At 45.1% G+C, this 105,758-nt stretch carries 89 protein-coding genes, 3 riboswitches and 1 other annotated feature; of the genes, 23 read left to right on the top strand and 66 right to left on the bottom strand.

Annotation, left to right across the window (positions count from 1 at the left end; translation table 11 throughout):
• Window positions 1-69: 69 nt before the first annotated feature.
• Together B3F51_RS11050 and B3F51_RS11045 are read right to left on the bottom strand one after the other, a co-directional pair.
• Window positions 70-417: a hypothetical protein gene (locus B3F51_RS11050; protein ID WP_228878932.1), complete on the bottom strand. Its 348-nt coding sequence runs from the start codon at window positions 415-417 to the stop codon at window positions 70-72.
• A gap of 90 nt (window positions 418-507) precedes the next feature.
• Window positions 508-747 (bottom strand): 4Fe-4S dicluster domain-containing protein, encoded by a 240-nt coding sequence (locus B3F51_RS11045; RefSeq protein WP_338076077.1) that lies wholly within the window; start codon window positions 745-747, stop codon window positions 508-510.
• A gap of 166 nt (window positions 748-913) precedes the next feature.
• Here B3F51_RS11045 and B3F51_RS11040 point away from each other — a divergent pair, with 166 nt between their 5' ends.
• The gene (locus B3F51_RS11040; protein ID WP_070369602.1) at window positions 914-1,693 is read left to right on the top strand and encodes a hypothetical protein; all 780 of its coding nucleotides are present in this window, start codon (window positions 914-916) and stop codon (window positions 1,691-1,693) included.
• Between the two features lie 117 nt (window positions 1,694-1,810).
• Here B3F51_RS11040 and B3F51_RS11035 read toward each other — a convergent pair whose 3' ends face one another.
• Window positions 1,811-2,791 carry a helix-turn-helix transcriptional regulator gene (locus B3F51_RS11035; RefSeq protein ID WP_286947098.1) on the bottom strand — a complete coding sequence of 327 codons (981 nt, stop codon included), beginning with the start codon at window positions 2,789-2,791 and terminating at the stop codon, window positions 1,811-1,813.
• Window positions 2,792-2,938: 147 nt separating this feature from the next.
• On the opposite strand from B3F51_RS11035, the gene B3F51_RS11030 reads away from it, so the two are divergent.
• Both B3F51_RS11030 and B3F51_RS11025 read left to right on the top strand, forming a co-directional pair.
• A complete protein-coding gene (locus B3F51_RS11030) occupies window positions 2,939-3,577 on the top strand; it encodes a type 1 glutamine amidotransferase family protein (protein ID WP_070369603.1) in 639 nt (212 codons plus the stop codon).
• A 328-nt stretch (window positions 3,578-3,905) separates the two neighbouring features.
• Complete coding sequence (locus B3F51_RS11025) at window positions 3,906-4,283, top strand: TnpV protein (protein WP_070369604.1); 378 nt, start codon at window positions 3,906-3,908, stop codon at window positions 4,281-4,283.
• Window positions 4,284-4,880: 597 nt separating this feature from the next.
• On the opposite strand, the gene B3F51_RS11020 is transcribed toward B3F51_RS11025, so the two are convergent.
• A complete protein-coding gene (locus B3F51_RS11020; RefSeq protein WP_070369605.1) occupies window positions 4,881-5,498 on the bottom strand; it encodes a TetR/AcrR family transcriptional regulator in 618 nt (205 codons plus the stop codon).
• Window positions 5,499-5,746: 248 nt separating this feature from the next.
• Here B3F51_RS11020 and B3F51_RS11015 point away from each other — a divergent pair, with 248 nt between their 5' ends.
• Window positions 5,747-5,977, top strand: coding sequence for a hypothetical protein (locus tag B3F51_RS11015; protein WP_070369606.1), 231 nt, complete (start codon window positions 5,747-5,749; stop codon window positions 5,975-5,977).
• Here the strand turns inward: B3F51_RS11015 and B3F51_RS11010 are convergent.
• Complete coding sequence (locus B3F51_RS11010) at window positions 5,964-6,503, bottom strand: nitroreductase family protein (RefSeq protein WP_070369607.1); 540 nt, start codon at window positions 6,501-6,503, stop codon at window positions 5,964-5,966. The two genes, B3F51_RS11015 and B3F51_RS11010, sit on opposite strands and share 14 nt — an antisense overlap.
• Before the next feature lie 185 nt (window positions 6,504-6,688).
• Between B3F51_RS11010 and B3F51_RS11005 the strand changes: the two genes are divergently transcribed.
• The gene (locus tag B3F51_RS11005; RefSeq protein ID WP_070369608.1) at window positions 6,689-7,054 is read left to right on the top strand and encodes a winged helix-turn-helix transcriptional regulator; all 366 of its coding nucleotides are present in this window, start codon (window positions 6,689-6,691) and stop codon (window positions 7,052-7,054) included.
• A gap of 95 nt (window positions 7,055-7,149) precedes the next feature.
• Window positions 7,150-7,701: a cysteine hydrolase family protein gene (locus B3F51_RS11000; protein ID WP_070369609.1), complete on the top strand. Its 552-nt coding sequence runs from the start codon at window positions 7,150-7,152 to the stop codon at window positions 7,699-7,701.
• A 194-nt stretch (window positions 7,702-7,895) separates the two neighbouring features.
• On the opposite strand, the gene B3F51_RS10995 is transcribed toward B3F51_RS11000, so the two are convergent.
• The 3 genes from B3F51_RS10995 to B3F51_RS10985 all read right to left on the bottom strand — a co-directional run bounded on the left by B3F51_RS10995 (window position 7,896) and on the right by B3F51_RS10985 (window position 10,208).
• Window positions 7,896-8,435, bottom strand: a complete 540-nt coding sequence (locus tag B3F51_RS10995; RefSeq protein ID WP_070369610.1) for a cysteine hydrolase family protein — start codon at window positions 8,433-8,435, stop codon at window positions 7,896-7,898.
• Between the two features lie 50 nt (window positions 8,436-8,485).
• The gene (locus B3F51_RS10990; protein WP_070369611.1) at window positions 8,486-8,902 is read right to left on the bottom strand and encodes a secondary thiamine-phosphate synthase enzyme YjbQ; all 417 of its coding nucleotides are present in this window, start codon (window positions 8,900-8,902) and stop codon (window positions 8,486-8,488) included.
• 127 nt (window positions 8,903-9,029) lie between these two features.
• Window positions 9,030-10,208 carry an aspartate aminotransferase family protein gene (locus tag B3F51_RS10985; RefSeq protein ID WP_286947095.1) on the bottom strand — a complete coding sequence of 393 codons (1,179 nt, stop codon included), beginning with the start codon at window positions 10,206-10,208 and terminating at the stop codon, window positions 9,030-9,032.
• 142 nt (window positions 10,209-10,350) lie between these two features.
• Here B3F51_RS10985 and B3F51_RS10980 point away from each other — a divergent pair, with 142 nt between their 5' ends.
• Window positions 10,351-10,791, top strand: a complete 441-nt coding sequence (locus B3F51_RS10980; RefSeq protein WP_286947093.1) for a MarR family winged helix-turn-helix transcriptional regulator — start codon at window positions 10,351-10,353, stop codon at window positions 10,789-10,791.
• Window positions 10,792-10,820: 29 nt separating this feature from the next.
• Here B3F51_RS10980 and B3F51_RS10975 read toward each other — a convergent pair whose 3' ends face one another.
• From B3F51_RS10975 to B3F51_RS10965, 3 genes are all read right to left on the bottom strand, one after another.
• On the bottom strand, window positions 10,821-13,709 hold the full coding sequence (locus B3F51_RS10975) for an FtsX-like permease family protein (RefSeq protein WP_286947092.1): 2,889 nt from the start codon (window positions 13,707-13,709) through the stop codon (window positions 10,821-10,823).
• 9 nt (window positions 13,710-13,718) lie between these two features.
• Window positions 13,719-14,417: an ABC transporter ATP-binding protein gene (locus B3F51_RS10970; RefSeq protein WP_286947090.1), complete on the bottom strand. Its 699-nt coding sequence runs from the start codon at window positions 14,415-14,417 to the stop codon at window positions 13,719-13,721.
• A gap of 174 nt (window positions 14,418-14,591) precedes the next feature.
• Complete coding sequence (locus tag B3F51_RS10965; RefSeq protein ID WP_286805504.1) at window positions 14,592-15,212, bottom strand: TetR/AcrR family transcriptional regulator; 621 nt, start codon at window positions 15,210-15,212, stop codon at window positions 14,592-14,594.
• Window positions 15,213-15,412: 200 nt separating this feature from the next.
• Between B3F51_RS10965 and mutM the strand changes: the two genes are divergently transcribed.
• The gene (gene mutM / locus B3F51_RS10960) at window positions 15,413-16,225 is read left to right on the top strand and encodes a DNA-formamidopyrimidine glycosylase (RefSeq protein WP_070369617.1); all 813 of its coding nucleotides are present in this window, start codon (window positions 15,413-15,415) and stop codon (window positions 16,223-16,225) included.
• A gap of 217 nt (window positions 16,226-16,442) precedes the next feature.
• On the opposite strand, the gene B3F51_RS10955 is transcribed toward mutM, so the two are convergent.
• The 4 genes from B3F51_RS10955 to B3F51_RS10940 all read right to left on the bottom strand — a co-directional run bounded on the left by B3F51_RS10955 (window position 16,443) and on the right by B3F51_RS10940 (window position 22,551).
• Entirely contained in the window at window positions 16,443-18,812 is a 2,370-nt protein-coding gene (locus B3F51_RS10955; RefSeq protein ID WP_286947088.1) for an ABC transporter substrate-binding protein, read from the bottom strand.
• 90 nt (window positions 18,813-18,902) lie between these two features.
• Complete coding sequence (locus B3F51_RS10950; RefSeq protein ID WP_286947086.1) at window positions 18,903-20,435, bottom strand: histidine kinase N-terminal 7TM domain-containing diguanylate cyclase; 1,533 nt, start codon at window positions 20,433-20,435, stop codon at window positions 18,903-18,905.
• Between the two features lie 208 nt (window positions 20,436-20,643).
• Window positions 20,644-22,107: an MFS transporter gene (locus B3F51_RS10945; protein WP_070369620.1), complete on the bottom strand. Its 1,464-nt coding sequence runs from the start codon at window positions 22,105-22,107 to the stop codon at window positions 20,644-20,646.
• Window positions 22,108-22,551 (bottom strand): MarR family winged helix-turn-helix transcriptional regulator, encoded by a 444-nt coding sequence (locus B3F51_RS10940; protein ID WP_286947084.1) that lies wholly within the window; start codon window positions 22,549-22,551, stop codon window positions 22,108-22,110. It abuts the gene before it with no gap.
• 429 nt (window positions 22,552-22,980) lie between these two features.
• Here B3F51_RS10940 and B3F51_RS10935 point away from each other — a divergent pair, with 429 nt between their 5' ends.
• The gene (locus B3F51_RS10935) at window positions 22,981-25,290 is read left to right on the top strand and encodes a methyl-accepting chemotaxis protein (RefSeq protein WP_286947082.1); all 2,310 of its coding nucleotides are present in this window, start codon (window positions 22,981-22,983) and stop codon (window positions 25,288-25,290) included.
• A gap of 250 nt (window positions 25,291-25,540) precedes the next feature.
• Entirely contained in the window at window positions 25,541-26,116 is a 576-nt protein-coding gene (locus B3F51_RS10930; RefSeq protein WP_070369623.1) for a TetR/AcrR family transcriptional regulator, read from the top strand.
• Between the two features lie 49 nt (window positions 26,117-26,165).
• On the opposite strand, the gene B3F51_RS10925 is transcribed toward B3F51_RS10930, so the two are convergent.
• The gene (locus tag B3F51_RS10925) at window positions 26,166-26,795 is read right to left on the bottom strand and encodes a DUF3786 domain-containing protein (RefSeq protein WP_148637999.1); all 630 of its coding nucleotides are present in this window, start codon (window positions 26,793-26,795) and stop codon (window positions 26,166-26,168) included.
• Between the two features lie 469 nt (window positions 26,796-27,264).
• The gene (locus B3F51_RS10920; RefSeq protein ID WP_250934474.1) at window positions 27,265-28,524 is read right to left on the bottom strand and encodes a Glu/Leu/Phe/Val family dehydrogenase; all 1,260 of its coding nucleotides are present in this window, start codon (window positions 28,522-28,524) and stop codon (window positions 27,265-27,267) included.
• A gap of 265 nt (window positions 28,525-28,789) precedes the next feature.
• On the opposite strand from B3F51_RS10920, the gene B3F51_RS10915 reads away from it, so the two are divergent.
• A complete protein-coding gene (locus B3F51_RS10915) occupies window positions 28,790-29,230 on the top strand; it encodes an Lrp/AsnC family transcriptional regulator (RefSeq protein WP_349680220.1) in 441 nt (146 codons plus the stop codon).
• A gap of 98 nt (window positions 29,231-29,328) precedes the next feature.
• On the opposite strand, the gene B3F51_RS10910 is transcribed toward B3F51_RS10915, so the two are convergent.
• From B3F51_RS10910 to gcvH, 7 genes are all read right to left on the bottom strand, one after another.
• Entirely contained in the window at window positions 29,329-30,849 is a 1,521-nt protein-coding gene (locus tag B3F51_RS10910; protein WP_286947080.1) for a 2-isopropylmalate synthase, read from the bottom strand.
• A 52-nt stretch (window positions 30,850-30,901) separates the two neighbouring features.
• Window positions 30,902-31,284, bottom strand: a binding site (T-box leader).
• 316 nt (window positions 31,285-31,600) lie between these two features.
• Window positions 31,601-32,476 (bottom strand): L-serine ammonia-lyase, iron-sulfur-dependent, subunit alpha, encoded by an 876-nt coding sequence (gene sdaAA / locus B3F51_RS10905; protein WP_286947079.1) that lies wholly within the window; start codon window positions 32,474-32,476, stop codon window positions 31,601-31,603.
• 8 nt (window positions 32,477-32,484) lie between these two features.
• Window positions 32,485-33,147, bottom strand: coding sequence for an L-serine ammonia-lyase, iron-sulfur-dependent subunit beta (sdaAB, locus tag B3F51_RS10900; protein WP_286947077.1), 663 nt, complete (start codon window positions 33,145-33,147; stop codon window positions 32,485-32,487).
• 98 nt (window positions 33,148-33,245) lie between these two features.
• Window positions 33,246-34,712, bottom strand: coding sequence for an aminomethyl-transferring glycine dehydrogenase subunit GcvPB (gene gcvPB, locus B3F51_RS10895; RefSeq protein ID WP_286947075.1), 1,467 nt, complete (start codon window positions 34,710-34,712; stop codon window positions 33,246-33,248).
• On the bottom strand, window positions 34,705-36,051 hold the full coding sequence (gene gcvPA, locus B3F51_RS10890; RefSeq protein ID WP_286947073.1) for an aminomethyl-transferring glycine dehydrogenase subunit GcvPA: 1,347 nt from the start codon (window positions 36,049-36,051) through the stop codon (window positions 34,705-34,707). Before gcvPA ends, gcvPB begins: the two co-directional genes overlap by 8 nt.
• A gap of 15 nt (window positions 36,052-36,066) precedes the next feature.
• The gene (gene gcvT, locus B3F51_RS10885; protein ID WP_286947072.1) at window positions 36,067-38,709 is read right to left on the bottom strand and encodes a glycine cleavage system aminomethyltransferase GcvT; all 2,643 of its coding nucleotides are present in this window, start codon (window positions 38,707-38,709) and stop codon (window positions 36,067-36,069) included.
• Window positions 38,710-38,729: 20 nt separating this feature from the next.
• Window positions 38,730-39,107 (bottom strand): glycine cleavage system protein GcvH, encoded by a 378-nt coding sequence (gcvH, locus tag B3F51_RS10880; RefSeq protein WP_286947070.1) that lies wholly within the window; start codon window positions 39,105-39,107, stop codon window positions 38,730-38,732.
• 67 nt (window positions 39,108-39,174) lie between these two features.
• Window positions 39,175-39,241, bottom strand: a riboswitch (glycine riboswitch).
• Window positions 39,242-39,244: 3 nt separating this feature from the next.
• A riboswitch (glycine riboswitch) is annotated at window positions 39,245-39,350 on the bottom strand.
• 302 nt (window positions 39,351-39,652) lie between these two features.
• Here gcvH and B3F51_RS10875 point away from each other — a divergent pair.
• Window positions 39,653-44,026, top strand: coding sequence for a YDG domain-containing protein (locus B3F51_RS10875; RefSeq protein ID WP_286947068.1), 4,374 nt, complete (start codon window positions 39,653-39,655; stop codon window positions 44,024-44,026).
• A 316-nt stretch (window positions 44,027-44,342) separates the two neighbouring features.
• Here the strand turns inward: B3F51_RS10875 and B3F51_RS10870 are convergent, their stop codons facing one another.
• From B3F51_RS10870 to B3F51_RS10755, 24 genes are all read right to left on the bottom strand, one after another.
• Entirely contained in the window at window positions 44,343-45,710 is a 1,368-nt protein-coding gene (locus tag B3F51_RS10870) for a sensor histidine kinase (protein ID WP_286947066.1), read from the bottom strand.
• Window positions 45,683-46,360: a response regulator transcription factor gene (locus B3F51_RS10865; protein WP_070369635.1), complete on the bottom strand. Its 678-nt coding sequence runs from the start codon at window positions 46,358-46,360 to the stop codon at window positions 45,683-45,685. The genes B3F51_RS10870 and B3F51_RS10865 overlap by 28 nt, the downstream gene beginning before the upstream one ends.
• 59 nt (window positions 46,361-46,419) lie before the next feature.
• Complete coding sequence (locus B3F51_RS10860) at window positions 46,420-47,172, bottom strand: lantibiotic immunity ABC transporter MutG family permease subunit (RefSeq protein WP_286947064.1); 753 nt, start codon at window positions 47,170-47,172, stop codon at window positions 46,420-46,422.
• Window position 47,173: 1 nt separating this feature from the next.
• Window positions 47,174-47,899: a lantibiotic immunity ABC transporter MutE/EpiE family permease subunit gene (locus tag B3F51_RS10855; RefSeq protein WP_286947062.1), complete on the bottom strand. Its 726-nt coding sequence runs from the start codon at window positions 47,897-47,899 to the stop codon at window positions 47,174-47,176.
• A gap of 1 nt (window position 47,900) precedes the next feature.
• Complete coding sequence (locus B3F51_RS10850) at window positions 47,901-48,614, bottom strand: lantibiotic protection ABC transporter ATP-binding protein (protein ID WP_286947060.1); 714 nt, start codon at window positions 48,612-48,614, stop codon at window positions 47,901-47,903.
• Between the two features lie 134 nt (window positions 48,615-48,748).
• Complete coding sequence (locus B3F51_RS10845; protein WP_286947058.1) at window positions 48,749-49,375, bottom strand: GyrI-like domain-containing protein; 627 nt, start codon at window positions 49,373-49,375, stop codon at window positions 48,749-48,751.
• Window positions 49,376-49,389: 14 nt separating this feature from the next.
• Window positions 49,390-49,848 (bottom strand): GyrI-like domain-containing protein, encoded by a 459-nt coding sequence (locus tag B3F51_RS10840; RefSeq protein ID WP_070369640.1) that lies wholly within the window; start codon window positions 49,846-49,848, stop codon window positions 49,390-49,392.
• A gap of 68 nt (window positions 49,849-49,916) precedes the next feature.
• Window positions 49,917-50,819 (bottom strand): helix-turn-helix transcriptional regulator, encoded by a 903-nt coding sequence (locus B3F51_RS10835; protein ID WP_228879009.1) that lies wholly within the window; start codon window positions 50,817-50,819, stop codon window positions 49,917-49,919.
• Between the two features lie 422 nt (window positions 50,820-51,241).
• Entirely contained in the window at window positions 51,242-53,008 is a 1,767-nt protein-coding gene (locus tag B3F51_RS10830) for a cobaltochelatase CobT-related protein (RefSeq protein ID WP_228879010.1), read from the bottom strand.
• 33 nt (window positions 53,009-53,041) lie between these two features.
• Window positions 53,042-53,962, bottom strand: coding sequence for an AAA family ATPase (locus B3F51_RS10825; protein WP_070369642.1), 921 nt, complete (start codon window positions 53,960-53,962; stop codon window positions 53,042-53,044).
• Window positions 53,963-54,220: 258 nt separating this feature from the next.
• The gene (tnpC, locus tag B3F51_RS10820) at window positions 54,221-55,858 is read right to left on the bottom strand and encodes an IS66 family transposase (protein ID WP_286947054.1); all 1,638 of its coding nucleotides are present in this window, start codon (window positions 55,856-55,858) and stop codon (window positions 54,221-54,223) included.
• Window positions 55,859-55,955: 97 nt separating this feature from the next.
• Window positions 55,956-56,312 carry an IS66 family insertion sequence element accessory protein TnpB gene (gene tnpB, locus B3F51_RS10815; RefSeq protein WP_286947052.1) on the bottom strand — a complete coding sequence of 119 codons (357 nt, stop codon included), beginning with the start codon at window positions 56,310-56,312 and terminating at the stop codon, window positions 55,956-55,958.
• Window positions 56,309-56,623: an IS66 family insertion sequence element accessory protein TnpA gene (tnpA, locus tag B3F51_RS10810; RefSeq protein WP_286947049.1), complete on the bottom strand. Its 315-nt coding sequence runs from the start codon at window positions 56,621-56,623 to the stop codon at window positions 56,309-56,311. The genes tnpB and tnpA overlap by 4 nt, the downstream gene beginning before the upstream one ends.
• Before the next feature lie 154 nt (window positions 56,624-56,777).
• On the bottom strand, window positions 56,778-57,125 hold the full coding sequence (locus B3F51_RS10805; protein ID WP_070369643.1) for a hypothetical protein: 348 nt from the start codon (window positions 57,123-57,125) through the stop codon (window positions 56,778-56,780).
• Entirely contained in the window at window positions 57,118-57,687 is a 570-nt protein-coding gene (locus B3F51_RS10800; protein ID WP_070369644.1) for a UbiX family flavin prenyltransferase, read from the bottom strand. The genes B3F51_RS10805 and B3F51_RS10800 overlap by 8 nt, the downstream gene beginning before the upstream one ends.
• A complete protein-coding gene (locus B3F51_RS10795) occupies window positions 57,684-59,414 on the bottom strand; it encodes a hydantoinase B/oxoprolinase family protein (RefSeq protein WP_286947045.1) in 1,731 nt (576 codons plus the stop codon). Before B3F51_RS10795 ends, B3F51_RS10800 begins: the two co-directional genes overlap by 4 nt.
• Window positions 59,398-61,473: a hydantoinase/oxoprolinase family protein gene (locus B3F51_RS10790; RefSeq protein WP_286947043.1), complete on the bottom strand. Its 2,076-nt coding sequence runs from the start codon at window positions 61,471-61,473 to the stop codon at window positions 59,398-59,400. Before B3F51_RS10790 ends, B3F51_RS10795 begins: the two co-directional genes overlap by 17 nt.
• A gap of 13 nt (window positions 61,474-61,486) precedes the next feature.
• Window positions 61,487-62,848, bottom strand: a complete 1,362-nt coding sequence (locus B3F51_RS10785) for a UbiD family decarboxylase (protein ID WP_286947041.1) — start codon at window positions 62,846-62,848, stop codon at window positions 61,487-61,489.
• Window positions 62,849-62,977: 129 nt separating this feature from the next.
• On the bottom strand, window positions 62,978-63,535 hold the full coding sequence (locus B3F51_RS10780) for a hypothetical protein (protein ID WP_070369648.1): 558 nt from the start codon (window positions 63,533-63,535) through the stop codon (window positions 62,978-62,980).
• 54 nt (window positions 63,536-63,589) lie between these two features.
• Entirely contained in the window at window positions 63,590-64,321 is a 732-nt protein-coding gene (locus B3F51_RS10775; protein WP_070369649.1) for an energy-coupling factor transporter transmembrane component T family protein, read from the bottom strand.
• A complete protein-coding gene (locus B3F51_RS10770) occupies window positions 64,322-65,809 on the bottom strand; it encodes an ABC transporter ATP-binding protein (protein ID WP_286947038.1) in 1,488 nt (495 codons plus the stop codon). It abuts the gene before it with no gap.
• A 306-nt stretch (window positions 65,810-66,115) separates the two neighbouring features.
• Window positions 66,116-66,285: riboswitch (cobalamin riboswitch) on the bottom strand.
• 104 nt (window positions 66,286-66,389) lie between these two features.
• Complete coding sequence (locus B3F51_RS10765; protein ID WP_286947036.1) at window positions 66,390-67,478, bottom strand: RES family NAD+ phosphorylase; 1,089 nt, start codon at window positions 67,476-67,478, stop codon at window positions 66,390-66,392.
• A gap of 1 nt (window position 67,479) precedes the next feature.
• Window positions 67,480-68,430 (bottom strand): sce7725 family protein, encoded by a 951-nt coding sequence (locus tag B3F51_RS10760; RefSeq protein ID WP_286947034.1) that lies wholly within the window; start codon window positions 68,428-68,430, stop codon window positions 67,480-67,482.
• 4 nt (window positions 68,431-68,434) lie between these two features.
• The gene (locus B3F51_RS10755) at window positions 68,435-69,289 is read right to left on the bottom strand and encodes a sce7726 family protein (protein ID WP_286947033.1); all 855 of its coding nucleotides are present in this window, start codon (window positions 69,287-69,289) and stop codon (window positions 68,435-68,437) included.
• Between the two features lie 380 nt (window positions 69,290-69,669).
• On the opposite strand from B3F51_RS10755, the gene B3F51_RS10750 reads away from it, so the two are divergent.
• Window positions 69,670-71,238, top strand: coding sequence for a DUF2284 domain-containing protein (locus tag B3F51_RS10750; protein WP_286947031.1), 1,569 nt, complete (start codon window positions 69,670-69,672; stop codon window positions 71,236-71,238).
• Window positions 71,239-71,286: 48 nt separating this feature from the next.
• Here the strand turns inward: B3F51_RS10750 and B3F51_RS10745 are convergent, their stop codons facing one another.
• From B3F51_RS10745 to B3F51_RS10670, 16 genes are all read right to left on the bottom strand, one after another.
• Window positions 71,287-71,886, bottom strand: coding sequence for a nitroreductase family protein (locus tag B3F51_RS10745; protein WP_286947029.1), 600 nt, complete (start codon window positions 71,884-71,886; stop codon window positions 71,287-71,289).
• A gap of 134 nt (window positions 71,887-72,020) precedes the next feature.
• Entirely contained in the window at window positions 72,021-72,959 is a 939-nt protein-coding gene (locus tag B3F51_RS10740; protein ID WP_250934455.1) for a transketolase family protein, read from the bottom strand.
• A 2-nt stretch (window positions 72,960-72,961) separates the two neighbouring features.
• A complete protein-coding gene (locus tag B3F51_RS10735; RefSeq protein ID WP_070369654.1) occupies window positions 72,962-73,771 on the bottom strand; it encodes a transketolase in 810 nt (269 codons plus the stop codon).
• Window positions 73,772-73,785: 14 nt separating this feature from the next.
• Entirely contained in the window at window positions 73,786-74,973 is a 1,188-nt protein-coding gene (gene alr, locus B3F51_RS10730) for an alanine racemase (protein ID WP_286947026.1), read from the bottom strand.
• Window positions 74,970-75,665, bottom strand: a complete 696-nt coding sequence (locus B3F51_RS10725; protein WP_148638042.1) for a 5'-methylthioadenosine/adenosylhomocysteine nucleosidase — start codon at window positions 75,663-75,665, stop codon at window positions 74,970-74,972. The genes alr and B3F51_RS10725 overlap by 4 nt, the downstream gene beginning before the upstream one ends.
• Entirely contained in the window at window positions 75,662-76,147 is a 486-nt protein-coding gene (gene ispF / locus B3F51_RS10720) for a 2-C-methyl-D-erythritol 2,4-cyclodiphosphate synthase (RefSeq protein ID WP_070369698.1), read from the bottom strand. The genes B3F51_RS10725 and ispF overlap by 4 nt, the downstream gene beginning before the upstream one ends.
• A gap of 356 nt (window positions 76,148-76,503) precedes the next feature.
• Window positions 76,504-77,211, bottom strand: coding sequence for a tRNA threonylcarbamoyladenosine dehydratase (locus tag B3F51_RS10715; protein ID WP_070369657.1), 708 nt, complete (start codon window positions 77,209-77,211; stop codon window positions 76,504-76,506).
• Between the two features lie 2 nt (window positions 77,212-77,213).
• Window positions 77,214-78,890, bottom strand: a complete 1,677-nt coding sequence (gene argS, locus B3F51_RS10710) for an arginine--tRNA ligase (RefSeq protein ID WP_070369658.1) — start codon at window positions 78,888-78,890, stop codon at window positions 77,214-77,216.
• A 126-nt stretch (window positions 78,891-79,016) separates the two neighbouring features.
• The gene (locus B3F51_RS10705) at window positions 79,017-79,448 is read right to left on the bottom strand and encodes a DUF1934 domain-containing protein (protein WP_070369659.1); all 432 of its coding nucleotides are present in this window, start codon (window positions 79,446-79,448) and stop codon (window positions 79,017-79,019) included.
• Between the two features lie 120 nt (window positions 79,449-79,568).
• Window positions 79,569-80,621, bottom strand: coding sequence for a D-alanine--D-alanine ligase family protein (locus B3F51_RS10700; RefSeq protein WP_070369660.1), 1,053 nt, complete (start codon window positions 80,619-80,621; stop codon window positions 79,569-79,571).
• 96 nt (window positions 80,622-80,717) lie between these two features.
• Window positions 80,718-81,209: a DUF523 domain-containing protein gene (locus B3F51_RS10695; protein WP_286947023.1), complete on the bottom strand. Its 492-nt coding sequence runs from the start codon at window positions 81,207-81,209 to the stop codon at window positions 80,718-80,720.
• A gap of 8 nt (window positions 81,210-81,217) precedes the next feature.
• A complete protein-coding gene (locus B3F51_RS10690; protein WP_286947021.1) occupies window positions 81,218-81,622 on the bottom strand; it encodes a DapH/DapD/GlmU-related protein in 405 nt (134 codons plus the stop codon).
• Window positions 81,623-81,632: 10 nt separating this feature from the next.
• A complete protein-coding gene (locus B3F51_RS10685) occupies window positions 81,633-83,033 on the bottom strand; it encodes an RsmF rRNA methyltransferase first C-terminal domain-containing protein (RefSeq protein WP_286947020.1) in 1,401 nt (466 codons plus the stop codon).
• Between the two features lie 185 nt (window positions 83,034-83,218).
• Window positions 83,219-84,331 (bottom strand): PIN/TRAM domain-containing protein, encoded by a 1,113-nt coding sequence (locus tag B3F51_RS10680; RefSeq protein WP_286947019.1) that lies wholly within the window; start codon window positions 84,329-84,331, stop codon window positions 83,219-83,221.
• 89 nt (window positions 84,332-84,420) lie between these two features.
• Window positions 84,421-84,906 carry a CarD family transcriptional regulator gene (locus B3F51_RS10675; protein WP_070369665.1) on the bottom strand — a complete coding sequence of 162 codons (486 nt, stop codon included), beginning with the start codon at window positions 84,904-84,906 and terminating at the stop codon, window positions 84,421-84,423.
• Window positions 84,907-85,018: 112 nt separating this feature from the next.
• Window positions 85,019-87,160 carry a Tex family protein gene (locus B3F51_RS10670; protein ID WP_349680218.1) on the bottom strand — a complete coding sequence of 714 codons (2,142 nt, stop codon included), beginning with the start codon at window positions 87,158-87,160 and terminating at the stop codon, window positions 85,019-85,021.
• Window positions 87,161-87,378: 218 nt separating this feature from the next.
• Between B3F51_RS10670 and B3F51_RS10665 the strand changes: the two genes are divergently transcribed.
• On the top strand, window positions 87,379-88,266 hold the full coding sequence (locus tag B3F51_RS10665) for a DegV family protein (protein ID WP_286947013.1): 888 nt from the start codon (window positions 87,379-87,381) through the stop codon (window positions 88,264-88,266).
• An 82-nt stretch (window positions 88,267-88,348) separates the two neighbouring features.
• Here the strand turns inward: B3F51_RS10665 and B3F51_RS10660 are convergent, their stop codons facing one another.
• Together B3F51_RS10660 and B3F51_RS10655 are read right to left on the bottom strand one after the other, a co-directional pair.
• Window positions 88,349-89,029 carry a TIGR00266 family protein gene (locus tag B3F51_RS10660; RefSeq protein WP_286947010.1) on the bottom strand — a complete coding sequence of 227 codons (681 nt, stop codon included), beginning with the start codon at window positions 89,027-89,029 and terminating at the stop codon, window positions 88,349-88,351.
• Between the two features lie 97 nt (window positions 89,030-89,126).
• Window positions 89,127-91,049 (bottom strand): aconitate hydratase, encoded by a 1,923-nt coding sequence (locus tag B3F51_RS10655; RefSeq protein ID WP_286947008.1) that lies wholly within the window; start codon window positions 91,047-91,049, stop codon window positions 89,127-89,129.
• Between the two features lie 203 nt (window positions 91,050-91,252).
• Here B3F51_RS10655 and B3F51_RS10650 point away from each other — a divergent pair, with 203 nt between their 5' ends.
• The 9 genes from B3F51_RS10650 (at window position 91,253) to B3F51_RS10610 (ending at window position 105,595) form a co-directional block, all read left to right on the top strand.
• Window positions 91,253-92,098 carry a YihY/virulence factor BrkB family protein gene (locus tag B3F51_RS10650; protein ID WP_228879078.1) on the top strand — a complete coding sequence of 282 codons (846 nt, stop codon included), beginning with the start codon at window positions 91,253-91,255 and terminating at the stop codon, window positions 92,096-92,098.
• Window positions 92,095-92,949 (top strand): YihY/virulence factor BrkB family protein, encoded by an 855-nt coding sequence (locus B3F51_RS10645; protein WP_286947006.1) that lies wholly within the window; start codon window positions 92,095-92,097, stop codon window positions 92,947-92,949. Before B3F51_RS10650 ends, B3F51_RS10645 begins: the two co-directional genes overlap by 4 nt.
• A 136-nt stretch (window positions 92,950-93,085) precedes the next feature.
• Entirely contained in the window at window positions 93,086-94,996 is a 1,911-nt protein-coding gene (gene glgB / locus B3F51_RS10640) for a 1,4-alpha-glucan branching protein GlgB (protein ID WP_286947004.1), read from the top strand.
• 27 nt (window positions 94,997-95,023) lie between these two features.
• Window positions 95,024-97,450 carry a glycogen/starch/alpha-glucan phosphorylase gene (locus tag B3F51_RS10635; RefSeq protein WP_286947002.1) on the top strand — a complete coding sequence of 809 codons (2,427 nt, stop codon included), beginning with the start codon at window positions 95,024-95,026 and terminating at the stop codon, window positions 97,448-97,450.
• Window positions 97,451-97,462: 12 nt separating this feature from the next.
• A complete protein-coding gene (locus B3F51_RS10630) occupies window positions 97,463-98,587 on the top strand; it encodes a glucose-1-phosphate adenylyltransferase (RefSeq protein ID WP_263992922.1) in 1,125 nt (374 codons plus the stop codon).
• Window positions 98,588-98,602: 15 nt separating this feature from the next.
• Window positions 98,603-99,715, top strand: coding sequence for a glucose-1-phosphate adenylyltransferase subunit GlgD (glgD, locus tag B3F51_RS10625; protein ID WP_286947001.1), 1,113 nt, complete (start codon window positions 98,603-98,605; stop codon window positions 99,713-99,715).
• Entirely contained in the window at window positions 99,716-101,131 is a 1,416-nt protein-coding gene (gene glgA, locus B3F51_RS10620; RefSeq protein WP_070369676.1) for a glycogen synthase GlgA, read from the top strand.
• A 7-nt stretch (window positions 101,132-101,138) separates the two neighbouring features.
• A complete protein-coding gene (locus B3F51_RS10615) occupies window positions 101,139-103,022 on the top strand; it encodes an alpha-amylase family glycosyl hydrolase (protein ID WP_286946998.1) in 1,884 nt (627 codons plus the stop codon).
• Between the two features lie 146 nt (window positions 103,023-103,168).
• On the top strand, window positions 103,169-105,595 hold the full coding sequence (locus tag B3F51_RS10610) for a glycogen/starch/alpha-glucan phosphorylase (protein WP_250934439.1): 2,427 nt from the start codon (window positions 103,169-103,171) through the stop codon (window positions 105,593-105,595).
• The last annotated feature ends 163 nt before the right edge of the window (window positions 105,596-105,758 follow it).

Below are 105,758 nucleotides of genomic sequence, written 5' to 3'. Positions count from 1 at the left end.
CAATTTAGTTGGTCAAAAACAATTAGACAGAATTCACAACCACACAATAACCATCTTCTTGATACTCATTCATTTTTTATCTTTTTCATTTACCTCATTAACCCGGTTCATTTCAAACTGATCCATCACCTGTGACAGATTTTCCGAATTCATTAGCGCTGTTGGGAAATCAGAAATCGAAAGTGAATTGACCCACGAAACCGCTTGATCTTTATTTTGCGGTTTATCGGACAATGGCAAAATACGAATATTGTAGTCAACAATGGGAATGTCGTTTTCAACTAAGATGGTTTCCAAAGCTTTGGCAACTTCAGCAATTTTATCATAGGAAACATCTTCACTAAACAACGTCACATCGATCGTAATAGGCAATGGCGGATTGTGGATATCCACTTGCATGTCGCGCTCAAGTAACAAGAAATTCGCTTCCTTGACAAAACGAAATGCAAGGCTTACTTGTTTCTATATGTGTAGTCCCTTTTGGGGGCATTCCTCAATGCATTTGAATCACAGAATACATTCCGTTCCATTTATCCGTTTTCGAGAATTATTTGTCATCTCAACATTCATCGGACATACCTTTTTACAGCGGCCACAGCCGTTGCACTTTTCTTCATCTATTTTAATCCTAAGCAGTGAGAAATAACTCGCCGGTTTTAAAAAGATTGTAATGGGACAAATATATTTACAAAATGCACGGTTATCCTTGCAATCAAATGCAAGAATTGTTCCAATACCAAAGTACATGATATTTCAAATTATAAGCTATAAAACATGATCTGAGATAAGTTTGACACCTGAAACACAAACAAATCAATGTTGGCAATACTAACAAAATTATAATTATTGCCGATAATAGAAAAGATAATGAATATAAAGACACACCAATTTGCAAAAAGGGGGCAATGTTTCGATGAAAATAAGTTCTGTTGTTAAAAATTTCTATAGCAGCTACAATCAAATGACAGAAAGTCAAAAATCAATAAAAAAAAGCCAATCATCCAGTCAGTCTGTTTCAAAAAAAACGGATACGCTTAGTATTTCAAAAGAAGCCTATGAAACGCCGGGAAGTGACGAGACAATGCGTGCCACATCAGGAAAAGACTCGCTTGGAATAACCAAGGGCGAGAAAGCAAACAGTTTTGTTATCCATTTTTCTGATTCCGCAATGGTTAGCAGGGCTATTTCAAGAGGCTATCTTACCGTTAACGGTGTCGATATCCAGCTTTCTGATGATGTAAAAAAGCAATTAGCGGAAATCGACCAGCAGGCCCAGGCGGATCGGGAAGCGGCCTTTAATCAACGTAATCTGGCCCATAATCTGGCGGTCTCCAAACAACAAAGTGAATCCTGGGCCAATGCCTACAAAGATTTAGCGGAAGCGATTGAAATCGCCGCCAAAATTTCTGCGGGCGGAAAAGTGTCCAGTTCTGACCTGAAAAAATTAATGGAGACAAGTCCGCAGCTGTATGCGATGGCAATGGCTGCAAAGATGATGGCAGAAAGTCAGGAAAGACAGGAAAGACAGACTGAAACAACTGGCAATGAAGAAACAGGTAAAAGTAATGCCACCACTCAAGGCGTTAGCTGGTCCGATTTTGAATGGAAGTCTTATGAAGCACAGATGCATGTCACCTTAGATGGAACGCCATCCGTTACCAGTGTCGAAAAAGGAGAATTTATTCTTGAATAATAAAAATGCGCCCTCAAAACCCAGTGCAATCATTTCAAAAACGACAAATACGATAATTGGCATCTAAATTTTAAGAAATCTCACCCGTTTCCTCTCAACAAATAGATATTTTTATGCTTATTCTTCTTTAATCACTAGCCCGCCCCCTGATTCGTGCTCCCTGTCCGCATTTTCATATAAAGCAGCAATATCCTGGATTCTGCGTTTCATTTCCGCACGGATATGGGGCGGCTCCAAGCACTCGCATTTATCGCCAAAACTTAAAAGAATCGTGAAGTAATAGTCGTTCTCGATGAAGGGAAAATAAGCAATGTAATGGTCATCGCCGTCTGGCAAAATGTGTTCATCCGGGCAATAATCAAGAACCCGGTCGAGGATCGATTGATGAATGCGGATTTTAATTTTTGTCTGCATCGTCGCCAGCGTATCCGAAAAATCCAACTCCAGTTTGTGATGTTCTCGTGGTACAAACGTTCTTTCTTCCATTTGCAGGTTTGAGATGCGGGACAGTTTGAATAAGCGAAAATCACTTCGTTTGTGGCAATACCCATGCCAATACCAATGATTACTTTTTAATAACAGCTGATACGGCTCGGCTGTTCGGGCGGTTTTATTGCCATGGCGGTCGGCATAGTCAAAGGATAGCAGCTTGTGTTCCTGTAACGCTGTTTTGACAATTTCCAAATAGGCTTGTATATTCCGGTTGCCCATCCATGGACTTAAATCGACATAAATCTGATTTGCCTTCAGTTCAATGTCTTTGGCGCTGTCGGCGGGAATAAAGCTCTTAACTTTGGCCAGAGCGTTTACCAGTTCATCCCCCCGAATCATTGTTGAAAGATTAGAAAGACCCATCAGGATCGCCGAAAGGTCGGCCGTCGAAAATACTTTTTTATCAACCTTGTACGTATCCATGATGGCAAAGCCACCGCCCACTCCCGGTGTCGAACAAACAGGAATACCCGCCATGTTGATCGCATCGATGTCACGATAAATGGTGCGGGGGGACACTTCAAACAGATCTGCCAACTCCTGTGCGCCGATCCGCTCTTTTTCAAGAAGAATCATAATAATACTAATCAGCCGGTCCACTTTCATCGGATCGCCGCCTTTCAATTTTTTAACTTTCTTTTTTTTCATTGTAAATTATGGCCATACTGTTGTCAACAATTGCAAGGTATAATAAAAGAGCAACCAGGCATTACCTGTTTACATTTTAAAACACAATGAAAATGGAGGAAATTTATGTTTACGATCTATGTTTACGTTCTTGATACCTTGGCCGACTGGGAACTGGGCTATGTTACGGCAGAGCTTAATTCTGGTCGCTTTTTTAAAAAGGGCGCCCCACCGGTCTCGCTCAAAACAGTTTGCGCTACCAAAGCACCGATTACAACCATGGGCGGGATGACAGTCGTACCCGATTGCCTGATTGATGAGCTTGTGATGAGCAAAACAAGCGTCCTGCTCTTGCCGGGTGCCGATACCTGGAACGACCCCAAGCATAGCGCAATCATTAAAAAAGCCAGCGAATTTCTCGCTTCCGGTGCGACAGTAGGGGCCATCTGCGGGGCAACTGCTGCGCTTGCCAACTTTGGGCTATTAGATAATCGTCCGCATACCAGCAATGGCCCGGGATTTCTTGAAATCTTCTGTCCCGCTTATAAAGGCCAGGAATTTTATCTCGACCAGCCATCGGTTTCCGATCACAACCTGATTACGGCAAGTTCCACCGGCGCTTTGTTGTGGGCCAGACAGATCATTGAGCATTTGGATCTTTTTCAGGCAGACACCCTGGCCGCCTGGTATGATTATTTCAGTTCCGGCGAGCCCAAGCATTTTTTTGCCCTCATGGCGACCTTGCCGTCTGGCGATAACAACTGAGCGACTATTGTAATAAATAGCACAGCGCCATCGATCATACGGGATGGCTGTTTTGCACGACTTTCTGAACCTTGAATTTAATTCTTAAAACCTTCTTTACTTCATTCCGAAAGATACCGAATTAACGATGAAAAATAAATATCCGGTTGAGTTTTGGGTAAAAATATTTCACGACCGAAAAAATCAGGCCGAGAAAAGTTTGCGTCTGAGAAATTCCCGGTCAAAAACATGGACTCACGCAAATTGAGTCGCTTAAAAAATCTCGGTAAATTCGAAAATTGCAACATCGCTTTCGGAAAGGTTTGCACATTTGAAGGAGAAGGATTTAATGAACTCGGATCAATCCAAAATCGACCCGACCCTAACACCCGTCATTCAAAATGAGTATTTCGACAACAATACCCTTGATGCGTTTCATGTCATCAACCAGTCAGAAATCGGAAAATATGAGGCGCTGCGTTATCGTTATCTCAAAGAGCATAAGCAACACTTATTCCTGGAGCTGTTTTTCCAGGATAAACTCGGCGAACACCTGCGGACAGTCGAACAGTCGGCCCGCAATCGGCTCGATCAGATCATGGGGTGCCTTCTGGCTAGACATCCGGCGCCTGACCCGAAAACCAGCCCGTTAACCTGGGTATGGCACATGAACCAGCTCAAGGAACAGGCCCATGCCATTGTCGTTTCGGAACTGATTTACAACTAGAAGCAACACAAACACGAAACGAAGCGTTTTTCTTCGTTTGAAACTATCAAAAAGTCAGCTAAACCAGCTGACTTTTTGTTATACTAATGTTTAGTGCCAGATGCTAACTTGCTACTTCATGAATTATTCAAATTATTAAGTTGTCAAACCTTTTTTTTTAATAATCAATGCCATAAAAAACATATAATCCCAAAATGGCCGTAAAAGCGGTTGCCGCAAATACGCTAAACCTTTCAGTAACACCAAAATAATCAATTGTACTAATCCCGTGCCAATTGCTCCGATTAACATACTTGATAGGCTAATTGTCGCAAGCACTGCCATGGACACATATTTTTTCTCTCGATAATCATCGGTTTTATCCGCAAGTGTATCATAGGCTTGATCGTAGCCGCAGATGTCATGACAGCTCAGTATGACTTCGCCCTCGCCTTCATCAATATAGACTATTCTTCCATATGATGTTTCTACTTTATTCTGGTATGTTTCAAATCGTGCCGATGCTTTTTTCTATTCGAGATTAAATTTTATTGCGATCACGCCAATACAACTAAGATTCCGCTAATAATCATAATAACTTTTTTCTTCTTCAAATGATCATACCTGCCTGCTGTAATTTTCCCCAAATACTCTTATATGTTCATTTAAGTAACCCTTAATCTGTTCTTCGTTCTCAGGATTACAGTCGTATTGTTGAAACAGTAAAAGAATCGGGCCATAAAATTGAAGCGCAATGATTTCCGGATTTTCTTCCCTGAACAATTTACCTTCAACGAGCTTGGCAAACGTCTTACTATGTTTATGAACCGCCCCTAATAAATAGGTCTCACCATACTGTCTGGCTGCTTGTTCATTGCCAAACTGTTCTCGCATTAATAATTTTCTATAATTTGATACTAACGGATCTTTCGTAAAAAGAGAAAACAGATTCCAGGATATTTCACATAATTTTTCAAGTGATAATTCCTTATATGCCTGTGCAACGTCTTCTGTAACTACCTCGGGAACTTCATTTTCCTGATAAACCAATTCGATTCGCTCTTTCATGCTCACCATGATACTGTCTAAAATGTCTTGTTTGTTTTTGAAATGCTTATATAGCGCACTCTCACGCACACCTACAGCACTTGCAATATCTCTTACTGATACGCCTGAAAAACCTTTCTGCGCAAATAAATCCAACGAAATATATAATATTCGCTCCTTAGTATCCATAATCGCTCCTTTAATCATGCACCACAAGTGAACAAGTGTTAACCTAATAATAGTTAACACTTGTTCACTTGTCAAGCGCATTAATTAGAAAAATCCCCGCCTCAAGCTGCACACTTAAAGAGGCTGCGGGGACCACTCTGTTGGTTTATAACGGCATAAGCCGAATATCTTGACGTTTTAAATAGTCAGCGGTGGGTAGAATAATACTATCAAAGTGATTCCTGATCACAAAAGAAAGGAGCATTTACATGAAAAAGTTCTTGGTTCTCTTGCTTGTGCTTACCCTCTTTTTGCTCTGCGGATGTACCTCCGGAACAAAAAGCAGTGGTGATTCTTCCTCCCAAACTGATCAGACATCCAACAGCACGTCTTTGAACAGCTTTGAAGTCAGTTCTTTTAAAACAAAAGATGGCAATGACTCCTACATGCGAATGGCCAGTATTGAATCATCTCGACGCTGCCAAATTAGAAAAACTTGACAATCTCTGCAACTGTTTTTCTTTTGGGCATTTTAGGTTCCTGGGTGCCATAACCCAGTGCAATCACCGAAACGATGGTTTCATCTTGGCTGATTGACAGCATTTCCCGAATTTTATCGGCATCTCGAATACCCATGACTAAGGTATCCAAGCCCAGATCGATTGCCTTAAGGATCAAGTTTTCATTGTGTAAACCCAGATCATAAAGTCCCCAGCCGTTTCCCAGTTCATTGGTCGGTTCACCATCCGGGTTGAAGCCAGAATCATTTTTGACAAAGGTGGTCACAATCAACACTGGTGCATCTGCCGAATTCTTTGCATTAAACGGTGGTAGACAGGCTTCTTTAAATCTTGCCAGCGTTTCCTCGCTCTGAATAACATAATACCGGGCTGTTTGCGAATTTTTCCATGATGGCGCCAAAATCGCCGCCTCGAAAATTTGATTTAACGTGGCTTCATCAACCTTTTTATCCGGATCATACTTTCTGACACTTCTTCTTAATTCTACAACTTCCTGAAACTCCATAATTACCTCCCGATTATTTTTGTTTATTATACCGCTTTTGGCCCAGTAAATAACGTAATTATTCTTTTATTTGTTAAGACTAGCTTTGAATCTGTTATAATAATCTTAAGTATGCCAGGTTTTGCGCCCGTTAATTTTGTCCCGTCAAAAGATGCAATGCCGATCATTAAAAAGAGGAGTTATCTATGAAAATCCGCACGGACTACACCTGCCCACTTGAAATTGTCCACGACATTATCAAAGGTAAATGGAAAACCATTATCATTTTTCAAATGCGAGCTGGTGCTGTTACGCTTTCTCAACTGGAGAAAAGCATCGCCGGCATCAGTCAAAAGATGCTCCTGGAGCAGCTTAAAGAACTTCGCCATTTTGGCCTTGTCGCCAAAGAAAATGCCCCCGGTTATCCGCTTCATGTTGATTACTATCTCACCGAACGGGGCAAGCAGATCCTTAAAGCCATTGAAATTATGCAGGACGTTGGCATTGACTATATGGTTGAACATCATCTGACTGCAGTTTTGGATCAAAAAGGAATTTGTTATCCCCGCTAATTGCCCGGGCATTTATCAGCCTACCCACAAAAAAGTGGGTAATTTACCTCCTACCCAAGATGAATTATACTGTCGAAAACAAGGAGGTTTAAGAAATGAAAAAAGCATTGCTCCTAATTGATATCCAAAATGATTATTTTACTGGTGGACGTTTTGAACTCAATCAAACTGATGCCGCTGCCCAAAACGCCCAAAGCGCATTGGCGCTCTTTCGGAAAAAAGGGCTCCCGGTTTTTCATGTTCAACACATCAACCAAAACCCGGAAGCACCCTTTTTTGTCGCTGCTACCGAAGGGGTCAAAATCCATCCCCTGGTATCACCCTTACCTGGTGAAAGGGTGGTTATCAAACATACCCCGGATAGTTTTTTTAATACGGATTTATTACAACTGCTTAAGGAATTGTCGATTGAGCAACTGGTGATCTGTGGCATGATGAGCCATATGTGTATTGACACAACGGTTCGTTCTGCCAAACGACTGGGATTTGCAATAGAATTATTGAGCGATGCCTGTACTACTAGAGATCTGCTCTGGGAAAATACTCCGGTTCCTGCTGCCCTTGTTCACGCCGCTTTTATGGCTGCTTTGCAAAACACCTTTGCTGATGTGAAGGATACCCATACTTTTATCAAATCCAATTCCTAAAGATCGCCTGATCATTATCACCAGCGCTATTGCCGAAGGTAACGTTCTCACATCCAATGGGGCATGACAAACAAAATATCCCAATGTCATGCCCTGATCCAAGACAGAGTCTGCAAATCCTTTACTGGTCGCCATTGTTGTCGCCTCATTTTGGGTTTATTATACCTCAAAAAATTGATTTAAAGAACTGACTATTACCCATTTGCTCTGCGGTTAATAATGCAGATCTGCATGCTGGCCATCACATCCAAAGCTGCCGCATTCAAACAATCATCATTGCTGGCGACACAGCTGGCATCAACAATAATTTCCGCTTCCGGCAAAGCCGCCTTGGCCAGCACAGCATCCGAGATCAGACAAATATTTGACACCACCCCCACCAGCTCGACCTGGTCATAGTGGTTCGCCGCCAGAAACTCAGCCAGCTCCAGCGATCCAAAGGCGATCTTTTCAATACAGGTGTCGGTATCCCACCGCAGCTTTGCCACCTTGCCATAAAGCTCCCAACCGGGGGTTCCTTTGATACAGTGAACAACCGGTAAATTTCTGCCTTCCTGGGTGTTCAGATAATCGGCCGTATGGGTGTCATAGGTAAATAGAATTTCCTGGCCTTTCTGGCGATATGCCATTATTTTTTGGGCAATCGGTTCCTCAAGGAGTACCGCCTGGGGAAAGCCGAGAGCCCCATCCACAAAGTCATGCTGGTAATCAATGACAAGTAGAATGCTCTTCATCTATTTCACGCTCCTTCTTTATGCTGGTTGGATTCAGACTTCTAAATTTTTTACTCGCCAATGATTTTGACCAGCACCCGCTTATCCCGTTTGCCATCAAATTCAAAATAAAAAATCTGTTCCCACTGGCCAAAATCCAGCTTGCCGGCGGTGACGGCTACCACAGTTTCTCTTCCCATAATCGTTCGTTTCAAGTGGGCATCGGCATTATCTTCATAACCATTATGCCGATACTGACTATAGGGCTTTTCCGGCGCTAGTTTTTCAAGCCAGAGCTCATAATCCTGATGCAAGCCACTCTCATCGTCATTAATAAAAACACTGGCCGTAATATTCATCGCATTGACCAAAATCAGCCCTTCCTGAATGCCACTTTCTGCCAGGGCTTTCTCAACATCTCTGGTAATATTGACCAATCCTCTTCGTCTGGGCAAATTAAAATGCAACTCTTTGCGATAAGAAATCATTCTTGACTCTCCTTGTTTTTCTTTATTCTACTACTTTTTATCATAAAATTCAGCAATTTTTCAAAAGATGTTGATGGCATCGAATTTTCCATCGTATCCCCCGGACAAAGTCGGGATAAATTTACATTTAATCCAAACAAACTTTTAAAATCCCAATCATTTCATCGATCTGTTTCTTCTCGATCACCAAGGGCGGTAGGAATCGCAATACATTTGGTCCGGCGGTGATGATAATCAGTCCCAGTTCCTGGGCTTTGGCGATGACATCTGCAACCGGTCGATCCAGTTCAAGGGCTTGCATTAAACCCATCCCGCGTCGTTCTTTGACTCCCGGATAGTCCCTGACCAGTTCATCGAGTTTCGCTTCCAGATAGCTGCTGACTGCTGTGACATGAGTCAGCAAATCCGTCTCCTCATAGATATCCAAAACCACCGAAACGGTAGCTCCCGCCAGGGGATTAAAGCCGTAGGTGGTACCGTGATCCCCCGGTTCTAAAACCGCGGCAGCTTCTCCCCGGGCCGCAAACGCCCCGACAGGAATTCCGCATCCGAGGGCCTTGGCTGAAGTCACCACATCTGGGATGACGCCATATGCCTGGTAAGCGAACATTTCTCCCACCCGTCCCATGCCGCATTGGATTTCATCCAGCATCAACAACAGATCATATTCTTCGCAAAGCTTTTTCACCCCGCTTAAAAACTCGGCGGTGGTCGGATACAGGCCCCCTTCGCCCTGAACGGTTTCCATTAATATGGCGCAGGTTTTTTCATTGATCTGTTCTTTGACACTGGCCAGATTATTAAACTGGGCAAACTTGATATTTGGCATCATCGGACCAAAAGCTTCCTGGTATTTTGGCTGTCCGGTAACCGCCAACGCCCCCATGCTGCGGCCATGAAAGGAGTGATCCATGGCAATGATTTCGCCTGCGGGACTGCCAGTCTTATTAAAATAAAATTTACGGGCAATCTTTAGCGCCCCTTCAATGGCTTCTGTTCCGGAATTGGTAAAAAACACCTTCTCCATTCCCGATACCTGAATAAACTTCTCGGCCGCCTCAGCGGATGGCTTGTTATAAAACAAGTTGGAGGTATGAATGAGTTGATCGATCTGGGTTTTCAAGGCTTCATTATATTTTTTGTTTTGATAACCTAAGGCAAACACGCCAATGCCCGCTGCAAAATCAAGATATTTTTTTCCTGCATCGTCAACGAGATAAACCCCTTCCCCGGATTCTAATACAATCGGATAACGATTATATGTTTTTAAGAAATAGTTGTCAGCTTTTTTAATGGTCTGATTCATTATTTTACACGTCCTTTCAAATTTGTTTGTAATTGTAACATACGGCTCTTTTAATTGCAAGTAACAACTATTGCTTTTATCAAATATTGCAAGCGCAAATCAAACATGCTACAATAAACACAGCTTAAAGGAGGTGGCTGTTATGAATCGAGCACAACCAAAACAATTTAGAGAACAAATACGAATCCTGGAGCGAAAACTGGGACTCTTGAAAAAAAATAATGGCAGCTGCTGCGCCACCGTTCTGACCCTGGCCCAATGCCATGCTGTAGTGGAAATCGGCCGTATTAATAGCATTTCTTTAAAGGACTTAGCCGTCATCCTGGCCATCGATATAAGCACCACCAGCCGCACCGTGGACGGACTTGTAAAAAAGGGATATGTCCAACGCACCCCTTCACTTGAAGATCGGCGCAGTGTTGACATATCCCTGACTGAATCTGGTATGGTTATATTTGAAACGATTGAAAGCAATAACGATACTTTTTTTGCAGATATTTTTGATAACATCCCCAATGAAGAAAAAATGAATGTCCTTCATGCCCTTGACGTCATTCTGGCCGCTTTTGATCAGGAATCTTAAGCCCGGTTGCTATAATTAAGTCCCCCCTGCTACTCGCGTTCTTTTAAAATCTCTACCAGGGAAATCTTTTTCAAATGTCTGCCGACCATAAAATTCACGATGGCGTAAGCACTTAAAATAATCGCCACCATGATCAGATAGGATTGGGGTGACATGGTGGCATTCATGCCAGCTGAAACATTGGATACCATATAAGGGTAAATCTTATTAATTATCATTTTAGAGGCCGGAATGGCAATAAGGGTCGTGAGCGCAACCGTATAAAAGGTGGTGCCCAGGTATAGCTTTTTTATTTCCCGTTCATTATAACCAAACACCTTGATTAACGAAATGCTGAAGGCTGATTTATCAATCATCATTTTTACCAGTAAATACATCACAATCGCAAAAAGTAGTACCGATGCGGCCAGAATGGTAATTACTAACCCATACATCATGGTGAACATTTGTCTGGCCGCAGCGACCATTTTATCGACCGTTATGACCGTAGCGATTCTTCCGGCTTCAATATCCAGTTCCTGATCAGACATCAGGGTATTATAGTAGCCCTCTTCCTGTCCAAACAGCTCACGCATATCTTTAATATCCATGAAAATATAGAGGCCACTGGCAAAATTTACCACCGCTTTAACCCTAAAATTATAATTTCGATCGGTCAGATTATCGAAAAGGGTAATTTCATCTCCGACCCGATAACCGAACTTACTGGCGACCGAGTCAGAAATGACCACCTCATTTTTTTCGCCATCCAGCGAAAAATCAAAATAGGGGTTTTGATCATCAATGCCCTGAACCGTCACGTCCATCTCCCCCCCGGTCAAATAAAGGTCTGCGGTTAAAGACTCGGTATAAGCTTTAGTGGCATCAGTGGGGGCCGTTTCCATCGGATACTTCAGCAAGTAAAGATAATTGTACTCAACGTCGGATGCCACATTATTGACATAGGCACTAATACTCCCATAAATACTAAAGCCAAAAACCATCAGTAGAATAGCAATAGAAAGTCCACAAAACAGGGTGATGTTTCCCCGGATTTCACGTAATAATTGTCGAATCCGATAGCGATTAATAAAACCCATCTCCTTCAGGTCGATACTTGTCAGCTGATGCTGTTTCTTTTCTCGTCTGAGCAATTTAAGCGGCGCTAAGGATAGTTTGCTGTTGATAACTGTATAATTGACAAGCAAAGCAATCAGGATCGGTAGCAAAACACCATAAATCAAAAGATAGGGTGGAAATACCATGGCATATCCGGGATAAGAATAGTAGGCAACATTCTCCTTAATATTTTCGCCAATCAGCATAAACCCTAAGCCGGTCCCCAGCAGTGCTGATGCAGTGACAACCAGCATCGGCAGGATCATAAAATGTTTGAGTAGTTCTTTTTTTACATAACCCATTGAATAGAGCGCCCCGATCACGGCACTTTCCTTATCGATGGTATGAATCACAAATACTGAAATCATATAGGCAATTAGGGTGAGTATAATAACTCCCGCAATTAAAGCGGAGTTTTTATTGATGGCGGCATCGCTTTTACAGCTTGTAATCCGTTGATTATCACCAGCTTCTAAAAAAGTGATTAGATTGACATATTGATAAGCCATATTTTCATTGATAAAATTGGTGACCTGATTTTTTAGTTCTCCCATTCCACTGTTTAACTCGGCCGAGCCATTACTCAAGGTATTGACCCCATTTGCCACAGCCTCACTGCCTTGATGCAGACTATCTGCGCCCGCAGACAATTCCACCGACCCGGAATAGGCCGATTCGACACCATTGGTATAGGCTGTTAGTCCATCTTTAAAGTCTTTGTAACTATCCAGTTGCGCTTTCATGGTATTAAGTACGATCACCGTATTCGCATCGGAGCCGTCAAGGGCTTTGGTCAAGCCGTCAATCACGGACCGGTAATTATCGCCGGTAACCGTGACTGTCATCCCCATATTTGCAAATTCACTATTTACCTGCGCAAGCATCCCCTGAAAAACATCGTCAGCTGCTTGATTTAAAGTAGTATTGGAATTTGTCAATTCTTCTAAACCTGAGCTCAATTGATCGGTGCCACTTACCAGACTGCCTGCTCCTTCTGCCAATTCATTGGTTCCCTGTTTGAGTGAGTTGGCTCCATTTGCCAGTTTTTGCGTCCCATCTGCCAGATCATTAACGCCACCGGATAAATCATTCTTGCCTTTTTCAATGGTATCGATGATTTCTTGCATATATTTATTGGCGACCTTTGTTTTATCAAAATCCAGATCAACTAATTTTTCTTTTAGTTCTGAATCAGTCAGTTTCCCATCCAATTTATAGCTATAATTATATTCAACATTGATATCTTCTGCTAACAGTTGATTAAATTCCGACTCAGATACAAATCCGATGCTGAATTGTTTTAAATCCGCCAACACGTCCGAAACATTTTGGACAACATTGGAATAATCCGGCACTGTTCCGATCCCGGTCACCAGATAATTCTTTTGATCTACCTCAATAGATTGGCCAACCCTTATTCCATGCTTTTCGGCATAGTGTTTCTCCAGAACGATTTCACCCCTTTGATCGGCCAATCGTCCCTCTTCCAGCTCAATGGTATTGATACTATTGCGATTCTTAAAAACCCGCAGGACGGACTTTTCAGGGCCAGGCAAATCGACATAGAAGGCAGCCTCGGTGCTTGCTCCCATTTTTTCAAGTTCCCGCTGCTGGTTTTCGGTTAGGGGAACATAAACAGAAAATTCTCCGTCTTCCAGTTGATTCTTTTCATTATTTTTATCAATCGTATAATTGACCACATCCGTAGAGCCAGCCATACTCACGACCAACCCCAGCGAAAAGATGATTAAAAATGCCAATGCTCCATATCGTGCCCAGTTTTCTTTTAACTCCCTGATGATTCGCTTATTCAAAATCATTGAAATAACCTACCATTCCAGTTGACTGGCCGGTTTCAATACCGTATTGGCGTAGTCTTGACTGATTTGACCGTCTTTGATTTTGATGACACGATGAACCATCTCTTTAATCGCAGTATTATGGGTAACAATGAACATGGTGGTACCATATTTTTTATTAATCTTCTCAATCAGCATCAGAATCTCCCGGGATGCCTGATAGTCCAGCGCTCCGGTCGGTTCGTCACACAATAACAGTTCGGGGTTCTTAATCAGTGCTCTGGCAATGGCACACCGCTGTTGCTGCCCTCCTGATAATTGGGAGGGAAATTTTTTCTGATGCTCGCTTAACCCCAATACTTCCAGCAGTTCATTGATATCCAGTGGTGTTTTTGTCAGGTATTCGCAAACCTGGATGTTTTCTTTAACCGTAAGATTGGGAACAAGATTATAAAACTGAAAAATAAAACCCAGCAAATTTCGTCGGTATAGTGACAATTCTTTGGGATTCAGTTTAGAAATCTCACTATCACTTATTTTTATGCTGCCACTATCGATGGTATCCAACCCGCCGATGGTATTAAGCAGGGTCGATTTCCCCGATCCGCTTGGCCCCAATATCGCACAGATTTGACCCTTTTGAATGCCTGTGGATACCCCTTTTAGCACTTGGACATAGCTACCTCCTTCGCCATAACTTTTTTTAATGTCATTCACTTCAATAAACATTTTTGCCCCTTTCATTTTTTAAATATCAATGGTTTTTTCTGAAACTTATTATTGTAGATTAGCCAAAACAATTTGATGTTTGCGTAGCATAACAGTGTTATGTTTGATGCAAAAATAAAATTGAATTCCGGATTCGAATTCAATCGTATTTTCTTTATTTAAAATTTTATCAAATCACTTTTTTAGTATCGCCAACCAACCTCCGGTCAGGTATTTGGCAATGACCTCTGCTTGAATTAAGGCTTCTTCTAAAGTCAATCCATGGGTCAGCAATTGAGCAAAGGACGACGTCTCCAGATGCGCCAACCAATGCATGGTGTAGGGATTGATCTCATTTTTTTTGCCACTTTCAGAACTTATGTGATCTAAAAATTGCAGCGTGTTTTTTTCCATTAAGTCGACCAGTTCATCATAGAAATTCTCATATGCTGATCCATTGGCTTTACTGAGAAGTAAAATAAACGCATCTTTATTGGCATACATATAGGTTACAAACTCTCGCCCCTGCTCTATCCCATCGGCAATTAATGCCTCTGGGGTCGTTTTTGCCTCCACATAAATAGCCTGCTCTTTTTCAGTATGATGGATAATGATCATTTTTATTTCATCAGCAACTTTTTTAACTAGTGCCGCAAACAGATCGTTCTTATCTTTAAAAAAGAAATACAAGGCTCCCGTTGTAACCCCGGCTTTTTTGCAAATCTTTCGCATTGACGCTTTTTCGTAGCCCAATTCAAGAAACTCATCCTTGGCAACTTCTAACAATCGTTCTCGTGTTTCTGTTTCATTCCCCATTTTACACCTTTAGTCTAACTATTTTAGATAACAGTGTTATGTTATCATGATAAACCCCTGCTGTCAATCCTTAGCGGTTTCCTGGAGCCATTTATAATTGGGGCTGTTTCGTCATATTTCTTTTTTCATTTGCCGCAATGGTTTTCGTTGGTGTATACTCATGATGAGTACGTCAAAATCCATTAAAGCAGGTGAATCTTATGCCCGAACTACCAGAAGTCGAAACCGTCCGCCAAACGCTTAAGAATTTTATTATTGGCAAAACAATTAAAGAAATCCAGGTTTATTATGATCCGATTGTCACCGGAGATTCCGATCATTTTGCCAACACCTTAACCGGCCAAACCATCTGCGATATTGATCGGATCGGAAAATATCTGATCTTTATTCTGGATCGTGATGCCTTTATTTCTCATTTGCGAATGGAAGGCAAGTATAATATCGTCGACGCATCAACGCCGCTAAACAAGCATGAACACCTGAGCTTTATCTTTCGTGATGGCTCTGAATTACGTTATCAGGACACCCGTAAATTTGGTCGTCTGGAACTGGTCAACAAAGACACCTATCGTCAGGATCTACCGCTTGCCAAGCTTGGCCCCGAGCCCTGGGATGCCGATCCTGAAACGATCTATGCCAAAATACATAAGAGCAATCTGCCGATTAAAACCTTGCTATTGGATCAAACCATTATGACTGGAATCGGCAATATTTACGCCAATGAAATCTGTTTTACGCTTAAAATCGATCCCCGTACCCCGGGAAAACGTCTCAGTAAAAGGCGGGTGGCCGAGTTAATCACCATATCTCGGGAAATTTTGGAACAGGCCATCGCCCAGGGCGGCACCACCATTCATTCCTTTGATGCCAATGGCATTACCGGTTTGTTTCAGCTGCAGTTAAACGTCCATACCCAAAAAATCTGCCCGGTATGTCAGGGAACCATCACCAAAGAAATGGTTCGTGGCCGGGGAACCTATTATTGTAAAACCTGCCAGAAAAAGAAGGGTTAGCCGCCATCGGCTCCATATGATTACTTATAACTGTTTTGTCATTAAACATTGCCGGAAAATTATGCATCCGCCCGGCCAACAGCCACAAAACCACACCAAGAATTAAAAAACCGTCTCCAGGCGCCCACAAAAGCGCTCCTGGAGACGGTTTTTTCTTGATAACGTGATCTGGTCAATCGAAGGAGCCAACGTTTTTAAATCGTGTCGGTGCTGACGGCTATTTCATCTCCAGCACGCCTGGCTTCAGCAGATCCTGGCTGTATAGGCCATTATTTTCCCAATAATATGCCTCCGCTGCTGGCATCAGATGATAGAATTTATAGTAACCGATCTGTCGGTCGCCATTCCGATCGAGTTTGAGCACCCCACCAAGACCATGAAAGCCAGCTTTGGCAAGATATCCGTTAAGTACCTCAGGACTTACGTTACTGCCTTCCTGAAGATAGGCACAACCCAGTAACCAAATCCCGTCAAAGGAGCTGATCAGACTTTCCTTAAGCGGGCCGTCAACTTCCAGTTCGTCGTTGATAACGTAATAAAGAGGATCAAACTTATCCCCATAGGGACTAAAATCAATTGTTGTGTAATCAAGCTGGGCAGCCGTTTCGGCAGCCTCCGAATCATTTTGCAGGGCCTTTGACGAAGCCGAACTGTCGGTACCGTACCATTTAAGCTGACGTAAGTTACTGTCTTTTGGCAACGCTTTAAAAAGCTCCACCACTTCATTGTACGAAACCGTCAGAACCGCCGTTTTAGCTGGATCACTGGTTACCAGCGCCGCCTCTGCCATCGATACCGGCATGGCCAGATCCGGATTAGTGGCATCGTAACCGAGGGCCACAACCTCTCCGATAAAGCCAGCTTTCATCTGATTGACCATCGCCTGACCATAGCTGTCATCGGCATAAAGGATAATCAGCTCGTCAATCCCCCGCTGGGCCAGCAGCGTCGACAGCGCTTTGGTCTCAACGCCATCATTTAGCACCAGACGATAAAGCCGATCAGTCTGAGCCAGCGCCATGCTTGATGAAAGCGGCGAGATGGCCGTAACCCCAGCCGAATCAAATACCGGCTTAACAGATTCTAACTCAGCACTGTTAATTGGCCCAATGATACTTTTTATTCCCTGAGCCGTCAGAGTCTTAGCCGCTGCAACGGCCTGGGCATTATCACTGCCCGTATCCTCGACCACCAGGGTCAGACTTAAGTCCGAGTTGCGGCTTTTGGCATAGCTGTTAAACTGATCCACTGCATATTCTAGGATCATTTTTATTTCTTCGCCATTCTCACTCCGGTTTCCCGTTAGCGGCAATAATGCGCCTATTTTAACCTCACCGCCAATTGGCGAAATTTTTTCTTCAATCGTCTGAACAATCGGCTCGCCTGCTCCAAGGCTGACAACATGGCCCATACACTTCCAGCGGTAGGCATCACCCTCTTTGATGCAAACATAGCGCATATACTTTGAGCCCTTGGTATCACCATTTTCGTCCATCGTGTTAAAGGAGCCAAAAGCATTTCGAAAGTTTGCCGCCTGGGTTACCAATCCGGATTTTAAAACCTCATACTCGGGGTTTGCTCCAACCACGCCGTAGGTATCGGCCAACAGCCATAAGGCATCCCAGGTTGTGATTGCATAAGGGGAATCGTCACTGGCACCATCAAGCCGGGCTCGCAGATAAGGCAGGGCATCAAGATCAATGCCCTGATCTCCCAGGGTTAACCCCTCCATTGCTGTTTGTTCCAGAAAAGCCGCCACTTTCTGGTTCTCAACAATTGTCTGATTACCGATAATATCAGCGCTGGCATACCATTTCATTGCCGATAGCTTTTGATCATCTAATAGATTGACAATCAAATCAGCCGCCATCTGGCTGGGCGCCACCACGACCACCGCCGTCGACGTATTGCTCGCTCCGGCTGCCAATGACTTAATTGTCTCAGAAACGGTGGGATTTTTGGCGCTCTCAGCGGTAATCGCCACTGAGCCAAGAACCTCTATGTTCTGGGCAAAAGCCATTTCATTCAGATAATCGTTATAGCCCCGACCATAGGTGTCATCAACAAAGATCGTTATCAGACTGTCGATCTGCTGGCCATTTTTAATGATCCGGGTGAGACCATCAACCTGACTTTTGTCGGTGCCAACCATTCGAAAGAAGTGATCCGGCAATGACAGTTCTCTGGCCGTTGCCGACGGACTGAGCAGCAGCATTCCATTGGTATTGGCGTAGTCCAGCACCGCCAGGGCTTCCTCACTGATCATCGGACCGATTACCGTTGTGATTCCGGAATTTTTCAGGTTTTCCAGTTCTGCCAGAGCCGTGCCCGGATCACTCTGGGTGTCACGGATTTCAAGCTCAATTTTTAGGCCCTGATCAGCGAGGTATCCGTTGACATAGGGCAGTGTTGCCTCAAGGGCTTTGTTGGCAGCCGTCCCGGTGGCCTTCCAGGTACCGGTTTCCGGAAGCAGAACTCCAACCTTGATCGTCGCAAGATCCGTCACATCAGCCGTCTTTGGCAGCAACGCCGATGCCCCCATGGCCAACACAAAAACAAGCAATAGCGTAATGACTGATTTTTTCATTGTTCTCCTCTTTTCTTTTATTCGATACGTAATCGATTTTTCATCGTTCAACTTATTAGCCGAAACGAATTTAAAAACAGCGTTTTTGTCTCAATGGGCGATAACTGTCCGGTTTCTTCCTGAGTGCTTGGCCTGATAGAGGGCGTGGTCGGCGTGGTTGATCAAAGCATCAAAATCAGTGGTTGTCTGATCACGTTCGGCCACGCCAATACTGACCGTCACCGTGATGCAGTTTTCTCCAAAGATGGTAGTCTTTTCTGCCACTGCTTTCCGGAAATCCTCAGCTTTTGCATAGGCCTTTTCAGCATCGGTGTTTAACAACACAACCGCAAACTCTTCCCCGCCAATCCGGCCGACAATGTCGGTGCCCCGAAAAGCCTCCTTTAGCATCGCTGAAAAATGACGAAGCACGGCATCACCGCCATGATGACCATACGAATCGTTGATTTTTTTAAAAAAATCGATGTCCATCATCAGCACTGACAACGTTTCCTGGACGGATCGGGCCTGCTGGTCGGCCTTTTCGGCACACTCCCTAAAGCGTCGTCGATTATTGAGACCGGTGAGTTCATCAGTATTGGCGATTTCTGTCAGCCGCTGTTTCAAACTTTCCCGCTCCGTGACATCTTCAAAGGTGATCAGATGACCAACAGTTTCTTTTTTGTTTTGAATACTGCGGGTGTTGATGTTAACATAACGGTCTTCTTTGGCAACACTGAAATGACAAACCTGATCCTCCGAATTCTTGATCCGCTCCCATAAATCCGGATGTTTCGCCAACAGAATTTCCAATTGTTCTTCTTTTAGCGAGGCATTGAACCAGCTAAAAAACTTGACGCTGGCTTCGTTAAAGTCGACAACCCGATAAAAACGATTGACGAGAATCAGGCCAGCACTGCTATCCTCAAAAACCCGTTCCCGGGCCAGATCTTTAATTTCCAGAAAATTATAGCGTGTTAAGGATAAATTGATTAACAAAACACAGGGCGGCAAAATCAATGCCGTGTAGTCAATCCCGATGCCGAAAAGATTCACCGTTACCAACAGCAATGCCAGATATGGCAATACCGAAGCCAGCAGCAGTAGTCTGAACTGGATTCTTTCATCACCAGTGCTGTTTCGAAAACGCTGAAAATAAAACCAGGTACATAAAACCAGGGTAATCAACACATAGGCCGTCTGAACATAATACCAGGGGCCTTTGATCAACAACATGTAGTTGACCCCCATAAACTGATGAATCCCAATTTGGCTGTAATATAAATGATGCCAGTCGTTGGATAGGCGCAGCAGAAATGTGAAAATCGGAATCGCAAAGACCACCAGACCGCCAAATCCCTGAAGGTATTTACCCTTGCCGGTGTACAGCATACTCACCATTAACCAAAACGCCGGAAAAAACGGAATCCCGAAATATTGCACCTGATTCCAGAAATACATATCCTGGAGTGAGCTGGCATTGATTTCCACCAGATACCCCAGCAGATAAATCTGCAAGGTCAGACTGAGTGCTCCAAAGGCTTTAGCATAGCTTGATTTACCCCGGACAAACGAATTGATAAACATAAAGGAAAGCAATAAAACCCCAATATATAGATAAATACTGACAAACTTAATAATCATTTTGCTTTTTAGACCTCCTGATCTGGATCACTTGTCTGATATGGCCTTTATCAAACGTACGATTATCCCACTTGGATTCGAACCCATAAGCACGCGGAAGATGTCCCTACTATTTAAGATGAATTATACTTTAAATACTAACAAAGCACAAGAAATGAAAAAAACAGCGGTCAACCCAAACCCGCTGTTTTTCTTATCCATTATTGACTCAGTCCTGACTTGGCCGCATCTCTTTGTCTGGAACCATCGCTTCCTCCCGTACCCGGGACTTTTTACCAATCAGCCGCAATAGCGTTAATACCGCGCCAAACAGACAGATCGCTGCCGCTGTCGTATAAACGATTTGCATACCATTAATAAAGGCGCCATTTTGGCCAACCACATAATCGGTGACCCGGTAGCCCAACTCCCCGCTCATGCTGCCATAAAGCAAGGTGGTTGCCAATGCAATCCCACAAACCATCCCCATATTCCTTACCAGGGCATTGATGCTCCCGGCAATCCCCAACTGATGTCTACTTACCGTCGACATGATCAGGGAATTATTTGGCGACTGAAACAAGCCCATCCCCACTGATAAGATGACAATAAAAATAACCATGGTCATCAGGGAAGACTGCTCCGTCAGGGTCGCCATTAAAAATAAACCCAGACTGATCAGCAACAGACCGATGAAGGTTAACAATTCTGAGCCAATTTTATCAGAAACATGACCGCTGAGTGGTGCCAGAACGGTTAAAACCAAAGGGAAAATCATCATAACCAGCCCCGCCTGCTCCGGTGAGTAGATCATCACATCCTGCAGATAGAAGGGCTGAATAATACTGTTGCAGAAAAGCCCCACAAAGGTAATAAACGCACAAAAGATGCTTAGTGAAAATAATTTATTCTTAAAGATAGCCAAAGGAATCAAGGGGTTTTCCCGTTTTTTTTCGACCCTGATAAAGGCAATAAACGACAGGATTGAAACGATAAAGCCCGTTAGGATCAACGGATTTAAAAAGCCCAGACTGGGTACCTGCCCCAGGGCCACAAATAAGGGCACGATACTGAACATGAACAGAACTGCCCCCAGCACATCCAACCGCTCTGTGGTTTTTTTATTACTTCTTGGCAGCAGCTTAAGGGCAAAGAATAGAACCACTACCCCCACTGGAACATTGATCAGAAAGATATATTCCCAACTGGCGGCCCCGACAATGATGCCTCCCAATCCGGGGCCAACCAACGATCCCAGGGCTACGGATGTGCCGGTTAAACCCAGGGCCTTGCCCCGCTCAGTGGCCGGAAAAACCTGGGTGATAATGCCTTGATTATTGGCCATGGTTGCAGCGGCGCCAACCGCCTGAACAATCCGGGCACCAATCAGCACCGGAAAGGAACTGGTAATCCCACAGAGCAGTGACCCCAGGGTAAACATGGCAATACCAAAGGTGAAAATTCTGGTCTTGCCCAGCATGTCTCCCAGTTTTCCAAAGATCAAAATAATTCCGACAATAACAATCAGATAGCTGGTCACCACCAGCTGAATCTGTGCGGTATCGACATCCATTGCCCGGGCCATCTGAGGCAGCGCGACATTGACGATGCTGCTGTCCAGAGTTGCCATAAAGGTCGACATCACTACAATCAGCAGAATCGGCCATTTATTTTTTTCATAACTTTTTTCCATTTATTCCTCCTCGGCCCTGAGCTGCTGGGTTCGCATAAAGATTTTTTTCATCGCTACCAGGGTCACAGCCTTCTCTTCCGGGGTTAAATCGGCTGAGATCAAGTCCACGATCTCCTGAATATCCCTGTGCATCTTGGGTAATACGGCTCTGGCTTTTTCGGTCAGATACAATTGATAGGCCCGACAATCCCCATCTTTACCGACTTTATAAACATATTCCAGCTCAATCAGCCGTTTAATCGTGCGGGTGGTCATGGCCTTGTCGTTGCCGATTTTTCGGCTGAGCTGATGAAGACTGACACCCTCATTTTTCTCCAGAATAAAAAGATAGGGTATTGAACCACTGCTTAAGCCATATTTTTTCATTACCTTGTCCAGTTGAATCTGATTATTGCGAAATATTTTATTATTGAGCATAATAAAATGCATGTTTTCAATTTCCAATTGTCCTACTCCTTCTAATATTGACTTGTCAACATTATTATAATTCCTTTGCGTTGAGTTGTCAACTTTTTGCCGACGTTTCCGTATCTTTCCCAGCGATTCTTTGAATCTGATCGCTGCTACCGAATCATTCTCATAAAATATGTTACATGCTGTCTATTTTATCCACTTCTGATTATACTTCTCCCCATTGCAATAACGTCACAATGAATTAAATTCATTTAAAACAAAAGATTAAATTGAATTTACTAAAATGATTGGATATAATATTTGAGGTACGTAAGCAGATTCGATTGAATACCCAGGCTGTGAAGAGTAACAGCATCTACAAAACGTAGATCAGCGGTAAAATCATTCAAGGAAAAGTGGTGAAAAATGACCTGAATTATTGTTTAAACACATTTTAATTTATGATCAAAGGAGTATTACATGAAGTATGAAAAAACCTTGGTGTCGAGGATTCTACTGACAGTTGTTTTGCCTGTTGCTTTTATTTTTCTAGTAACCGTTGGCTTATCACTGTATGTCCTGAGCCTGAACTTCGACCAGTATTTTACAATCCCAAACAGCATAATCCTGATTTATGCACTCGGATTGCTTGTCATCGTTGGCGTGATTTTAGTGGGTTTTAATAAAACCTCGAACCAAATAACTCAGCTAACTAAAATTGCCAATCGCATCGTTGCTGGTGATGTTGACATAAACCTTGAAGCAACGCAGACCCACGACCAGCTGGGTCAATTAGGTTACACCTTAACAGAAATCGCCGGGACTATTAAATCTCAGGCAGATATTACAAGCCGGATCGGTGCTGGTGATCTTTCCGTCGCAATAACCCCAAAATCCGAAAAAGATCTGCTGGGGAACAGTTTGCAACGTATGCAAACCGCAATGTTAAATCTCGTCGATTATCTATCAATGCTGCCAGAAAGCATCAAGCCAGGATTTGATTTGGATCAGAAACACAACGATGCTTTGGGGGGTGATTTCAAAAATGCGATCACCCGGACCAATCAGGCCATCGAAATACTGGCCTCTGAAAAAGACTTCTATGCAGCAATCCTGGATGCGATGCCATACCGTGTTACCGCCGTTGACAATGATTTGAAGATTACCTTTCTCAATAAAGCGCTGGGTGACTTGATGAAAAAAACCGGCACCGCCGAAAAACGGGAAGATATGTATGGCCACGCCTGTTCCGAGTGTAATCTTGAGATCTGCAAGACCGAAAATTGTGGCGTTACCGCCTTTAAAAAAAGCGGTCGAACCGAATACCCCTTCGAATTCAAGGGCCGCTATTATCGCATGGACACGGCTGCTATTCTTGATAAAGATGGCTCTACCATCGGCTATCTGGAAATCTCTCACGATACCACCCCAAATGAAAGCGTCGCCCAGTATACCAAAAAAGAAGTGCTTCGTTTAGAGCAAAATCTGGAACGATTATCACTCGGGAACCTGGATTTTGATATGGATATTCAGCTGCCCGATGACTATACCCATGCCACCCACGAACAGTTTATGACCATCGAAAAGAACTTAATCTGTGTGAAAGAATCCATTGGCGATCTCATCACCGATGCCACCCAGCTGACCCGAGCCGCAATCCAGGGTGAACTGGAGATCCGGGCCGATGAAACCCGTTTTAGTGGTTCCTGGCAAAAACTGATAAAGGGCATGAATGGAATCCTAGCAAAAATTTCAAAACCCATTAACGAAGTGGCAGCAGCATTGGATGATATGTCTGAAGGAAATTTAAACGCCACCGTAACTGGCACCTATAAAGGCAGCTTTGATGCCCTGAAAACCGCCGTCAACACCATGGGCAGCCGCTTCAGAACGGTCGTAACTGAAATTTCAGCTGTGACTGAAGAAATCGGCAACGGCAATCTGAGCATCAATGACATGCGTGTCTACCGAGGCGATTTCAATGCTATTTCTGTTTCGCTTAATGCGATTATAAAAAAGTTAAATGATCTCCTTGGTGACATCAACAATGCGGCTGAACAAGTTAATACCGGTGCCAATCAGATTGCTGACAGTAGTCAGTCCTTGGCACAGGGTTCCACTGAGCAGGCCAGCTCGATTCAGGAGTTAACCGCATCCATCGCTGAAATCGCCGACCAGACGAAACACAATGCCGTTGATGCCAATAAGGCCCGATCATTGGCCGCTGACGTCATGGAAAACGCTGATAAGGGCACTAATCAAATGATCAGAATGCAGCAATCGATGATCGACATGAACAAGTCCTCTGATGATATTTCTAAAATTATAAAAGTCATTGATGATATCGCCTTCCAAACTAATATTCTGGCGCTCAATGCGGCGGTTGAAGCGGCCCGGGCCGGACAACACGGCAAAGGTTTTGCCGTCGTCGCCGAAGAAGTTAGAACCTTGGCTGCCCGCAGTGCCGATGCCGCCAAAGAAACAACCGGACTGATCGAAGGGTCCATCCAAAAGGTTCAGGAAGGAACAAAAATTGCCGATGAAACAGCTGCAGCACTTGATGAAATTGTCAGTGGCATCGATCAAGTTACCGGTCTGATTGGCAATATTGCCACCGCCTCCAATGAACAGGCCACAGGCATTGCCCAAATCAACCTGGGAGTCGAACAAGTTGCCCAGGTTGTTCAGCAGAACTCAGCCACCGCCGAACAAAGTGCCGCTGCCAGTGAAGAATTATCCGGCCAATCGGTTTTATTAAAACAGATGATTAATCAATTTCAACTGAGATAATCCACAATAATTTGTCAATTACACTACCAACGCAAGGCCACCACATTAAGTGGTGGTTTTTGCGTTGGTATGTAATACAAATCAGATAATCTGTAAATCTCTCATTCTAATTAAGGTATCTTTCTTCAGATTGCCGTTCATTCTTGACTTTGTTATGAAAAATCGCTAGGATATAGCTTAGACAAAGAATCATCATTCGGACTAAAGTATCATCGGGTCTATCACGACGCCTATTTAGGAAGGTAAATTTATGGAAAAAGAAATCAGTCGCAGAGATCGAAAAAAACGCCAGGTACTCACTACTCTCGTCGATGTGACAATGAAACTGTTTATTGAAAAAGGATTTGCAGAAACAACCATCGCTGAAATTGCATCGGCTGCAGATATTGGCACGGGCACCTTTTATAATTATTTTCATTCAAAAGAAGATGTTCTGAGATATGTTTTGACAAAAAATCTGGATGAAACAAAGGACTCCCTGGAAGAACTGAATCGCTCTTCCATGAGTCCTCCGGAAAAAATCTCTCAAATTCTGTTAACCATCGGTAAAATTTTTAAAGAAAATCAGCAATTATTTAACTTATGCAATCGCCATCTTTCTCTGATGGGGCCACCCCATGGAACTGAATTTAAAGATATCTTGGTAGCCATAATCCAGGAAGGGCGAATAAATGGCGATTTCAGAAATGATGTACCCATTGAAATGATCACCGAACTGTTTATGGGTTTAATCAAATCTGCCCTTACCAGTCATGCAAAAATTTCTTTTGAGGAAAACCTCAACTATAAATTGAAGCTGTTTATGGATGGACTTTTAACAAAATAAGACTGCAATAAAACATGAGCTTGGACTCTCTTTATGATCCTTACTTTAACTATATTAATCTTTTTAACCCGGCCGCACTGAACAGCCGATTCACCAGATCACCGCCAATACCGATGACGGTTTCCTCATGCGTGAAATCGGTGATTTTTTCATCAAAAAGAATGGTGGCCTGAGCTGGCAGTTCATCGTCACCATCCCAAAATAAAAAACGAATTGGCATACAGACAAAGGCCATGGCCTGAAATCCGGCGTCTGAATTTGGCAACCGTTCAAACCCCAGTTTTTCAGCAGCATCAATCAATTGATCTGTTTTACCTTCAAAGGTTTTGGCAAAAGGCATCAGGGTTGATTTTTTAAAGGCCGGACTAAATGGTGCTGCACCCCGAAGTTCATGAAGAGGAATAAAATTACCAGAATTTCTCGGTGCTTCTTTCGAAAAATAAAACAAATGATAAATAGCTGACTGAGTATAAAAATCCACCTCTTCCTGGGGATTTTCAAGATTATGAATTCTGGCATCCACTCGGTTAATCTCGTAATTGACACCAAAATAAGTAATCGGTAAATTATTTTCATTGTATCCGGGCAGTCCTAAGGCCGCATAACGTTCTTCATAGTCAAACTCCAGCGCCTTTAGTCGCCAATATTCACATACATTTTTATAATTATCTTGTTCCATCTTCAGTCTCCTCCATTTTATCTATGCTTAGCGTTTACAAAGTAGCAGGAGCTTAACCCGCTGCTTCGCAATTTATTATTCTTTAATCAGCAATTAACAGTTATCTTGAATTTATTCATTTATGAATTTATTCATAAATATATTATCTTCATTTCTTTATTTTGTCAACAACAATCCATTCAATCACTATCTTTTTCTCATCTCAAAAAACATGCTCCACCGCCGTCACTTGGATGTTTTTTCTTTTTAAAATCATACAACGAGTATAACGTTTAGCTATTGATTCTAAATTAATCTTGTCAGATCGGACAAATATTTGCAAAAAGAAAAAACAGCCGACTGATATAAAGTCCGCTGTTTTTTATTTGGGTGAGGTGGATGTTATTACCTTAATAATTTAGTCCATGAACCTTGAAATAAGGTTGAAAAGAAAGCTGTCTCCTAAAGCTTGATCAAATGTCCTTGTCAATCAGGGGAAAATCCCCTTAATCTCTTCAGCATAAATCAACCGTTTCAGAGCGATGATATAGGCCGCCATCCGCAATGAACACTGGGATTGCTGACTTTCTTCGAGAATTTCAATAAATGCGGCTGACATAATTTTCTCCAGGGTTTTATTGACCTGCTCCCGGTTCCAGGTTAAGATCTGAATATTCTGAACCCACTCAAAATAAGAAACAATCACCCCACCGCTGTTGGCAAAAATATCCGGCACCAGGACGATGCCCCGTTCTTCCAATAGCGCATCGGCGGCCACGCTGGTCGGACCGTTGGCGCCTTCAATGACATAAGAACACTGCAGTTTTTCGGCATTTTCAGCATTGATCTGGTTCTCCAGCGCCGCCGGGATCAGCACATCACATTTGCAGGTCAGGACTTCCTCATGGGAAATATGACGGACCCCCGCTTTCTGATAATCTTTTAACTGCTTACCGGTAAGCTCCAGAAACTCCGATATTTCATCAGCATCCAAACCGTTTTCGCAGTAAATTCCTCCCGAAACATCACTTAAGGCCACAATTTTACTGCCCCGATGAAAAAGAATCCGGGCGGCATTCCCACCGACATTGCCCATCCCCGAGATTGCCACCGAAACATCCGCAAGCTGCTTGCCATCCCGTTCCAGAATCAGTTTGGTACTGATCGCCACGCCCCGGCCAGTGGCCGAATTCCGTCCTTTAGAGCCACCCAGCTCCAAGGGTTTTCCGGTGACCACCCCAGGGCAGGGCTTACCTTTTAGCATGCTATAGGTATCCAGAATCCAGGCCATGGTTTGGGAGTTGGTGTTAACGTCTGGTGCTGGAATATCCATATCCGCACCAATTAGCGGTTCGATGGCAAAGGCGTAACGTCTGGTCAGTTTGCGCAGTTCCCGTTGAGAAAGCGTATTGGGATCAACCCGCACCCCACCTTTAGCCCCACCGTAGGGAATATTAACGACTGCACATTTTAACGACATCCAGGTGGCCAGGGCCTTGACTTCATTTAAATTACAGTCCTGATGAAAGCGGATCCCGCCTTTAAACGGCCCCCGGATATTGGAATGCTGAACTCGATAGCCTTCAAAAACCTGTACCGTTCCATCATCCATTTCCACCGGCAAATAGACCTTTGTTTCCCTTTGGGGGTTTTTAATGATATCAAACATATACTGATTCATCCCGCCAATTTCCATTGCCTCTGTCATTACATCTACCACGTTCGAATAGGGATCATAGAATTCGCTCATACACTTGTCTCCTGCTTATAATTTGTTGCGGCACATCAACTGAAAACAATCATAAACTTAAAACATTTACATTGTCAATCACTCAACACAAAACGATGATACCTAATTATTTTAAGTGTATTCACCTAATTTAAAAAGTTTTTTCACTTCTTTACTTAATTTAATTATGTTACAATATTGTAACAAACATCGACTATTTTACACTAACAATCCATTTTCAATTATTTTCAATAATTCAGGAGACTAAATAATGAAAAACAAACAATTGGACGCCATCGATCTGCAGATATTAAATCTGCTCCAGAAAAACGGCCGAATCTCAATCAAAGAACTGGCCGCTCAGGTCTATCTCTCGTCACCGGCGGTTTCTTCCCGGATCGAACAACTGGAAAAGAATAATTATATTAGCGGCTATCAGGCGGTAGTGAATCCCATCAAAATGGGCTATCATATCAAGGCCTTTGTCAATCTGGAGGTTGAACCGATCCGCAAAAAAGAGTTCTATCCCTACATCCAGGGCTGCAATAATGTGATCGAATGCAATTGTGTCACCGGTGATTATTCGATGCTACTGGAAGTTCTTTTCCCCAGCACCAGCGAATTGGACAGCTTCATCGGCGAACTGCAACGATTCGGCCGAACTAAAACCCTGATTGTCTTTTCAACTTCGGTGGAGCATCGGGGGATTGAGTTTGCTTTGGAATAAATCGGAGGCAAACATTTTGATTGCCTCCGATCATCTGCTGATAAGCCCGTGTTAATTTTTTAAGCCCTTACCATAAGATTTTTTCCGTTAATTTTTACTTATTTAAGCAGCATCTTATTGACCGCATTAATCAGCGCCAGGGCACTGGCCCGCATCACATCCTGCTCGATGGCTTTACCCGAGAACAACTGGTCATCGCAGCGAATCTGGGCGGTGACCTTGCCCAGACTCCCTTTGCCCCGACTGAGGCTGTTGATCCGGTAATCGATGAGTTCAATGGGCGCCCCGATAGCTTCCATAATCGCTCCATAAAGGGCATCAATAACCCCGGATCCGCTGCGGCTGCTCACCACTTCCTGCTCACCTTTTACCAGCCTAACTGTTGCTACTGGTAACCCTCCGGTCACCTGTAGCTGATAATCAAGTAGCTGCCATAATTCCGGGCTCGTAGCACTGCTGGGAACGCCACTGTTTTTCAGCAGGGTCAGGACATCATTGTCGTAGATTTCTTTTTTGGCATCGGCCATCGTCAAAAACTGCTGGTAGATGGCTGCCACTGAGACCTCAGGAATATCAAAACCCAGACGCTTTGTGACGTGCATAAACGCATGTCGGCCTGATCTGGCAGTGAGGACAATTTCCATTGCCGGTGCTCCGATGGTTTGTGGATCCATAATTTCATAAACATCCTTGGATTTGAGCAGCCCATCCTGATGGATTCCCGAGGAATGAGCAAAGGCATTTTCCCCGGTGATGGCCTTGTTGACCTGAATATCCAAGCCCATGGTGGCACTGACCATCCGGGATGTTTCATAGATTTTTTTGGAGTCCACCGTGGTATGTCCGCCATAATAAGCCGGGTGGAGCGAAATCCCCATGACCACTTCTTCCAGTGCGGTATTGCCGGCCCGCTCACCGATCCCATTGATGGTACATTCCACCTTATCCGCCCCGTTTTTAACCGCTGCCAGGGTATTGGCGGTAGCCAGACCAGTGTCATTATGACAATGAACACTGAGCATCACCCTGGGATCGAGATTTTTAAGCCGATCATTAATGCGGTAGATCAGCTTGCCAAATTCCTCAGGAATGGCAAACCCCACCGTATCCGGCACATTAATGATGGTGGCACCAGCCTTAACCACCGCTTCAATGGTTTGCCAGAGATACTCAAACTCCGAGCGGCTGGCATCTTCCAACGAATACTGAACCTGGGGTAGCAGACTGATGGCATATTTAACTGCGCCGACACCCATCTCGATAACCTGCTCCGGTGTTTTCTTAAATTTCTTGGCGACGTGAACACCTGATGAACCCAAAACAATATGAATCAACGGATTTTCGGCCGCCCGGATACTCTCATAAATGCAATCAATGTCTGCTTCCACCGCCCGACCCAGGGCCGCAATCCAGACGTCCTGGCCGATTTTTCGGCTAATCGCCCGAACGGCCTCAAAATCCCCCTGGGATGACGACGGAAAGCCTACCTCCATCATATCGACCTTCATTTTGGCAATCTGCTGGGCCACCTCCAGCTTTTCGGCCAGATTCAATTTGGCCCCCGGCACCTGCTCACCATCTCTTAAGGTGGTGTCAAAAACATAAATTTTTCGTGACATACTCTTTCTCCTTTTATGAATTTTGGGTAAAAAAAGCTCCCTTATCATCTCAATCAGAGACGAAAAGGGAGCTTTCCGCGGTACCACTCTTATTCACACAGAAGACTGCATGCACTTTATCGATACCCTTTACTGCCCCTGAAGATTCTTTTTCGTCTAAAATTAGTGTATAAAAAAACGCCTGTCTCAAACGAGACAGACGAAAAATCTGCTATACCACTCTTTTTATAAATCTTCAATACGGGCTTAATAAAACCGATATCCATCCCCTGTAACGGTGGGCTTCCGTCTTAACCTAATTTTCGCCGACTCTATCGGCACTGTTTCAGCAAGCAACTCCGAGGTGAGTTCATCATCTTCTGATTTCTGCTTCACACCACCCAGCAGATCTCTGCAAATCATCCAACAACTACTATTCCGCATCTACGTCTTTCTGATATTTTATTCATCATAAACGAATCAAACCCGTTTGTCAACCCAATAAAGCAGAAAAAGCAGCCGTTTATAAACAGCTGCCAATGATAGTGAAGTGAAAAAAGATGTCGAAACTTTTCTCACTTCACAAATTATAAATTGTTAAGCTTAACTTTCTCTGTAACTTTTCATTTATTTAAGCAGATGTTAAAGAAAGATGAAAGACAATGCTCTTTATTTCTAAAAACGCCCAATCTTTTTACACCGCCATCCATGCCATGTCTGGTTGTAATCTGATTGCCTGCTTGTCCGTTACACATAATGATCCCGGCCAGAATTAGCGGAAAATCTCCCGGGCCATTTTCTTGGCTGTCGGGGTGTCGGCCAGTCCGCCTTCTGCCGTTTCTTTGAGCGTTTTCGGCATCGCATCCCCAATGTCTTTCATGGCGGCAATCACCTCATCCACCGGGATGACACTTTCAATACCCGCCAGGGCCATTTCTGCAGCAATCAGGGCATTGGCCGCCCCGCTGGCATTGCGCTTGACACAGGGCACTTCAACCAGCCCGGCCACCGGATCACAGACCAGCCCCAGTACGCTTTTCAGCGCAATGGCACAGGCATGGGCGCACATTTGCGGGGTACCGCCCATCAGCTCAACCGCTGCCGCTGCCGCCATCGCCGCGGCACTGCCACATTCGGCCTGACAGCCACCTTCAGCCCCAGATATACTGGCTTTTTTGGCAATTACCATACCCAACCCGGCGGCGGTAAAAAGACTCATCACCACCTGCGCTTCGGTTAAATCGTATGCTTCTTTCAAGGTCAGCAAAAGAGCCGGAATGATCCCGCAGGAACCAGCGGTGGGAGCTGCCACAATTCGCCCCATGCAGGCATTCACTTCAGCAATGGCCAGGGCCTTGGCCAGGGTTTCGCTGAGCACCATCCCGCCGAGGGACTGACCGGCACGAATGGCCTGTTTCATTTTAAGCGCATCCCCGCCACTCAAACCACTGGCTGACTTACTCCCGCTGTTTAAGCCTTTGCTGGCGGCTTCGGCCATCACCTGCAGGCTTTTTTTCATTTCTTCGATCAGGTCTTGCTGGGATCTTTCCATCTGCAGCGCCTGATCGGCCAGAACCAACGCCGAAATACGTTTTCCCTTTTTTGTCGCCTTGTCTGCCAGTTCCTGTACGGAATCATAACTTATCATCTTCGCTCCTAATAGATTGGTTTGATTAAAACCGCCTTTTTTACAGAGTTCACTGCTTCAATTAAACTGACCAGTTCTTCATTAACGGCCTGGTCGGTTTCAATCACCATCATTGCTTCACCACCTCGTTGGGAACGATACATGTTCATCTCGGCAATGTTGATCCCCTGATCAGCCAGCAAATTGGTCACTGCCGCGATCATTCCCGGCGTATCATGATGGGGCACCAGCAGAGTGTAGTATTCGCCATTAAACTTGACATTGATCTCATTAATCCGGTTGACCACAATTCGGCCACCACCCACCGATGATCCCTGGACAATGGTTTTTTTGCCCTGTGAATCAACCGCTGCAATCAGAGCCGTATTGGGATGAACCGCTTTGTTGCCGGATTTTTTAAATTTAAAGGCCATGCCCAGGTCCCGGGCCAGCTCCAGACTGTCTTTGATGCGTTCATCATCCGGAGCCATCCCCAATAAGCCAGCAATAATTGCCTTATCGGTACCGTGACCCTTATAGGTTTGGGCAAACGAACCAAAGAGCTCTATCATCACCGTCGCTGGCTGCCCACCGGACACCGCCCGGGCGATTTTTCCGATCCGCACCGCCCCGGCCGTATGGGAACTGGAGGGGCCCACCATAATCGGTCCAATAATGTCAAATACATTCATCCCAACCTCACTCTTTCGGCATCAGCCAGACTTTTACTCAGCACTCTACAACGATGCCATCGATTTTTCTGATATTTTCTTACCCAGAATAGTCCTTTTTAAGCGCCCGCCTTCTGACTGAATGTAAGAACTGGCTTACGAACTGCTTTTACCTCATCCAATCGCCCGACAATGGTATCATGCGGTGCCGATTTAACTACTTCCGGATTTTCTTGTGCTTCCCTGGCAATCTGTTTCATCGCCGCAATAAAAGCATCAAGGGTTTCTTTACTTTCGGTTTCAGTTGGTTCAATCATCAGTGCTTCTTTGACAATCAGCGGAAAATAGATCGTCGGCGGATGATAGCCAAAATCAATCAGACGCTTGGCAATATCAAGTGCCGACACCCCGGCCTTTGCCTGCTTTTGAGCTGAAAAAACAACTTCATGCATACAAGTTTTTCCAAATGGCAATTCATAATCCTCACAAAGCCCAGCACGGATATAGTTGGCATTTAGCACCGCCATTTCTGAAGCTTCCCGTAGTCCCTTTGCCCCTAATGAACGGATGTAAGCAAACGCTTTAACGACCACTAAAAAATTACCATAGAACGATTTAACCCGGCCAATTGACAGCGGCCGGTCACCATCAAGATAATAGCCGTTGGTGCCGCTTTCCACTACCGGCCCTGGCAGAAAGGGAACCAATTCTTTTTTCACTCCCACCGGGCCTGAACCCGGGCCGCCACCGCCATGAGGTGTGCTAAAGGTTTTGTGGAGATTGAGATGTACCACATCAAAGCCCATGTCACCCGGGCGGGTTTTGCCCATGATGGCGTTCATATTGGCACCGTCATAATAGAGCAGCCCCCCCGCCTGATGGACGATCTTCGCTATTTCGACAATATTTTCTTCAAATAAGCCCAGAGTACTGGGATTCGTCAGCATCAGTCCGGCAATTTCATCACTCATCACCGCCTGCAGTGCTTCAAGATCAACCCCACCAGCCTGATTGGACTTCACCTCGATGACATCAAACCCAACGACCGCCGCTGAGGCCGGATTGGTGCCATGGGATGAATCTGGTACAACAATTTTTTGTCGCTTTGTATCACCTCGGTGCTGATGATAGGCTTTAATAATCATCAGTCCCGCCATTTCGCCATGGGCGCCAGCCGCCGGTTGCAGCGATACCCGTTCCATTCCGGTAATCTCTGCCAGCATTCGATCGGTTTGATAAAGCACTTCCAGACAGCCTTGAACAGTCTGCTCGGGCTGATAGGGGTGAACCCCGGTAAAACCACGGTACTGAGCCACCGCTTCATTAACTTTGGGGTTATATTTCATGGTACAGGAGCCCAGAGGATAAAAACCCGAATCAACCCCGTGATTCATTTGCGAAAGGGCCGTAAAGTGGCGGATTGTATCGATCTCGCTAACCTCCGGCAAGGCTGCTTCCTCAGTACGTAAAAACACTTCGGGGATCATGGTGTCAATGGATATCTCGGGAACATCACACATTGGCAGAATATCAGCTTTTCTTCCCGGCACCGACTTTTCAAAAATAAGCGCTTCTTGTTTAATCACAATGCTTCACCACCTTTTCTACCAGCTGATCAATTTCCTGGCGGGTTCGTTTTTCAGTGACCGCCAGCAACCAGCCATACTCAAACTCCGGATAGGCCTTTTTTAATTCATAACCGCCGATGATTCCATCCCCCAGCAGATCTTTGTTTAAGTCTTCCGGTGCAGTTGTGCCGATAACTGCAAACTCTTTAAAGAATGGAGCTGTAAAAGCCGGGGTAAATTTTCCGGTGGCAATCAGCCTGTCATGGAGATAATGGGCTTTACGAAGGCATAGGGTAGCCACCTCTTTTAGCCCCGCCTTGCCCAGTAACGTCAGATAAATCGTTGCTGCCAAGGCATTCAGGGCCTGATTCGAACAGATATTGGACGTCGCCTTATCCCGCCGAATATGCTGTTCTCTGGTCTGAAGGGTTAAGACAAAGGCTCGTTTGCCGTCATGGTCAGTGGTTTCTCCAACCACCCGACCAGGCAATTTTCGCATCAGAGCCTTGGTTGTTGCCATAAAACCCAGTCCCGGCCCGCCGAAACTGATTGGATTCCCCAGGCACTGACCATCTCCAACCACGATATCAGCACCCAATTCGCCTGGAGATCGAAGGATTGCCAATGACAATGGATCGACCGAGGCAATAAACAAGGCTTTTTGTTGATGGGCAAGGTCCGCCACCCGGCTCAACTCTTCAATAGCGCCAAAAAAGTTCGGACTTTGCACAATCACCGCAGCGGTCTTTGCGCTGCATAAGGCTTCAAGCTGGTTTAAATCGATGGTACCATTTTGAAAACCAATTTCTCTCACCTGCACATTTTTAAAGCGGGCATAGGTTTGCACCACCTGGCGATGCTCGGGAGCAACGGTGCTGGCAATCAGCACTTCGTCCCGACCCGTCTGACTGACAGCCATCGCCACCGCTTCGGCCAGTGCCGTGGCGCCATCGTACATTGACGCATTGGCAATCTCCATTCCGGTCAGCTCACAGATCATCGATTGAAACTCAAAGATTGCCTGCAGGGTGCCCTGACTGATTTCCGGCTGATAGGGTGTGTAAGCCGTGTAGAATTCCTGTCGGGAAGTCAGACTGCCAACAACACTGGGAATAAAATGATCATACGCCCCGGCTCCCAAAAAACAGGCGTAGCTGTCCAGGTTGGTATTTTTTTGTGTCAGCTCCCGCATCAGGGTGATCAACTCCATTTCTGACAGGGCTTCCGGCAACGCCAGTTCCCGGTCCAGCCGGACTGCCCCGGGGATGTCTGCAAAGAGTGCGTCCCGGGATGTCAGACCCAGCTTTTTTAGCATCGCCTGTTGTTCTTCTCCGGTTGTTGATAAATAAGATGCCATCGGTGTTTTCCTCCTTTAAAGTGTGGCTTTCAGTTTTTCAAGTTGTTCTGCTATCGCTTCATCATCAAAGCAGTATTTCATTGTAGTAAACTGGCTACGGAGCTTTTTAACGTCTTCCGCCACTGTTTTTTTACGCAAAATCACATCGGCCATCAGCTCAGCCGTCTCTTTAAAGGCTGCCTTGGTAAAACCAAAGCGGGTCATCTCAGCAACACCAATGCGGATTGCCCCGGAAGCGGTAAAACCCTCTTCTTCCGGCGTTGCCTGGTAATTAATGATGATATTGCTTTCTTCAAGACGTCTGGCCACTTCCGGACCAATGCCATAGCCAACCCGAACCACCACCTGGTGGGTCTCGGTATAGGAAATCTGTGGATCACCGGCCACATCAAGTCCAGCTTCAGCCAGCGCCCTGGCAAAATATTTGGCATTCTCGATGACAGTGCGCTGATAATCATCTTTAAAATAATTCATTTCGTAGGCCGCCATTAACAGACCCAACATCGTTCCGAGATGGTGGTTACTGACACTGCCTGGAAACGCCCGGGTCTCGATGGTTTCCCAAAGGCCATACTTATAATCATCCTTGTCATAATTTCCGGCAATGACCCCACGCTGGGTTCCAAAAAATGTTTTATGGGTGGAACCAGTCACCAGCTCAGCCCCTTCTTTAAAGGGATCCTGGAAATAATCACCGACCAGTCCCAGAACGTGGGCCATGTCATACATAATCACCGCATTGAGCTTCTGATCATCGATAAATTGGCGTATTTCCTGTACCGGTTCCTTGTGCAGAACCATGCTCTTACCAAAGATAATTAATTCCGGTCGATACGTCGTAATGACCTTTTTGGTTTCTTCGACATCGATCTTAAAGAGGTTATCGGGCTCCACCGGGAAATTGACAACTGCCGTTTTTTCCGTCCGGGGATCGACGGCGATATAGTCATGCAGGGCACCCATTGGCTGGGCGCTTAAATGACCACCACGGATGATATGATTGTTCAGGATATAGCCCAACCGCTTGGCCTCAACCTTACGGTTGACCCGATTCTTGTAATCCATCAAAGCACTAAAGACTGCCGTATTGGCCATTTGCCCGCTGATTACCCGAGTTTCAACCTCGGCACAGTTAAAGTACTGCTTGAATTCTTCCATCAGCAAATATTCAATCTCGTCGATAAAAGCTGTTCCCTGATAATAAAAAACGTCATAATCATAAAAGGATTTGGTTTTTTTGTGCTCTGCGTAGCGAAACGACGGATCCATCACTGATAACAACCGTACCGCTGACGAATGAGCCTGTTCCGACGGAATCAGGTTAATGGTTTCATACTGCCGGTGATGGGTATTGTCAAGGCTCTTCTTTAGCAGATTGAGGGCTTTGCCGGGATAATTAGCGGCGCTTTCAAACTGTCTTGTTACCTCCACGCCATAAAGAATCGGGCGGGCATACGGGGGCGCATCACTTTTTAAATGATAGGGCACAATCACCGCCGCAACCCGTTTGTTGCGGATTTCGACCTCCACCGGATCGTTGATCTCGACATCGCCATCAAGCAGCGCCAGACCAATCCCACGCATCGCTTTTTCATCGGTTATCTTGCTATCCAGTCCATAGCCTTCGGCTTTTAAATAGGGTACCATGGTGGCACTGGTGATCACGCCGACTTCCCTGCCATCTTTAAAAACCTTGCATCCGGCCCGGGCTACACCTTTGCCGGTAATCGCCAACGATCTGACAATTCTGGGCAGTTTGGATAAATCGCTAAAATCCCGTTCCATGATGGCCTTAAAGCCGCAATACTGTTCCCGAAGTGGTGCCCGCCCCAGATAATTGCCCTTATCCGCGGCAAAGCTGACAGCAAATTTAGCCAGTGGACAGGAGAAAATCGGAATCTCCTGACCCTCGTTATCCAGTCCCAGTTCGTGTCCATATAGCGGCAGACCGGCTTCCAGTCTTAATGTATCCCGGGCCCCCAGACCGACGGCCATGGCACCCAATCCCAGCAGCTTTTCCCAGATTTCCGGGCTTTGCTCCGCCTTGGCAAACAGTTCAAAACCCAGGGGTTCTCCCGTGTAGCCAGTTCGTGCAATCAGGAGGGGGGCCCCGTGATAATTAAGAATTCCCAATGCATTCTTAAGGGGTTCGGTCAAAAATTCGCTTCCGGTCAATTTTTTCAAAATATTCTTGGCTTCCGGGCCTTGCAGTGAAATCATCGCCAGCTCAGCGGATTGATCGGTTATTTGGGCATCAAAGGCTTTGATTTCATTATTCAGATGCTGCCAATCTTTGTCGGCGTTGGCCGCATTCACTACCAGCAGGTAGCGATCTTCATAAAAGCGGTAAAGGTAGGCGTCATCAATGGCGCCGCCGTTTTTGTTGGGAATCATCGTATACTGAGCCTGAAGCAGATCCAGCGCAAAAACATTGTTGGTCAGGACATACTGTAAAAAAGCGGTGGCCTCTTTTCCGGTGATGATGAAGCGGGCCATATGTGAAACATCAAAGATGCCCGCTTTAATCCGGGTATGGAAATGCTCATCAACAATGCCATGGGGATACTGAATTGGCATCTCCCAGCCCCCAAAATCTACCAAGGTGGCTCCGGCTTTGACATGATTGTCATATAATACGGTGCGTTTTAAATCTCCCATTTGCTGATCTCGCACGCTTTCTATTCCTGACAAAACGCTTCGTACTCGGTTGCGTCCATCAAGTCATCAACTTCTGTGGGATCATCCATTTCAACACAAATCAACCAGTTTTCAAAGGCATCGGTATTAATCAGCTCTGGCTCATCATTCAGCGCTTCGTTAATTTTCTCGACCGTTCCGGCCACCGGCAAATAAATATCGGAAGCCGCCTTAACCGATTCGACCACCCCAAAGGTTTGATCCTTATCGATATGATCACCCACTTCCGGCAATTCAACAAAAACAATGTCCCCCAGGGAATGTTGGGCGTAATCGGTAATCCCTATGGTGGCCTGATTGCCTTCTACCTTAACCCACTCATGATCCTTTGAATACTTCAACCCTGCAACAATTCTCATTTTTTTAATCCTCCATTTTTCTAATTTTAACAAAAAAACAAAAAAAGCAGAAAGCTAATGCCTTCTGCTCTGTTATTGACCTGAGAGATTCCTACTATAAAGTTGCCCCTTCGGTGCGTCTTCGCTTTCCAGAGAGATGTCCAGATACGGTCCTCTTTACCTGAGATCATCGCCGATATTATGGCTAATACCAGCTTATTCCTTCGGTGCTGCACACTCTGCAGTCTCTCCCGTATCCATCATTCATCATACCATCGTTTAATTGTATTTTTGAGCCTGATCTATTTATCAAGTTGTTGTGAGTATACACCGCTGACCCGGTAATTGTCAACCACTGAAACCATATTATTTCAAACGGTGGCCATTTTTATTACAATTATCCTTTGCCCGAATAGTCGCCCACTTTCGCGAAACGGCTGTTTTCTTCGTGAATTGTTGTGAGTATAGACTTTAATATCTGTTAGAATAAACTAGCTTTAAATGTAGAATTCAAGTGATGATGCGATCGTCACTCAATTTAGCATAACCCTGTAAGGAGAACATTCATGAAAAAAACACTACTTATCCTGCTTTTATTTGCCCTCTTCATCCCAATTCAACCCGCCCTCGCCGAGACAGAAATCGTCCCGGTCTTATCCCGCGGCCACATTGAAAACTTAGGTGATTATCCTGCCGACCACACCTGGATCGAAAGTCCGGAGATAATTGGCACCGTTGGCCAGAGTAAACGTATCGAAGGCTTCGAATTAAAACCCGATGCGGACGTGGCCTCGGAGATTGAACTACGTTACAACGTCCATGTTCAAAACATCGGCTGGCTCTATGATGAAAATGATCCCAGCACTTGGGCCAAAAACGGCGACTATGCCGGCACCCGCGGCAAGGGACTGCGCATTGAAGCGATCAAAATTGTTCTGCTTGACACCACCGGCAAACAGGTATCCGGTTATCATGTCCGTTACCGCGGTCATGTCCAGAATATTGGCGATTTGCCAGCCGCTTCGGAAAAATGGTTCCTTGATGGTGAACAGCTTGGTACCGTGGGCAGCTCGCTTCGCCTTGAAGCGTTAAAACTGGAAATTGTCAAGGATGCCACGACTGGCACCGATTTAAGTGCCTACACTGCCCTGATAAAACAAATTGAAAGTTTAAACGAATCCGACTTTAGCAAAACTTCCTGGAATAATCTGCAATCCGTTGTTTCTCAAAACAAGATTGATAAGCAAAGCAGTTCTACTGAAATCGCCACCGCCATTGCAACTATCCAAAAGGCGATGAACCAGCTTGAAGATTTGACCCAATCAACCATTTACAGTAAAGCCGGTAGCTATGGACCAAGTAGCGGAAGCGAATCGATCAATCAGGATGTAATTGTCACCACCGGTGATGTGACGCTTCAGAACTTAACAATTGATGGCAATCTGATCATTGATGAGGCCGTAGGCAACGGTAACGTGACCTTGAACAATGTCACTGTTTCCGGTGAGCTGCGGGTTCGTGGCGGCGGCCAGAACAGTATTCACATTAACGGTGGCGACTATTCAAAAATTCTGATTGAACAGGCTCCTGACGGCGGTGTCCGGATTGTTGCCACCGGCCTTGACGGAGTGCCAGTTATCCTAAGCGAAAACGCTGCTGGCGAAACCCTGATTCTTGAAGGCGAATTCGATTCAGTCACAGTCAATGCTCCCAATGCGGTGATTAAAACCCAGGGGCAGACCAGCATTAAAACCCTGGATGTCGGCGAAGACGGCCAAAATACCGCCATTGAACTTGGTAGTACCACCTCCGTAACAAGCCTGGCCTTGTCAGCCCCCACTAATATCACTGGTAGCGGTAAGATCAGCAAAGCCGATATTTCTTCAGACAATGTCAGCTTTGAAAAGGCTCCCGATAATTATACGGTTGACCCCGAGGTAGTGGTGCCACCTGTAATCCCCACCCCAGAACCAACACCTCAGCCGCAACCCGGGGGCAGCGGTGGTGATAACGGCGGTGGCGGTTATACCCCACCGAGCAAAATCAGTCTGAGTGTGACCACTGTCCCAACTGTCAGCCCATCTAAAACCTACGATGGTACTACCGCCACCGATGTAACCAATCAGCTACTCGACAGTGCAGCCATCACTGGAATTGCGATCGGTGATACCGTAACCGTTACCGCCACGGCTACCTATGACAATAAAAACGTCGGCAGCAATAAGGATATCACCATCACCTACAATCTATCCGGAGCTGCTGCCAGCAAGTACAATCCCCCGGCGACCACGACAATCAAGGGCGAGATTCTAACAAAACCCCTGAGCCTCCCGACAACACCGATCTCAAAAGAGTATGACGGAACAACGATGCTTGACACCGTGATTACCGAAGACATAGGCCAGCTGGCCGCCGATAATCTCACGATCTCCCGAACGGCCACCTATTTAGACAACAACGTAGGAGCCAATAAAACGGTAAACTGTTTCTACACCCTGTCGGGAAACGATGCCGAAAATTACAGCGCCCCGGCCGACCACTCGGGTACCGGAACCATTACCAAAAGAACCCTGACGGTCTCTTGCACCAGCCTGAATATCAATAAAACCAAAACCTATGATGGCAGCACTGACGTGTTTAATGGCAAGGGCAAAATTCAAGCTGGCAATAACGTGATCAGCGTGGCAACCGGTGTGGCAGCCGACCCCACTATTATCGTCACGGCCACCGCTGCTTATGATAATCAAAACGCCGGCGACAACCGAACCATTACGATTAGCTATTCAATTGACAGCACCTCTGCCAACAATCGCTATCAGGTCCCAGCGACAGAAACCATCAGTGGGGCTAACATTACCGCACGGTCATTGACAATAGCAGCTCCCACTCCGGTGGCCAAAGCCTACGACGGCACCGCCAATGTCTTTACAGAGGTCAATAATACGGGTATTATTTATAATACGTCCGTCCCAGCCGGCAATATTGCCGACACGGATTCTGGCAAGGTGACAGTCACCGCCACCGCCACCTATGATACCGGCAAGGATGTTGGCCCCGCTAAGCCAATAACCATCCGCTACACCCTTTCTGGGGATGCTGCCGGGAATTATCAGCCACTGCCCGATGATCACAGCAAAACCGCTGCCATTACCCCACTGACGCTAAATACCGGAACCGTGTCAGAAAAAACAAAAGAATATGACGGTACCAGCACCGCTAAACTGAATGTAAATGTCAGCTGCAGCGATAACAACGGTCTATTTGCCTCTGAAGCAGGCAAAACACTTTTATCCAAAGTAGACTCAAAATACTATACCGACAGCGCTTGTCAAACTGAAACCAGTAAGCCCTCAGATGCAGCTAATCTTTACATCAAGTACACCATTACTCTGGAAGGCACTTCAGCCAGCAATTATGTTTTTGCTGATAACCAATCCAGCTTAACCGGCACGACAAATGGCGGCAGCATTACCAAGAAGAAACTATCGGTTACCGCTGAAGCGATGGGGCTACAAACCGAGAAAGACTATGATGGCAACGTCAGTGCCAGCTCTACTCTCACCACCATCACGGGCGGTACTGGCATGACCGGGATTATCGGCAACGAGCAGGTCACCGCGACGGCTTCAAGCCATTATGATAGCGCCGATGCCGGTAACCGTACTATCACTACCAGCTTTTCGCTTTCCGGCCCTGATGCCGGCAATTACCTGATCGATCCCCTGATCAGTAGCGGTAAGATCAATCCGATTCAGCTAAATTATACCGGGGCCTTGCCTGATAATATTTCGAGTTACGCATCTAAAACTTACGACAGCACTCAAACAGTAAAACTCAATGGCGTTTATATTCAAGATCAGGATGTCACATCTGACGTTAACGGCATCCTTTCAGGTGAAACAGCCAAAGTCACCGCGACTGCCACCTTTAATGATAAAAATGCCGGCCCCAATAAGCCGGTCACGATAACCTATACGGTTAATTCCACCAATTATCTGGCCCCGCCCGCCAATACTGGTACAATCACGACCAGTATCGACAAAAGGATGTTATCTTACGACGACAGCCTCCAGCTGGAAACCCTTAAAAAATGGGATGGCAAGACTTCGGCCATAGTCATCGATGCGAAAATCAGCCCCGCCACCGACTCATATTCCGGGATTGTTGCAGGTGATACCGTGTCGCTAGCTGCCTGTAGCGGGGAATACTATTCTGGAAATGCACCAACTTCAGCCGTCACACCGGATGATAGTTGGTACGAGATCCGCTTAACCCCCACCCTGAGCGGGACTGATGCCGGTAATTATCAGATGGAAACAAAAACTGCAACTGGCAAGATTCTACCGAAAAGCGGCTTGGTTACCGCTAGTTTCAGTGATAGTAGCTGGTCTTCATGGGGTAAAACTTGGGGCGATTACCAAACCCTGACCATGCCAGACGGGATGAAACTCTTTATGTGTACATACAGCACTGACGGTATTGGAACCTTCTACGGACTTGGCTCCGATGGAAAAATTTATACCGCTACGACTGCTGTAGATGCAACTGCCATTAAAGACTTTAGCCTACTTAACACAACTAATTATGATGGTGCAAATATTTTATCAGGCTACCAGGTCTTTGGCCTTGATGCGGATGGCACGCCATTGGCGGTCGGTTCTGATGGAATGATTTATTTTTGGTCTAATCAAGAATGGGCACCTGAGAGCCAATCGAAGGTAACCCTTCAAGGCAGTGGAGCACCGATCAACCCTACCTATTATAAAGATAATGACAGTAAAGAATACCTGATCTATCAGGACAGTTCCGGCAACCTCTACAAAAGTCTTTTTGGCGGTTCGGGAGCTACTAGTATTTGTACCGCTCCGAAGCCGTTGTCCACTTTTACCAGTGAGTTGATCGATTACAATGGCTCTACTATCGTCCTGTTCGCCTACTAAATCCAGCAATCAGATTCAAGAGATTCAATTGTAAGCGTCAATTGTATCCCACATACCCAAACAGAATAGAATCTGCTAAAATCACCTCAGTATAAAGCTGAAGGTGATTTTTATGTTAAACAGTGAAAAAGAGATAAATCATAAAAAATGGGTTGGGAGTATAGAAGCCTAGGAGCGCAGCGGATTAGAGCAGAAAAAAATTGTGTGAAGTAAATCAGGTTAATTATCATAACTTCCAGTACTGGAGACAGCGTCCGAAAAAGAAAAGCGCCCTTTAGGAAGGTGTCTTGCCATCTGGGCCAATGTTTTGGATTAACTATTGCCGACACTGTTTAGAAGAGACAACAATTTTTACACAGGCACCTTGTGGGGTGTTTTCTAAGAACAACTGTCCTGAATGTTTTTGTGCCACTTTTTCGGCAATAGAAAGACCAATTCCATAATTTCGACTACCTGTCCGGCTTGTATCCTGTTGCCAGAACATTTCCTTTGCATGGTGTATCGCTGTTTTTGAAAAGCCAGGCCCTTGATCCTGAACGCTAAATAATGTTTCCTGTTCATTTTGGCATGCAGAAATAGTAATATATCCTCCGGTTTTAGTAAAGCGTATCGCATTTTCGACAATGTTGATCAGCGCGCGGGCCAGCATGGAAGGGTAAACCATTATTGGGCATAAATTCTCGCTATACACATACTCGAGCGATATTGACTTATCTTTAGCCAGTGGAGATAGAATCGCGTTAAGTTCGCCCAACATTGGGACAATAGCAGTCGTCTCCATTACTTCATTATCCATATCAATAATCGAGACCTGCTGCAAAGCACCCACATACTGCTGTACCCGCATTCCTGCGCTAAATATAGAGTTGACCAGCGCAGCCTGTTTCTCTTCCAAAAGATCTTCCAAAAGTAATTCGGCGTTACCATTGATTACTGTCAACGGTGTCTTTATGTCATGGGCAAGGGCGGCAATTTCTTGTTTGCGTTGTTGTTCCGATTCCCATTGTCTGATAAGCGTATCTTTCAGAATGCTCCGCATATCGTCCATTGATTGCAGCGCGTGGTTAAATTCATTTATGCCCACAGATGTGGTGATTGGTGTATCCAGGTCTTGCTGTGCGATTTGTTTGCTGGCATTTTCTACCAAGGCTAACTTATTACCCAGCTTTCGACCCATGCTACGAACAAATAGCAGGAAAAATAAGACCGATGCCATAACTGCCAAAAACAACATGATCAGTTCCGCATTGGGCAAAACGTTTTGCAATGTTGGATTGGTAAAGCTAGCCACATAGCGCCAAGTGAAAAGGCAACGGCTTCCATCCTCATAGAATACATACACGCCTGTGCCATAGGTTACGTTCTCAGCTGTATATCTTGAAACCTCCTGTGAAAGGGTACTTCCCTCCAGGGAAGATGCCCTTACATTTCCCTCTTTGTCAAAATAGATATAATCGTACAAAGTGGGTTCTAAATCATTTGTGAACATCCCACTCTCGCTTTGCCGGTCTATTTCCACCCTGGCTTCCCTCTCTCCTGCATTGGCTGGCGCAATAACGCCAGCTTCCATGCAAAGAAAAAGGATGATGAATGCCAATGCAAAGATAACAACGATTCCGACAAAAAACAGCAGTAGCGTGCGAGTGAAATAGCCTTTTAAACCGATTGCTTTTCTCTTTTCCAACGGTATCCAATCCCCCATACGGTTTCTATCGGCTCAGCTCCATAGGGTTTTAGCTTTGCACGGATATTTTTAATATGCTCCACAATGACACTTTCGTCTGATTCTCCATCATATCCAAAAACCACTTCATATATTTGGCCTTTGGAAAACACCTGTCCAGCATGTTCCATTAAGGTGGCGCAGATGGCATACTCACTTTTGGTAAACGCAATGGCGATATTTTTATATAGCACCCGCTTTCCGGACACATCCAATACCAAATCCCCCAGGCGCAACGTGTGTAGATGACTGCGGGATTCCCTGCGTAAATGTGCGGCCACCCGTGCCCGTAGCTCCGCAACCGAAAACGGCTTTTGAATATAGTCATCAGCGCCAAGCCCAAGACCGTGCACCAAATCATCTTCAGCCGTTCGCGCTGTAACAAAAAGAATCGGTATATCGATTGTGTCTCGGATACGCTTACAATAGGAAAATCCATCTTCACCAGGCATCATGACATCCAGTAAAATCAAGTCGGCAAGACGAGCCATTTCCGGCGATACTTTACAGGTTGCCGTCACTGTTTGCACCAAATGACCTTCCCGCTCCAGTGCCGTTTTTATAAAAGCCAGAATTTCTGGTTCATCATCAACAGCTAAAATATGTGCCATCGTATCCCCCCTGTATTCTTAATTATACAATGATCCGGGATAAGAAGACAACCGACCATTTATTCATCGTTTTTTCTCCCTTCCCAACGGTGAAACCATACAAACAGAACTGCCAGCATCAACACGGTCACTATTGCAGCTACGACTATGCCTAACTGTATGGCGGGCACTGTGCTCATATCGCCCTGCATCCAATACCTGGACAACAGACTGACAAGGCGGACGCCCCAAGCGCTGGGAACATAAAACCAAATGGTTTCACCAAGCCCTGTAAGCATAAGCGCAGAAAAAAGAATTTCCGCAGCAGCCAATGCAAAGCTCACATTCCGACCAAACTGAAATCCCAGCCAGGTGTGAAACAGGTATTCGAAAACAGCACAGCCCCAAATAAGCAAAGCCATGCAAAGCGTGAGAGAAAGAGGAACTGAAAAACCCGGTATCCTGATTACCGCCACAACACTGTAGCCCAGGGTAACTATCAGACATGCTACAAGACCGCCAAGAATCAAAAAGATCAGTTCTGACAGCAGGTTCTTCATCCGTGATGGGGCGCTCAAAAGGAGGAACCCTCCTCCGGCTTCCACATCTTGTTCGGTGAGGATTGAGCAAATCCATGCCGCTAAAAGCGGATAGATGAGTGTTAACACCTGGTAATAGTTTACTGTAAATTTTTCCGGGGGATAAATGGTCATACTCTGGTATACCGTAAAGATCAGAATCCCCAATACAGGTATAGCAAGGTGAACACTAAAAAAAGGGGTTTTGGATAGCCTGATGGCATCAGAAGATAGTTGCATGCTAAACTTTTTCATTCTATTCACTCCTTCCATTAAACCAGATCTTTGTTAACAGAAGTGATACTGCAAGCAGAACGGAAGTAATGAGTATGCCGGGCAGCACCACACTGCTATCATGGAGCGGGCTGTCCGGAGCCATCAGCACACCATTGGGATTAATCCCCAGTATGGACGCCATTAAGCGGGCAGGTATTGCAAATGGAATAAACCAAAAACGGCCGCCAGCAATATCTTGAATCGAACAAATTATATTTACGCCAAGAATCCCCAAAAAAGTCACCACCGAATTTAGCTTGGCGGATAAGAACATTCCCAAAGGTATTTGCCATACCCATGCAATTGTTAAGACAAATGCGGCAGCCAGTCCCCGCCAAATAGGATACTGAGAACCAAAGAAAAGACCGGAAATGGTGGTCAGACCAAAAACGATGAGATTACCAATGAAAATATAAAAACAACCCGTCCAAACCTTTGCAAGCCACATACGCCCCTTCGGAACAGGCAAGGTAGCCACATTGAAAAACTGCATTCTTTTGTCTGGCTCGATCAGATTAATGCAAACCAAAGCCACCGTGACCGGAAGGAACATCATATACCACCAGTTATACGCACCTACCTGAGTCAATGCCCCGCCCATCAATACAATAGCCATGAGCACAACCAGCGATGGGAAAAGCACCAAGCTTTTTCTGCCAAAACTGCGGCGTCCCTTTATAAGCTCGGATTTTATAATATTTACCATTCTAGTCAGCCTCCCTGTTACTGCTCATGCGAACAACATCCATAAACAGGGCTTCTAGTGAAGCGGTATCATTGGGAAGTTCTCCCTGATAGCCTAACCGCCCATTGGCAATGATGCCGATTTTATCGACTGTGTTCTCAACCTCAGAGAGAATATGACTTGACAGAATAACGGTGATGCCTTGTGCAGGGAATGAGCGTATCAATTCACGTAGTGATTGAATACCCATCGGGTCAAGTCCATTGGTTGGTTCGTCCAAAATAAGCAGCTTGGGGTGGTTCAGCAAAGCTCCGGCAATGCCCAAGCGCTGTTTCATACCCATCGAAAATTGCCGGGCTTTCTTTTTTCCTGTGCCTGTTAAATCTACGATATGTAGCACCTCGTCAATTCGGGCTTTCGGTAAGCCTAATGCTGTGGTTCTCACCAGCATATTTTCGTAGGCTGTGAGGTTTCCATACAGCGGGGCACTTTCTATCAATGCGCCGATTTCAGACAAATCTTTTCGTTGCCACGGCCTCCCTTTGTATCGTATTTCTCCTTTTGACGGCTTTGCAATACCGGTTATCATTTTCAGGGCAGTGGATTTTCCCGCCCCGTTAGGCCCCAGCAATCCGTATACAGTATTTTCCGGGATAGATAGCGAAAGTCTATCCACAGCATTTTGCCCCTGATATGTTTTTGTGAGCGCTTCAGTTGTTAGAATCATATTTGACATAGTTGTATCTCCTTTCGATAAAGCAACTATATCAGGAGACTATAAGGAATTTATAAGGATTAGAAACTCACTCAAAATAATCACTACCTGAATGTAGAGGGCGCAGAAAGAAGAATCCTGTCAAAACTGGTCAGTCATTCCCCGTTCCTTTTAACCTTAAACCGCAGTACGGTCTTACGTTTATCCACGCTTGTCCGGCGGTGATCTGACAAATAGATTTCCCGGTGGGTTTTATCAATCCGCAAATAGCCATGGTCTTTGCAAAAAGTTTCCATCCGTTCAAAGCTGGCCGGCTCAGCATCATAGCTGCCCAGATGCAGCATCTGACAACAAAGTCCTTCATTTAGCTCTTCAACCTGAAGACCCTCAAGCCAGGGATTGGGCTTTTTCTTTTTCACCTCATCAAGAAATCGCTTGGCCAAATCAGCCGTTAAGAAATCCGGCTGACGAATCATAATGGTATAAGCATAATTGCTCTTGTCGGTACTGTCTTTAGTCTTATCCACCAGATCCCAGACTCCTTCAAGGGGGAAAACCGCATAATCATAATACCCCTCGGGAACCGTCTTGCCCTTATGTGACATTTTAACGGCATAACTAAAACTGTAAAGTGCGGCCACCGCCTCGGTAAATTCTTCTCCGTTGGGATCCCCCTCGCCCTTAATTAGGGCAAAGGGAATTGCTGGCACGTCAATGATTAACGGCTGCCTCTTGGGAAGGTACAAGTCCTTAAACTGCTTTTTATATTCCACCTTTTCCACGAATAAACCTCCTTTTAATTAAGCGAGATATAGATGTGTATCTCGGCGTTTTCCATGTCTTCGCCTGGCTGATATTCCTCAAAATCACAGCCAAATTTCCGGTCAAGGGACATCTCCCAAAGCTTCATCCAAAACTCTCCCACTGCCTTTTGAACATCCCCATGGACAATGAATTTTGCATAGTTTCCAGGCATAATGGTTTCAATCGTAACCTGTTCGGGCTGCAAAACCCCGTTTTCTACCTCGCAGCCGACCATAACATCGTAAGCACCCAACTCAGCCTTTTCGTAATTGGTATAAAGCCCGATACACTTTTCATTCGTTTTACCTTTTAACAATGCATCAATTCCACCACCATAAAACTGTTGCCAGGTTGCGCCAATCTTTTCACCCATCTGGGGATCGGTATTACTGGTTCTAATTCTTAGTCCCGCCACTTTTTTTTCGTCCAATTGCACTAATTCATATTCCATAATGTATACCTCTTTCCTTCATAAGATAGCTTCAGTATACACCCTTTAATATGACATCTGATGTCATATTAAACATATTTTTTTAAACTATTGACCAGTTTTTTTCTGATCTGCTCCCGCAACCACAAGGGCTCCATCACCTCAACCGCATCCCCATAGGACAATAAATACCCTTCAATCCAGCCATCCTCCGGCAGTCTGACTGAAACGATAAAGCTATCATCTGCCTGCTTTTCTATGGCCTGCTGATCAAATTCATCATAGACCCGAAAAGCCATCGATGCCTCAATTTTAAGAACCAGTAAAAACTCCTGGGGTGTTCTCTTAAACAGCTCAAAGTCCACCTGGGGAGGAGTCTCCCGAACAAAGTATTCTGCCAGAACTTCCAGATTTCTGATACGGCTGACCTTAAAAAAGCGGTTTTCTGCTTTGCTCAGACAAAATCCGTACAGGTACCAAGCCTGTCCTTTAAAGAGCAGCTTGAGGGGCTCAATCGTCCGTGTGGTCGCTTCGCCATAGGAACTGTAATAGTCAAACCGAATACGCTGGTATTTTAATATGGCATTTTTCAGGTGATTAAATTTCTCCTGCTCTTCCAAACCACTGCCCCAATTCGAAAAATCCACATCAATCCAATCAGCATTGTTTTTTTCAAACAAGACTGCCAGTTTTCTGAGCACCGGCTCCACCTCCGGCACATTGAGCGCCTTCATGCCCTGAAGCGATGAAAGTACATTGATTTGGTCATTTTCCGATAATACGGATTTTTGTATGACATAATTACTTAACAGGCAAATTCCTCCGCTTTTGCCTTTTTCAGTATAAATGGGAATCCCGGCCGCACTCAGAACCTCCACGTCCCGATAAATAGTGCGCATGGATACTTCAAAGTAATCGGCGAATTCCCGGGCTGTGACCTTTTTCTTTTCGATGAGCATATAGACCATTTCAAACAAGCGATTGACCTGCACGAGCACTTCCTCCAAATTGACTGTTAATATTTTTGTTCGGCGTTTTTCTTTCAATTTTATCTTATTATATTGGTTCCGATTCTCTTCGGGTTAGTTTATCCATTCATTGAACCCTCTATTTCGCATATTAAAACACCATCAATACTTCAATTATACTTATAGTATACTAAAAATACTGATGTTGTCATTTTTTTACCCTACAAAAAAAACGCTACCCACACGGGACAGCGTTTAAGCTATATCCAAAGTCGAAATGAAGTGCTGAAAATTAGCACTTCTGATTGTGTGGCCATGAGCGGACTGGCTTGCCTGTCGGATTCATTCGCACAAAGGATCAGACCCCTGGGTCACAATAGAAATTCAATTGGCCGGTACTGAGCTTGTCTTCCAACTCAACGCTGTCACAAGAACTGCGTTACGTTTTAATTCACAATAATCTGTTTTAAATATTTTATAACCAGATCGGCAAAACGATTGATGTCCTTGATGTAGGCAAAGTCCTTGCCATAGATCAGCTTTTCGGCCATCAGATCCTGCTCCTTGCCGGTGAAAACGCCCAGCACCATAATCCCCTGCTGCCGGGCAAAACGAACTTCCCGGGCGGTGTCGGCAATGGCCACCCGGCCCCGGTAGGCCTCGGCTAAATCATTGACCTGGCCCTTACCAACCTTGATATCGTTGGGCCGTCCATCACTGAGCACAATCAGGATCTTGTTATCCTCCCGGCGTTTAATCAAATCTTCACAGGTCGCCTTAATGGCCAAACCATCGCGATTGTTTCCGGAGCAATAATATTCAAAAATATTATCATTGGCTGAAAGCGGTGATTCGTAATCCCGGAAGCGTTTGATCACCGTATAATCCAAGAAACTTGAAAAACCCAGCACCCGGTTGGGTAGCCCCAACTGGGTTAAGGCCATCGCCAAAATATAGGCCTGAATGGCTACCTTGGACTGATTACGCCGCTGGGAACCGCTGGAATCGATGAGAATATCCACCACAAAGCTGCCCTTGTTATTATCGATATTCTTGACAAAGACCTTATTGTTGCTGCTGCGGCCAATCCGCCACAGTTTGCTGGGGATCAGCTGGCCAGAATCCGACGGGATGGCGTCGACAATTTCCTCCTGCACCAGGGTCCGGGACATGCTCTCCCGCAGCTTATTGATATTGCGCTTGAACACCTTGTAGTTGGCCCGAAACACATCAGTATTTTTAACCTGATGCCGCTGTACATATTTTTGCTGAAATTCATTATCACTATCGCTACGAATTACGCCATCAGTCATGTGAATCCGACAACTGCCGTGAGCCCCTTTACAAACCCGGTTCTGCAGCTTTTTAACCTCGCTGATTTCTAAAAAAGAGTTGCCGTAATAATAGGCCACCTTTTCATAGATTTTTTCAATGTCCTCTTCCTGAACCCGCAAAATCCGGTTGTCGGCGTCATTGGATAGGCTGGCCATATCGCCCTGGGATTCGCCCAGCAGGGCTTCGGCAATTTCTTCAATCGAGGCTTCAATATCCAGGTCTTCGGGATCTTCAAACATTTCTTCCAGCATAAAGTCCGAAAAATCACCACGGATATGATTTTTATTGTGACCGGATTCGTAAGCTTCACCGCCCTCACCCTCGACAAACAGCGGGAAATATTTCATATAAAGATCTTCAATGCCTTTAAGCAATTCGATGGTATCTTCCCGCTTCTGTAATGCCATTAGGTCATTGGCAATACTCCGCGTCTCGGTATCGACCATCGGGGTTTTGCCGATTTTTTCAAGAATCATGGCGTGGCGAACCTTTTCGAGCAGATCATCGGTGTGGAGCTTGTAATAATTGGAAAGAATATCGTCATAGGCGTTTTTACGGATATCATAAACCCCGGGGCGTTCGGCAATAATCTTTTCTTCCACCACCACATCACTGCCCATGGCAATCAGGCTTAAGAGAATATCCTTATTAAAACCGGCCCGATGGCGACTGATGACGTATTTTTTAACGGCTGGCCAGTTAATGTATTTGCGTCGTCCCCCGGCGGTGACAGCATGGTAAAGGGCGACATTTTTGGAAATAAAACTTTTCTCACCACTGTCCATGTTTTCGTCATAATCGCCGGAAATAGTCCACATCAGGTTGGCCACCCGATTGTCAAACTCATAGTCTTCGTAAATCCATTTGGCATCCTTCACAGCGCTTTCCTCCCTTCCCTGGATTGTGGCGTTTTAGTGGGTAAAGACATCAGATGCTTCCCAACTCTCCCGGATCCGGGTTTTGATGACATCCAGGACAATTTCCTTTTCAAACTGGTCAAAGGTTTTGCCGATAACACCCATATCCACGGCCAGCATTGGTTTGAGCCCCCGACGGATGGTTTTTAAGCTACCGATAATCCCCCGGAGATCCACCGATTTGGTTGAAATTTCGGAGTTTTTCGATTTTGCCTGAAGATCCAGAAAGATCCCAGCAAACTGCGGCAGGATTTCCGGATTGGCATCGGGGAAATATTCTTTTAGAATAATCATCAGAGTGTCTTCTTCAATCTGCGGAATATCAATGGTCATAAATCGGGAGACCAGGGCTTCGTTAAGCTCTTTGGTGCCAGCATATTCATAGTTCATCGTGCCGATAAAGCGGGTGGCATCGTGGAGCTTGATTTTTTCGTAACCCGGCACATCAATGACCTTGCGGTAATCAAGCGCCGAGTGAAGCACCACCAGAGCATCATTTTTGGCCATATTGATTTCGTCAAACACCCCAAAGCCGCCATTAATGGCGCACTCATAGACCGATCCCCGACGCAATCGAACCTCGTTATCAATAAAGGTATCGGTACCAATCAGGCTGGAGCTATCGGTGTTGACATGGAATGAGGTGTTCCACTGGGGCCGGTTAAAGAGCTCGCAAATATTGTCAGCCAGAACATTTTTCCCGGTGGCCTTGGGGCCGGAGAGCAGGATGTTCTCCCCCTCTAAAATGGCGGTAATGCACATCGACCAGATGTCCTTGCCATAAAAAACGGTTTCAGTACTGGGAACCCGGTCCTGAAGGCGATCTTCCAGTTTATAAAAATGTTTGAAGTACTTTATATCATCGAGCAGTTTCTCGCTGATTCCCTGTTTTAATAGTTCCTGTGTTAATCTCATTTCTTTTTTCCTTTCGCTAATGCTCTGCACTCATTCTGCAACGATTTATTTAGAATGATTTGAATATAACACAAAACCCAGCGGAATGGTTAGAAAAAATGCAAAACAACAAAAATTTATATCTTTTTTAGCCTTTAAGCTTAAACCACTCCATCATGGTCATTCATTTATAACCAATTATGTAAATGTCAAACTGTAGGCACCTATGCATAAAAAAAGCCCGACTCCAGGAGGAGCAGGACTCGAAATTTTGGTTTATCAACTGGTTTTATAACAATCCGGCGAAAGTGTTTTTGACCAGGGGAGGAATTGATCAATTAATTCGGGATGGTTCACCAGATCGGTGTTGGCCATCGCTTTAAGAATATAAACCAGGTAGTTGTAGGGTTTAAGTTGATTGCTTTTGGCCGACTCGGTAAGACTGTAAATCATGGCGCTGGCTGTTGCACCTTCAGGAGTATTATGCATGACCCAGTTTTTACGTCCGATTGTAAAGGGGCGGATACTGCGTTCCGCACGGTTGTTTGTTAATTCCAGGCGACCGTCTTTAAGGATGTTCTCCAGGTAAGTCCATTGATTCAGGGTATAATTCACGGCATCGGACAGATAGGATTTTGGCAGGGCATTGGCCTTCATTCTGACGAGCCAGTCATGGAACGCCGCCATCACCGGTTTCAGCAAGGTCAGCCGCTTTTGTTGTCGTTCGGCTGGGGTACAGTCGGCAAGCTTCTTATCGATATGAAAAATGGTATCACAAAATTGAACCCCTTCATACGAAGCCGTCCGTTTCTGTTCTTCTTTTGATAAGGATTTAATGGCCTCGGAAAAGCCCCGCCTGACATGTGCCAGACAGCCGACCACCGTGATATCCGGAGTCAGCCGATGATAAACCTCATAACCATCAGCATGAAGAAAACCTTTATAGGTTCCCAGAAAGCTGAGCGCCGCTTCCTTGCTTCGGGTGGGATGATAGTCATAGTAGACCATCGGAGTTTCATCATGAACTCCGGTACAGTAGACCCACATATAACTTTGGCTGGTTGCCGGGCGATCGGTTTCATTGGCAACTGAAACGGTGGTCTCATCCCCATGCAAAATATCCCGGGTAAGCATGATTTCCCGCATCCGCTGATAGAGCAGTAAAAAGTAGTCTTCGGCACAGCGCAGCAACCAGTTTGACATGGTCTGCCGGGAGAGTGCGACACTGTACCGTTCAAACTCCTGCTGCTGCCTGGCCAGCGGCATGGCACAGACGTACTTGGCATTGATAATGGCAGCAACCAGCTCCGGTGTCGTAAAGCTGCCGGGAATCAGGGTGTTTGGCATCGCGGCGCGAACAAAGGGGATTTTTAAATCAATCCCATCGTCATGTCTGGCGCATTCGCGGCAGGTATAGACATGCCGACGATGTTCCTCCACTTCAAACCGGGCGGGAATAAATTTAAGCAGGCGGGTGATTTCCACTTTCATATCGTGAAGGGGATGACTGCAATTGGGACAGATGCGCTCCGACTCCGGCAGTTCATGTTCAATGACAATGGTCGGCAGACTGGAGAAATCCTGTTTCCGTTTTCCCTTAGCTTTTTTATTGCGGGGTTTCTTCGCATCAGCCAGGACATCAGAAAGATCCGGCTCAGCAACAGAAAAATCTGCGGCCGCTTCCGGTTCGTTGAAGAAAGAGAGCTGATCACAGCCGTCGGGATAAACGACTTTATCAGAGCCTGATCCAAATTTCTTGTGAGTCAGGAGACGGATCTGTTCCATTGCCCAGGCCAGCTGGGTTTGATTCTGGATCAGCTGAACCTGCAGGTCATTGCAGGTTTTCAGCAACTCATCATAGGTCAATGATTGTGTATTTAAAGATTGCTTTTGAGGTGCTTCTGATTGATTTTTCATGGACTTATTATACCACAAAACCACTCAAAAGAACAGACAATTCGTCAGGAAAATCGCATAATAGTGGGATTTATGATGGTTTTTAAAGCCTGATGGATTAGATAATCAAGCGCTTGTTAACGGCCCGGTGGGCTTGCGGCTGTTCCAGCGAAAGGCCATCCAGAAGCCAGCGCAACTGCCGATCGGAAATGCCTTTGACGGTTTGAGATTCATTAAACACCCATTTAAATGTACCCTGGCTGAGCTTGCGATAGTAAAGCCACCAGCCATTGTTTGACCAGCGGAGGATTTTTGCTTTATCTCCCTTTCGGTTAAAAAAAACATAGAGATGATTGGCAAAGGGATCCATGTCGAAAGTCAGCTGTACCAGCGCCGAGAGTCCATTGATCGATTTTCGCATATCACAGGGAAAGCAGGCAACATAAACCTGATCAATCAGTGCTGTGTCAATCATATCCCCTGAAGCGTTTGGATCACAGCGGATAAGACGGTGGGCTCAAAACCCCGCTGTAGACTGATTTCAAAGTTATTGACCCGGATAATTATTGGGGTTGAATCAACGCTTGTAGCTTTATCAATCAGTTTCATGGTTGCCCAGGCCTGTTCCGGCTCTGGCTGATCGGCGTCTTTGATTCGTCGCAACCAGTAACGCAGGGTGGATACCTTCATTGTATTCACTTCGCACCAGGTTTCTGCTGATTGGCCGGAATTCCGATAATCCTCAATCTGCTGGCGACGAAATAGAAACAGTTCATCTTTGGACATTAATAAATACCTCCGTTTATTAATCTGATGAAGGTATTATCGCATGAATTTGTAGTGGGAAATATGTGTGTACTATTTGACATTAACCCAATTATTGCGCCTCCCATAAAAAGAGCGATCCCCAAATTGAGGATTGCTCTTTGTTAGCTTGCTTTCAATTTTTTTCGATCGCTTCCAGCACTTGCGTCATTCCCTGTTCGGCATTCGCAACAACCTCGGCAATTTCTTCCCGGGTAATATCATCCAGATGGAATCCGGCCACCACGGTGCAGACGCAATGCAAGTTTTGGGAAACTTTTTTAGCCAGCGGTATCGCCAGGGCATCGTCTTTATGCGACTGGGGAGTATAGCTGCTCAACCGGCCATCATCGCCAATGGCGGTGCAACCGATATGGGCATCCCCGCCGGTTAAGAGAATCAGAATATCCTTACCCACGGGCGTAATCTCATAATTCAACGCCGTTTTCCCGGTGCCCTGAGTCAGCTTGATCCGCTCATCCATGGCTGGCCTCATGGCCCCAGCGAGTAAACAGATTGTGGGAGATCTTCAGCATATCAAAGACCTTGCCGACGCTTTGATTGATGATATCATCAATTGATTGGGGCTTGTGATAAAAGCCCGGCATTGGTGGCAGAATAATCCCGCCAGCTTCGGTAACTGCTGTCATATTACGCAGATGAATCAGCGTTAAAGGCGTTTCCCGGACCATCAGAATCAGCGGTTTACGTTCCTTTAAGGCGACATCGCCGATCCGGACGATCAGGTTGTCGCTGAAGCCGTTGGCAATCCCGGCCAGGGTCTTCATGCTGCAGGGCGCAATCACAGTAGCGTCGATACCATAGGAACCGCTGGACACAGCGGCCGCCATATCCCGGCTGTCGTAGACGCAGTCAGCCAGTGACAGCACATAGTCTTCAGTATAACGGGTTTCCAGACCAATGGTTTTGGCTCCCCATTCGCTTAAGATCAGCGAAACATGGTGTTCAGTATCCCTTAAGGCTTCCAGCAGCCGGATGCCATAAACAACACCGGATGCGCCGGTAATTCCCACTGCAATTTTCATGAATTGTTTCTCCGTTTTTCTGTTTTTTCAAAATCGATGCCGGTGTCACCAATGATGACCCCGTAAACTGCTTCAGCGGTTTCTCTGGAAATGATCTCGTCTTGGACATCATCATAGACTTTTTGCGGCGATCGCTTGAGCGGATCGCCCCAGCCGCCGCCACTGCTGGTGTTTAAATAAATCCGATCACCCTTCACTGCATGGCGGGGCGCTTCTTTGCTTTCCATGATAATCTGTTCGCCGTCATGAACAAAGACGCTGCGGTTTAGGCTGCCCGGATGACCACCCCGGAGGCCGTAGGGGGCAAATTTAATGCCGTCGCCAAAATTAACTACATCACCTGTTTCAGCGGTGATCTCAAAGGCGTATTTCATGCCGCTGCCACCCCGGTATTCACCAGCCCCGGCGGTATCATGGTCCATCTCATGATGCAGGGTCAGATGGGGGTACTGGACCTCGTTGGATTCGATATTAGGGGCCTTGACCCCACCGAAGTTCGATAAGGTGGCCATATAGGGTTTGCCGTCGTGGCCGGCCATGGCCCCGCCACTACCCAGCGAACAGAAGGAAAAGCCGACATAATAACGATCATTCCGGGGATCAACGCCATAAAAGGAGGGTCCCAGATAACGATGGTAACCCGCCGATACCCGGCCCGACTGGGCCTGATCCAGGGCTTTAAAAATCGTTCCAATGATTTCGCTGGCCGGGGTCAGGGTGCACAGGGTCATCGGCGCCGGAAGCCGGGGATTGACCAGCGAACCCGCGGGCAGATTGACTTCGATGCAGCGAAAAGCACCGCTGTTTCTGGGAATGTCTTTGCCCAAAAACCATAAGGCCGCGATCCCAGAAGCGCAAGTGGCCGTTACCACCGAAGTATTGATAAAGCCTTTGACCTGGGCGTCAGTGCCGGTAAAATCCACCACCATCCGATCCCCCTTGATGGTCACCGCCACGGCGATTTTGACCGGTTCAGTTTGAAAACCGTCATCATCAATATAGTCTACCGCGCTGTAGGTGCCGTCAGGAATCGCGGCAATCCGCTGACGGGTCAGGGTTTCGGTCTGAAGCAATGATTCCTGAACCGCTTTTTTAACGGTAGCGATTGAATAGGTACTTAACATCTCTTTGATCCGTTTAGCCGCCAGCCGGTTGGAACCGATCTGGGCCAGAAAATCGCTGGTTAGCATCTCGGGATTTCGGGTATTCAGGCAGATCAATTCCAGTACATCGGTAAGCATTGCCTTGTTTTTCATCAGCCGGGTCGGCGGAATCCGCAACCCTTCCTGAAAAATCTCCGTCGCCTTGGGGTTGTAGCTGCCAGCGGTGGAACCACCGATGTCGCCGTGGTGAGCCCGGCTGACGCAGAAAAACAACAGCTCATCCTCGTAAAATACAGGCGTAATAATGCCGATGTCCGGTAGATGGTTGCCGCCGTCGTAAGGATCGTTGATGATAAACACGTCACCGTCGGCGATGGCTCCACCGAATTTCCGCAGTACCGCTTTGACACTGAAAGACCCGGCGGTAGCCAGAATTGGAATGCCGCTGAGTTGGGAGACCAGGTCGCCAGCCGCATCGCAGATGCAGCAGGCAAAATCACAGGCTTCAGCAAAAATCGGGGAATGAGCCGAGCGCTCCAGGGCGATGCCCATTTCGCTGGTGATGCTGTCGAGCCGGTTCATAATTACGGTGCGGTTAATGATATCGTCAGTTCGCTGATTCATGGGTGGCCTCCTTTCTGAGCGCGAAGATGCCTTCATCTTCCTGAATACAGAAAAAGCCTAGGGGCACAATCAAGGTCGTATAGACAAAATCAATCAACGCCGGACCGTTAATGCGTTTTGTTAAATCGCCCTCGCGGTAAACCGGGACACTGATCTCACCGTGACTGTTAAAGACTTCCCCGGCAACGGTTTTGGTAGTCACTCCAGTTATGGCTATTGTAGTGGGGAATAGGATATTCGCTTGATCGCATTCGGAACAGGCCAGATGCAGATCGATGATTTCCCAATCCTTGACTTCAGCATATTCATAAATGGCTTCATGGGTTTGATAGAACGCCTGCTCGACATCTTTGATGCTTTCGGGACTGAATTCACCCAAGGTCCAGGGCACCGAGATCTCGTGGTGCTGACTGACATAGCGCATTTCCAGCATCAGATCAAAGCGCTGGCGGTTTTTCGCTACCCCCAGTCGTTTAAGCTGCGCCGTTCCTTCCGCTTTCATCGCCGCAACCATGGTGTTCAGGCGCTTGGCATCCCAATTTCTTTTTTCCATCAGAATACTCTGGTTGATGTCATAACGGCAGGCCGCGCCCAGCATTCCCCAGGAACAGAAGACCGGTCCCTGTACCGGTATCAGGGCTTCCGGCATTTGCAGGGATTCCATAATCCGGGCGGCAAACAGACCAAAGGCGCCACCGGCACTGATCAGGCTGTAAATTCGGGGGTCGTTTCCTTTCTGGGTGGTCACCAGCCGCATGGCATCGGCCATCATTTCGGCGGTGATGCTGTAAATAATCCGGGCGGCATCCTGCACCGAAAGATTTAAAGGATCGGCGACCTTTTCCTTAATCGCTTTAACCGCCTGTTCCATGGATAGTGGCAGCTTGCCGCCGAGGAAATTATCGCCGTTGATGAGTCCCAGCACCAGTAGGGCATCAGTAACGGTGGGGTTCTCACCGCCCTGGTTATAACAGGCCGGGCCAGGAATCGAACCGGCGGAATCCGGACCAATTTGCACCCGGCCACCGGCTTCGACATGGGCAATACTGCCACCGCCAGCGCCGATCGAGCGGATATCGATCATTGGTATGCTTAAGGGATAGCCATCCAGCTCGGTTTGGGGCACTAGTTGATTGACCCCGCCGCTGACGACATGAAGGTCAAAGCTGGTTCCACCCATGTCCGCCAACACCGTATGGGTTCGGCCCAGAGTTTTTCCCAGGGATTCATTGCCCACAGCACCGCCAGCCGGCCCGGATAACAGGGTTTGTACCCCAAAGCTTTCCAGATCCCCCGAATCGCTGAGGCCGCCGCTGTTTTTCATAATATGAACCGGCTTATCCCAGCCAAAAGCAGCCAGTTCTTTTTTGACATTCTTCAGATAATCGGCCAGCACCGGGGTGCAATAGGCATTGATCACCGTGGTGGTGGTGCGCTCGTACTCCCGGATTCGGGGTGAGACTTCTGATGATAACGACACAAAAACATCGGGCAGTTCCTCCCGGATAATTTCAACCGTCCGTTTTTCGTGCGCTGGATTAAGAAATGAAAACAGATAACACACCGCAATGGCTTTTACGTCAGCTTCCCGACATTTCTGACAGGCTGCCCGAACGGCAGCTTCGTTAAGCGGTTTAATGATCTCACCCTGATAGTCCATCCGCTGTTCAATCCCCAAGCGCAGCCGCCTCGGCACCAGCACCATCGGGTTTTCAATGGCCAGATCCCACTGATTAGCCAACTGGGACCGGCGAATTTCCAGGGCATCCCGAAATCCCTCGGTGGTGAACAGGGCAGTTTTAACCCCTTTTTTCTCCAGCAGGGCATTGAGAGCCAGCGTCGTCCCCAACGAAATTTTTTCGGTCTGGGCCAGTAGTTTTTCCAGATCGGTTCCCCAAGCCACCGCCAATTCTTTAAGCCCGGCCAGAATCCCCTGAGCCGGGTGATCATGATTAGTGGGGTTTTTCAAGGCAATCCGCTGTTCAGCCTGGTCCCCGAAACAGCCCACCGAGGTGTAATCGGTAAAGGTGCCACCAGTGTCAATCGCAATTTTTATCATCTTTGGCCTTCTTCTATTTTACGTATTTAAATAATCGTTTGATGTCTTCAATGACATTTTCATCGATATCGATTTTGGGTGAGTAACCGCTAAGCGGTTTGGTGGCATCGATGCCCATTTTGGCCGTCAGACCATCGTCGCCGGTGGAAGGGTCCAGGGTTTCGCCCATCATATTGGGGAAGATCATGACGCCCTTGTCGGCCTGCAGTCGGGTGGCCATGGCCCACAGCACTTCCTGTTCATTGAAGACATCGACGTCCTCATCCACGACAATGACCATTTTAATATGATGGTCCATGCCTAAAGCGGTTAACATAACCTGTTGCGCCTGACCTTCAGCCGTTTTCTTCATCGATACATAGCAGTGGAAAATCCCACAGGAAGATAGGGGCGAATGAACGGCCTTGATGTTGGGCAGATTCTGTTTTAAAAACTTGGTAATATCCCCTTCCCGCTGGATCGAGACAATGGTAATGTGCTCACTGCTCATGGCTGGTGTCAGATCGTGGAAAATAGGTTTTTCCCGGTAACGGATGGCATTGACCTGGAAAACATTTTCGGTGCTGCGGAAACAGGCATAATTGGTGTATTCGGCAAAAGGACCTTCCGGTTCCCGAACACTGCAGAGCACTTCCCCTTCCAGTACAATTTCGGCATAAGTGGGCACATTCAGATCCATGGTGGCACAGGGGGAAACTTCCAGAGGCTCGCCAAATAATCCACCGATGGCACCGTATTTTCCCAGATGATAAGGAATCGAAGCTTGCGAACCCAAGGCAATATTAGGATGAACCCCAATACAGATGGCGGCTTTCATGTTTTCGCCCCGTTCTTCACTCTTTCTGAAAAATTCCCACATCCGCTGACGGGAATGGAAGGAAATTCCCAGCTTGTTTTTTCCTTTTAACTGCAGCCGATGAAAACCCAGCGTTTCACAGCCAGTCTCCGGATCTTTGGCCACGGTCAGACCAGAGGTAATATAGGGGCCAGCATCAATGGGAAAATGAGTGATAATTGGCAGCTTAGTTAAATCAACGTCATCGCCAGTAATCAAATGAGCATTACAGGGTGGGTTCTCGACCACCTTAACATCATCAAAACGATTCTTGATCCGTTCGGCAAACTCAAACGACAGGTCTTCGGTTTTAACGCCCATCGCTTTGGCAAACCGGCCCTTGGTACCGAGAATATTGGTTACCACTGGAATATCGCCGCCTTCCACCTGATCAAACCACATCACCGGATATTTCCGCTGTTTTTCCAGCTCCATCATCAAGGTACTGATTTCATATTCCCGCTTGACGGGCTCTGTTACATGGCAGATTTCACCATCTTTATCCAACTGTTCTAAAAACACACGTAAATCCTGACGCATCTTCGATTTCTCCTTAATTGCGATTGAATAAACTACTTGTAAAACTACAAATTGCTTTGGCACCTGTTTTACAAAAACAGATACCAAAGCAGTTAAAATTTCGTTATTTTATTTTTAGCTTAACCAGAATTATTTTACCATACCTGATTTCAGCAAGGCATCATAAACTTTCTTTTCTGCCAGCGTTGCCAATGGCCAGGTTACAGCGATGGTTATCAGGCTGGATACCGCCGCAACACTTACCGGCAGACCTAGAATCAAAACCAGACCCACTCCCACAATGGCATTTCCTAAAACACAAACACCACCCTGAGCCAGAATGTGATGCGACCATTTGGTCATGTCACATTTTACCGCCACGAAAGATACCCAGATGGACGCAATGCCGTTGGCAAAGATAAAGGTTGGCCAAAGGGGGGTATACATGATTGAAATCAGGGCTTCCACTTCAGCGGCAATCAATCCACCTGGCTGTCTGTAAAGCAGGGTTAAAATGCCGGTAAAAAATGCCCATACGGTTCCATTAATCAGTAACATTCCCATTTTTCCCCAGGGCAGCATGTTATCGATCTGGCCGGTAATCTGGCAGGCGATCACAAAGACGATCCCCATGACGACGGCACCAATTAAAGATTTGGTGTCTGTTTTAAAAATACTTCTTTTTCCAATTGCTTGTTCGTTTTGCATGTTATGCTCCTTTTTTTGCATCAATTATTTTTTATTTACACAGTTTTTCAACTGTTACAAAATCGTTTTAATCAAGACTCCGCCAAACCCGATCATCAGGCAGACAATGGTCATGCCTTCCAAAGGATGGAGATTGATTTTTTTCTGAAAATTTCGGGTTGCGTGGCGGCCATAGCCTCTGAGTTCCACCGATAGCGCCGCATCACTGGAGATTCGCATGGCCCGATACATCAGCGGTAAAATTGAAGCCGGCAGGTTGCGGATTTTCTCAACCACGGTATCATTGGGTACCCCCCGGGCCGATTGACTATTGCAAATGGACTGGTATTCCCCGATCATCACCGGGAAAAACCGGGCGACCATCGGCACCAGCATCGCATAGCGGTAAGGTATCCGCCAGTGTATCAGCATCTGAGCCATATCCATAGGATCGGTATGAACCCCGAACTGATAGGCCGAAAATGAGATGATGCCAATTCTTAAAAAAGCCAGGATGGAGGTGGCAATAAAACCACTGTAAATCTGTAAAATACCCCAGGCATAAAGCAGCTCGCCTTCACGACCAAAGATCAGATTGATGATCAATACTTGGGTGCCAATAATCAGCAGCACAATTGACAGCATTTTAAAAGCTTTCAAGGATTTCTCCGAGAACAGTTCAGAAATCAGAATCACCCCCAGTAAAATGCCATTGAGAAGTATACTTCGCGACACCAGGGCGGTTAAAACCAGAAACAGGCACCAGGTCAGTTTGAGCCGCGGATCCAGTTCTTTTAGTTTAAACATTTAAAAATCGCCTCCTTCGATGAGTTCCAATCGAACCAATTCGTTCAGATAATTGTCTATTTTTTCGGCTTTAAATTCCAAAGCCAATTGATGATTGTGCATCACCACAATCCGATTGGCAAAATCTCTGGCTTCAGTCAAATCATGGGTTACCAGCAAAATGGTGACCCCCTGACTGCTGAGATGGGCCAGTTTTTCCATGACCACTTGACTCTGGGCACTGTTTAGGCCGGAGGTCGGTTCATCGGCAATAATCAGCTCGGGATCATTAATGACCACCGACCCCAAGGCCAATAGTTGCCGTTGTCCCCGGCTTAGCCGCTGAGGATGGATTTCGTCCAATCCTTTAAGGCCGACTAGAACCAAGGTTTCTTGAATCTTTTCTTCGATTTGCTGCGCACTGAGGTTTTTATTTTTTAGAACATAGCTGATTTCATCGCGTACCGAGCTGCAAAAGATCTGATCATCGGGGTTCTGAAACAAAAACCCAATCCGGCGCCGCAGTTCGCCCACATTTTTCTTGGTCACCGGAGTTCCAAATAGCTCCACCGATCCCGAGGTTGGTTTAACCAATCCTTCAATGAGCTTGAGCATGGTGGATTTACCTGAACCGTTCTGGCCGATGACCGCCGTGAAATCGCCTTTTTTCAGACTAAAATTTAGCGGCTGACAGCCGGTTATCCCACCTTTATAAGTATGCGATGCACCGCTTAACTTAATCACGTCGAGCCGCTCATCCACTTGAATCGGTTTCGCCCGTCGATTGGTTTTCCGACAGCCATATTTTTTCTGATATTCACCAACCGGCAGAAAATCTTTGACCATCCCAGCTTCCATTACGAGCACCCGATGGGCATCTTTTAAAACCGCACCGGATTTATCCATAACCACCAGGGTGGTCACCTTTTTCTCCCGGTTCAACCACCCCAGGTGCCGATAGAGTTCCGAGCTGGTTTTGGGATCCAGTTCGGCCGTGGGTTGATCCAGTAGTAGGATCGGGGTTTTCATTGCCAGAATACTCCCCAGCACCACCTTCTGGGCTTGTCCGCCGGAAAGGGCATCGGTGGTCCGATCTGAAAACACCCGGATTCCGAGAAAATCCATGACCGCATTAACCCGATGCTCAATTTCATCCTGACTCAAATTGAGATTCGCAACCCCAAACGCCAGTTCATCAGTAACCCGCCGATTGACCATCTGGTTTTGCGGCTCCTGCATCATATAGCCCAGATAGTCGGTCATTTGGCAGAGCGGTATCTTTGAGACATCCTGATCCGCTACCATCACCGTTCCATCCAGTTCACAGGGATAAAACTTCGGTGCCGCCGATGTAATCGCATGAAGCAGTAGCGATTTACCCGATGCCGCACCACCGGTAACGGCAATGAATTCGCCCTCATTGATATTTAGTTTGATGTTTTTAAGCGCTGGTTCCGATTCTTCTGGAAAGGTCAGCATATTAATATCCAGTTGGATGATTGGTTTCATGGAGTGGCCTCGTGATTGAATTTTCAAATGACTGCTTTTAGTATAAAGCCGTGCACTCCGGTCATTGTGCCGCACAAAATTACTGCCGTTTGGCATAAAACCGTGCACTTCGGCTTCCACTTCGTTCCAGCCTTCGCCGCGGGCTACGCCCTATGAAGAATTTGAAAAATGAAATTTTTTATAAGCGAGCTTAATAAAATTTCATTTCCCAAATTCTTCGCACGGCTTTATGCTTTTGCGCAAAATAAAAAGTTTCGACTATCCCAGGGTAATCCTAAGGATAGCCGAAACTTTACCGTCGTTTCATACTATAAGCAATTTATGGCAGGTCTCCTGACTCTGGTTTATCTGTTTTTGCGCCTTCCCGTTTCCAGTGGCATCTGCAAAAACAAAACCATTACAGTGATGGGTCCGTTCAGGATTTTCACCTGATTCCCTATTCTCCTTTGTAAGGCACCATAAATCGTATATCTGTTAAGTTGCATTAATCATAGCGAATTTATTGACAATTGTCAACTGTTTGACAAAATTTTTCTTTTAAACAAATCAAAGTCAAGGTTCCTGCTGTTAATTTGGATAGTTATTCTATTGTTTCCTCTGAATATGAAATAGATTTTATTCGAAATACTGTTGTCTTAGTGCAACTGAAGAAGTTATTGCAATCAAAAATGGCTAAATTAAAACCGCCTTCATGCATGGTACTTACATATTCCACACCATCAAATCCTTGACTCTTAATGTAGTCACTTATATATTGTGTTGGTAAATAATCCAGCTCGCTGTCATGCCTCCGTAGCGGTTTCGCTATTTCTTGGCTAATTAATTTCAAATGTTCAATATTAATTGCATGTTGAGTATACTCTATTCCCATTGTGCTGTTTGCGATAAAAGGACTTATTTTATCCAAATTAGCAAAATCAATGACTACTATATCTTTTTTTAGCTTGAAGTTACCAACAGTAACATAATCAAAAACTCCAGCGCGTGTTTCATGCAAAGTAGTTTTGACCGAATCCGCTAAATATAATATGCTAATACCTGCCGGATTTACGCGCCCCGCTGTTGCTAAATGTGTAGGTGGCGCTCCCATTTCTGATTTCTTAAAACCAAATTCGTCCGTACAAATACGAGTGCGATACAAAACTTTTCCTGCTTTATGAGTTTTTCGAACACACCGGATAAATGAATCCAAAATATCTTTATTAATATGATCTGTGTGAAATCGATTTACACGCTTTATATCTCCAACAAAATCTGTCCATTGGTAATCTCGTAGAACTGAATACTCATTCAAATAATCTTTATCTTGACTTTCCAAAATTCCTACCGGATAATCAAACAGCTCTGGTTGATCAGCATATTTTTCATAGCAGATAGCAGTAAGTAACTGATAAATGTTATCAGGCTCTAAGTTAAAAATTGACCATTTTCTGTAAAAAATGTTCTTAAGTACGTCTGTTTTTTCTTTTGGAAAGGTTGCCGGTAAACTAGCTGCAGATGTATATACATCTAATAACTCATTAAACCTATCAGCCAATGTTGTATCACTCTCTAATGAGTACACATTAACATTTTTACTACCGCAAAAGTCACAATTACCTTTTTTTCTATGATTCTTAATGATGTCAATAACTTCAGCATCGTTAAAACATCTTACGCAGCAATTCATTCTATTTCCCCTCGCTAAGGTACTTTCCCATAAGTTCTAAATGATGCATAACTGAAAGCTTTTTTACACTCCCAAGCCCAGGGTAAGTTTCATTATCATAATGTGATAATAAGGTTTTCATACCAAGTGTTGGAGGAAAAGGATCGGCTTGGTACCAAGTATTTAATTTTGAAACTGCTTCATAAAATTTTTTTGCCGGGTTAGAAATGTCTTCGTTTGAGTCAGAAACAAAATGCTTGACTCTAAGGCTATTATCCTTTGCAAAATACACAATATGAATTGCTACTGCATATGGGGCAAACCCCCCTTCTTGATAGTCATTTCCGACAACGGAATAGTCAGCAAAGCCTTTAAGCCCATCGTCTTTAAAGTACAAATGATCATCAGAAAAAAACTCATCCTCTATATCTTGATAATCTGCATTCCGGCTTTGCTTCTCAAATTTATCATCCAAAATAACACGATTTCGCTTTATTCTACGTCGAAACGCACTTTCATCTGGTATAAGAGCATAGCAAGGATTTTCATCTGAAAACTCTTGTTCAAACAAATCCAAAAAATCACGATCTGTATTAATTACTAATAAATTCTTTTTCAACACACCAGCCTTGTTCCAATAATTCAACAATGATTGTGCATTTTTTTGTAGAATAATAGATTTTATAATAATGTCATCATCATAGAGTTTTTGAAATTCACTTTTATATACCCCTTCTTTTGAATCATGCTTTGCTTCTTGAATGTCCTCCTTAAAAGAACCTACGCCTGGATTTCTAATTACAGCTAACTGATGTCCGACACGAATATATTCTGCGATGGTTTTAATTAATGTAGGTGATAATTTGACAGGCTCAATAATAGGAATTACATAATCCCCCAAGAGATCATTCGTTACTAATTCACGCAGCGCCAACAACTCATATTGCCTTCCCCGAATATATGGAAGATACACATTATTACCCCCTAAACTTATTTTGTAAAAATATTTCTAAATTTTCGTAATCTTGTAATGATGGATTTGAAAAATACATTAGCGATTTTAATTCATAAGGTACTTTTTCTATTTTATTGTGTAAAATATGGTTTCTATTTTTTAGCTGTTGTAGCGACATTGCGTATGCTTCTAAAATAGGTATTTGTGAAAACATAGAATAGCATTCATCATAATAAAAAACTTGTGATGTCTTCGGGAGTTTTCCAAAATACTGCTTAACAATTGCTTCATATTCACCTTTATGTAGAACTTTAAAGATGGATTGGTGTTCCAATTTTGAATTGTCTTCGATCACATCTTTTTTTAAAGTTTTGCTTATTGTATCACGTTTTGTTAGAACACAAATGCCTACAGGTGTGCCATCCAAGATCTTAATCAATTTATTAAAATTATTTTCAGATGTTACCACACATACATGATTAAATGCCTTGTAGTAATCCCTAATTTGTGTACTCAATCTATCGAAACTATCAAGTTCAGATTTTATTTCATATACAACAGCTTTGCCATTAATAAGAATGAAATCCGCTTTTGATTTCCCTATAGGTATCTGTGTTAATGCTATCGTTGTATTAAGACTATGCCTACCCAAAAGAAGCTTATTAAGAAGTGTATTTTGAAAGAAATATTCATTTCGGTAAGATTTAGACATGAAATTATATATTTCACTAATAAGTTCTCCATTATTTTTTTCATCAAAATCTGATGCATACCGTTGAATGATTGTACCAAATGTCGTATTCTCGTTATCATTAATAAGCTTGCGAAAAACATTTTGGGTAAAGAGTCTATTTAATACTAAATTATTGCTTCCCATTAAACTCCCCCCATTTCATTGCATAATCGTACATTTTTATTATACCATGAAATACAATTATTGAAAATGCTTATTTACGTAAAACGATGACTTACGATAACGTTCATATTGACCTGGAACAACTGTAAATAAAACCGTTCAGTTTCACCCTCAACGATAAAGTGGTATTCTCGAATTCTTTCATCATAGCTATCTCTTTTTTCATCTTTTTCACTGCTAATCTCTAAGACTTGCTGATTTTTCTTTTCAGTTGTATAATGACAACATAATTGTATTTATGATCTGTATTCTGATCTTCCATTCGCATTAATCGGGAATTTTATGGAAATAAAAAACTTAGTCATTTTACCCCCTCAAACATTTCAAAAAAGGAAATCATTATGAAAAATTTAGAAAAAGATACTCCCTTTTCATTACACAGCTACGATCCCCATACCCATGGCGGCCAGTATCTGGAAAATATATCCTCGGCTAACTGGGTATCCGAAGCGTTATTCACAGCTCTGGATCTGGATCTTTTTGAAAGCCTGGAGACTTATGGCGCTAACGGTGCAGGTGTTAAGCAGCTTTCCCAAAAGCTTGAAACTGATGCCGCTGCGCTTTCGTCCTTTCTACCATTGCTGGAAAGCCTGGGACTAATTTTCTGTTATCAGAAGAATTACAGTAACACCATCATAACCAGACGCTACTTGCTGTCATCCAGTCCGGATTATTTGGGTGATGCCATCAAATTCCGAAAATTTCAATCACAACAATGGCATCAGCTAAAAACCTCGTTGCTAAAAAACAAACCAATTAAACTCAATCAAGAATCGGAGTCTTTATCTCCCGAACAAATAAACCAACTGAAAAAAAAGGCAATTCATGAGTTAACCCGCATGAAAGCCCTTGAATGTGTCAAATTTTTTCCTAAATTATCCGGGAAAATTTTAATCGGTGGTCCCGGAGCCCAAACTATGGCGGACTGTTTTATTGATACTTTTCCAACACTGGATATCACCATCCTGATCGATGATAATCCCTTCCAGACCGATCCTGCCGCTTTAAGCAACCTCAAAAGGCCAGTATTTAATAGCTGTTCCATTGACGAACTGGACACCACGGCTGCGAAAAGTCAGCATATCTATTCACTGATCTTATTCACGGGTTTATTCATCGCTAACGATTATCAATCTATTCTGGATCAATTACTTACCTGTCTGCCGATGCTTAAACCTCAAGGTATCCTGATGCTTCACGATGCTTTTGATGAGCATGCTACCCTGATGGCCAGATTGTCGGGGGTCAATCGGATGCTTCATTTCGGTGGCAAAGTCTGCTCTGGCGAGTCAATTATTCACAGCTTGCAAAAAACTGGTCTTCATGTCTCGCCTTTAATCCCGCTGGAAACCGATACCGCTGTCATCTTTGCCAGTCAATCACCCGACTTTATCAATGCGCTGTCACTATCGCCCCTGCAGCGCTTAAAACATCCGCTCCTTGCCATTGGCTTTGATGATGTCATGGAAATTGCTCCGGACTCGGTGGTCGTAACGGAGTTTGCCAAAAACAAATGTGCCTTTGGCTGCTCATCGGCCAATCTCAAACATTGTCAGGCCAATGAAATCCCATTGGCAGAAACGAAACGGCTGTTGTCCAGCTATTCCTGCGCCTTTTTGATTAAAGGCATTCCGGGCACTGGTGAATTTCAGCGAAAGATGCTCGAAGCAGAACGATTAGCCTTTACCGGTGGCTACCACAAGGCCTTTGCCTTCTGGGCTGGCCCTTGTCACATCTGCCCCAGCTGCGATCTTACGGCTCCCTGTCTTAATACCAAAAATCGCCGTCCCTCCATGGAGGGCTCTGGCATCGATGTTTTCGAAACCGTCCGCAACAATGGCGAAACCCTGAAAACACTGGCTGCCAAAGATGAGTTTGTCAAATATTATGGTTTGCTGCTACTTGAGTAAACACCAATAAATCAAAAAAACACGGTTATTCCGTGTTTTTTTGATTTATTATTCGACGACGATAACCCGTCGTTCGATCGGTTCAAAATTCTTTGCAACGGGCATCTCTGTAGGAACCCCAAAAGGCATCTGAGCAATCAGTCGCCAATCCGATGGAATCAGAAAAGCATCTTTGACGTCCTTGTCAATAATTGGATTATAGTGTTGCAGGCTGGCGCCCAGACCGGCGGCTTCCAATTGCGTCCAGATGGCAAACTGCAGCATTCCATTGGCCTGTTCAACCCAATCCGGAATACTGTCCCGATAGGGCAAAAACTTTTCCATCAGTCCTTTAGTCACTGAGGTATCATCATAAAACAACAATGTCCCGCATCCTGCCGCAAAACCATTGATTCGATTTTCGGTAGGGCGAAACTCATCTGCTAGAATTCGTTTTCTGAGTACTTCCATCACAATCCCCCAGAATTCCAGATGCTTTTCTCCAAATAATACTGCAACCCGCTGACTTTGGCAGTTAAACGCCGACGGTATGTGCTTCGTCGAATGGTCAACAATTTCCAGTATTTCTTCAGCCGTGATGGTACTTTCATTACAAATCCCGTATATTGAGCGTCGTCCTTCGATAGCTTCTTTAAAATCCAGTGGCATAAATACTCCTTCTTGTAAAATATATTAGCCCTTATGATAAGTATTATACTCCTATTTTTGACAATTTCAATTTGTAAATTAAGTAACCTCAAAAAAACAGGGTCATCATGACCCTGTTTTTTCGAGGTTTACATTTATTTGCGACTCACCACTTTTTTTGCAGCAGCTACGATATCGTTCGACGTCAAACCATATTTTTCCATCAGCGGTGCCACCTTGCCGGATTGTCCAAACAGGTCTTTTACACCAACTCGTTCCAGCGGTACCGGCGCCTCATCACCCAAAACTTCTGCAACGGCTCCACCCAAACCACCAATAATGCTGTGTTCTTCGGCGGTAACAATGGCCCCTGTCGTTAAGGCAGCCTGCTTAATGGCATCCACATCAATCGGTTTGATTGAGCCCATATTAATCACCTGGGCTGAAATTCCTTCTTCTTTTAGCTGGTCAGCCGCTTCCAGTGCTGCTGCCACCATTAAACCGGTCGCAATAATGGTCACATCACTGCCGCTTTTCATCATACTGGCTTTACCCAATTCAAAGTGATAGCTTTCATCAAAAAGCACCGGCACGTCACTGCGACCCAAACGAATATATACCGGTCCGTCAATTGTCATGGCCGCATCCAGCATTTTTTCGGTTTCGATGGCATCTGCCGGTGATAACACCGTCATATTGGGCAATACCCGCATCAGCGCAATATCTTCAACAGACTGGTGTGAACCGCCATCTTCACCTACGGAGATACCCGCATGGGTTAAGGCAATTTTTACATTCAATTTTGGATAACAAATACTGTTACGGATAATTTCATAAGCCCGGCCAGCCCCGAAAATAGCAAAGGTACTGGCAAAGGGCACTTTTCCGGCCGTTGCCAAACCAGCCGCCATACCCATCAGGTTTGCTTCGGCAATCCCCACGTTGAAATGCCGTTCCGGATGTGCCTTCTTAAAAATATTGGTCTTGGTTGCTCCGGAAAGATCCGCATCCAGTACCACCAGATTCGGGTTCTTTTCTCCCAGCTTTACCAGATATTCGCCATATGCCTGTCGTGTTGCTTTTTTTTCTGCCATGATTACGCCTCCAATTCTGCCAATGCTTGTTTCACTTCTTCTGCATTCGGCCCTTTTCCATGCCATCCCGCATTATTTTCCATAAATGAAACGCATTTACCCTTAACCGTTTTGCAAATAATCACAGTTGGTTTATCCTCTGATTTTTTGGCTGCTTCCACAGCCGTTCGCAGTTCATCAAAGCTATGTCCATCTTCCACCGTGATGACATTCCATCCAAAGGCTTCAAACTTGGCATCAATAGGGAATGGTGACATCACCTCACAGATGGCGCCGTCAATTTGAAGATTATTATTATCCACAAAGGCAATCAGATTATTCAGCTGATAGTGGGAAGCCGCCATGGCGGCTTCCCAAACAAGACCTTCTTGCAGTTCACCATCGCCCAGTAGCGCATAAATTTTATGAGATTTGTTGTCCATTTTTCCGGCCAATGCCATTCCGGCCGCCACCGAAATTCCCTGTCCCAAAGAACCAGTCGACATATCAACCCCCGGTACCTTGTTCATGTCCGGATGACCCTGAAGGATGGAGCCCAGTTGTCGCAGATTTTCCAACTCCGCATTGGGAAAAAAGCCTTTTGCGGCCAGGGTTGCATACAACACCGGAGCCGCGTGTCCTTTTGACAGCACAAAACGATCCCGATCTTCTTTTTGGGGATTATTTTCATCCACATTCATTTGCTCAAAATAGAGCAGGGTTAAAATTTCTGCTGACGACAATGATCCCCCAGGATGACCTGAAGAAGCCTTGCCAATCATTTTTACAATATCCTTGCGGATTCCCCTAACGGTTTCTTCTAAAAATGCCATTTAATTCTCCTCTTTTAATAAATATCACTATTTGTGTTGATTTGCCGATCTAAAATATCTCGTCTAATCGCCTGCGGGACGCCATCCTTAATGAAGACCCGGGGCACCCGTTTATTGACCATACAGGTGATTTCATAATTGATGGTACCCAAGGCGTCGGCCAATACATCAGCGGAAATATTGTTGCCAAAAAGCTCCACTTCGTCATACAGGGAAACGGCTTCCACATCAGTCAAATCAATCATGCATTGATCCATACAAATGCTACCAACCACCGGCACCAGCTGACCGGAAATAAAGACCTTGGCCAAACCATTGAGCATCCGGGTGTAGCCATCGGCATAACCAATTGGTAAGGTGCCAATAATTCGATCCTCCTCAGCAACAAAACGATTGCCATAGCTGACGGTTTCGCCAGGATGGAGGGTTTTGAGATGAACAATGGTTGACTTCAGGGTCATCACCGGTTTTAAGCTGATTTTTGACCGATCCACTTCCGCCGACGGATAGAGACCGTAGAGAATAATCCCCGGCCGCACCATGTCAAAATGAACGCCGTCCACATCAAATATCCCGGCGCTGTTGGCCATATGCTTAATGGGAATAACAATATTTTTTTCTGCCAGTTCCGAGAGAACCTGTCGGTAGCGTCGAATCTGCTCCTGCGTGTGGGTTTTATCAGCGGCATCGGCGGTGGAAAAATGGGTAAACAACCCCTGAAGTTCGATTCCTTCCAATTGATTCATCGCCTCAATTGCTTGTGAAGCTTCTCGCCAGCCAATCCCAATGCGCCCCATACCCGTATCAATTTTTACATGAATGGGATGGCGAATGCCAATTTCCTGACAATGCTCCGACAAAGCCTGGGCAAAATCCATCTGATAAACACCGGGAATCACATCCCAGCGAATCAGATCGGGGATGTGCGCTTTTGAGGTATAACCGAGCAGTAAAATCGGCTCGGTTATCCCCCCCTGTCGCAGGGCGATGGCTTCATCGATGAAAGCGACCGCCAACATATCCACCCCGGCATCACAAAGGGTTCTGGCACATTCCAAACTGCCATGACCATAAGCATCAGCTTTGACCACGCCCAGAATTTTAACGTCAGGCCCGACAATCCGGCGAATTTCTTCGTAATTACTGGTCAGAGCATCCAGGTCAATTTCTGCCCAGGTCGGGCGGAGTGCCAACTCTTTCATGCCGTCGGAACTTCCTGAACCATTTTTAGCACCATGGCTACCCCATTTTTGATTGATGCTTCGAGATTTGCCTTGTAATCATCAGTCAGATTGGAATCGGCTTTGTCAGACATGGAACGAATGACCAGATAGGGAACCTGATTGAGCATTGCCACCTGTCCTACTGCTGCCCCTTCCATTTCCACACAAAGACCGCCGAATTCTTCCAGTAATTCTTGTTTGAGCTGGTTGGAGTTCACACCTAAATCGGCAGTCATAATTCGACCCACCCGATGCGTCGCACCAAGATCTTGCGCAGCTGCCACCGCCAGCTTGATAAGGGTTGAATCGGCCTTGAAAAAGGTAATATCCATGTTTGGTATTTCACCCCGGGGATGACCAAAGGCCCGGGCATCCATATCATATTGACAACTGTCTTCAGAAATAACGATGTCACCAATTTCCAGCTCGGGATGCACTGCACCAGCTACCCCTACATGGATAATGGCCGTTACTTTAAAAATGTCAATCAATACCTGAGCACACATGGCGGCATTAACTTTTCCGATTCCACTTTTGACAGCCACCACTTCTTTCTGATGAAGTTTTCCTTTAAAAAAAGTCATTCCTCCGTGATGAACCTTGATCCCATCTTCCATCGCCGCTTTGATGTCACGAACCTCACTGTCCATGGCTGCAATAATACCGATCATCTGCTTTTTTCTCCCTTCAAAAGACTCACCGCTGCATTGGCAGCGATTCCCTGTTCACTTCCAGTAAAACCCAGACCTTCTTCGGTTGTCGCTTTTACACTAACACAACCTCTGGATAAATCCAGAGTAATTCTGATATTTTCCACCATCATTTCAATATACGGCGCAAGCTTTGGGGCTTGTGCAATAATCGTTGAATCGATGTTGTTAATTATATATCCATTTTCTGCCACCAATTGTCCCACTTTTTTAAGTAGCAGCAAACTGTCGCAATCTTTGTAGGCGGCATCAGCATCCGGAAAATGTTTGCCGATATCGCCCAATGCCAGGGCGCCTAACAAGGCATCCATAATGGCATGCACCAATACGTCCGCATCCGAATGGCCCTTTAGCCCCAAAGAATGATCTATTTTTACACCGCCTAAAATGAGTGATCGATTTTTTACTAAACGATGGACATCATAACCAATTCCGATCCGTATCATTTTACTCCTTCCAGCTCGTTTCCAAATAAATTTAACCACATTTTCAGCCATTTGTACAGATTATTTTCGTTTCCACAAATTTACATCTGGCGATCCCGAAATGCACCCAGAATCCATCTGAATAACACTTTTATTTTTGCAAATGATAAAATAATATCTTTTTTCGAAAACTTTTGTCTCAATTCAGAGGTTAAATTGTTTTTCCGGCTGTATGCTTCGAGGCCGATCCTGTGAATTTCTCTGAACTTGAATTTTCATTAAAAATTATAACATAAAGCAAACAAAAAAACGCCACCAAATAAATAACTTAAATGGCTTTTAAGCTATTTGATCTGGTGACTATTGTCAAAATATTAATCCTCATGTCCGCTGTTCGTTTTTAACAGATCCCGGACCACTTCTCCGGCAATCAAAAGACCGGCTACCGATGGGACAAAGGCAATGCTGCCGGGCGGGGTTTCTCGGATAATCGGTTCTTCAGTGGAATAAAGCACTTTTAGTGATTTTACCCCCCGTTCCCGCAGTTCTTTTCGCATCACTTTGGCCAGCGGACAAACCGAAGTTTCATAGATGTCAGTAATATTAAAGCGGCTAGCATCGAGCTTATTTCCCGTTCCCATACAACTGATAATCGGCACCTTGTTTTGCTGACTTTTAATGACCAGATCGATTTTTGCCGTCACCATATCCACCGCATCGATGATATAATCATAGTCCTGAAGATGAAATTCCTGATAATTCTCAGGGGTATAGCATTTATGCATCGGATGAACAATCGAAAGCGGATTAATGGCAATCAGTCTTCTGGCCATGACATCCACTTTTTTCTTACCGATGGTTTTAACATTGGCCATAATCTGACGATTCAGATTACTGGGATCGATGATGTCTTTATCCACAATTGTTAAAAAACCAACCCCACTGCGAATTAAAGCTTCGGCCACAAAAGAACCAACACCACCAACCCCGAACAGGATGATTCTTGAATTTTTTAGAATCTCCAAACCGGGTTTTCCAATCAGTTTTTCGGTTCGGTCAAAGATTCCTGATTCTGTTTTCATTTTTACATTCTTTCCGGAGCCGATACTCCCAAAATACCCAGAGCATTTTGAATAACCTGCTTTGTTGCCTCAATCAGCGCAACTCGGGCCTTCATTAAAGCCTTGTCGTCAACCCGAACGTGGCAGGCATTATAAAAACTGTGGAAGGCTGCGGCCAGATCAATGGCATAGCGGGTAATTCGGCTGGGATCCAATTTATCTTCAGCAGTCAAAATTTCATCCGGGAAATTAGCAAGGATTTCCATCAGATTCAATTCTTCTTTTTCAACCAGGCGGCTGTAATCCAGGGGAATCGTCTGATCCAGTTCTTCGGTCATCTGGCGAATAATGCTACAGATTCGGGCATGGGCATACTGCACATAAAACACCGGATTGTCATTGGACTGCTCAATGGCCAAATCCAGATCAAAGTCAAAGTGACTGTCCGGCGAGCGCAGATTGAAGAAAAAGCGGGTGGCATCAACGCCCACTTCATCGATGAGATCGGTCAGTGCAATGGCTTTTCCCTGGCGTTTGGACATTCTTGCCACTTCACCGTTTCGAAGCAAGCGTACCAGTTGCATGATGACCACCTCAAAATTACTGGCATCAATTCCAACTGCCGTTAAAGCGCCTTTAAGGCGAGCTACATGACCGTGGTGATCAGCCCCCCAGACGTTGATACAGCGATCAAATCCACGGTTGATAAACTTATCCATGTGATAGGCGATATCAGCCATAAAATAGGTGGGTAATCCATTGGCCCGGATTAATACATCATCCTTATCGGAACCGAATTCAGTTGCTTTAAACCATAAGGCGCCTTCCTGTTCGTAGGTAAAGCCCCCCTTTCCGAGCAGCTCAATGGTCTTCTCAATGGCACCGCTGTCATAAAGGCTCTGTTCCGAAAACCAGACATCATAGCGGATTCCATAGGCTTCGAGATCGCTTCTCATCTGGCTGAGGTTTTTGTTCAGCGCATAATCAATCAAAATTGGTTTGCGTTCTTCCGGTGTCAGTAAGCGGTGGACATCACCATTGGCTGCAATAAATGCTTTCATATGGTCGGTAATGTCTTCTCCCTGATATCCATCTTCCGGAAAGGGAATATCCTCGCCCATCAATTGTCGGTAGCGAGCATCGAGAGAATCACCGAATTTGACAATCTGGTTTCCGGCGTCATTAATATAAAATTCCCGGGTGACGGCGTAGCCGGTCCAATCAGCCACTGCCGCTAAGATATCGCCAATAGCTCCACCCCGGGCATTGCCCATGTGCATCGGTCCGGTCGGATTGGCCGAAATAAACTCCAGGTTAAATTTCTTTCCGGCATTTTTCTGACTCCGGCCGTAATCGGCTTTCAAATCTGCCACTTCGGCTAAAACCGCATACTGCCAATAGGGTTTGAGTTTAAAATTAATAAAGCCCGGTCCGGCTATTTCGATGGATTCAATGTAGGAGTCGGCAATTTGCATATTTGCCACCAGGGTTTCGGCAATAAAACGGGGCGCTTTTTTCGTCTGTTTGGGCAGCTGCATGGCGATATTGGTCGAATACTCACCATGTTCTTTTTCTCTGGGAATCTCCAGAAAAAGATCTGGCATGGTTTCAATGGTCAATGCCCCCGATTCAACCGTTTGATTCAGCGCATCGCCAATGATTGTTTTAATCTGTTTGGTGATCTTTTCACGTATGTACATCCTTTGTTTCCTCTCACTTTTCTTTTTATTATCAGTAACTCGTGACTTTTTAATTCTGCTGGTCAGGTGAAATTTAAAGGAGAAGCGCAACTGGCGCTTCTCCTGTGATTGGCATTGCTGCCATTTTTATTGGGTGATTTTGATGTTTAGAATATTCTGAGAATTGGTCACCCCTTCAATTTCGATGTCATAATCGATGGACACCTTGGTGGGCTCTTTATCCTCATTATAATTGACAAATACATCCTTGGTTAAAATCCCCATGGTCACATCCCCGTAAGGGGTGGAATACCAGGTCAGGTTTCGTTTTCCCCGCTCAAATTCCATAATGGAATTGGTGGTTCCCAGACGAATGACTGATACTTTTTGCGCATCAACACAAACGGTGGTGATTGTTCCTTCCATCCCGGAAACTTCCGATTCTTGATATGTTACACAGGACCTGTTGGCTTCTTTATATAAATCTCCTTCGGTCAGGAACTCCAGGGTATCCTTTTCTTCTTCGTTTTTGACGGTTCCCGAAATGGATAACCACACTTTTTTTCTTTCTTCAGTCATTGGTCTCCTCCTAGAGGTATAATTTCTCCCACTATTAAACCATTGTTGGGTTTTTTTATCAAGAAAAATTATCCGTTTAAGTTTTTATTAGGATTACGCATCATAAAGAAATCGGACAACCTAGTTGGTTGTGGTGCGTTTCCGCTTGGCTGACGCAATAATCAGATCTACAAGTTCTATATACCCAATTCCGGTGGCTTCCCACATTTTTGGATACATACTGATGTTGGTAAATCCCGGCAGGGTGTTTACTTCATTGATTAAAATGCGTTCATCATCCGTGACAAAAAAATCGACCCGGGTCAAGCCGGAACCTTCAATGGCTTCAAAGGCTTTAATGGCATAGGCTCTGACTTTTTCGGTAACTTCCTGAGATAGCTCAGCCGGAATGACCACCTTGGAATCTTCGGTCGCTGAGTATTTGGCTTCATAATCATAAAACTCTTTTGAAGGAATGACTTCTCCGGGAATCGAGGCACGAATGACGTCTCCGACTTCCAACACAGCACATTCGATTTCTCTGCCTTTGACAAAGTCTTCCAGAATCAATTTATTGTCATAGATAAATGCTTCATTAATGGCAGCAACCAGCTCGTTTCGGTCATGCGCTTTGCTGATGCCCACGCTGGAGCCCATATTGGCCGGTTTAACAAAAATCGGATAACCCAGATCCGCTTCGATCTCGACAATTTTGCTGTCTGCATCTCGTTTCCACTCATTTTCCCGAAAATAGATATATTTGCCGGTGGGGATTCCCACGCTTTGGAACATAATCTTGGAGAAGACCTTATCCATTCCCACCGCTGAGCTTAACACCCCACACCCCACATAGGGTTTGTTGAGCATTTCAAAAACACCCTGGATGGTCCCATCTTCTCCCATTGGTCCGTGAAGAACAGGAAAAAAAACATCAATTTTAGCGATTTCCGGATGCGAGAAAATTGAAAAATCAGCAATCAGGTTGTCTTGATCCTGCTCCCAGGAACCATCCTTGATTTTTTCGGCATCACCGGAGTATAAATACCATTTCCCCTGCTTTGAGATCCCGATGGTAACAATGTTATACTTACTCCGATCAATAACCCCTAAAACATTGTAAGCAGAGACTCTGGAAACCTCATGCTCGCCCGACTGGCCTCCAAAAACCACGCCGATATTGAGTTTGTTTTTCATATCTTTTCCTCACTTTTCTTTCGAGATCTCGTTATTATGATTGTATCAATGATAACAACTATCAGTCCGCTTTGCGACCCCTTCACAAAGACCCGGCTATTTCAGACACTCTAAAAAATCTTCTTCAGTAATAACCCGAATGCCATTTTCTTTTAATAGGGCGACAGTGATACCATCCCCACTAACCAGATTCTCACTGAAGGTGCCATCATAAATTTTACCACAGCCACAGGAAGGGCTCTTGCTTTTCATAATGGCAATTTTAGCGCCTGATGTTCGGGCTGTGTCTAAAGTCCGTTGCGCTCCCAGCAGATATTCTTCAGACACATCTATTTTTTTATTATTATACACTTTCCGCTCCCCATTGACCACGACTATTTCCGCCGGATCCCGGGGGATTGGCATGGTTGCCAGCACCTCCGGACAAACTGGAATAGCCTGTCCCTGCAGAAAGAGCTGTCGCAGTTCGTTGACCGGATGGGCTTTACCCTCATAATTAATCTTCATTCCCAGCAAACAGCTGGACACTAAAATCTTTTTTTTCTTTTCCAACGCTTCTTTTAAACAAGTAAAGTCTTTCTGATTCATTTTTTCCCTCATTCTTCATTTTTATGATCCAAACTGTCCTCCCGGTAAATCCAGGCACCCCGCTTAAATACCATTTTATAAATCATATCTTTTAAGATAATTTCACCAATTTTTATGATCGAACCGGAACCAATCGTTACCTTGTTGGTAACTCTGGCGCCCATTCCGATTTTGGTATGATGACCGATGGTCACATCTTTTCCAATAATCACTCCAGGCTCCAAAACACAGTTATCTTCAACCCTGGTGTTTGCTTCGATGATCACCCCGGTACCAATCTGACAATTCTCTCCAATGGAAACCCCGGCGCCGACAATTGCCCCGGCACCAATGGTGGTTTCATTTCCCATCGTGACCGCTTCGGCAATCACCGCACTGGGGTGAACATTTTTTTCGTTCACCTGGTGTTTCATCTGCTTTCTCCTATTTTTTTCTGATTCTCAAACCCTTGGGGTAGTGGTTCTTGATCAACCCTTCGCTGGCTTTACCAAATCCCAGCGGATAGCCATTGTAACCAATCAGAACCCACCCTTTGGGAGCCTTGCGATTTAATGCCTCCCCCTTTAAATACTGGTAGGCCAGCTCTTCATCGTTTAAATTGCAGCTGTTTCGGGCCTGCGATAAGTCAAGCGCCATAGCCAGCGCATAGCTGGGCTCAAAACGATTTTTCTTAAAGGTGCCCAGGTGAAGACCAGGACGCAACAGTTTTAAATTGGCAATCCGCTCGAGTAAAATCCCTGTCGGGATAGCATAGAGATGTTCTCCCAAAAGATAGAGCCGGTCTGCAATTTTTTGATAAAATTCCGGGTCAAGGTTGTTTTTGGCAAAATCACTATAGTCCTGCAACTCCATCCGAGTTGCCTTTTTCAAGCGGGATTTGGCATATCCCTGTTTAATATCAAGGTTCTCAGCCAGGCCTGGCAGTTTTTTTAGTCTGGCAATAAAATGCCCCTCACCTTTGACTGTCATTGGCATAATCCGCAGCGTTTTGGCAATGGCCTGCTGCTGCTTTCGGGTCCAGGCAACCTGGCCATGATCAGTAATCCCGGGTAACTCAACCGTTTCCACTTCATAGGGATATTTTTCGATAAACGCTTCGATCATTTGTTCATTTTCTTCCGGTGAAAAGGTACAGGTTGAATAAACCAGCACCCCGCCGGGTTTTAGCAGACGATGGGCACTTTCCAGTATTTTTTCCTGCTTTCCCCGACAACGGTCAACCCGTTCCAGACTCCAGTCAGCCAGCGCACCAGGATCTTTACGGAACATCCCCTCGCCAGAGCAGGGGGCATCGACTAATATCTTATCAAAGCGCTCATAAAAAGAATCCACCAACCGTTCCGGAAATTCGTTGGTCACAAGGGCATTGGTGATCCCCATCCGCTCAATATTGGTAGAAAGGACACCAGCCCGGGAATTAACCAGCTCATTGGCAACCAGCACCCCCACTCCTTGAAGTCGGGCTCCGATTTGGGTGGATTTCCCTCCCGGTGCCGCACAAAGATCCAGGACCCAATCCCCCGGCTGAGGGTCAAGCACTTCAACCGCCGCCATCGCTGTCGGTTCCTGAACATAATAAAGCCCGGCATAATAATAGGGATTTTTGCCCGGCCGCACCGTATGATCAATATAGAATCCATCTTTACACCAGTTCACACTCTGGGTCTTAAACGGTAATTTATTGGCCAGTTCATCAGGCGTAAGCTTCAGGGTATTGGTGCGAATCCCCTTGCTCTCCGGCTGGTCATAGGAATCCAGCAGACTCTGATAGGATGCGCCCATCAGATTTTTCATTTTTTCCTTAAAGGCTTCAGGTAATTGCATTGTGATCCCCATTTTAACTACTTTATTTCAGACAATTCCATTTCTGGCACCACCCTGATTATTAACAATACTTATTTCATTATACGTAAAGCCCTGAGCAATTACAATAAATTTGTTAAAAAACGCCGAAATAAAAACACCAGCCCAAACGCTGGTGTTTACATTTAAATTATAATTGCATGACATTATTTTTTGGGTTTTGCAAAAATCATTCGACCGGCTGCTGTTTGCAGAATACTGGTAACAATAACAGCCGTGGAGGAGCCAATATATTTCTTGCCATTTTCAACAACGATCATGGTTCCATCATCCAGATAGGCCACCGCCTGGCCGTTTTCTTTTCCCCCTTTAACCAGAAGAACCTTCATCTCTTCCCCGGGCAACACAATCGGCTTAACGGCATTGGCCAACTCATTAATATTAAGCACATCCACCCCTTGAACCGTGGCGACCTTGTTCAGATTATAGTCGTTGGTCAGAATCTTGCCTTTGGTTGATTTACCCAGTTTAACCAGTTTTGAATCGACCTCATGGGTGTCTTCAAAATCTTCTTCAGTAATTTGCACTTCGATTTCCAGATCCGTCTGAATTTTATTTAAAATATCCAAACCCCGACGGCCCCGATTTCGTTTGAGTTCATCGGCCGAATCCGAAATCAGTTGGAGTTCATTGAGCACAAATACCGGAATTACCAGAGGGCCCTCAATAAAACCGGTTTTACAGATATCAAATATCCGTCCATCAATGATCACGCTGGTATCCAACAGTTTGGGAATCGCTGCGCCTTTCTTTTTGGCCGGGCGCTTTTGGCCTAAGGTTACATTGGCGTCCTTTTCCCGCTTGGCACTCTGAAATGCCTGGAGAATATCTTCCCGTTTTTTGATTGGTAAGGAAAAGCCAATGTATCCCAGCACAATATAAATGCTGATCGTTAAGAGTCCGCCAATCCAGGGAATCGGAATCTGCGAAAAAGCAAAACTGATCAGCATGGCAATTACTAAACCGATCACCAAACCACCAATGCCCAGGCCAACGTCAATGAGACGAACATTTTCCATGCTGGCCTCAACAATTTTTGTCAACTTTTTTACGCCTTTTAGCATTAGGGGAAATAGAATGAAAAATATAAGTCCGAATAGAACGATGAAAGCCGCATAAAAAATAATTTCCAATTCAGGTGTACGATTAATTTGCATGGTTTTCAAGATCCACGAATTGGTTATCAATACATTGGCCAGGGCTATCCCAACCAGAATTCCAATAATTCCAAATGACACGCGAAGTATCTTTTGTATCACTATCTTCACCTCCTTTCTAAAACATTACCTCGAATTATAGCATCCAATTCTTAAGACTAAACTATTAAATACAACAAAAGGCGCGAAATTCACGCCTCACTTTGTACCGAACTATTGATCAAATCCAGGATTTCTTCTTTATCCTTATCTTGAATCAAGACCATTTCGCTGACGATGAAATTCCGGGCATTATTGAGCATTTTCTTTTCCCCGGTTGAAAGGCCTTTTAATCGATCCAGTAAGATAAGATTCTTAACGACCTTGGCGACTTCAAAAATATCACCGGTTTTTAAACGTTCCAGATGTTCCCGATATCGTCGGTTCCAGTTTTTTTCCATCACATCCATCGGTAATTTTAGCGACTCGATCATCTCATCAATTACTGACTGGTTCACGATGGTTCTTACCCCAATATCATCGACTTTATCAACCGGAATTAAAATCTGCAAACCTTCGGACACGATCTGCATGATGTAGTAAGGTTTCGTTTCTTCAAATATTTCTCGTTCTTCGATTGCTTCAATGATACCCGCTCCGTGCATTGGATAAACAATTTTATCCCCAATCTTGTACATTTTATCCACTCCTATCATCGATTCTGGAGTTATTATAACACAAAAAAAAGGGAGAAGCCTTTTATTTTATAAAAAACTTATCCCGCTGTCAATATTTTTTTAATAATCGTGGTTATATAATCATGGTTAAACTGATTCGTTTTCTTTTCAGATCCACCGCCAGCACCTTAACGGTTACCACATCCCCCAGAGAAACCGCTTCGGACGGGTGCTTAATATAGCGATCGGTGATTTGGGAGATATGCACCAGGCCATCCTGATGAACCCCAATATCGACAAAGGCACCAAAATCGATGACGTTCCTTACCGTGCCTGTCAGTTCCATATCCACTTCCAGATCACTCATCGATAAAACATCAGACCGCAAATGGGGCTTGGGCGCATTCTCCCGGGGATCCCGTCCCGGTTTTTTTAGTTCCTTGACAATATCGTATAGGGTTGGAATCCCGATTTCCAGCTGGGCCGCCATTTCCGAATAATTCATATCATTAAACAAATCCTGTTGTTCCCGGCTACCCAGCTTTTCTTTTTTAATCCCTTTTAATTTCAAGAGTTTTTCGACACTTTTATAAGCCTCCGGGTGAACCCCGGTATTATCGAGGATGTTATCGCCGTCATCAATCCGCAAAAACCCGGCGCATTGTTCATAGGCTTTGGCACCCAACCCTTTGACCTTCATCAATTCTTTTCGATTCTTAATCGGGCCGACGCTGTTGCGATAATCCAAAATATTATTGGCAATGGTTTTGTTGACCCCAGCTACGTACTTGAGCAGTGCCACCGAAGCCCGGTTAACGTTAACCCCGACATTATTAACAGCATCTTCAACCGTTGCTTCCAGTACCCGCTCCAGTTCCTTCTGATTGACGTCGTGCTGATACTGCCCCACCCCGATGTGCTTCGGGTCAATTTTTACCAGCTCCGACAACGGATCCTGAAGCCGCCCCCCAATCGAGATGGCCCCCCGGATGGAGACATTGATATCCGGGTACTCTTCAGTGCCCAGCTCTGAGGCCGAATAAACCGAAGCCCCGGCCTCGTTGACCACAATGTACTGAACCGGCACCGTGGTTTTTTTGATGGTTTCAGCCACAAACTGCTCGGACTCCCGGGAAGCGGTACCATTGCCGATGGCAATAATATCGACCTGATGGCGTTCAATCAGTTCAATCAACTCTTTTTCCGCTTTTTCGGCCTGACCCTTGCCAAAGGTGGGATAAATGGTGGTATAGTCCAGCACCTTTCCGACCGCATCAAGAATGGCAATCTTACAGCCGGTTCGGAAGGCCGGGTCAAAGCCCATCGTGACTTTTTCTTTAAAGGGTGGCTGGAGCAGCAGTTTTTTAAGGTTTAGCGCAAACATCTTGATGGCCCCCTCTTCCGCCCGCTCTTTTAGTGCCGTCCGGATTTCCCGCTCAATGGCTGGCGCAATCAGCCGGGTATAACTGTCATCAATGGCATTTAACAGATAGCTTGAGGGCTGGGCTTTTAGCAATTCCTTCTTCAGGTAGGCAAGAATTTCCTCGCTCGGTGCCAACAACTTAACCGACAGGGCTTTTTTCTTTTCGCCCCGGTTAATTGCCAGAATCCGGTGATCCTTAATGGTTTTGATCGCTTCAGTATGATCAAAATACATTTCCAGCTCCGGGTTTTCCGCTTCTTTTCCCTTGACCACGGTGGATTTGATCTGGCCCTTGTCGAAGGTACACTTCCTTATCACGCCCCGGTAAGTAGCCGTATCCGAAATTACTTCGGCGATAATATCCATGGCCAGTTGCAGTGCTTCGTCGACGGTGGCGATTTCTTTTTCGGCGTCAATGTACTTAAACGCCGCTGTTTCCAACTCGGCTTCAGTTAACTCTTGGGCTAAGATCTGCAGTGCCAGAGGTTCTAACCCTTTTTCCCGGGCCACTGATGCCCGGGTTTTCTTTTTCTGTTTATAAGGCAGGTAGAGGTCTTCCACTTCCTGAAGGGTTTGGCTTTTTAAAATGGCGCTTTTTAGTTCAGGGGTCAGCTTGCCCTGTTCCAAAATACTACCGGTAACCTCTTCTTTTCGTTTTTCCAGTTTTCGTAAATATGTTAACCGCACATCCAGATCCCGCAATAGTGCATCACTTAGATTTCCGGTGACCTCTTTTCGATAACGGGCGATAAAGGGAATGGTATTTCCCCCATCGATTAAATTGATGGTATCTTCCACCTGCTGGGGGCGTATTGAAAATTCTTTTGCCAGTTGGTTAATAATATTTTCCACAAAATACTCCATTTCTAAATTTCTTAATTCCACATTTTAATTAATTGGTGTAAATATCAAAGAATAGTTTAACATTTTTTTGGTATAATCACAAATCTTCCATAAAATAACCGAATGACTGTTTAAACCGCCTGTTGGCGCATTGTAATGAAAACAGGTTCATGATAAAATATTCTGTACTAAACGAAAAGGCACTAAACAAAAGGAGATGTACCTTAATGGCTATAAAATTTATTGTCGATTCCATGTGTGATACCAACAGCGACATTCTGAATCGCTATGATTTTGATATATTACCCTTTCCCGTAACCCTGGATGATAAAACCTACTTCGATGGCATTAACATTACCCCGGAAATGGTCGTGGATTTTGTCAATACTAACAGTAAACTCTTTCCAAAAACCGCTCAAATTCAACCGCTGGATATCACCAACACGATTGAAAAACACCTTAAGAACGGTGATGATGTCATCTATCTGGTACTCTCCTCCAAGCTTTCCGGCACCTACCAGACTGCCCGGCTGCTGGCTCAGGATTTGCTGGAAAAATATCCAGAGCGCAAAGTCGCCATTGTCGATTCTCTTTCTGCCACCACTGGTTCGGCATTGATTCTTTATCAGGGACTCAAGCTCAACAAGCTCAACCGTCCCTATGACGAAATTGTTGAAACAATGAATTTTCTGGCCCACCACGCTCAGATCTTTTTTATGGTCGGCGATATCAAATGGCTGGCCCAGGGCGGCCGAATCAGCCGAAATGCAGCAATGCTTGGGGATATGTTAAAAATCGTTCCGATCCTATACTTTAAAGACGGCGAGATTCTGGTCTATGAAAAAATCCGCGGCCAGAAAAAAGCCTTAAAGACTCTGTTTGCCATTGTTGAAGAAAAAATGACAAATAAGAATCAAATCCTCGGGATGATCCAGAGTACGGCGACCGATCTCCAGGATAAGGCCCGGAAATATTTTGAAAAAGAATTGGGGATTAAGAACTTTTTGCTGCCTGAAAAAGCTGGTTCCACCCTGACCGTTCATATTGGCACCAATTGTCTGGGGATTATGTTTTTTGATGAGCTGCCGGATAATTATGTCAATGTGACCCCGTAAAACGTTGCACCAAATAAGCGCCATGCCGGATACAGCCGTATCGGCATGGCGCTTATTTGGTTTAGAAAAATTTATTGACCACCTACCCTCTTGGCGGTAAACTTGAAGCCACCAGCTGAACCAGTCGGCTCAGCGGCATGGTTTGCAACCAGACTTTTCCCGGCCCTTTTAAGGTGGCCAGGAATAATCCTTCGCCGCTTAAAAAGATGTTCTTCATGCCCTTGACGGCCTGAATATCAAAACTCACCGATTCTTCAAACATACCAATGTGACCCTGATCGATTTTGATCACTTCGCCGGGTGCCAGATCATATTCAACCATGGCACCATCCATTTCAATAAAAGCGGTTCCCGGTCCTGAAAGTTTTTGCAGAATAAAACCTTCACCACCAAAAAAGCCAACCCCGATATTCTTTTTAAAGTACATATCCACATCCAGCGTCGATTCACCCGCCAAAAAGCTGCTTTTCTGGCAGATAATCGACTGCCCTTGCTGCAGTGTCAGCGCTTTGATTTCGCCCGGATAACTGGAACAAAAAGAAATCTGGCTGTTGCTTCGCTCTGCCGTATAAGTAGTCATAAATAAAGAATCCCCCGCCAGGGTTCGTCTTAACCCCTTCATCAGACCACCTTTGGTATTGGTTTCCATCCGGATATTTTCCGACATCCAGGACATTCCCCCCGACTCGGTAAACATTGATTCGCCGCTGTTTAACGTCACTGTTACCACCGGGAGATTTCCTCCCTTAATTTCATAATTCATTTTTTCCTCCTCGTTTTATGACTATAAAAAATCGCCAATTAGAGGATATTTACCCGAAAATTGACGATTTATTTTTGCTTAAATGAATTTTATTAAATTATTTTTTTAATTTAATCAGGTTGATCAACCCACCGGCCAACAGCATTTCTTTTTGACGTTCGGAAACTTCCAAAAGCATTACATAGGTTAACCCTTTGGTTTTATTAATCAGGTTGGCCTTGCCTGATTTAACCGCTTCCAGGGCATTTTCAATGACCAGCTCATCGTTTAGTTCAATGGTATCATAATCAGCTTCGCTTGCAAACACCAGGGGCAGAATCCCATTGTTGATCAGATTGTTTTTATGAATCCGGGCAAAGGATTTAACCGCCACCCCTTTAATCCCCAAGTATACCGGTGCCAGCGCCGCATGCTCCCGGCTGGAACCCTGACCATAGTTGGAGCCGCCGACAATAAAGCCGCCGCCATTATCCAGGGCCCGCTGTGGGAATTCGGCATCACAAGGGGCCAGGCAATAGTTTGACAGATAGGGAATGTTGGAACGATAGGGCAGTAATTTGGCATTGGAAGGCATAATATGATCGGTGGTGATATTATCTTCGACCACAATTAAAGCTTTACCAGCGACAGTATTTTTAAGTGGCTGGGTAGCTGGGAAAGGTTTGATATTTGGTCCTTTAATGACTTCCACCTCGACGCCTTCCGGGGCTGGTGCCATCACCATGGTATCGTTAAGTAAAAAGTGCTCCGGCATGGCAATTTTCGGCAAATCAATTTTTCCCAAAGGATTGGTCAGCACCCCTTCCAGGGCGGATATCGCTGCAGCTTCCGGGCTTAACAGGTAGACATCGGCAGAAGGCGTTCCGGAGCGGCCAAAAAAGTTCCGGTTGAAGGTTCGTAATGACACCGCATCGGTGGAAGGTGCCTGACCCATCCCAATACAGGGGCCACAGCCGCATTCAAGCACCCGGGCGCCAGCGTTTAGCAGATCTGCCAGGGCGCCGTTTTCGGCCAACATAGTCAGTACTTGTTTTGAACCTGGGGCAATCACCAGCGAAACATTTTCAGCTACGGTTTTGCCTTTAACAATGGCGGCCACCTTCATCAAATCCAACCAGGAGGAGTTTGTACAGCTGCCAATGGCCACTTGATTAACCGCCAAACCTTCAATTTCTGAAATTTTAACCACCTTGTCTGGACTGTGTGGACAGGCAGTCAATGGTTCTAAGGCATCCATATCAACCGTGACGATTTCATCATAGATGGCATCGGCATCAGCGGATAGCTCAATATAATCCCCGCCACGGCCTTGAGCTTCTAAAAATACCCGGGTCATTTCATCGGACGGAAATACCGAGGTGGTTGCTCCCAACTCAGCACCCATGTTGGTAATTGTGGCTCGCTCCGGTACAGTCAGGGTCTTTACACCGTCACCCGTGTATTCAAACACCTTGTTAACCCCGCCTTTAACGGTACATTGACGTAACACTTCCAGGATCACATCCTTGGATGATACCCCGGTGCGCAGCTTGCCGGTTAATTCCACCTTAACCACTTTGGGCATGGTAATATAATAAGGGTCGCCAGCCATGGCCACAGCCACATCCAGACCACCGGCCCCAATGGCCAGCATCCCGATACCGCCACCGGTGGGCGTATGGCTATCCGATCCTAAAAGCGTATCGCCCGGCACTCCAAAGCGTTCAATCTGAACCTGGTGGCAAATGCCGTTGCCCGGTTTTGAATAATAAACGCCATGTTTTTTGGCCACGCTCTGAATATAGCGGTGATCATCCATGTTTTCCGGGCCTTCCTGGAGCATGTTGTGATCAATATAGGCCAAGGATTTTTTGGTTTTAACCCGGGGCACCTCCATGGCTTCAAACTGTAAATAGGCCATTGTTCCGGTGGAGTCCTGAGTCAGGGTCTGATCAATTCGAATTCCAATTTCTTCACCTTTGATCATTTCTCCCACTACAAGGTGCGCCGCAATAATCTTTTCTGTTAACGTTTTTCCCATTTAATTTACTATTTCCTTTCCATACTGCTATTTTCTGAATTTTTCGGTGTGATGTGCTTGTTCTAAACGATCAATTTTTATTATACCATCTTTTTTTCCAACTTTCCATTTTTTACTTTAGCGGTTTTGCTTCAATTTAAATCGAAACTATGTTATACTGTGGTTCAATCAATTCAAGTTTATAAGTGGATTTGGAGGAGCTCATGACGTTTTTTAAATGCTTCAGCCGCTTTTTATTTGTCCAGGGAAGAAAGAATAATATTATCAACCTTTCGGCTCAAATGTCCTACCGAACCCTGTCGGCATTTGTTCCTTTTTTGATGCTGCTCTACAGTTTCATCAACTGGTTTTCCGCCAGTGTCAACGAAACCCTGATTTTTGCCTTTTCAAAAATACTACCACAATCGATAATGAATTATGTTAATCTGGCCATGGAAAATGCCAATACCATTTCTTTTTCATTGGGTACCAATCTGATCCTGGGATTTTTCATTTTATATGTTTCCGTTTCGGCCATGCATTCCCTGATCACTTCTTTAAACCGGATCTTTGGCCAAAAAGAAACCCGGGGCAGTGTTGCGCTCTGGATCCAATCGATTCTATATCTGTTTTTATTTCTGCTGATTATCTTTTTCACGGTTTTTTTCTATCTATTCGGTGAAAAACTGCTTTCTTTTATTTTTCATGCTCTGAATTTGTCGCAATTTTTCGCAGTTTTTATTGTTCTCTTTACGCTGCTTTATCTGCTCATTGTGCCGACCCTGATCTTTACACTGATTTATATGTATGCCCCCAAAAACCATCTTGGTTTTTGGGAAGCCCTGCCAGGTGGCGCTTTTGTCAGCATCAGTTGGTTTATCATTCTTTTGCTCTATGCCCTGTTTGCCGATACCGTCCTTGATTTCAACAGTTTTTTCTTTAATCTCCAAGGACCCTTCTCCTTGTTTTTTGTTGTCTACCTGATCTGTTTCAGCCTTACCTTAGGCGGCGTTGTGAATCTTTACGGAACAAAACAGTCATTATTTTGTGAAACGGAGGCCGCCAAATGATCAAACGGATCATGAATTTAAAACTTGTGAAACTGATCAACTTCATCCGGGAGGATTTCGAAAAAACCGATTTTTCAGGAATCTGCACGCAAATGTCATTTTACCTGTTGTTAGCTTTTTTCCCCCTCCTGCTTTTTCTGATTTCATTTATCGGAAATTTTATCAAACCCTTCGAAACCTATCTCTATGAAATTTTAAAAACATTTTTGCCAGAGCTTTCCTATGAATATGTAACTGGTTTACTCAACAGCCTGATCAGTCAGGTTTCCGGTTCCCAGTACAGTCTGATTCTTCTGGCTTTCTTCTTTTCATCCCTGGCCACCCGAGCAGTCATGATCGGTATTAATCAAACCTATGGCCGGGAAGAAACCCGAAACCTCAGAGAAATCTGGCTCTATTCGTTTCTGTTTACGATTCTTTTCACACTGGCCATTTTATTGATTGCGGTGGCCTATATTTTCAGTGCGGACGTCGGTGCTGTTATTTTTGAGAAAATTGGGTTATATACTTATTATTATCCGGTTCTGAGTTTTTTTGCGGTTGCTTTTTCCTGGATCGTTTCAACCTTTATTTTTAATATGATCTATGTCATGGCCCCCGCTCAGCCCTTGAAAATTAAAAATGGTCTTCCCGGAGCCCTATTTGCCACGCTGGGACTTAATATCGCTTTTCGTATTTTTACCTTATTTATTAATCATTCAACCAAATACAGTACGCTCTATGGCAGTCTGGGCGGACTTTTTGCCCTGATGGTGGCCATCTACTTTATTTGTGTCATTTTGAATCTGGGGGGGAAAATCAATTTGTACTGGTCCTTATATCAAAACAATGAATTGTCTTTCCCTTTTTAGCCATGACTTTGGGTATGCGACTGTCAAAAAGATTTTATTTGTTTAAAAAGATACCCGATCAATACCAGGACTTGTGATAAAATAACAGGTGTTTAATTCACCCGATTCCAACCACTAACGAAAGGACACACATACCATGAAAAAAACCGATGCCCATGCAGATTCAGCCATTAACCGGCGTTTTCTCAGTTACCGCTATTTTGGTGCCCACCTGAATGAAAAAGGGGTCACTTTTCGGGTTTGGGCCCCCCAAGCTCAGAGTGTTTCGGTTGTTGGCGATTTTAACCACTGGAACATCACTGAGCATCTCATGAAACCTGTTTCCGGCGCCCATGGAATTTGGGAACTGTTTATTCCGGAGCTTTCGCAAGGTCTGCTTTATAAATATGCAGTTCGCCAAAAAGATGGTGAACTGGCCTATAAAGCTGATCCTTACGGCTTCTGTAGTGAGGTTAAACCCAAAACCGCCTCGATTATCTGGGAACTCGACGGTTATACTTGGCAGGATGACGCCTGGTGCCAAAAAAGAATGCAAACCAATTGGCTCAAAATGCCGATCAATATTTACGAAGCCCATCTGGGCAGCTGGAAACGCAGTGACACCGGCGACTATCTGACCTACCATGAGCTGGCCGAACAGCTGGTTCCCTATCTGGTAGAAATGCATTATACCCATATTGAGTTGATGCCAATTATGGAACATCCCTTTGATGGTTCATGGGGTTATCAACTGACCGGTTATTATGCTGCGACCAGCCGCTATGGCGATCCCCAGGGACTGATGCACTTCATTGATAGCTGCCACCAGGCTGGCATCGGGGTCATTCTGGATTGGGTGCCCGGTCACTTCTGCAAAGATGATCAAGGCCTGCGGCATTTTGACGGTACCTGTCAATACGAATTTTCCGAACACCAGCAATGGGGAACGATGGTCTTTGATTACGGCAAACCGGAAGTCCTCGATTTTCTCATCTCCAATGCCTATTTCTGGTTTGACCGTTATCATGTCGATGGACTGCGCATCGATGGCGTTGCCAGCATGATTGAATTAAACCACGGCCTTGATGGCGAACCTTACCGCAATGCTCAGGGCGGCACGGATCGCCTGGAAGCCCTGTCCTTTCTCCGGGAACTGAACACCATAATTTTTAGGGATTTTCCCTTTGCCATCATGTCGGCCGAAGACTCCACTGCCTATCCGATGGTCACCTGGCCAGTGGATAAAGGTGGCCTGGGCTTCAATTTGAAATGGGACATGGGCTGGATGCATGATACCCTGGATTATATGAAAACTGATCCAATGTTTCGGAATCGCTTCCATAATCTGTTGACCTTTTCGATGGCCTATGCTTTTAATGAAAACTTCATCCTCCCCCTTTCTCACGATGAAGTGGTTCACAGCAAACGAACCATCCTTGATAAAATGTTTGGGGATTACAATCAAAAGTTCGACCAGTTTCGCCTCCTCTTCGGTTATTTAATAACCCATCCAGGCAAAAAACTGTCCTTTATGGGGAACGAGTTTGCCCCCTTCCTGGAATGGCGAGTGGATGAATCCCTGGAATGGTTCCTCCTGGATTATCCCAAACACCGGGAGATTCATACCTACATCAAAGAACTCAATAAGTTTTATCGTAAAGAAAAAGCCCTCTGGACTGATGACCACAGCTGGGAAGGCTTTGAGTGGCTGGAACCCAACAACAGCGAACAGAGCATTCTTATTTTTAAACGAATGGGTGCCGAGGAAAAAGATACGCTGATCACCATTATCAACTTCTGTCCGCTGAGCTATACCGATTATCAAATTGGCGTTCCGGCTGGCGGCAATTATCGGCTGGCCTTTAATTCCGATGACAGCAACTATGGCGGGACTGGTTTTAAAATGAAAAAAACCATGAAGGCCCAGCCTGCCCCGCTTCATGGTCAGGATTATTCGGTTTCCATCAATATACCCCCCTCAGCAATGGTTGTTTTAAAAGCGGTTGTCCCCCGGACAAGCGCCAAAAACAAACCGGTAACGGATAAAAAAACAAAAGCAAAAAAATAAAGACTATCTTTGTCGAAAGGAACAACCATGAATTCTTCAGAACGAGAAAAAATAAAAGCTGCCTATAAGGCCACCTTTACCAAAAAAATCGAAGAAGTTTCGGGAAATTGTCTGGCTGAAGCGTCCCTGCTTAAACAATACCAGGCCCTGGCTGAAATGGTAATGGAAAGCATTACCTCCCAATGGGCTAAAACCAATACCCTCTATAACAAAAATGAATCCAAGCAAGTCTACTTTTTTTCCATCGAATTTCTGATCGGACGGCTGATGAAGTCCTATCTCAGTAATTTAGGGGTGGAAGACCTGGTTCAGGAGTGCTCAGTGGAAATGGGGCTGGATTATGAAGCCATTCTTGCCCAGGAGTCTGACCCCGGGTTGGGCAATGGCGGTCTGGGACGATTAATGGCCTGCTATCTGGATTCTTCTTCAGCCATGGGAATGCCCGCCCACGGTAATGGCATCCGTTATAAATACGGGCTGTTTGAACAACGCATTATCAATGGTGAACAGATCGAAGTAGCCGATAACTGGCTCAAAAACGGCTATCCCTTTGAAATCCGCAATCCCGATAAGTCGGTGATTGTTAAATACTACGGCCAGATTCATTCCGAAAACATCAATGGCAATCTGACCTTTGTCCACGAAAACTACGAACCGATTATGGCTGTTCCCTATGATGTTCCGATTAAGGGCTACCGCAATGAAACGGTTAATTCGCTGCGATTGTGGAGCGCTGAGCCGCTGGAAGCCTTTGACCTCCCCTGCTTTAATCAGGGCCATTTTTTAAATGCCGTCCGACACAAATCGGAAGCCGAAGCGATCAGCCAGATCCTCTATCCCAATGACAATGGTTTCGACGGCAAACTGTTGCGCCTCAAACAGGAATACTTTTTTGTCTGTGCCGGGATCAAGCGAATTGTTGTGGATTTCAAACGTTCCAACAACAATTCGATGGATGGCTTCAGCGACAAAATTTGTATCCATATTAATGATACTCACCCGGCGCTCTGCGGCCCTGAACTGATGCGGGTACTGATGGATGAAGAAGGTCTGGGCTGGGATGACTCCTGGAAAATTACCGTCGCCGCCTTGAGCTTCACCAACCACACCGTATTACCGGAAGCCCTCGAAAAATGGCCGGTGGATATGATGAAGGATTTGCTGCCGCGGATTTATATGATCATAGAAGAAATCAACCGCCGCTTTCTGCTGGAACTTGATAGCGAATTTCCCTACGATCTGGAGCGTAACCACAGCCTTTCCATTATTCGGGATAACTATGTTCACATGGCCAGTCTGGCGATCGTATCCAGTCATTCGGTAAATGGCGTGGCTGCCCTGCACAGTAAAATCCTCCGGGAAGAAACCTTCAACGGTTATTACCAGGTTTTTCCCAACCGGTTCTACTCGGTCACCAATGGCGTCTCACCCCGACGCTTTCTGATGAACAGCAATCCGGAACTGAAAACGCTGATTACTGAATCGATTGGCTCAGCCTGGGAACATAACCTCTTCCATCTGAAGAAACTGCTCAACTATATCAGCGATCCGGTTTTTTATGAAAAGTTTGAGGATGTCAAATTAGCTAATAAGCTCCGACTTGCCAATTACATGACCAGCCACAACAATATTAACGTCGATCCCCACTCAATTTTTGACATCCAGGTTAAGCGGATTCATGAATATAAGCGACAATTGCTAAACGCCCTCCATGTTCTCTATCTGTATAATCGGCTCAAAGAAAATCCCAACCTGGAAATGGCCCCCCGAACCTTTATCTTTGCCGGCAAAGCGGCCCCCGGCTATTACTATGCCAAAGAAGTGATAAAACTGATCACCGCCATTGCCGAGCTGGTCAATGCCGATCCGACCCTCCATGACAAATTGAAGGTCGTATTCCTGGCCAACTTCAATGTTTCCCTGGCCGAGATCATCTATCCGGCGGCCAATATTTCCGAACAGATTTCAACGGCTGGCAAAGAAGCCTCCGGCACCGGAAATATGAAATTTATGATGAATGGCGCCATCACGCTGGGTACGATGGATGGCGCCAATATCGAAATTCTTGAAGCCGTTGGTCCCAGTAATATTGTCACCTTTGGTCTGTCTGCCGATGAGGTACATCACTATCAAAAGTACGGCGGTTATCGCTCCATCGACATCTTTGAACAGGATCCCCGGATTCAGCAGGTTCTTCACCAACTGATTGACGGCACCCTGGGACATGGGCTCAGCTTCCAGGCGATCTATGATTCACTGCTGTTGTACAACGATGGCTACTTTGTTCTAAAAGATTTCAGTGCCTACGCCGATGCCCAAAATCAGGTCGATCACCTCTTCCGCAATCCGACCATTTGGACTAAAATGTCTATCAGCAACGTAGCAAATTCCGGGGTTTTCTCAAGCGATCGTTCAATTGCCGACTATCAACGAGAAATCTGGAAAATCATTTAAGGAGGTATCACTTTGAATACTGAATGTGTCGCAATGCTCTTGGCGGGCGGTCAAGGCAGCCGGTTAGGCTCACTGACTTTCAATAACGCCAAACCTGCTGTTTTATTCGGCGGAAAATATCGAATTATTGATTTTCCGCTTAGCAACTGTATGAATTCGGATATCGATGTGGTCGGTGTTTTGACCCAGTACCGCCCCTATATCCTCAATAATTATATTGGTGATGGCTCAGCCTGGGCCCTGGATCAGGTTCAGGGTGGCGTCCACATCCTGCCCCCCTATATGGGGCAGAAAGGGGGCCGTTGGTATTCAGGAACCGCCGATGCCATTTATCAAAATCTGGATTTTATTGACCGCTTCGATCCCGAATATGTGCTGATTCTGTCCGGTGATCATATTTACAAGATGGACTATTCCAAGATGCTGGCCTTTCACAAACAGAAAGAAGCCGACCTGACCATTGCCGTGATGGACGTTCCCTGGGAAGATGCTCACCGCTTCGGTATTGTCAACACCGATGAGGATCATTGCATTAAGGAGTTTCAGGAAAAACCAGAACGTCCTAAAAGTAACAAAGCCTCCATGGGCATCTATATTTTTACCTGGAAAGAATTAAAAAAAGCGCTGCTTGACGATGCCGGAAACCGGGAATCGGAGCACGACTTTGGCCATAACGTAATTCCCATGCTCCACGAAAGTGGCAAACGGATTTTTGCCTACCCTTACTCCGGTTACTGGCGGGATGTGGGCACCGTCCAAAGCTATTATGATGCCAATATGGATCTTTTGGATTGCAACTGCGATTTTGATCTCAGCGATCGTAATTTTCGGATCTTCTCCAATAACACCAGTCGCCATCCCCAATTTATTGGCCCTCAAGCCAAGATCAGCAACAGTCTGATCTGTGATGGATGCATTATTTTTGGAAAAGTTGAGAACTCCATTTTGTCCCATGATGTGGTGATTCATAAAAAAACCAGCTTGAAAAATGTCATTGTGCATACCGGAGCCATCATTGAGGATGGTGCCATTTTAGAGAATTGCATCGTTGGGGCCCGGGCTAGAATTAAAGGCGATGCCCGCTATATTACGGACCCCACCGAACCCGCTCCGGAAATACATGTCATCAATAACTGAAAGGATTGAGAACAAATGAAAAATGTTGCTGGACTTATCTTAAATGTCGATGGCGAGGATGACTCCCTAAAGGATTTTCTTTCCCATCGCAGCCTGAGCACCTTGCCTTTCGGCGGACGTTATCGCCTCATTGACTTTACCCTTTCCAATATGGTCAATTCTGGTTTATCCCATATCGGCGTCATCGGGTCTCATAAATACAGCTCCCTGGTCGATCATCTAGGGACTGGTAAAGAGTGGTCCCTGAGCCGAAAAACTCAGGATCTCTCAATCCTTTCGGGATCAAACAATTACCATATCGGACGGCTGATTAAGGTTAATCTCCGTAATCTTCAAAATAACCGGGGCTTTCTGGATGCCACTGGGGCCAAACATGTGCTGATTGCTACCCCCAATCTGGTCACTACCTTCGATTTTCGAAATGCCTATGATATCCATTTAAAAAATGACAGTGACATCACCCTGATTTTTAAGAAAGATGATCCCCTTTATCATCTCAAGGATAACGACCTCTATCTGGAATTTGCCAAAAACCGGGTCAGCGGTCTCCATTTCAAACGGGAACATACCACCGGACATTTTTTTACAGAGATGTTTTTTATCAAAAAATCCATTCTGATGGAATTACTGGATCTCAGTGAACGTACCGGTGACTGGGATTTGCTGGATATGATCAAATACAATATCGATACCCTCAGGGTTTTTGGCGCTCAGCATACCGGTTATATCAAACGGGTGAACTGCCTGGAAAACTATATGAAAACCAGTATGGATCTGCTGGAATATGAGATTATGCAGGAACTTTTCCTGGGCAAAAATTCCATCCATACCAAGATCAAAGATAACCACCCCACCCTCTATGAAGATCCGGCCCAGGTGTCCAATTCGATTGTCGGCAGCGGCTGCATCATTGAAGGAAACATTACTCACAGCATTATCTTCCGGGACACTAAAATGAATGTTGGTTCACATATCCAGAATAGTATCATCATGCAACGGTGTGAAATCGGGCGAAATGTTAATCTGAATTATGTGGTCATGGACAAGGACAGCAGAATCAGCGATCACACCACCTTAGTTGGCAAACCCCATGCGCCCATTGTTTTAAAGAAAGGCACGGTAATATAAATGTTAAACGTCCTATTTGTCACTTCAGAAGCTTACCCTTTTTCAAAAAGTGGTGGCTTGGGAGATGTGCTGGGCGCTCTGCCAAAATCATTTCCTGACGATGTTAAAACCCAGGTAATCCTGCCATATTACAGCACCATTCCCGAAGAACTGCGTCAAAAAATAAAGCCCCTCAAACACTTTCAGATGTGGATGTCCGACACCCTACACTATTGCGGGCTTTTGACTGCTGAGCACGAGGGCGTGACCTTTTATTTTATCGATAATGAAGCCTTTTTCAAGCGACCCTCGCTTTACGGTTATTATGACGACGGTGAACGATTCAGCTTTTTTTGCCGAGCGGTGCTGGACTCCCTACCACTGCTTGATTTTACTCCGGATATAGTTCACTGCAATGACTGGCAGACTGCTGCTGTGGCCTACCTGCTCAAACATCAGTACCGCCGCGCTTTTCCCGATACAAAGGTGGTTTTTACGATTCATAATATCCGTTATCAGGGTGTTTACGGCTTTCATGATATCAGCCCCTATCTCCACCTGGGCTTCTTACCCTCAGATTTGGAGTTTTATGGAAAAATCAATCTGATGAAGGGGGCGCTGTACGCCGCCGATCTGATCACCACCGTCAGTCCTACCTATGCTGCTGAACTGAAAGACCCTTATTATGGTGAAGGACTGGATGGCGTGATTCGTCACCTCGACCAACAGGTTGTCGGGATTCTCAATGGCATTGACGAATCCATTTACGATTCCAAGACCGATCCGGCTTTATTTGTTCCCTATGATAACCCGGAAAAAAAGAAAGTGGAAAACAAGAAAGCCCTACAGGAGTATTTCGATCTGCCCGTCCGGGGGGATGTCCCAATGGTCTCAATGATCACCCGGCTGGTTGAACAAAAAGGACTGGATCTGGTATCTAACGTTATTCATGAAATTTTGCAGCTGGATCTCCAGCTGGTGATTCTGGGAACTGGTGATGCCATTTATGAAAATTTGTTCCGTAGCATCGCCTACAACTACCCTGATAAAATGGTCACCATCATTGATTTTGATGAAGCGCTGTCCCGTAAAATCTATGCCGCCAGTGATTTCTTCCTGATGCCCTCCAAATTTGAGCCCTGCGGACTCTCCCAGATGATTGCCATGCGTTATGGCGCTGTCCCCATCGTTCGTGAAACTGGCGGCCTTAAAGATACCGTCACCTATTTTAACGCCAAGACAAAGAAAGGTAATGGTTTCAGCTTTGCAACCTACAACGCCCACGACATGCTTTTTACCATTCAACATGCCGTATCCCTATATCATAATTCTCCCGCAGCTTATAAAAAACTGGTAAAAAATGCCTATAACACCCATTTTGACTGGAAACAATCAGCTGATATTTATCTTTCATATTATAATAAATTAATGGAGTGATAAGATTATGAAATTTCGTCATCATTCATGGGAACTGGCCTTTCGATCGCCCTTTGGCGCACTGCCAATTGGCAATGCCGTCACACTGCGGGTCTATGCCACTGAAATTGAAAAATTAAAGCTGCGAACCTTTTTTGATAACCAGGAAGTAACCCACCCGATGATCAAATCCCGGGAAATCAATTATTGGGAAATCACTCTGGATATGCCAACCGTTCCCGGCATCTTCTGGTATGACTTCAGCTTTGAATCCCGGGGCCGAGCCTATGCCTATGGCACCCAACACGATCAATTGGGGGGTGAAGGTCGGATTTATGAAACAAAGCCGCCCTCTTATCAAATTACGGTATATGACCCGCAGCGTCAGACACCGGCCTGGTATACCCAAGGGATCATGTACCAGATTTTTCCCGATCGTTTCCATCGAGGTGCCGACTTTGATCTGAATAATTTCCATCGGGATGCGATGCTCCATCCCAACTGGAACGATACCCCCCACTATTTTCGGGAAAAAGACGGTGGTATCAAATACTGGGATTTTTTTGGCGGTACCCTGGAAGGGATCACCGAAAAACTGGACTATCTGCAAAGTCTGAATATCACCATTTTGTATTTGAATCCTATTTTTAAATCCCGAAGTAATCATCGCTATGATACTGGTGATTATATGACCATTGATCCCGCTTTAGGCACCCAGGAAAGCTTTGAAAAACTGGCTTTTGAGTGTAAAAAACGGGGTATCGCCATCATTCTTGATGGGGTTTTCAGCCATACCGGTGATGACAGCCTATACTTCAATCGTTATGGAAATTATCCTGAGGTTGGTGCTTCTCAGTCAAAAGAATCAGACTATTATCCCTGGTATATATTTTCTGATTATCCCGATACCTACTCATGCTGGTGGGGCGTTGATGCGATGCCAAATACCGACGAAATGCATCCCAATTTTCAAGCCTTTATCTATAAGAGCAAGGACAGTGTGATCCGTCACTGGATGACCGCCGGTGCTTCTGGCTGGCGGTTGGATGTGGCTGATGAACTGCCGGATCCGTTTATCAAGGGTCTCAAAGCTGCCATGCTGGAGGAAAACCCTGACAGCGTTCTGATTGGTGAAGTCTGGGAGGATGCCTCCCGCAAAGTCGCTTATGATGAGCTGCGCACCTATTTTTCCGGTTATGAATTGGACGCTGTCATGAACTACCCTTTCCGGGAAACCTTTATCGACTTCATCCTTGGGGATAAAAGCTCCGGACTCGCCGCCCGGATTATGATGTCCCTCTATGAACACTATCCCCGGGATCAATTTATGGGAAACATGAACCTGATTGGTAGCCATGACCGCCGCCGTATTCTTAATGTCCTTGGCGAAGCCTACAAATTTTTAGGCAACCATTGCCATAAAACCTATCGTCTGGACGATACCCAGTATGCTTTGGCAGTAAAACGCTTAAAACTACTCAGTTTGATCCAGTTTACCTTTCCGGGGGTTCCCTGTTTGTATTACGGTGATGAAGCCGGGGTTCAAGGCTTTGAAGATCCCTATAACCGACGCACCTACCCCTGGGGGAATGAGGATCTCGATCTCCTCGCCTGGTATCAATTGATCTCCAAACTCCGAACCGATCATTCGGTCTTTCAAAACGGCACCTGGAAACCCTATGAGGCCAGTGACGATCTTTTCGTTTTTGAACGACGGAATGAAGATGCCCTCTGTTTTTGCCTATTTAACCGCAACACGCGAGCCGTTCACTTGTTCAAACACCCGGATTTTGCTGGCTGCGAAGGTTTAGACCTGATTTCCGGCGAGGCCGTTGCATTGAACCCCATCGTCCTCCAGCCACTTTCATCTGTCATTGTAATGGTCACACCCCACTCCTGTCAGCTCATATAAACAAAAAAGATTGCGGGTAGCCGTAATCTTTTTTTGTTTTTTTCTGATGATAAAGGGTATTAAAATAAAGATTTACCTTCTCCATAAATAAAATCGATTAAATTGCGAACTTTAAAATACTAGTTTATTACACGAAAGGAATACTCATGAAACCATCACAATGCCTTGAAGAAATCGCAGCCTTTAAATCTGCCTATAAAAAAAAGATTGAAGAAGTATCCGGCGAATATCTTTCCGAGTCATCAGTCCTTGACCAGTACCAGGCTTTAGCCGAAATTGTCATGGATAAAATAGCATCCCAGTGGGCAAAAACGAGATCTCAATACGATGAGATCCCCCACAAGCGGGTCTATCTCTTTTCCATCGAATTTTTGATTGGCCGGCTACTCAAAGCCTATGTCAACAGTCTGGACATGGAGTATACGGTCAAAACTGCCATGGCTGAACTGGGCCTTGATTATGAAACGATTCTTAGTCAGGAAACTGATCCGGGTTTAGGAAATGGTGGATTGGGACGATTAATGGCCTGCTTTTTAGAGTCTTCGGCTACCCTGGGATTTCCCTTTCATGGCAATGGCATCCATTATAAGCACGGTCTTTTCGAACAGAAAATTATCAATGGTGAACAGGTTGAAGTGGCCGATAACTGGCTACGACACGGTTATCCCTTTGAAATCAGAAAACCCAATGAGTCCGTTGTTGTAAAGTTCTATGGTAATCTTCATTCTGAAAAAGTCAATGGGGTGCTGACCTTTGTGCATGAAAACTACGAACCAATCTTAGCCGTCCCCTACGACATCCCCATTAAAGGATACCACAATAATACCGTCAATTCGTTACGGTTGTGGAGTGCAGAACCGATTGAAGAGTTCGACCTGCCCAGTTTCAACGAGGGGCAATTCCTTGATGCCGTCCGTCATAAATCCGAGGCTGAGGCAATTACTCAAATTTTGTACCCCAATGATAACAAGTTTGATGGTAAACAATTGCGGTTGAAACAGGAGTACTTTTTTGTCTGTGCCGGTTTAAAACGGATGATTACACGTTTTAAACGATATAACAACAATTGTTTGGATGATTTTGCCGAAAAAATCTGTATTCACATCAATGATACCCATCCCGCCCTCTGCGGCCCTGAAATGATGCGCATTTTTATGGACGAAGAAGGATTAAGCTGGGACGATGCCTGGAAGATTACGGTCAACTCACTGACCTTCACCAATCACACCGTGCTGCCTGAAGCCCTGGAAAAATGGCCGGTGGACATGATGAAGTTTCTACTGCCGCGGATCTATATGATTATTGAAGAAATTAACCGCCAATTCCAGGAAGATTTAAGAATAAAATCGGGACTTAATGAACTGCAAATCAGTTCATTATCAATCATTCAGGACGGTCAAGTCAACATGGCTAATCTGGCCATAATTTGTTGCCACTCCGTGAATGGTGTTGCAGCCCTTCACAGTAAAATTTTAAAAGAGGAAACCTTTAACGGTTATTACAAGCTCTTTCCCGAACGTTTCCGTTCTGTTACCAACGGGGTTACGCCCCGTCGTTTCCTGATCAACAGTAACACGGGTCTGCGGGATTTGATTACTGAATCCATTGGTACCGACTGGATCAATAATCTTTATGCCCTTGAAAACCTGATGAATTTTAAAAACGATGCCTCGTTTGTTGAGCGGTTCAATCACATCAAACTGGAAAATAAAATTCATTTATCCAACCATATCAAAAAGAACAATCATATTGATGTAAACCCCGAATCGATTTTTGACATCCAGGTCAAGCGCATTCATGAATACAAACGACAGCTTCTGAACGCTTTGCAGATCCTCCATTTGTATAATCATTTAAAAGCAAACCCCTATTTGGAAATCGTCCCCCGTACCTTTATCTTTGCTGGCAAAGCAGCCCCGGGATACTATTTTGCCAAGGAAGTTATCAAACTGATTAACGCCATTGCCAGCCTTGTCAATAATGATAAAGATATCCGGGATCAGATCAAAGTTGTCTTTCTGGCAAATTTCAACGTTTCTTTAGGTGAAATTATTTATCCTGCCGCCAATATTTCCGAGCAGATATCGACCGCTGGAAAAGAAGCATCTGGCACCGGCAATATGAAATTTATGATGAATGGCGCTGTTACCTTGGGTACCATGGATGGTGCCAACATTGAAATTCATGAGGCCGTCGGTGATGACAATATTATCACCTTTGGCTTGTCCGCTGATGAGGTTTCTCATTATCAAAAGAACGGCGGTTACAGTTCAGTCCAAATTTATGAGAATGATGAGCGAATTCAAAAAATCATGCATCAACTGATTGACGGTACCTTTGGTCACCTGGCTAGTTTCCAAAGCATTTACGATTCCCTGCTCTTGTATAATGACACCTATTTTGTTCTAAAAGACTTTGACTCTTATGCCAATGCTCAGGATCAAATCAATAAGCTCTATCAGGATAAAAACAAATGGTTTGAAATGTCTCTTTGCAACGTAGCATACTCCGGCCTATTTTCCAGCGATCGCGCAATCCTGGAATACCAGAAGAATATTTGGAAGACACTGTAGATTATGCCCCCTCCTTTCCCTTTTTTAAAGAAACCCCGACCGGATTTTAATCTGGTTGGGGTTTCTTTATGGTCTGCCATTTTTCTTTCTAAAATACATTCGTCTTAAACGGTTCCTAAGGCTCCGCTGTGCTGCGCCTTCGTCGCGTCAGTCGCCAAATGGC

The sequence above is a fragment of the Acetobacterium sp. UBA5834 genome, assembly GCF_002435675.1.
In the GTDB taxonomy this organism is placed as follows: domain Bacteria; phylum Bacillota; class Clostridia; order Eubacteriales; family Eubacteriaceae; genus Acetobacterium; species Acetobacterium wieringae.
This window is presented reverse-complemented; position numbering and strand designations above follow the sequence as displayed.

What these genes read in the sequence shown, in the direction of transcription:
- B3F51_RS10705 (WP_070369659.1), bottom strand. Translation starts at nt 79,448, where the DNA reads ATGACTGAAGAAAGAAAAAAAGTGTGGTTATCCATTTCGGGAACCGTC.
- B3F51_RS10980 (WP_286947093.1), top strand. Translation starts at nt 10,351, where the DNA reads ATGAATCGAGCACAACCAAAACAATTTAGAGAACAAATACGAATCCTG.
- B3F51_RS10795 (WP_286947045.1), bottom strand. Translation starts at nt 59,414, where the DNA reads ATGAATCAGCGAACTGACGATATCATTAACCGCACCGTAATTATGAAC.
- B3F51_RS10700 (WP_070369660.1), bottom strand. Translation starts at nt 80,621, where the DNA reads ATGAAAAACAAACTCAATATCGGCGTGGTTTTTGGAGGCCAGTCGGGC.
- B3F51_RS10840 (WP_070369640.1), bottom strand. Translation starts at nt 49,848, where the DNA reads ATGGAATATGAATTAGTGCAATTGGACGAAAAAAAAGTGGCGGGACTA.
- B3F51_RS10925 (WP_148637999.1), bottom strand. Translation starts at nt 26,795, where the DNA reads ATGGAACAAGATAATTATAAAAATGTATGTGAATATTGGCGACTAAAG.
- B3F51_RS11030 (WP_070369603.1), top strand. Translation starts at nt 2,939, where the DNA reads ATGTTTACGATCTATGTTTACGTTCTTGATACCTTGGCCGACTGGGAA.
- B3F51_RS10965 (WP_286805504.1), bottom strand. Translation starts at nt 15,212, where the DNA reads ATGGGGAATGAAACAGAAACACGAGAACGATTGTTAGAAGTTGCCAAG.
- B3F51_RS10775 (WP_070369649.1), bottom strand. Translation starts at nt 64,321, where the DNA reads ATGTTTAAACTAAAAGAACTGGATCCGCGGCTCAAACTGACCTGGTGC.
- B3F51_RS10855 (WP_286947062.1), bottom strand. Translation starts at nt 47,899, where the DNA reads ATGGTAAATATTATAAAATCCGAGCTTATAAAGGGACGCCGCAGTTTT.
- B3F51_RS10875 (WP_286947068.1), top strand. Translation starts at nt 39,653, where the DNA reads ATGAAAAAAACACTACTTATCCTGCTTTTATTTGCCCTCTTCATCCCA.
- B3F51_RS11005 (WP_070369608.1), top strand. Translation starts at nt 6,689, where the DNA reads ATGAAAATCCGCACGGACTACACCTGCCCACTTGAAATTGTCCACGAC.
- alr (WP_286947026.1), bottom strand. Translation starts at nt 74,973, where the DNA reads ATGAAAGAGTTGGCACTCCGCCCGACCTGGGCAGAAATTGACCTGGAT.
- tnpA (WP_286947049.1), bottom strand. Translation starts at nt 56,623, where the DNA reads ATGTCCAAAGATGAACTGTTTCTATTTCGTCGCCAGCAGATTGAGGAT.
- B3F51_RS11010 (WP_070369607.1), bottom strand. Translation starts at nt 6,503, where the DNA reads ATGGAGTTTCAGGAAGTTGTAGAATTAAGAAGAAGTGTCAGAAAGTAT.
- B3F51_RS10790 (WP_286947043.1), bottom strand. Translation starts at nt 61,473, where the DNA reads ATGATAAAAATTGCGATTGACACTGGTGGCACCTTTACCGATTACACC.
- B3F51_RS11000 (WP_070369609.1), top strand. Translation starts at nt 7,150, where the DNA reads ATGAAAAAAGCATTGCTCCTAATTGATATCCAAAATGATTATTTTACT.
- glgA (WP_070369676.1), top strand. Translation starts at nt 99,716, where the DNA reads ATGTTAAACGTCCTATTTGTCACTTCAGAAGCTTACCCTTTTTCAAAA.
- B3F51_RS10740 (WP_250934455.1), bottom strand. Translation starts at nt 72,959, where the DNA reads ATGGCAGAAAAAAAAGCAACACGACAGGCATATGGCGAATATCTGGTA.
- B3F51_RS10920 (WP_250934474.1), bottom strand. Translation starts at nt 28,524, where the DNA reads ATGAGCGAATTCTATGATCCCTATTCGAACGTGGTAGATGTAATGACA.
- B3F51_RS10665 (WP_286947013.1), top strand. Translation starts at nt 87,379, where the DNA reads ATGGCTATAAAATTTATTGTCGATTCCATGTGTGATACCAACAGCGAC.
- mutM (WP_070369617.1), top strand. Translation starts at nt 15,413, where the DNA reads ATGCCCGAACTACCAGAAGTCGAAACCGTCCGCCAAACGCTTAAGAAT.
- B3F51_RS10715 (WP_070369657.1), bottom strand. Translation starts at nt 77,211, where the DNA reads ATGAAAACAGAATCAGGAATCTTTGACCGAACCGAAAAACTGATTGGA.
- B3F51_RS10990 (WP_070369611.1), bottom strand. Translation starts at nt 8,902, where the DNA reads ATGATTTCTTATCGCAAAGAGTTGCATTTTAATTTGCCCAGACGAAGA.
- B3F51_RS10615 (WP_286946998.1), top strand. Translation starts at nt 101,139, where the DNA reads ATGAAATTTCGTCATCATTCATGGGAACTGGCCTTTCGATCGCCCTTT.
- B3F51_RS10610 (WP_250934439.1), top strand. Translation starts at nt 103,169, where the DNA reads ATGAAACCATCACAATGCCTTGAAGAAATCGCAGCCTTTAAATCTGCC.
- B3F51_RS10850 (WP_286947060.1), bottom strand. Translation starts at nt 48,614, where the DNA reads ATGTCAAATATGATTCTAACAACTGAAGCGCTCACAAAAACATATCAG.
- B3F51_RS10800 (WP_070369644.1), bottom strand. Translation starts at nt 57,687, where the DNA reads ATGAAAATTGCAGTGGGAATTACCGGCGCATCCGGTGTTGTTTATGGC.
- B3F51_RS10930 (WP_070369623.1), top strand. Translation starts at nt 25,541, where the DNA reads ATGGAAAAAGAAATCAGTCGCAGAGATCGAAAAAAACGCCAGGTACTC.
- B3F51_RS10950 (WP_286947086.1), bottom strand. Translation starts at nt 20,435, where the DNA reads ATGATTATTAAGTTTGTCAGTATTTATCTATATATTGGGGTTTTATTG.
- gcvH (WP_286947070.1), bottom strand. Translation starts at nt 39,107, where the DNA reads ATGAGAATTGTTGCAGGGTTGAAGTATTCAAAGGATCATGAGTGGGTT.
- B3F51_RS10725 (WP_148638042.1), bottom strand. Translation starts at nt 75,665, where the DNA reads ATGATCGGTATTATTGCAGCCATGGACAGTGAGGTTCGTGACATCAAA.
- B3F51_RS10635 (WP_286947002.1), top strand. Translation starts at nt 95,024, where the DNA reads ATGAATTCTTCAGAACGAGAAAAAATAAAAGCTGCCTATAAGGCCACC.
- sdaAB (WP_286947077.1), bottom strand. Translation starts at nt 33,147, where the DNA reads ATGAATGTATTTGACATTATTGGACCGATTATGGTGGGCCCCTCCAGT.
- B3F51_RS10645 (WP_286947006.1), top strand. Translation starts at nt 92,095, where the DNA reads ATGATCAAACGGATCATGAATTTAAAACTTGTGAAACTGATCAACTTC.
- gcvPA (WP_286947073.1), bottom strand. Translation starts at nt 36,051, where the DNA reads ATGGCATCTTATTTATCAACAACCGGAGAAGAACAACAGGCGATGCTA.
- B3F51_RS10785 (WP_286947041.1), bottom strand. Translation starts at nt 62,848, where the DNA reads ATGCGTCAGGATTTACGTGTGTTTTTAGAACAGTTGGATAAAGATGGT.
- B3F51_RS10745 (WP_286947029.1), bottom strand. Translation starts at nt 71,886, where the DNA reads ATGCCACTGGATTTTAAAGAAGCTATCGAAGGACGACGCTCAATATAC.
- glgD (WP_286947001.1), top strand. Translation starts at nt 98,603, where the DNA reads ATGAAAAATGTTGCTGGACTTATCTTAAATGTCGATGGCGAGGATGAC.
- B3F51_RS10655 (WP_286947008.1), bottom strand. Translation starts at nt 91,049, where the DNA reads ATGGGAAAAACGTTAACAGAAAAGATTATTGCGGCGCACCTTGTAGTG.
- B3F51_RS10650 (WP_228879078.1), top strand. Translation starts at nt 91,253, where the DNA reads ATGACGTTTTTTAAATGCTTCAGCCGCTTTTTATTTGTCCAGGGAAGA.
- B3F51_RS10765 (WP_286947036.1), bottom strand. Translation starts at nt 67,478, where the DNA reads ATGAATTGCTGCGTAAGATGTTTTAACGATGCTGAAGTTATTGACATC.
- B3F51_RS10735 (WP_070369654.1), bottom strand. Translation starts at nt 73,771, where the DNA reads ATGGCATTTTTAGAAGAAACCGTTAGGGGAATCCGCAAGGATATTGTA.
- B3F51_RS10970 (WP_286947090.1), bottom strand. Translation starts at nt 14,417, where the DNA reads ATGTTTATTGAAGTGAATGACATTAAAAAAAGTTATGGCGAAGGAGGT.
- tnpC (WP_286947054.1), bottom strand. Translation starts at nt 55,858, where the DNA reads ATGAAAAATCAATCAGAAGCACCTCAAAAGCAATCTTTAAATACACAA.
- B3F51_RS10935 (WP_286947082.1), top strand. Translation starts at nt 22,981, where the DNA reads ATGAAGTATGAAAAAACCTTGGTGTCGAGGATTCTACTGACAGTTGTT.
- B3F51_RS10910 (WP_286947080.1), bottom strand. Translation starts at nt 30,849, where the DNA reads ATGTCACGAAAAATTTATGTTTTTGACACCACCTTAAGAGATGGTGAG.
- B3F51_RS10945 (WP_070369620.1), bottom strand. Translation starts at nt 22,107, where the DNA reads ATGGAAAAAAGTTATGAAAAAAATAAATGGCCGATTCTGCTGATTGTA.
- B3F51_RS11045 (WP_338076077.1), bottom strand. Translation starts at nt 747, where the DNA reads ATGTACTTTGGTATTGGAACAATTCTTGCATTTGATTGCAAGGATAAC.
- B3F51_RS10755 (WP_286947033.1), bottom strand. Translation starts at nt 69,289, where the DNA reads ATGGGAAGCAATAATTTAGTATTAAATAGACTCTTTACCCAAAATGTT.
- B3F51_RS10690 (WP_286947021.1), bottom strand. Translation starts at nt 81,622, where the DNA reads ATGAAACACCAGGTGAACGAAAAAAATGTTCACCCCAGTGCGGTGATT.
- B3F51_RS10805 (WP_070369643.1), bottom strand. Translation starts at nt 57,125, where the DNA reads ATGGATGAGCGGATCAAGCTGACTCAGGGCACCGGGAAAACGGCGTTG.
- gcvT (WP_286947072.1), bottom strand. Translation starts at nt 38,709, where the DNA reads ATGGGAGATTTAAAACGCACCGTATTATATGACAATCATGTCAAAGCC.
- B3F51_RS10780 (WP_070369648.1), bottom strand. Translation starts at nt 63,535, where the DNA reads ATGCAAAACGAACAAGCAATTGGAAAAAGAAGTATTTTTAAAACAGAC.
- B3F51_RS10695 (WP_286947023.1), bottom strand. Translation starts at nt 81,209, where the DNA reads ATGAATCAGAAAGACTTTACTTGTTTAAAAGAAGCGTTGGAAAAGAAA.
- B3F51_RS11035 (WP_286947098.1), bottom strand. Translation starts at nt 2,791, where the DNA reads ATGAAAGTGGACCGGCTGATTAGTATTATTATGATTCTTCTTGAAAAA.
- B3F51_RS10865 (WP_070369635.1), bottom strand. Translation starts at nt 46,360, where the DNA reads ATGGCACATATTTTAGCTGTTGATGATGAACCAGAAATTCTGGCTTTT.
- B3F51_RS10975 (WP_286947092.1), bottom strand. Translation starts at nt 13,709, where the DNA reads ATGATTTTGAATAAGCGAATCATCAGGGAGTTAAAAGAAAACTGGGCA.
- B3F51_RS10660 (WP_286947010.1), bottom strand. Translation starts at nt 89,029, where the DNA reads ATGAATTATGAAATTAAGGGAGGAAATCTCCCGGTGGTAACAGTGACG.
- B3F51_RS10750 (WP_286947031.1), top strand. Translation starts at nt 69,670, where the DNA reads ATGAAAAATTTAGAAAAAGATACTCCCTTTTCATTACACAGCTACGAT.
- B3F51_RS11015 (WP_070369606.1), top strand. Translation starts at nt 5,747, where the DNA reads ATGAAAAAGTTCTTGGTTCTCTTGCTTGTGCTTACCCTCTTTTTGCTC.
- sdaAA (WP_286947079.1), bottom strand. Translation starts at nt 32,476, where the DNA reads ATGATAAGTTATGATTCCGTACAGGAACTGGCAGACAAGGCGACAAAA.
- glgB (WP_286947004.1), top strand. Translation starts at nt 93,086, where the DNA reads ATGAAAAAAACCGATGCCCATGCAGATTCAGCCATTAACCGGCGTTTT.
- B3F51_RS10955 (WP_286947088.1), bottom strand. Translation starts at nt 18,812, where the DNA reads ATGAAAAAATCAGTCATTACGCTATTGCTTGTTTTTGTGTTGGCCATG.
- B3F51_RS11020 (WP_070369605.1), bottom strand. Translation starts at nt 5,498, where the DNA reads ATGGATACTAAGGAGCGAATATTATATATTTCGTTGGATTTATTTGCG.
- tnpB (WP_286947052.1), bottom strand. Translation starts at nt 56,312, where the DNA reads ATGATTGACACAGCACTGATTGATCAGGTTTATGTTGCCTGCTTTCCC.
- B3F51_RS10825 (WP_070369642.1), bottom strand. Translation starts at nt 53,962, where the DNA reads ATGAGATTAACACAGGAACTATTAAAACAGGGAATCAGCGAGAAACTG.
- B3F51_RS11040 (WP_070369602.1), top strand. Translation starts at nt 914, where the DNA reads ATGAAAATAAGTTCTGTTGTTAAAAATTTCTATAGCAGCTACAATCAA.
- B3F51_RS10995 (WP_070369610.1), bottom strand. Translation starts at nt 8,435, where the DNA reads ATGAAGAGCATTCTACTTGTCATTGATTACCAGCATGACTTTGTGGAT.
- B3F51_RS10985 (WP_286947095.1), bottom strand. Translation starts at nt 10,208, where the DNA reads ATGAATCAGACCATTAAAAAAGCTGACAACTATTTCTTAAAAACATAT.
- B3F51_RS10675 (WP_070369665.1), bottom strand. Translation starts at nt 84,906, where the DNA reads ATGTACAAGATTGGGGATAAAATTGTTTATCCAATGCACGGAGCGGGT.
- B3F51_RS11025 (WP_070369604.1), top strand. Translation starts at nt 3,906, where the DNA reads ATGAACTCGGATCAATCCAAAATCGACCCGACCCTAACACCCGTCATT.
- B3F51_RS10685 (WP_286947020.1), bottom strand. Translation starts at nt 83,033, where the DNA reads ATGCAATTACCTGAAGCCTTTAAGGAAAAAATGAAAAATCTGATGGGC.
- B3F51_RS10860 (WP_286947064.1), bottom strand. Translation starts at nt 47,172, where the DNA reads ATGAAAAAGTTTAGCATGCAACTATCTTCTGATGCCATCAGGCTATCC.
- B3F51_RS10770 (WP_286947038.1), bottom strand. Translation starts at nt 65,809, where the DNA reads ATGAAACCAATCATCCAACTGGATATTAATATGCTGACCTTTCCAGAA.
- argS (WP_070369658.1), bottom strand. Translation starts at nt 78,890, where the DNA reads ATGTACATACGTGAAAAGATCACCAAACAGATTAAAACAATCATTGGC.